Raw genomic sequence first — 113,414 nt, forward strand, 5'->3', positions numbered from 1 at the left:
TACATCTCGCGCAACGGCCTAGTAGAGCTCGAGAACGAAGACGGCGAAATCATCCTTGGTCGCGATGCGGTACAGGACGTGCGCGACGAATGGAAGAGCGGCCAGTACGGGCTGCCTGATAACGGCTCGCGCCGCGAAACGTTCAATATCGTGCTATCCATGCCCCCCGGCACCGACCGGCGCGCCGTCAATGACGCCATCCGTGCATTCGCGAAAGCAGAGTTCGGTGACAACCATGCGTATGTCTTCGCCATCCATGACGATGAAGCGCTTCCCCACGGCCATCTTTGCGTCAAGGCCCTGGGCCTCGACGGCAGTCGGCTCAATCCGAGAAAGGCGGATCTGCAACGATGGAGGGAACGCTTTGCCGAGGCTCTGCGTGAACAAGGCATTGAGGCGAATGCAACACCACGCAGGGCACGCTCAGGCACACACATAACCGTCAAGCAGGCAACCCGACACGCCGCCAAGCGAGGCAAGAATCCCAAAGTGGTAGAGCGGGATCAGCGCATGCGTTCCGGCGTTTCACGCGCCATCAGAAATGGCTACGGGCACATCGCGAAAGCGTTAGCCACTGGGGACGACAAGGACAAATCGCTTGCCCTCAAAATCGTCCGGTTTCTTGATCTCTCGCAGGACAGGAAACTACAGGTTCCGCAGCGAAGCCAGAACAGCATCGAGGCGACCAAGGCCGCCCAGCAGCCGGACAAGACCAACCGTTCAGACAAAGACGACCTGAGCCGTTAACTGACTGCGCAAGAAGGATCATAAGATGGCTTTACGCTACGACGCCCTGCAAGACTATTGTGACGACCCGGAGCGCACAGGTGACGTGCAGGTCATTCTGTATGCACACTACTGGAAAGGGTTTTCCTTGGCCGTGCAGGACGGCACGACAGAGCACCCCGTCATGGATGACAAGGGCCGGCCTTACCGGTTCCGAACGGTAGAAATGGCGTTGACGGAGTTGGCGAACATCTCGTATTTGTCAGATCGCATCATCATCGATCGTCGGATGTGGTGGCCGTAGTCGGGAAGCTACTTTACATTAACCGTAAGTACAATCAACTTCGGTTGTACCTTTAACCAACACGAACGTTGCACCGCCCCAAGGACGCCTAGCGTACCGGGTGCCGACCCGAAAAGAAGGGTTCCGACCGCCGAGAGCAGATCGGCCGCTTAGTCGCCCTAAGAACGCATTGCCGTACTGGGCGCGGTTCCTGAACAGACCGACAGACCGGAAAGCACGGTCCTGCGTTCGCCCTCAACCTCTCAGGAGTGGCGAACATGAAAAAAATATCAGCCTCTTGCATTCTGGCTGTCGGCATTGCCGCGTCATCGACCGCTTTCGCACAGATACCCGTGACGGTAACGACGCAGGCCACTGACTCGTCAATGACGGTGGCCGAGTTCTCGGCCAATACGGCGCGCTGGGCGCAGCAAGTCGAGCAGATGACTTCGCAAATTGACCAGATGAAGCAGCAATACCAGTCGTTCACCGGATCGCGTGGCCTGGGCAACGTCCTGAACAACCCGGAACTACGAGACTACCTCCCCCAAGACTGGCAAGCCGTCTATGACAGCGTAAAAACCGGCGGCTATTCCGGCCTGAGCGGGCGAGCTGCCCAAATCTACGACGACAACAAAGTCTATGACGCGTGTGCCAATTTCGCAGTCGCGTCGCAGCGGACGAGCTGCGAAGCGCAGGCCGTGAAGGGTGCTCAGGATAAAGCTTTCGCCCTGGACGCCTACGACAAAGCCAAAGGCCGCTTGCAGCAAATTGATGGACTGATGGGCCGCATCAGCCAGACCCAGGACCCCAAGGTCATCGCGGAGCTGCAAGGCCGGATCGCGGCCGAGCAAGCCATGATCCAGAACGAGCAAACCAAGCTCCAGATGTACCAAATGGTGGCGCAGGCCGAGGACCGTCTACAGCAGCAACGGCAGCGTGAAATCAATGCCAAGGTTCTGGCTAATTGTGAATACACGAAGCACCAGCCTTTCAACCTGCTGGACAAGTGAGGGACACACCATGATTTCCTATATTCACGCCCCTGTTCTGGTTGCTTGCTTCTTCACGCTCCTGTTTATGCGGCGGTGGTGGCTCTGCATTGATCGCATGGGCTTCTCGCGTGAAGTCGGCCGCCGCGCACCGTCCCTTGTTCAAGGCGACATTCTGGCCGCAACCCTCGCCATCGTTCCGTTCCTGGTGGCGGCAGTAGATTGGTTCGGTATCACGCTGCCGCGCCAGTCGGCCCCAATTGCCCCCGGCATGGCGGTCTTGATCTCCGTGGCCTGCCTGAGCGGCTGCGTGTTTGTGCTGCGCAATTCTGGCGAACGCTTCACCGGCCATTGGGCAGGCACGCGGGAAAGCGCTCTGCGCACCGTCGTGGCGCTACGCATCATCGACGCGACCGAGCTGGCCCACGCATTGGACGTGCTGCAACAGCACGAAGCCCGGCAATTCAACGGCCGAACTATCGACGCCGAAGCACGCGAGGTACGCAAATGAAAAAGCTCTTTATCGCCCTGTGCGTCGCGGCTTTCCTGGCTGGCTGCGGCGAAAACACGCCTGTTCAAACCGTCGATTGGTACAAGACCCATGAGGCCGAGCGCTCGACCATGATTGCCAAGTGCAAGGCTAACCCCGGAGAACTAAACGCCTCCCCGAACTGCATCAATGCCGTTACGGCGGCAAACCATCTGACCGTTGAAAAGCGCGGCTACACGAAGCACGCCCCGATAAACGCGCTCGAAGGGGGAAAGTGAAATGGCTATCGAATCAAATATTTTCGAGTGGATTGGCGAGAGTATCGACATGACTCTGAACACGTTCGTTCAGGTCACGTCGGGCAACGTCATTTCCATGTTCACCGATGTTTTCATCTACGCTGGAACGCTGACGTTCGTCCTGATGGGGTTCGCCATCATCTTCGGATATGTCGAAGCACCCGCCTCCAATTTTATGAAAACGTGCGGAAAGTTCATTGTCATTGGCGGCTTGGCGATGAGTGCCCCGACATACCTTTCATGGGTTGTCGAAGCTCTGCGCGGCTTGGAAACCAGCGTGGCTGATGCATTCTCGGCATCGGGTAGCAGTACGCAGGCAACCTCGGTCTATCAAGTGCTTGATAAAGCGGTCACGGATGGCTTCAATATCGGCGGCGACATGCTCGAAAAAATGGGCAAACGGCAATGGTATGAATACACCATGGCGGCTTATGACTTTCTGAACGCCGTCATCATCTATCTCGCCACGCTGTTAGTCGCCATTCCTGCTGGCGCGATGGTCATCGTTTCCAAGATTATGCTTACCGTCATGCTCGGAATCGGCCCGTTCTTCATCGCCATGCTGATGTTCCCCGCCACTGCCAAATGGTTTGATAGCTGGTTCGGTCAGGTCATGACTTACATCATGCAAATCGCTCTCGTGACAACGGTTCTCGGCATGGGCATGAAGTTTTTCAGTACGCTTACGGCCACGGTTCTTGCTTCCACCACTGACCCCCCTATCGCCACGATGCTTGAAATCCTGATCGTTACGGGTGTCACCCTGTTCTTGCTGCAAAAGGCATTTGAAGCGGCGGCGGCCTTGGCCGGCGGCATGTCCTCGACAGGTATCACGCTCCGACAAGTCACCCAGGCGGCGGCCTCCCCCGTCACCCAGGTTTTGAACCGACAAACCACGCGCCGCGATATGCAAAGTGGAATGATGGTCACGGGGGGCCGACTTAACCATCTGGCGGCGGGTAACTCGATGTGGAACCCCGCCTATCGGCAGCACGTCGTGGAGAACCTCGGCAAGAACTGGGGGCTGGCGGCCGGTGGCAAGGTCAAGGGGAGCTGATGAGCCATGTTCACACTGATGGAGCACGACGCCCTATTGCGTCTCATGAGGCTTTCAACGGGCGGCATTTCCGACAGCCAGAGCGTTGCCCATTGGCTGCAAGAGTGGGAAAGGTCGGACAATCCTCGGGCCATCAAAGCGCGCCTATCGGGCCTTTCTGACCATACCACCAGGGACGTGCAGGCGGTCGCCCAGGCGGCAAGGCGGACAGGGGCGAAACCCTCCACGCTTGGCCGTCTGGAATACCGCTACAACATGGAAAACACCGCGCGGGCCTACCCGCTGCCGGTGATGGAGTACCAACGATGAAGGACAGACCGCACGACAAGGCAATGGCTGAGCTGCGTCGGCGGTAAGTCCCTCGATCTGCACCACAACCCCGCCCCGGCGGGGTTTCTTTTTGGTGACGGCCGATCGTGCTCGAGCGCGCGATCGCGTCACCATCGCCGGCATTGGTGACGCCGGCAGCTCGGCCAGGTCGCAACTCTGTCACCAGTCGGAACACTCCGCGCTTCGCTTGGGCAACCCCTTCGGTTGCATCCCGCGTCCGATCTTGCCGGACTGGCTGCGGGGGCAGGCCCGGCGGCTTCGCCTTGCTCCTACCCCTTGCCACAAGGCTGCGTGACCTCCAGATGCCTCAAGGGTAAAGGCTACGCCCGGTATCCTCACCCGTTCCCTACGCTTCGCTTCGGGCTGCGGCTTCCGGTCCCGCCCTTGACACATCTTCCAGTCACAACCGCAACCCGTACACCGAATCATGCCCGTAGAAAGCACGGATGACGGGTCAAGGGGTTGGTGCGGCCCGCAGCCCAACGGGCGAGGACACGGCCCCTTGACGCGGCAGAAGTGCCCACACGCTGCGCCCGGGGGTAGGAGTGCAGGGCCAACGGCCCGTAACCCCTGCCCCCGAGGCTCCCGCCGGCGAGGGTGGAGAGTCCAGAGAGGCAAAGCCTCTTTGGGAAGTACCCTAGTCCTTGTACACAGCCGGGATGGCCGAGAATCGGGGAAACCTATTGATCGGTAGAAAACAAGACAGTTTCTGCGCGAAACCTTTTTGCCCGGTTTCTCGATAAAGCCCCAAAAAATCCCACACCTTGTAAAATAGCGTTACCTATAGCAAGGAAGACAACCATGGCTGAAATGGATATGCACGAAACGGAACTAAGCAAAACGATATCCGATGCCGAGCGTGATCGACGTGTAGCGGCCGTTAGTTACGCACGCGCATCAGTCGGCTTAGAGGGGTTCTTGCTAAGTGCCGCCGATGAAGCACACGCACAACGCTTCATCGACGGGCAAATCGACCTCAACGAGTTTGTGAGGCCGCGTGGCTCCTTGTAGCACCCAAAAACTTAGTCATGACGAAGAAATTGAGGTGATGGGAGCTAGTGCAGGATAGGCTGTCGCCGGGATTTGCACTACACATGTGATGCAGCAATTTAAGTGTGACCACACATTTGGAAGTACCAGTTCGGAACTGGGTGCTTTCGGCCAAAAGCAGAAGTTAGCCTGGCAGTCAGAGCTTGTACCGTCAGATATTTAATAGATACGCCGGACAATAAATCTCATTCGAGATATATAGAACAAGGAACGACGAATGTGGCACGACATTGAGGCCGAGGCAGACCTTCTAAATTTTGGTCTGGTGGCGAATGCCGCTGCTAACCTCATAAAGAATGCTGGAAACAGCCCCGTCACTATCGGAATATCCGGTGGCTGGGGAGCCGGTAAATCAACACTCGTAAAGCTTGTTCAGACTCAGCTAGGTCAAGGTATTGCGCCCGACGACAAAAAGCCTCCTTACATTCTCATGGAGTTCAATGCGTGGCTATATCAGGGCTACGAAGATGCTCGACAAGCGCTGCTGCAAGCAGTTGCAGACCGACTTGTCGAAGAAGCCTCCAGGAGGAAGACTTTCGTCGATAACGCGCTTGATTTCGCCAAACGCGTCAAGCTGTTGAAGGTTGGACGTATCGTCGCACCCGCAGTAGCACATGTTGCAGTTGGTAGTGTGGCTGCTGGTCCGCTGGGTGCACTGTTCGGGGCCGTGACTGGGCTTGTTCAGGGATTCTCCGATGAAAGTAAACGCTCGGAAAATCTTCAGGCTGTACAGAATGCTTACGCTGAGCTTTCTCCAGATCTCAAGGACCTAATTGGCGAAAAGAAGGAAGCTTCGCTGCCCAAAGAAATCGAAGGCTTACGAAAGGCCTTTGCAGAGCTGTTGGCGAAGCTGGAGGTCCGTCTGGTCGTCTTTGTTGACGATTTAGACCGATGTCTTCCCCCTACGGCGATTGGCACGCTGGAAGCAATGCGGCTGTTACTACACGTTGAACGCACCGCTTTCTTGATTGCGGCAGATGAAAGCATGATTCGCGGAGCCGTACGCGCGCACTTCAAAGGCGTTGAAATTGAAGATGGACTTGTCACCAGCTACTTCGACAAGCTAATTCAAATTCCGCTGCGAGTTCCGCGTTTGGGGATTAACGAGGTCAAGGCGTATCTGGCACTGCTACTCACCGACCTCGCTGAACGCGAAGGTCGGCTTTCGAAGAAAGCGCAGTCTACCGGACAAGTGGAAGTGCTCAAGCTACTGAAAAAATCTTGGTCGAGAGGTATTTCGCGCGAAGAGCTCGGTGAAGCATTCAAAGCCGAGAAGGAGGCAGTGACTAAAGAGTTGGACATTGCCGACCAGTTGGCTCCCCTGCTTGTCACATCAGCGGAGATCGCCGGAAATCCTCGCCTTATCAAGCGCTTCCTAAACAATCTCATGATTCGTCAAACTATTGCCAATGACATGGAGATGCCGCTCGCGTTAGAGCAACTAGTCAAGATTCAACTTTTCGAGCGCTGCTCGTCGAGCGCTGCATTTGAACACCTTACCAAAGCAGTGGCCGCAAACCCAGACGGCTATGCCGACTTTCTGGACGCGTTGGAGGATGCTGCAACAAAGGGGGAACCCTACGAGCCGCCGCATCCGTCGTGGACTGGGCCATTTTATGAACAGTGGTTGAAGCTCGCGCCTCGCCTGGCAAAAGAGAACCTTCAGCCGATTCTTCATCTCAGCCGTGACCGCAGCCTGGGCTTGGCTGCGTACGATGAGTTGTCTGCTGAAGCCAAAAAAATACTGGAAGCGACCATGGAGGCAACAGATCGCTCAGCTCTGCTTATCAGACAGCTATCGTCCCTTGGAGAGGGGGATGCCTCTCGAATACTCACTCGCGCAATTCGCAAAGGCCACGAGAATCAATGGGAAATGGAAGACTTTATGCGGTGTCTCAATTGCACAGAGGCGCATCCAACTCTAGGAACTCAACTCGCGACTGCGCTTTATGAGGTTCCCGGTAGGAAGCGCAGCGTGGCGCTCATCCCTCTTCTTAAAAACCAATCATGGGCTGCTGAGGTCCTGCAAGAATGGGAAAACGATACTGATACGGACGAAAAGTCCCGTGAGTATCTAAGGCGACAGAAGAAAGGTGGCAAATAATGGGGACCTCAACATCAAGCAAAGGGCCGGCTAGCGGTGTAAGTCTGGACCCTCCTTGGCTGGACGACGTTATCGGTGGGGTTGGCAGCGGCGGCGATGTGGTTCCGCCAGATGATGGAGCAGATTCTCCGGTAATTCCTCCAGGTATCGCTCCACCGAACCGCTACGGGGATGCACGTAGAGCATTTGGTAAGTTCGCAAGAACAGGAAACACTGACCAGCTTCGGCGCGCAATAGGTCACTACTCCAGCAAAGGTGGAGGCGGCGCAGGCGCGTCTGCGAACCGCATGCGGGCGTCGACCAGTGCTGGCGCAGCGCTATTCTCGTTTCTGAATGCGGTAGGCCAAGGTAGCACGCCTGAAGCTCGCCAGTGGGTCGACAACTTACGTGCGACCAACCCATCCGCAGAAGATGTCGTCGACGCCATCGTGCGCGAGCTCGCCCCGCCAGGCGGCAGTGCCGACGAAGAGTCGCTGCGCGACTCGATGGATCACGCTCTTTCCGAACTCATCAAAGACAATCCAACCATTGATCCTTTGAGTATGGGCGTCGACAACATCTGGGAGCTGATGAAGGGCTATTTGGCTAACGAGGCCGGAAATAGGCTGTGCTTTGATCTGGGTCCGGTTTTTGAAAACTCCCAACTGGACCCTCGAACAGCAGTGCAGCGCGAACGGGAAATGCGACGATTCCTCAAAAATGAAATAGGGGCGCATGTAGACCTGTTACGGAACACGGTGGCCAATCCATCTCGATCGCAGCTCGCTAGCATCCTGCAAGAAGCGTTGAAGATGACATTCGAACTGTTTGAGGCAGACCTATGACGAAGGTTTTCTGCGCGCCCAAAGACTGTATACCAGAAGTCCGCAGTGCTGATATCAATTACGTTTCTATGTATGCCCATGATGGCTTGCCAGACGTAAGCACGATTGGCACATCGCTCATTGACGAAATAAAGCAAGCAGGTCTCACTCCGCGTGCGGCCAGTTGGGACTTTCTGACGCTCGCTCTTGCAGTCAACGCTGCTGATCATATTGTAGAGCGCGACCTTTCGGCAGACGGATGGACTAGAACCATTGAATTGGAGATAGCTCTTTATGAGCCCGCTCCCTTTGCACAGTTAACTTCTGAGCTTGAGCTGGCGTTACGTTTCCTGACGGGAGACTTTTGGAAGCTCAGCTTCGTTGATGGCGGTTACCCGCCCCCAGCGCCGAGACTCATAGCCACATACGACGCAGATTGCGTATCTCTCCTTTCGGGTGGGCTCGATAGTTTGATCGGTGCATTGGATCTGCACGCTGAAGGACGGCGGCCCATCTTCGTATCACACATAGCTAGGGGCGACTCGGAGAACCAGCGCTTATACGCTCGCACCCTTGGTGGAGGTGAACGTCATTTACAGTGGAATCAAAACATTTGGCTTAAACCTCAGCGCGAAGGAGAGGCTTCAACGCGCGGCCGCTCAATCGTATTCTTCGCATTTGCGGCAATTGCTGCTGACAGTCACGCACAAACGACGGGGGATGAGGTTGTAGACCTTTTCGTTCCAGAGAACGGTCTTATCAGCCTGAATGTGCCGTTGACCGCCGGACGAGTCGGGAGTCTGAGTACAAAGACTACACACCCTGTCTTCATGCATCGGCTACAGCATTTATGGACGGAGCTTGGCGTGCCTGCTGAACTGCATCTTCCCTACGCAGCAATGACAAAGGGCGAAATGATGGCCGGGTGTCGAGATCCACATCGCCTCCGTGAATTGGCAGGGACGTCAACCAGTTGCGGGCGTTTTTCGGTTTTTGGTTTAAAACATTGTGGACGTTGCGTGCCATGTATGGTTCGGCGCTCCGCGTTCATGCGATCAGGCATTCCAGATTCCACTGCTATTTACGTCCACGATGATTTGAAGGCAGCTCAGCCAGATCAAGGCGCTAACGATGTGGCGGCGGTAGCTACTGCCATATTGAAGGCTGATGAAGACGGCATTCGCATTTTCACCGCAGGACAGTTCGCTTTTGCGGCGTCAGATCATCGAATTGCGTTTGAAGGGGTGGTTGAACGCGGGCTCAAAGAACTGGCAGTGCTGCTACAAGCGCACGGCGTCCTATGATTGACGTTCATTCACATTTAGACCTGTATCCCGATGGCTTGGCACTGGCGAGGAAAGTCAACGTTCGAAATGAATTCACGCTCGTGGTGACAACCAGCCCTCGGGCGTATCAGGCAACATCAAGGGTCTTTGGAGAATTACGAAACATTCATGTTGCGCTCGGCCTCCATCCTGAAGTGCTGGAAGCCAAGTTTGTAGAGCTTGAACAGTTAGTCTCGGGTATCAAGGGCGCTCGATTTGTTGGCGAAGTTGGCCTCGATGGCACGCCAAAATTGCGTAAATCTTTCGAACTACAGCAGCGAGCCTTTCAAGCGGTGCTGACAGAATGCCGTCTCCAAGGTGGGCGAATAATCAGCATCCATTCACGGGGTGCTGCCCAACAGGTCATCGCAGCGCTGGCTGCTGCAGGCGATGTAGGGGTTCCTTTGCTACATTGGTTCTCTGGAGGCGTTGCTGAACTTCGAATGGCATCGCGACTGGGCTGCTGGTTTAGTGTTGGGCCGGCGATGCTGACCAGCGAGAAAGGTCGTTCTTTGCTTGCCCAAATGCCGATGAACCGAGTGCTTCCTGAGACAGATGGTCCTTTCACAGAGCAGAATGGTGTGACTTTAAGGCCATGGGATGCCTGGCGCGTGTGTACGGTTCTCTCTGAAGTTTGGGGAATGTCCCTTGACGAAGTTGAGCATCAGCTGAGAAGCAACCTCACGAAACTTCTGCAACTGGGCTGACAACAGCTTGCTCGGCAATGTTTTCCTTCGTCGCACATAATCGGCAGCAACTGCTCTCGAACCGCTATCGTCGGGGACACTCGAAATTCCGCTGTAAGTTTCTCACGGTAATTCTGCTCGGGCGCTCCCTCGTCAACACTGTACCGAAATTTAGGTACAGTACAGGTACAGTGACCAGTTTTCATCAATTCATGTAAAATACTCTAACCTACTGATTTGAAACTGGTTTTACCTATTTCAACCTACGCTAGAATTCGCCCCATTTTCCTGTAGCAACACTGTAAATTACCGACTCAAAATCCCCCGCCGCAAGGCGTGCCGATTCGATTCCGGCCCCGGGCACCAGAATTTGAAAGCCGTTGGCATTTTTGCGCCAACGGCTTTTTTCATGGCTGGACGAGGTTTGGCGTTTGACACCCAACTATGGCAACGACATTTGCCCCTGGGAGTGTCAGACACCCGGGAAGCGTCTCTTCAATCCGTACCGGCATCTCGTAGGGGTGTCTGACACAGGGCAGCACCACGCGCACTTTCTTCCGCGCTACACCAAAGCGCCCGACGGCTCCCGGAATCGCTCGACGAGCATGGCCACCGCAGGTTTGTCCAGCGATTGCACCGCATAGCAAAGACCTACGCGGCGCGACATTTCCAACCCGTCCATAGGTCGGATCTCGACACCGGCCTGGCTGCGCGCCAGGGATTCGGGTGCCACGCAGATGCCTACTCTGGCTGCCGTCAATTCCAGCGCCAAACGCAGCGACCCCGCGTGCGCGGCTGGCATGTTTGCCGCTGCGCCATAGAAGGGGAGAAGGCGCTGATGTGTCGGATGGTTCGGGCATACGATCCATGGCAATTCAGCATCGGCACCGATGCCTTCAGGGATGGCCAGAACGTAGGGGTCCACGGACAACGTCAAGAACAGCTCATCCTCGCAGCGCTCGTCTTCGGTCGCCAGTCGGGCATCGCCGTCGCAGCCTTCGAGCAGGCTCACAAAAAGCGCCGGCACCGCTTGCCGCGCCGCGTGCACGAAAGCGGCGATGTCTGGTCCTGCAATGTCCGCCCCGACGCCGATGGCGATTCGCGATGTATGCGAGCCATGGCGGAACTGGTGGGTCATCGAGTCCGTTTGCGACAGGATGCGGCGCGCCTGCGGGTACAGGATACGGGCGTCCTCCGTCACGGCGACACCTCGCGCCTGGCGCATGAACAATTGAGTGCCCAGCAAGTCTTCCAGGCTTTTGATCGTTCCCGACAGGGCGGGCTGGCTCAGATGGAGGCGACGGGCGGCGACCGTTATGTTGCGCTCTTCGAAGACAGCTACAAAAGCCTTGAGTTGGCGGCTATCCATAAGTTTTCCCGATTTCTCTCAAAAAAATAAACCATTTCTCAAGGGATATTTGCAGTCATAGCATTCAGTACAGCACTAAAACATACGTAAGACCGATACCTGGAGTCCATCATGCCTTCCTCGAAAAAGCCCCTCGTCATCATCACGGGCGCCAGTTCCGGCATTGGGCTGGCCACCGCCCGCCTGTTCTCGGCGCACGGCCATCCCCTGCTGTTGCTGGCTCGCCGGCTGGAAAAAATGCAGGCGCTGAACCTGCCCGACACCCTGGCGCTGTCCGTGGATGTGACCGATCGCGCCGCGCTGGCCGCCGCCGTCCAGGAAGGCGAAAACCGTTTTGGCCTGGCCGACGCCCTCATCAACAACGCGGGCGTCATGCTGTTGGGCGACATTACCCGCCAGGATCCGGACCAATGGGACCGCATGCTGGATGTGAACGTCAAAGGCGTGCTGAACGGGGTGCATGCCGTCGCGGCGGGAATGGTCCAGCGCAAGCGCGGCAACATCATCAATATCAGTTCGGTGGCGGGCCGCAAGACTTTTCCCAACCATGTGGCCTATGTGGGCACCAAGTTCGCCGTGCACGGATTGTCGGAGAACCTGCGCGAAGAACTCTCGGCGCACAATGTGCGCGTGACGACGATCGCGCCGGGCGCCGTGGAAACTGAGTTGTTGGGCCATACCACCGATGAAGGGATCAAGACGGGCTATGAAGCCTGGAAGGCCGAGATGGGCGGCAAGGTGCTGGCCGCCGAGGACGTGGCCAACGCCATCCACTACGCCTATTCGCAGCCAGATGGCGTGTGCGTGCGTGAAATCGTCCTGGCCGCCACGCGGCAGCAAGCGTAATTCGCAAGTTGCGATCAGGGAGAACCAGGAGGATCACGCCATTGAACAAGCTGGAACAGCAACTGGTTTTCTTGCGAGAGATTGATCGGCTGAAAGCCGTCACCCGGCAGTCGCCACTGCTTGATGGAAGCCGGAGGGAAAATTCGGCCGAGCATTCATGGCACTTGGCCATGTACGCCTTGGTGCTGAGCGAGTACGCATGCGGATCGATCAATGCACATCGAGTCATGCAAATGCTCTTGCTGCATGACATCGTCGAAATCGATGTCGGCGATTTTCCGATCCACGGCGGGACATCGAGCGAAATCCAGACCAAACAGGAGGTCAGGGCTGCGGAGCGGATATTCGGCTTATTGCCGCAGCCGCAAGCCGACGCACTCCTTGGTCTTTGGCAAGAATTTGAGCGCGCTGAGACCGAGGACGCGAAGTTCGCAAAGGCGCTCGATCGATTTCAGCCTCTTCTTACGAATGTGTTCACCGACGGCGGCACTTGGAAGGAAAGCGGCGTTTCGCTTGAGCAGGTGCTTGCCCGGTATGGGCCTGTCATCGCCAGGGGCGCCCCGCAACTATGGGTAGTCTGCGAGCGATGGGTAGCCCGGCATTTTCAGGAGAAATGATGGATAGCGCGATGGAGTGATCGCCTATCCATTGTTTGGGAAACCAAGGCTCAGGCAGGCAATTGCCGGCGCTGGCGGGAGTTTTCGAAGCCTCGGTCCAGGGTCGCGCGTTCGGTGTCGGCCACGGCCAGACGCCATGGCCTGACGGGCGCCGGGGTATTGGCCGTGTCGATGGGCGGATCGCTGCGCACGACGAAATAGGGCTGGAAGCGCTGCAGGCATTCGACCGACCCCCAAGCCGCGCCTACGCAGGCCGGTAGCGCCCTGCGGGAAGCCTGGAATGCTTGCACCGCGCGATGCACACGATCGTCCGCGCACTGGTCCCGCAGCACGTCCGGATTCTGGGGGGCTAACGCGATGTCCGCCAGTTGGGGCATCGCGGCGCATGAAGGCGGCATCTGGCGGGCGGGCTGGGCTGGGGTCGCAAGATCCGCGTAGGCGGCATGCCGCAGCGGATGCGTGGCATGGATGTGCGGTCTATCGGATGCGGCTATCGGCAACAGCATACGGTTCCTCCAAGGAAAGCGAGGGGCTTGTGCGCTAAGCCCGCGTCTTGCGTCGGGACCAGATCCAGCCGGCTTGCAATGCTGTCCCCAACACGAAGAGGGCAAACCATGAGGCCAGCGTGCCGAGCAGGATCGGAGATTGCAGGTTGGAGGCCAGCGGATGCGCGGGGGGGAGCCGTCTCAGGGTTTCGCCGATCCCGGGCACGCCCAGCAGGAAAAAGCTGAAAGAGAACAGGAAGGCAGACAGATAAGGGTGCAGGCGAGCAAGAATCGGCATTCGATGGATGAAGACGCCAGCGCATGCGGCAAGCAGTGCGAGGACGCCCAGCACATGCCCCGCATTGATGCCGCCGGTGCTGGAAAGGCCGAAGGAGGTCAGCACCGACAAGGTCAGTCCCGCAAGATAGGTTTTGCCCGAACGCGTGTTGCGGTCGATGCCGCGATGGCGCGCGAAGCTGTAGAGCCCCGCGGCGAGCGGGATCAGGCTGATCAGCGTATGGCCTATGCCTAGTGGCGAAAGAGAGTGGGACATGAAGGTTCGCTCCTGATGGCGCTGATTGGGATCGAGCGCAGGCCTCCGTTGTGGGTGGCTGCTGCTTCGATATCCAATCAACTAGTTGGTTGATTAGTGCGATAAAAAAAAGCCGACCCATCTGGATGGGCGGCATGTACTTCATGCTTCCGGCGCAAGCCGGCGGATCGCCGCCTGCGTGATGGATTCGAATATCGCGGGGTTGTCGAAGGCCCGGGCGGACAGCATGGCGCCATGCACGGTGGCCATGAAGGCGTTGGCCTCCACGGCCGCGGTGTCCTGGAGGCGGAATTGCCCGGTCGCCGCGCCTTTCTTGAGCACGGATTCGAGCCAGGCGGACAAATCCCGGAAATACCCTTGCACTTCGTCCGCGACTTCGCGGGGGACGGCCGGCAGTTCGGCGGCCAGCATAGCGCAGATGCATATGGGAGAGGTCGCGTCCCGGATGCACGCCGTCCAGTAGCCGGTGTAGGCATCGAGGCGCGCGCGCGGATCCGCGACTTGCTTGTCCAGCGCGGCCAGGCCAGTCCGGGACTGCGCCCGGTGCTGGACGACCACGGTCAGAACCAGTTCGGCTTTGCTGGGGAAATGGTGGTGGATGCTGGCCTTGCCGATGCGCACCCGATCCGAAATGTCGGCATAGCTAAAGCCGTTGTAGCCCCCTGCGGCGAGCAGGATCTTCGTGTGCTCGGCGATCTCGGCGGCCCTGGGCGAAAGTTCTGTGTCCATGTCTATCGTCGGTGTTGGCTGATTGCAAAGATGCCCGCGGCAGGCCTGGATGGGGCAGCCGATGAGCGTGGCAAGGAAACCAATCTACTAGTTGGTTGATTGTTCGTCAAGTCTGCTGTTTGATATGCCATGCGATCCGGGGCCGGGTGTCTGGCACCCAAGAAACGTCTTTTCAAGGCGTATCGTCATCTCGCGGGGGTGCCAGACACCGGTGCGAACCGCCTGTCCGCGCTCCGCGTCAGTGCTTTCCGCGGCGCCTGCCGGCTTCAATCTCCAGGCGGGGCCTCCCCTCATGTAGGTTCAAAAATCATCAACCAACAGGCGCTGGATAGTCGTTAGACTGGCCCCTCCCCTAGACGGCAAGAAAATGCGCGCGCGGATTTTCCCAGGCGCGGCCATGACGGAGACACAGGTGCTTGGATCTCAGTTGATTATCCGTTCGCTGCATCGCCTGGGCGTCAAGACAATCTTCAGCTTGTCTGGCAATCAGATCATGCCGCTCTATGATGCCTGTCTCGACGCTGGTATCCGCATCATCCACGTGCGGCATGAGGCGGCCGCCGTTTTCATGGCCGACGCGTGGGCCCAGATTACCGGAGAGCTTGGAGTCGCGATGCTCACGGCGGCGCCGGGCATTACCAATGGCCTCGCGCCCCTTTATTCGGCGTCGCAGGCGGAAAGCCCGCTGTTGCTCATATCCGGCGATTCCTCCGTGGGGGAAGACGGCTCGGGCGCGTTCCAGGAGCTGGACCAGGTCTCCATCACCAGCCCGCTGACCAAACTCTCGATCCGTCCGCTGACCGTACAGGAACTCTATCCCGCGCTCGACAATGCAGTCGGCCAGGCGCTCGCGCCTCGGCGCGGGCCGGTCCACCTGGCGCTCCCTTTTGACTTGTTGACGGCCGAGACGGGCCTGAAGGAACTCCCCGAGCCGGCTGCCAGCCGGGCGGCCGCCCCGTTCGACGCGGGCATCCTGGAAAGGCTCGCGGCGCTTGTGACTGACGCGGAACGCCCCCTGGTCCTGGCGGGACCGGCTGGCGCGCGATCGCACATGCGCGCAGCCTTCGATAAGCTGGAAGAGACGCTTGGGGTTCCCGTCGTCCCGATGGAAAGCCCCCGCGGCCTCAAGGACCCTTCCCTGGGCTCCTTGTCCGAGATCATTCCCCACGCAGACCTCATCGTGCTGGCAGGAAAGTGCCTGGACTTCACGTTGGGGTTCGGCGGCACGCGCGCGCTTGGCGAGCATGCCCGGGTCGCGGTGATCGATCCCGATGCCAGGATGCTCGAACGCGCGGGCCGCCTCCTCGGCGAGCGCCTCGCCCTCACGCTCCAGGGAGAGCCCGTGGCGGTGCTTTCCGCGCTGCGGGCAGCGCGACCGGTGGCCGAGCGCAGCGCGTGGCGCGCGCGGGTGGACGGGGCGCTCCGGAACCGCGCCAGCCGCGGTCTCGCCGCCTCCGCGGGCGCCCCGCTGGGGCCGCGCGCGCTCTGCGAAACAGTGCAGACCTTCCTGGCGTCCGTGCCCGATCCGGTCCTGGTCTGCGACGGTGGCGAGTTCGGCCAGTGGGCGCAGGCATTTTGCGCAGCCCCTACCCGCATCATCAACGGGATGTCCGGGGCAATCGGCGCGGGCGTCTGCTACGCGATCGCGGCGAAGATCGCCCGGCCCGACGCGACGGTGGTCGTCCTCATGGGTGACGGCACCGCGGGCTTTCACTTGATGGAGCTCGACACCGCCGTTCGTGAAAACGCCTCGATCATCGCGGTGATCGGCAACGACCTGCGCTGGAATGCGGAGCACTTGATCCAGGTGCGCACGTACGGCCCGCAGCGGCTGATCGGCTGCGAGCTTTCGCCGACGGCGCGCTACCACGATGTGGCGTCGGCGCTTGGAGGCGCCGGCTTCGCCGCCCATGACGCCGAAAGCCTCAAGACTGCGCTCGGGCTGGCGGTAGACAGCGGGCTGCCGGCCTGTATCAACGTCTCCATGGCGGGAGAGGCCGCCCCGGTTTTTAGCGCATCGGACCCGTCCGCTACCGGTCATTGACCTCGGCGCGCCGGGCACGGTTGCAGTCCGGTTTCGTCCCTTAGAACGACAGGAGACATCCCATGATCAGCCTTTCCGGCACCCGCCCGGGTGCGTTCGCTCGCGCCGCGCTTTGTCTATTCGGCGCATTTTCCGGCCTGGCATCCGCCCAGACCTATCCCGCCAAGCCGATACAGCTCATCGTTCCATTCAGCGCGGGCGGCGACGCCGATATGGCGGCCCGCAATCTGTCCGCCGCCGCGCAAGGCGTCCTGGGGCAGCCTGTCGTCGTGGTCAACAAGGCAGGAGCGAACGGCGCGATCGGCTCTACCGCCGTGAAGAATGCCGCGCCCGACGGCTATACGCTCCTGGTCGGCCGGATCGGATCCCAGGTGTTGCTGCCCGCGCTGCAACCGAAGACGACTCCGTACACTTCCAAAGACTTCACCTTCATCGGGCTGCTGGAACTGAATCCGGTGGCCTGTGTGGTGCATCCGGACAGCCCGTACAAAACCTTCGGCGACCTGACGAATGCGTTGAAGGCGCACCCCGGGATGCTCAACTACAGCCATTCCGGCCCGGCGACGGTGCAGAACCTCGCGCCCCAGTTGCTGCTCAGCAATCTTGGGCTGAAGGCGGACGCCGTGGTAAGCGTTCCGTATAAGGGAGGCAACGAGGTGGCGCTGGCGGTGCTCAGCAAGGACGTCGACTTCGCCTGCAATAACCTGAGTTCGATGACCGGCATTCTTGCAAGCGGAAAGCTGCGTGCCCTGCTGACGACCACGCCGGAACGCATTGCGCAGTTTCCGGACATACCGACCGCGCGCGAGTTGGGGTTCCCTCAGCTAGAGGCGGTCATAGGCTGGAGCGGGCTTTTCGGGCCGCCCGGGATGAACCCGGAAGCCGTCGACAAATGGGCGTCGGCGCTAGAACAGATTGCGCGGGATCCGAAGTGGGTGGCCGGAAATGCCAACTTCGGGGGCATTCCCCACGTGCTGTCGCCTGCCGAGACCGAGCGGTACATCCGCCAGGGGGACGCGATCTATGCCGACCTGGTGGCCAAGTCGGGGCTGCAGATCAACTAGCCGCGAGCGCGCTGCGCCGGGGCAGGTCCTTCGGCGCCGCCGAATGCCGGAATGGCATCTCGAAGAAAACTGACGAAGGAGGACACGGTCCGAGGCACCCGCGCCGTGTAGGGCCGGACCGCATAGAGCCGCTCCGCGTAGTCTCCGACCACACGCCACGCCGGCAGGACCTCGACCAGAACCCCGCTGCGCAAGGCCTCGCCCGCGCTGAAATCCGGCAGCAGCGCGATCCCGAGCGAGCCGGCCGCCGCTTCCCGCAGCACTTCGCTGTTGTTCGCCGTGAAGCTTCCCGACACCGGCACCACCATACTTTTCCCTCCAGCGCGCGACTCGAATGACCAGGTGGCGCCGCCGCTGCGCCGGAGGTAGTGAAGGCAGTTGTGGCCCGCGAGATCGATCGGGGTCCTTGGCGTGCCGTGCTTGGACAGGTATGCCGGCGTCGCGACGAGCACTGAGCGTGTCTCGCAGATCACCGACGCCACGTGCGTCTCCGGCACGCCGGCGACGTGCCGGATGGCCAGGTCGAACCCCTCGGTGGCCAATGACGCCAGATGATCGCTTAGCTCCAACTGGATCCGGACATCGGGGAAGCGGCTCAGGAACCCGGGTATCAGCGGCGCGATGATCTGGCGCCCCAGCGCCACGGGAGCGGTCACGGACAGCACGCCACGCGGCGCATCGGACAGGTCCCGCACCGCCGAGAAGCCTTCCTCGATGCGGAGGTAGGCCTCGGCGGTCTGGCCGGCCAGACGCTGCCCGGCTTCGGTCAGGCTGACACTGCGGGTCGTGCGGCGCACGAGGGGAACCCCGGCCGCCTGCTCCAGCTCGGCAATCCGCTGGCTCACCGATGCCTTGCTGATCTGCAAACGGCGGGCGGCGGCCGTGAAGCTGCCGGTATTGGCCAGCACTCCCAGGCAGTGAATGTGTGACCAAAGGTCTTCCAGGCGTCTTGTTCTCGTCATGCCTTCTTCCGTTGTTCGAAATGCCAAACACTGATTCCAGCGCCGCGGTCTCGACGGCCGGCTGGCGATGGGCGACATTGCCAGCTCTCGCATGCCGTTCTTGAGCACAGGAGCAAACCATGAACACAGCAAAGGCCAGCACCGCCTCCCGCGATGCCGGGCACTTCATCGCCGGCAGTTACGTCGAGGGCACGGGCAGCCGCCAGCCGATCTTCAATCCGGCCACTGGCGCGGTCGCGAAGCACGTGGCGCTGGCCACGCCGGACGAAGTCCGCCGCGCGGTGGACAGCGCGCAGGCGGCATTTCCGCAATGGGCGGACACGCCTCCGATCCGCCGCGCGCGCGTGCTGTTCAAGTTCCTCGAGCTGATGAACAGGCACCGCGACGAACTCGCCCACATTATCACCGCCGAGCACGGCAAAGTGTTCACCGATGCCCAGGGCGAAGTCGCGCGCGGCATCGACATCGTGGAGTTCGCCTGCGGCATCCCCCAACTGTTGAAGGGCGACTACACGGAGCAGGTCTCCACCGGCCTCGACAACTGGACGCTGCGCCAGCCGCTGGGGGTCGTGGCCGGCATCACGCCTTTCAATTTTCCGGTGATGGTGCCGATGTGGATGTTCCCCGTGGCGATCGCGGCGGGCAACACCTTCGTGCTCAAGCCCAGCCCGACGGACCCCAGCCCGTCGCTGCGCATCGCCGAGCTGCTGCTGGAAGCCGGCCTGCCCGAAGGCGTGTTCAACGTGGTGCAGGGCGACAAGGTGGCGGTGGACGCCCTGCTGGAACATCCCGACGTGAAGGCGGTGAGCTTCGTCGGGTCCACACCGATCGCCAACTACATTTACGAGACCGGCGCCCGCCATGGCAAGCGCGTGCAGGCCCTGGGCGGCGCCAAGAACCACATGGTGGTGATGCCCGACGCCGACATCGACCAGGCCGTGGACGCGCTGGTCGGCGCGGGCTACGGCTCGGCCGGCGAGCGCTGCATGGCGATCAGCGTGGCGGTGCTGGTGGGCGACGTGGCCGACCGGCTGCTGCCCAGGCTGATCGAGCGCACGAAGGCGCTGAAGGTGCTGGACGGCGAGAACCCGGCTGCCGAGATGGGCCCGATCGTGACCCGCGCCGCCCACGAGCGCATCAGCGGCTACATCGCCTTGGGCGAAAAAGAGGGCGCGAAACTGCTGGTGGACGGCCGCGGCTTCCAGGGCGCCCAAGCCGGCGCGAACTGCGGCGGCGGCTTCTGGCTGGGCGGCACCCTGTTCGACCACGTCACGCCCGACATGCGCATCTATAAGGAAGAAATCTTCGGCCCGGTGCTTGGCTGCGTGCGCGTGAAAGACCTGAAGGAAGCGGTGGACCTCATCAACGCCCATGAATTCGGCAACGGCGTGGCCTGCTTCACGCGGGACGGCAACGTGGCGCGCGAGTTCAGCCGGCGCATCCAGGTGGGCATGGTCGGCATCAACGTGCCGATCCCGGTGCCGATGGCCTGGCACGGCTTCGGCGGCTGGAAGCGCAGTCTGTTTGGCGACATGCATGCCTACGGCGAGGAAGGCGTGCGCTTCTACACCCGGCAGAAGTCGATCATGCAGCGCTGGCCCGAGAGCATCGGCAAAGGCGCCGAGTTCGCGATGCCGACAGCGAAATAGGCCCGATCGCCTGGCGCGGCCCCGCCGCGGCGGGCCGGCGGCGTCTTTCACGACGCCGAGATCCAGCCGCGGTAGAGGGCGCCGGCGCCCGCGATGGCGAGCAGCACCAGGATGGCTCGTTTCAGCAAGCCGGGAGACACGAGAGTCCTGAGGCGCGACCCCGCATAAAGGCCGGCGAGCGACACCGGAAGCAGGACAGCAGCAGCCGACAGGATGTCCGCTTGCCCGTAAAGTCCGGCCGCGCCGAAGGCCGCCGCCCGCAGGACCCCGCTCGACAGGATGACGACCGAGATCGTTGCGCGGAACTGGTCCAGCGCGTCGAGCCGGCGCGAAAGATAGATGGTGTAGATCGGCCCGCCGGTGCCGAACAGCGCGCTGAAAATTCCACCGAAGACGCCGAATGGAAGCGCCCAGTATGCATGCAGCGGAATGTTCGTCTTCGCCGGCGAGCCTCGCAGCCCTCTGATGCACACGGCCAGCACAAAACCGCCCAGAAGCATCAAGGGCCATCGGGCGCCCGCGTTGTGCAGCAAGGTGACCCCCAGCCCGATGCCGAGCAGCAGCCAGGGAAAAAGCCGCTTGAGCTCGTCCAGCGAAACCCGCCGCCAGTTGCTGCCGCCCACCAGCGCGGTGCAGGCCAGGTCGAACAGGACGACGAGCGGCACGGCGAATTGCAAAGGCATGAACTGGACCAGAACCGGCACGGCCACCATGGCCGCGCCGAATCCCGTCATCCCGAAGACAGCGTAGGCGACGAAGATGACGGGAACGACAAAAGCGAGCGTTTCGACGGGCATCATGCGGGCAGGATGGGCTTGAGGGACACGGAGTGCAATGGGAGCCCCGGAAATGGCTGGGGCGGGGGGCTCAACTGGCGGTGATCTTCTTCTTTTCCACCAGCGCCTTCCACTTGGCCGACTCCCGGGCGATCTCGTCTTTCAGCTCGGCCGGAGCCGCGATGGTCGCATACATGCCCTGGTCCGCCAGATAGCGCTTCATGTTCGGCTGTTCGACCGCTTCCCTGGCGTCGGCCAGGAGCCGATCGACCGAGGATCCAGGCGTTCCCGCCGGCGCCATCAGCGCGAACCAGCCGGTGAACTCGAACCCCGGCACGCCATCCTCCGCCGTGGTCGTCACGTCGGGAAGCAGCGGGGAGCGCTCCCTGCCCGTGACGGAGAGCGCCCGCAACCGCCCGCCCTTGAGCAAAGGGGAAATGGCGTTGATGTTGCCCACGGCGACTTCGATGACGCCCGCCATGAGGTCCGTGTAGGCGGGACCTTCACCCTTGTAGGGAACATGCATGAGTTCGATGCCGGCCGCATCGGTAAAGGCTTCGCCCGCCATATGAGTCTGGCTGCCCACGCCGGCGGACGAAAAACTGAGCTTCCCGGGCCGGGCCTTGGCGTATTCGATCAGTTCCCGGGTGTTTTTCACGGGAAGGCTGGCATTGACGGTGACGACCATGGGGCCGCTGGCAATCTTGCTGATGGGGCTGAAGTCGTCCAGCGAGTACGGCAGCTTGCTGTAGATGAATTGGTTGACGGTGAACATGCTGCCCGATGCGAGCAACAGCGTATAGCCATCCGCCGGAGAACCGGCGACGGCCTGCGCGCCCACGCTGCCGCCGGCGCCCGCGCGGTTCTCGACGATCACGCTCTGCTTCAGGCCCTTGCCCAGTTCAACGGCGAGCGCGCGGCCCAGTAGATCGGTGGCTCCGCCCGCCGAGAACGGGACGATCATCCGTATGGCCTTGTCCGACGGCCATTGCGCCCACGCTGGCCTCGCCAGAAATGGCGAAAGCGCCAGGCCGGCGCCCATGGCCTTGACGATGCGGCGGCGTGTAGTTGCGGATTGCGTTGTGTTTTTCATGACTTTGTCTCCTTCAGTTCGCGGGGCGGCGAGGCCTGCCGGGTTCCGCCGGCAGACGATTCGCCAGGCAACGACCATCCCTCGGGCCGATAGGCCCGATTCCTTCGGTAAGGACTGCGGGGGTTCTTATTGGCGGACTACTAGCCGGAGCCGGCCTTCTCCGTAGGCTCGCGCTGGCCGGCGCACACCGACTTCAACGCCTCAAGCAGCAACTGCGAGAGGTGGGATCGCGGGTTTTCCTTCGGGGCCAGGATGCCCAGCCGCCGGGTGATGGTCGGCGAGCCGAACGGGATGACGCGGATACCCGGCGGGAACTCGTTCCTGCCCCGCCTGGCCGGCACCACCGACGCGCCCAGGCCGTTGGCGACCATGGCAATGACCCCTTCGAGGTTGTCGATCTCCATGGTCGAGCGCACGGTTATCCGCCTGCGCACCATCTCTTCCTGCACGAGATGTCCCACCCTGGCCGAACGATTGAACCGCACATAAGGGGTTTGCTCCAGAATCTCCTGGTCGCTCGCGCCCTTCACCGAACGGTGCGCGATGACGACCAGCTCCTCCTCCACGAACGGCAGAAAATCGAGACCCGACCTGGGCGCGTCGGGCTCGGTCACGATCGCCACGTCCAGTTGGCGGTGGTAGATGGCCCGTTCCAGGTCATGCGTCAATCCCGTCGTGACATGGACTTCCAGGCCGTGCCCCTGCTTTTGCAGATGGCGCAGGGCGAGCGGCAACACGCCCGATACACAGGTATGGACGCTGCCCAGCTTGAGCAATCCCGCCGACGTCCCTTTCTTGAGCGAGGCGCTCATGCTCTCCCAGTGCGCGATCAGGTCGCGGGCCCGGTGCACCAGCGCAAGCCCCGTATCCGTCAGGATCGGCGGACGGCGGCTGCGGTCGAAGATCGTGATGCCGAGTTCGTCCTCAAGCGCGCGAACCTGCATGCTCACCGCCGACAGCGACAGGCCGATCGTGTTGCCGGCCTCGGCGAAACTGCCATGGTCTGCAATCGCTATCAGCGTGTAGAGCGTCCGGATATCCATGCAAGATACGTCCTCGTAGAGACCAGCGTTGAAAGGCGGGGGGACGAAGGGTTAGATGCCAAGCAGCCTTTGCGCGTTGCCGCCCATGACCTTCTTCAGGTTGTCTTCCTTGATCGGCAGCTTCTCGAACCATTCCTTGTATCCCAGTACCGGGCAGAACGGGAAGGAGCTGGCGTAGAGCATCCGATCCGAGAGAAAACCGTCGGCTGCCTTCAGGTATTCCTCCCAGCCGGGCATGCGGGAGAAATACATGTCGGGAGCCAGCCACAGGTTGGGCCGCCGGAAGCCCAGGTGCAGGATCTCGTTGACCCACGGCCATCCGCCGTGCGCCACCACGACGTTCAGGTCCGGGAAATCCGCAAGGACCCGGTCGGTCCGGATCGGATCCGAATAGCTCAGGTCCGGGCCCGCCGTGCCTCCGACCATCATGATCACCGGCACGCCGATGTCCTCGCAGTGACCGTAGATCGGGTAGAGGCGCCGGTCGTCGGCATACATGGGTATCGGGTAGGAGCCGGGTTCGATGTTGATCAGCCTGAACCCGTCCTCGACCGCCTGGCTGATCGTCTGGCATGCCTTGCGCCGGTCGGTCGGGTCGATGGAGGCCGCCCCGATGAACCGGCCCGGGTGGCCGGCCACGATATTGCGGACGTCCTCGTTGGACACGCTTCCCAGCACCCCCGCCAATCGGCCCACGACCACGCCGCGATCGATCCTGGCGGCGTCCATCTCCTGGAGGAGCAGGTCCATCGACTGCCGCTGCGCGGCCGCGGAAGGCTCGAAGCCCACCGTCCGGGTAAATCCGTCGCGGCGCTCTCCCGCCGAGTACATCAGCGTATTCAGGAAGCCGCCCACGGGAGGCCTGAGGCGAAAATCGATGATCATTGCAGTGTCTCTATCCGAAAACTCGTTGCGGGGGCCGTGCAGTACCGCGCCTACATCACCTCGTCCTTGCGATTGTCCGTCTCGCCGTAGCGGTGCAGCGCGGGGGGCTTCAGCCCCGCATAGAGCTTCTCGATGCCCGCGTTGATCGTTTCGGCGTGCTGCGCGAAGAGCGAGTTGCCGTCCAGGTCGCTTTCGACGATGAAGGGCCCGAAGTTTTCGACGTCGAACAGCCACATCGCCTGAGCGATGCCGAGTTCGTCCAGCCAATGTACCTCGCGCACGCGCTTGATGCCGCGGCCCAGCAACGCGCCCGTGCCATAGCCGACGGTCGTCAGGTAGATCGCGCCGCCCGGCGCCAGCACCTTCTTGTAGTCGTCGGCGGGCATGCCGCCCTTGCCTATCAGGATGCGGCAGTCTGTCCGTTCCAGCCATCGGGGAATCCACTTGGAGAACCGGAACGACGCGGTGGCGGTGACGGCGCCCACGTTGTAGCCTCCGCGGCCGTCCGGCGCCGCGGCCGGCGAACAATGGAAGTTGACATTGCTGATGGACCGCAGATCCACCGGCAGCGGCAGGCCTTCGTCCAGGACCTTCTTGTATATGCCTTCGCGGGCCGTGTACACCACGCCATTGAGATAGACCGCCGAGCCGAGTTCGAGCTTGGCGATGTCCTCCCGCCTGGCCGGCAAGTCGAGGTGAAAGACCTTGATTCCGTCGTCGTTGCTTACCATTCGACCGTCTCCCGGCGCATGTAGGGGGTGAACCACTGGGGATCGGTGCGGTACTGGATTTCCCCGTCGGCATGAATCCTCGCGGTGGCGCGGCGCGAAGACAGACAGAACGTGTGCAGGCTGATGGGCATTCCGCCGGTGTGGGTGTACCCGCATTCGATGTGGCAGTCGACCACCATGCCGGAGCCCACGAAACCCATCGCGCCCATGCCGATGGAGTTTCCCAACGCCATCAGTTCCAGCTCCAGTTCCGCCACCTTGGGGTCGGGATTGCGGTCGCCCACCGTCCGCAGGCACGCGGCCTGCTTGCCCAGTTGCATACAGGTGTCCTTCGACCCGCCCAACCCGATGCCGACGATGGCCGGTTGACACGCCAGCCCGCGCTTGCCGAAGGCGATCAGCGTATCCAGCACGAAGCGCTTGATGCCGTCGATGCCGTCGCCGGGGAACAGCATCCGGTAATCGGTGCCGAACAGGCCGCCCTTGTGCACCGTCGTGATTTCGATCCAGTCGGCGTCGGGCTCGAAGGACCACTCGATCTCGGGTGCGTTGATGCCGACGTTGTTGTTGTGGTCGGTGCGCCAGAGCGGATGCACGCGATTGGGCCGCAGCGGAATGGTGGCCGTCCCCTCGGCCGTCGCATGGCGCAGGGCGCGCTCCACCGCGACGAAGCCGGCGTCCACCGAGGCGTTGTTGCCTACCTTGACGTAGTACCGCGGCAGGCCGGTGTCGGCGCACATGGGGCGCCGGTCCTGGTCGGCGGCGTCCCAGTTGTCGACCATGGCATGGATGACAAAGCGCGGCAGCTTGCCGGTTTCCTTTTTCTGCAGCTCCTGGACGCCCTGCCTGTAGTCGGCAGGAATCTCGATCGCCGCGCGGCGCATGATCTCCAGCGCCGCCTCTTCAACTTTCTGGACAGGAATTCTCATGGTGGGGGATGCCTCAGTTCTGGGGGGTTCCGGGCTCGCCTTCGATGAGCGATTCGCCGGGCTTTACGATGTCGAACGAAACCGGAACCATCTCCAGCCGCACGTCGCCATCCTGCGCGCTCACGCGCGTGTAGTGGCTGGCGTTCAGATCCCCCGGTTCGGGGAAGTCCTCGCGGAAATGCGCTCCGCGGCTGTTCTCGCGCGCGAGCGCCGAGACCGTGATGACTTTGGAGATATCGACCAGGCTTTCGAGATTGAGCCAGTCGTGCCAGGTCAGGTTGTAGCGCCGGTCGCCGTCCGCCACGCCGATGCCGCGCAAGGCGCCACGGTGTGCCGCCACGGCTTCCAGGCCGTGCTCCATCGCCTCGCGATGGCGCAGCACCCCGACGTCGTCCCACATCGTCTGGGCGAGCGCATCGCGCAGTTCGTGAATGCGCCCCGCCGGCCTGGAGAACGGAAACTCGGCGCGCTCGACCCCTCGCGCGATGACCCGGTTGTCCGGGTCGCGCCACTGCCCTTCCTTCGCGACATACGCGGCCATCGAGTCGCCGGCGATCCCGCCGAACACCGTGGAGTTGGCCACCCCGTTGCCGCCCAGCCGGTTGGCGCCGTGCACCCCGCCGCAGTCTTCGCCGGCCGCGAAAAGGCCAGGCGAGGCGGTCGAGCCGTCCACGTTGAACTCGACGCCGCCCATCAGGTAGTGGGCAGTCGGAACGACCTCCACCTGGCCGCCGGCCAGATCGAATCCGCAGTCCTTGCAACGGTTGACCATGCCGGGGAAGGTCTTGGCCACCTTGTCGGGGCCCAGATGGCTCATCTGGATGTAGACCCCGCCCATCGGCCCCGTGCGCCCGGCACGCATCTCGGCGTAGATGCCGCGGCTGACCACGTCGCGCGTGGCCCGTTCGCCGCGCTTGTCATAGTTGTTCATGAACCGCTCGCCGTTGCCGTTGAGCAGGTAGCCGCCGGCGCCGCGCAGCCCTTCTTCGAGCACCGTGCCCGTCATCCGGGTGTCCGGCCCGCCGAGCAGGCCGGTCGGATGGAACTGCACCATTTCCATGTCCCGCAGCTTCAGCCCATAGCGCAGCGCCATGGCCAGGCCGTCGCAGGTCTTGTCGCCGGAAGGCGTGTGGTACCGGTACATCGTAGGGCCGGCGCCCGTGGCCAGAAGCACGGCCTTTGCCTGGATGAGCCGATAGGTGCCCGCCCGCATGTCGATGAACAGGACGCCCGAGATGCCGGAACCGTCGGCCGCGGGAATCAGCTCGATGGCGCGGTGTTCCTCCAGTTCTTCGATGTCCAGCCCCCGGACCTGCTCCATCAGCCGATTGATGATTTCGATGCCCGTCAGATCGGCCTTGTGCACGGTGCGGTCGAAACTCTGGCCGGCGAACGCCTTGGAATGCAGCGAGCCATCGGGATTGCGGTCGAAGAAGCAGCCGATCTCGTTCTCCAGTTCGCGCACCCGTTCGACCGCGCCTTCGACCAGCCGCCACGCCAGATCCTGGCGCGGCAGCCATTTGCCGCCTTCGATGGTGTCCATGAAGTGGCGCTCCACCGAGTCGCCCGCGGCCAGCGCGACGTTGTAGCCGCCCTGGACCATGCGGGTACAGCCGCATTTGCCAAGCAGCCCCTTCACGGTCACGGTCACCTTCAGGGCGGGGTTCGCCTTCTTGGCATGCAGCGCCGCGAACAGGCCCGCGCCGCCGGTGCCCAGCACCAGGATGTCTGTCTTGTGAATATCGATCCGCACGTCAGATCACTCCAGAGATGAACACCAGGCCCGTCGCCATCGAAACCGCAAAGCCCCACCCGATCCAGGCGATGCGCGCGTCCCGCGTCGAATTCCAGGGCAGAAGCTCGAGCGCGAGAAGGCGCAGCCCGAAGAACATGTGGAGGGTGAGCAGCAGCACCAGCCCCCATTCGCCGACCTTCATCGCCGGCATCTCGGCAAGCTTCAAGAACCCGTCAAGCCGCGCTTCGTCCAGCGCCATGGCCAACACGTAGAAGTGGGCGGGCAGGAACAAGGCCAGCGCAAGGCCCGAGAGGCGATGCCCCAGAAAGGCCCAGTAGGCCCGGTGGTTGCGGGCTGACTTCATTGCGCGAGCCCTCCCACGGCCGCGACCGCGCGCAGGCCCAGAACGAGCAGGCCCGCGCCAAACGCCAGCCCAATGGCGGACGCCGGCTTGCGGCCGATCCGAAGCCATTCGATCAGGATGTTGCGGACGCCGATAGGAACGTGGATCGACACGCTCGCCACGAACAGGCCATAGAAAGCGATCCAGAACCAGTTCCCCTGGGTGCGCGAGAGAATTTCCCCCGCGGTCAGGCCGCCGCGGACCGCATAGATGATGAGTCCGACGTGCACGAAGACGAAGGGCGCCATGACCACCGCCGTGAGGCGCTGGAACGCAAAGAGGCGGGCTTCCATTTCAGCCCCCTTTGAGCAGGCTCAAGAGGGAGCTGCGCTTCAGCCCTGCGATGCTGCCGGTGGGACTCAGGCTCACCGGACAGTGCGTCATACAGCTTCCCTGGGTGTGACAGGAATTGCAGCCGCTGCCGGAGGTGGCCTTGTGCAGCACATCCTTCGGATCGGCATGCCGTTCGTCATTGAACAGCGTCCATGCCCTGTTCAGGGCGGCGGGGCCGAGATAGTCCTTGTCCCAGGAAACCACATCGCAGGCCGCGTAGCACACGCCGCAATTGATGCATTCGATGGCCGCGTCCGCCAGCTTTCGTTTCTTGCTCTGGGGCAGGACCGTCGCCGGCGGATCGTTGCGCGTGGCCGTGCCGACAAAGGTGTTTCCCGCTTTAGCCCACTTCTGGAAGAACTCGCGCATATCGACGACGAGGTCCTTGATCCGCGGCATATTGCGCAGCGGCTCGATCACGATCACGCCCCCTTCTTCCACGCGGCTCACGTGGGTCCGGCACGTCCAGCGGGGCTTGCCGTTGACCGTCATCGCACAGGACCCGCACACGCCGACGCGGCATGCGTAGCGATAAGACAGGCTGGGCTCCTGCGTCCGTTGGACTTCGGTCACGACGTCCAGGACCGTCTGGTTCTCCCGCCACGGGACCGAGTAGGTCGAAAAGGTTCCGTCTTCGGTTCCCCGAGAGATACGGACCGTGAGTTGCCTCTGATGTGTGGAATGCTTGCTGTCCATTTTCCGCCCTCGGGCGATACGCGGCGCCCATGAGCAGAATTCTGAAGCTTGCATATGGTTGAAGCAATATGGATTTAGTTGATATTTTTTGAAGTTATTTTTGCCCTCTTCAGAGGGCGGAAGGGCGATCGGGCGCCTTCCACGCCAACGCATGTTCAACGGCACGGGAAATCCCACACGTTCAATTAAATCGAAAAACACTTTCGACTGGGCGGCATTCCCCTGCATAGCCCGGCGCCGCACAATCGCCATGAGTCTCCTCGGCTTTCCTCGCCGAAGAGATCGATAAGAACAAATGACCTCATGCCACACAGACGGGCACAGGAGACACCATGGCGACCTTCTCACGCATGGCCAGCGCGCTGGCCGTCCTTGCATTGGCCGGCGGCATCGCGCATGCGGATGAAACCACCGGACTGACCCAGGACACCATCAAGATCGGCATCTTCGGCCCCATGACGGGCGCCGCGGCGCTGTTCGGCAAGGCCGTTTTCGGCGTCGAATCGGTCTACAAATCGGTCAACGACGCCGGGGGCATCCATGGCCGGAAGATCGTGCTCGTGCGCGAGGACACCGCCTGCGACCCCACGCGCGGCCTGGCGGCCTTCAAGAAGCTGGCCTCGCAGGACCAGGTGTTCGCCCTGGACGCCGGCCTGTGCAGCAATGTGGTCATGGCGGCCAAGGCCGACATCGAGAAATCCGACATTCCTTTCATGGGCCTGGGCGCGGCCACGCCCGGCATCGCCACGCCGCTGGCGGCCAATATGTTCCAGCCCGTGGCCACCACCGACGAGGTGGGCCGGTCGATGATCGACTTCGCCATGTCCAAGCCGGGCACCGCGAAGATCGCCATCATCAGCCACTCCGACGATTGGGGGAAATCCAACCGCGACCCGGCCGTCGCGTATCTCAAGTCCAAATATGGCCTGGCGCCGGCGCTGGACCTGACCATGGAACGCGGCTCCACCGACGCCACTCCGCAGATACTCAAGCTGCGCGGCGCCGGCGCCGATTTCGTGCTGGTGCTCATGTATCCGGCCGAAGTCGCCATTTTCATGCGCGACGCCTACAAATACGGCGTGAAGGTCCCGGTGCTGGCGCCGCAATCCATCTCGCTCGAGGACACCCGGAACCGTGTGGGCAGCCTGGCGCCGGTGGCCAACATGGCCGTCTACTACCCCTATTCCCATCCCACCGACACCCCCGAGATGCGGAAGTGGAGCGACCTGATCCACAAGTACTACCCCAACGAACGCATCGAGGCCTTCAGCTTTCTGGGCATGAGCGGGGCGCTGGCCATGGTGCAGGCGCTGAAGGACGCGGGCCCCGACCTGACCCGCTCCAAGCTCATCGCCGCCCTCGACAATATCCGGAACTTTGAATCCGGCATCTCGGCCACGCCGATCAGCTTTTCGCCGACCGACCACGCCGGCGTCAAGGGCGGCGCCTTCCTGCTCTATGGCAAGGACGGCAAGCCCGTGGTCGTGAAGCGCTGGCCCGACGCGCAAAAGTAGATCCATGCTGCTGCAATTGACCTTAAGCGGAATCGCCCAGGGCAGCATCTACGCGCTGCTGGCCCTGGGCATGACGGTGGTATTCCGCGCCACGGGCGTCGTCAATTTCGCGCATGGCGAATTCTTCATGCTGGGCGCCTTCGTGGTCTACGTGCTGATCCAGTACGTCGGCGCGCCGTTCGCCCTGGCCGCTCCGGTGGCCGTCGTGGCGATGTTCCTGATCGGGCGCGGCGTGGAACGCCTGGTCATCCGTCCCATCTCCCTGTCGCCGCACATCATCCTGGCGATGATGACGGTGGCGCTGTCCTATCTGTTCCGCGGCATCGCCCGCCTGTTCTGGGGCCGCGAAGTGCTGCCCATGCCGCCGGTCTTCTCGTTTCCGCCCATCGAGGCCGGCGACCTGATCATCACGGTGCAGGACATCCTGATGGCGGGCATGACGCTGGCGCTGGTCCTGGTGTTTTTCCTCTTCTTCAAGCTGACGCGCTTCGGCCGCATCGCCCAGGCCGCCTCGGCCAACCCGCGCGGCGCGGCGCTGGTCGGCATCGACGTGGACGCCTTCAGCGGCAATATGTGGGGCCTGGCGGCCGCGCTGGGCGGCATCACCGGCATCCTGGTCGCCCCGGTGACCCTGCTTTATCCCGACATGGGCGGGCAGACGCTCATCCGCGCATTTGCCGCCATGACGCTGGGCGGTTTCGGCAATCTGGGCGGCGCCGTCGTCGGCGGCCTGCGGCTGGGCGTCATGGAGCAATGGGCGGGCGGCTACCTGTCCACCGCGCTCATCGACATTTTTTCCTATCTCGTCATCGTCGTCGTCCTGATCGCGCGGCCGCAAGGCCTGTTCGGCCGGCCCGACCTGACACGCGTCTAGCATCGGAGACCCGCGTGCCGAAACGCCTGGCATTCCTCGTCGTCGCAGCCTTGCTGGTGGCCCTGCCCCTGGCCACCAATGACTACGTCCAGTATGTGCTGAATCTCATCCTGGTCTATGGCCTGGCCGCCGTGGGCTTCAACCTCGTGCTCGGCTACCTGGGCCAGCTCGCCTTCGCCAACATGGCCTTCTTCGGCATCGGCGCCTATGCGCTGGGCATTCTCATGGAACAGGCCGGCCTGTCCTTCTGGGCCGCCATCCTGCCGGCCGGCCTGGCTGGCGCCGCCGCGGGCCTGGTGGTGGGCTTGCCCGCGCTGCGGCTCAAGGGCTATTACCTCGCCATCGTGACCCTGGCCTTCGGCGAACTGATGCGCTGGGGCTATATCCACATGGATGCCTATACGCATGGTTCCAGCGGCCTGGCCATCCCCGCGCCGTCGCTGGGCGCCATGGCCCTGGAATCGCAGGCGCAACGCTACTACCTGATACTGGCCGCCGTGGCGCTGGTGATGTGGGGCACGTTCAACCTGCTGCGCTCGCGCATCGGGCGCGCCTGGGTCGCCATCCGCGAGAACGAATTCGCCGCCGCGTCGCTGGGCTACTGGCCCGCGCGCTACAAGGTGGCCGCCTTCGTGGCCAGCGGTTTCGTCACCGGCATCGCCGGCGCCCTTTTCGCCGTGCTGATCGGCCGCATCGCGCCCGACAGTTTCGGCCTGAACCAACTGCTGCTGCAATTCGCGGTGGTGATGATCGGCGGCATGGGCAGCGTCTGGGGATCGCTGCTGGGCGCGGCCCTCCTGACCGCCACGCCCGAGCTGCTGCGCAACGTTCCGGGCGCCGAAGAGATCTTCTTCAGCCTGATGCTGATGGCCGTGCTGCGCTTCATGCCGCGCGGACTGATGGGCGTACTCGCCGCGCGCCTGCCCCTGCTGCGCGAACGCCTTTACCGGAGCTGATGCCATGGCCTTGCTGGAACTCGACCGCGTCAGCGTCTCCTTCGCCGGGCTCAACGCCCTGACCGACGTGTCCTTCACGCTGGAAGCCGGACAGATACGCGCCATCATCGGCCCGAACGGCGCCGGCAAGTCCACGCTCTTCAACGCCATCACCGGCTATATCCCCGCGCACGCCGGCACGGTGCGCTTCGCAGGCCGCGATGTGCGGGGCATGCTGCCGCACCGCATCTCGGCCCTGGGCATGCGGCGGACCTTCCAGAATGGCGGCGCCTTCGCGTCGATGACCGTGCTGGAGAACGTGCTGTCCGGCCTGAGCCAGCAGACGGCAAGCTCCGCGATCGGCCTGCTCTTCGGCCTGCCCAAGGCGCGCGCCGCCGAACGCCAGGCCCTGGCGCGCGCCCATGCGCTGCTCGATCTGATGGGCATCGCCGCACTGGCCGACCGCAAGACCGCCGACCTCTCTTCTGGGCAGCAGCGCATCGTCGAGATTACGCGCGCCCTGGCCGCCAAGGCCGACTTGCTGCTGCTCGACGAGCCCGCCGTGGGCCTCTCGGCCAGCGAGCGCGACCATCTGATGCGCGTGCTGCGCGGCCTGGCCGCCGACGGCATCGCCATCCTGCTGGTCGAACACACGATCGACCTCGTCATGGCGGTGTCGGACTGCATCGCCGTGCTCAACTACGGCCAGTTGATCGCCGACGGCAAGCCCGAGGCCATCCGCTCGCACCCCGCCGTCCTGGAGGCGTATCTTGGCAAGCACTGAAGCCTTGTTGTCGGTCTCCGGCCTGGCCTACCGCTACGGCAAGGCCGCGGCGCTGCGCGGGATCTCGCTCGAGATACGCCCCGGCGAAGTCGTGGCCTTGCTGGGCGCCAACGGCGCGGGCAAGAGCACCCTCATCAATCTGGTCAGCGGTTTTCTCAAACCCGCGGCCGGAGACATCCGCATGCTGGGTCAGGCGATCGGTGGCATGCCGCCGTATCAGGTCTTCCGCCGCGGCGTGGTGCAGGTCTCGCAGGGCCGCGACCTGTTCCCCGCCATGACCGTGCGCGACAACCTGGAACTGGGCGCCGTGTCCCGCCAGGACGATATCTCCACCGACCTGGCCCGCGTCTACGACTATTTCCCCAGGCTGCGCGAGCGCCTCGACCAGCGGGTGGCCACGCTGTCCGGCGGTGAGCAGCAAATGGTGGCCATCGGCCGCGCGCTGATGGGCCGCCCCCGCGTGCTGCTGCTGGACGAACCCTCGGCCGGCCTCGCCCCGAGGTTCGTCGATGAAATCGGCCGCATCATGGGCGTGCTCAAGGACGGCGGCGCCACCATGATGATCGTTGAACAGAACCTGGCCCTGGCGCTGGGCCATGCCGACCGCTACTACATCCTGCGCGACGGCGCGCTGGCCGGCGCGGGCGTCCCTTCGGACCTCGGCGATGACTATGCCGCCGTGGCGCGCAACTACTACCTATAGGAAACACACGATGGAAATCTTCGATGTCGCCGTGATAGGCGGCGGCAACGCCGCCCTGTGCGCCGCCTTGTCGGCCCAGGAAGCGGGCGCCCGGGTCATCGTTATCGAGCGCGCCCCCAAGGACAACCGCGGCGGCAGTTCCGCCTTTACCGGCGGCGCTTTCCGCATCGCCTACAAAGGCAACGACGACCTCAAGACGCTGATCCCCGACCTGAGCGAGGACGAACTCGCCAACAGCGACTTCGGCAGCTACACGGAAGACCAGTTCTACAACGAGGCGGTAGCCATGAGCGGCTATCGCGCCGACGCCGACGTCCTCGACACGGTGGTCACCCAGAGCTTTCCCACCATGATGTGGATGCGTTCCCATGGCGTACGCTTCATGCCCATCTACGGCCGCCAGTCCTTCAAGGTGGACGGCAAGAACAAGTTCTGGGGCGGCCTGACCGTGGAGGTCTCGGGCGGCGGCCTGGGCCTCATGCAGGCGCTCTACGATCGCGCCGAGAAACTGGGCCTGGATCTGCGCTACGGCGCGCGCGCCTGCGGACTGGAGCGCGAAGGCGATGCCTGGACCGTCGCCCTGGAGGAGAACGGCGCCACCCGCAAGCTGCGGGCGCGCGCCGTGGTGCTCGCCACCGGCGGCTTCCATGCCAACGTGCGCTGGCGCGCCCAGTACCTGGGCCCCAACTGGGACCTCGCCAAGGTGCGCGGCTCGCGCTACAACACCGGCGACGGCATCGACATGGCGGTGGGCGCCGGCGCCATCGCGCATGGCAACTGGACAGGCTGCCACGCCGTGTTCTACGACCTGAATGCCCCCGCCTTCGGCGACATCAACCTGCTCAACCAGCAGAAGAACTATTTCAACCTGGGCATCGTGGTCAACGCCGATGGCCGGCGCTTCGTCGACGAGGGGCTGGACTTCCGCAACTACACCTACTCGGGCATGGGCGCCCGCGTGCTGGCCCAGCCGGGAGCCGTGGCCTGGCAGGTGTTCGATTCCAAGACCGCGGGCCTCCTGCCCGACGAGTACCGCGTCAAGCACGCCACCCGCCTGCAGGCCGACACGCTGGAAGAACTTTCCGCGCAAATGGAAGGCATCAATCCGCGCGGCTTTCTCCAGACGGTGCGCGAGTTCAACGACTCCATCGACCAGAGCGTGCCCTTCAACCCCGCGGTCAAGGATGGCCGCGCCACGCGCGGCCTGGCGGTACCCAAATCCAACTGGGCCCATCCCCTCGACACCGGCCCCTTCGTGGCCTACGCCGTCACCTGCGGCATCACTTGCACCTATGCCGGCGTCAAGGTCAATCCGAACGGCCAGGTGCTCGACGGCGACGACCATCCGCTGCCGGGCCTGTACGCGGCCGGCGAAATGGTCGGCGGCCTGTACTACGTCAAATATGCGGGCGGCATCGGCCTGACCGCCGGCTCGGTGCTCGGCCGCATTTCCGGCGCGCACGCCGCGTCGCTGGCCCGCGCGTGAGCCCGTTCCTGACATCACGACCCTATACGGATACCGCATGACAAATTCCGATCTGAATACCACCCTGGTGGTCGTCGGCGCCGGCATGGCCGGCTTCGCGGCCGCGCTTCAGGCCGCCCAGGACGGCAACGATGTCATCCTGCTGGAAAAGCTCGCCGAAACCGGCGGCTCGTCCGCCATGTCGGGCGGATGCCTGGCCTTTGCCGGCACCGACCTGCAATTGGCCAACGGCGTCGACGACTCGAATGAGCTGCTGTTCAAGGACCTGCGCGAAGTCGGCAAGTTCGAGAACGACGAAAGCCTGGTGCGCGCCTACGTCGACAACCAGCTCGACACCTACGAATGGATGAAGCGGGCCGGCGTGCAGTTTGGACCGCATATCGAAACCTCCTCGGGCCAGTCGGTGCCCCGCGTGCACAATGTGGATCCGGCCGACGCCGTGCGGGCGCTGGCGGCCAGCGCCCAGCGCACCGGCCGCGTCCGGCTGCTGGCCGACACCCGCGCGCTGCGCCTGATCCGCGACGCGCAAAGCGGCTGCGTCATCGGCGTGACCGCGGAGCGCGGCGGCGAAACCTTCAAGGTGCTGGGCAGCCGCGGAGTGGTGCTGACCAGCGGCGGTTTCGTGCAGAACGCCGGGCTTGTCCACCGCTATGCCCCGCAGTACAACGAGGAGACGGCCGTCTTCATCGGCGGCGCGGGCAATATGGGCGACGGCCTGAAGATGGCCCAGCAACTGGGCGCCGACTGCCGCGACATGATCTACATCAAAGGCACCTACGGCAAGCATCCCGCCGACGAGACCAACCACCACAGCCTCCTGGCGGTCTACAAGGGCGCCATCGCCGTCAACCAGAACGGCAAGCGCTACGTCGACGAGTCCATCTCGTACAAGCTGCTGGGCGACGCCTGCATCCAGCAACCCTATAGCGCCACCTTCCAGATCTTCGACCAGCCCATCTTCGATAGCGGCGACAACCAGACCCGCATCCTGGACATCGAACGGCGCCACGAGGAAGGCCTGGTCATCCAGGCGGACACGCTGGAGGAGCTGGCCGGCATGATCGAGGTGCCCGCCGACGCGCTGATCGGCACGGTCGACGCCTACAACCGCTACGTCGATGCCGGCCACGATCCCGAATTCGGCCGCGAGCACCTGGTGCACCAGCACGGCAAGCTGGTGAAAATCCAGAATGCTCCGTTCTACGCCTATCCCTCCGCCGCGGCCGTGTACGGGACCTATTGCGGCCTGTGCGTCGATGCCGCCATGCGCGTGCTGGACGTTTATGGCGAGCCGCTGGCGGGCCTGTACGCCGCGGGTGAGGTCGTGGGCGGCCTGCACGGCGCGGCCTACATGACCGGCTCCGCCCTGGGCAAGGCCGCCATCTTCGGCCGCATCGCCGCGCGTACCGCGCTGGCCAACTGAGACGGGGAACAGTCATGCATGTCGCTGTACTCCTCGCCGGCGTGGCCGATCCCAGGAAGCCGCTGCCCAAGCCCGCCTCGGGCGACTGGCGCGACCTGCCCGGCTCCGCCGCCGTCTCCTACAAGCTCAGTCCCTTCGACGAGGCGGCGCTGGAAATCGCGCTCAAGCTGCGCGACCAGGGCGCGGCGGCCCGCGTCACGGCCATCGTCACCGACGGCGCCCACGATCCGGCGCTGCTGCGGGCCATCGCGGCGCTCAAGCCCGACCGGGTGCGGGGCCTGTCGCCGCCCGCCGCTCAGCGCGGCAACCCGCCATGGCTGGCGCAGCATGCGCCCGGCCTGCTGCGCGAAGGCGATGCCTGGCCCGGCCTCATCCTGATCGGCCGAGAGCATGGCGATCTGGACGACGGCATGGCGCCGGCCTACCTGGCGGAAGCCTGGGGCCTGCCCTATGTGGGCCTGGCCTTGCAGGTGCAGGCCCGCGCGGAAGGCGGCTGGACGCTGTTGCGCAGCGGCGCGCAACAGGACGAATCGCTGGTCCTTCCGGCGCCTGCCATGGCCAGCATCAGCAACGACAAGAGCAATCGCCTGCGCCATCCGCTCATGAAGAACGTGGCGCTGGCCAAGCAATTCACATTCGAGCAGGCCACGCCGGATGCGGCGCAGCCCGCCGCCCGCGCCGCCTTGGTCCACGCCGCGCCGGCCGAAGCCGCCGCGCGCGGCGCGCAGGCCTGCAAGCTGTTCACCGGCCCGGTTCAAGCGCAGGCGGCCGCGCTTGCCGCCTACCTGCGCGCGCCGGCGACCGCCCACTCCTAGATGCCATCCATGTCCGATACTCCCACCCTCTTGGCCCTGGTCCCGGACTGCGGCAATGATCCGGCCGCCGACCGCGCCCTCATGGACCACGCCCGGCGACTCGCCGACGCCTGCGGCGGCGGCGCCCATGCCGTGCTGGCCGGGCCGCCGGCGGCAAGCGAAGCGGCATGGTCCAGCGCGCGGCTCGCCGGGCTGGACCATGCCTGGTTCATTCCGGCGCCGTCGCCCGCCCCGCAGCCGCAGCAATACGCCGACCTGTTCGCCGGCGCGCTGCAAACCGAAGTCCTGGCCGCGCATTTGCCTCATGCCCTGATGCTGGTGGCCGCCCATCCCGATAACGAGGCCTGCGCCGGCGCGCTGGCCTCGCGCCTGAGCGCGGTGCCGCTGGGCCGCTGCGCGACGCTTGAATTCGACCCGCAAGGCGGGCTGCGCGCCACGCGCGGCGCCTACGGCAACCGGCTTACCGTCACCCATGCCTGCACGGGCGCCATGATCGCCGCCGTCCGGCCCCTGGCCGGGCAAGCGTCCGCGCCGCCACGGCAAACCGCAATGCACATGCTCGACGGCCTGCCCGCCCCGCGGGCGGCGCTTCCGCTCACGCTTTTGCCGCGCAACGAACCCCACGCCGGTCTCGACGGCGCGCGCATCGTGGTGTCCGGCGGCCGCGGCATGGGCGACGACACGGCCTTCCCCCTCCTGTACGACATCGCGGCCAGGCTGGGCGGCGCGGTCGGCGCCAGCCTGCCCGCCGTCGATGCGGGCTGGGCGCCCGTGACCCGCCAGGTGGGCATATCCGGCAAGTACGTAAGCCCCGACATCTATCTGGCAATCGGGATTTCGGGTACACCCCAGCATCTGGCGGGCATCGATCCCCACACCCGCATCGTCGCCATCAACAAGGACGCCGAAGCCAATATTTTCAACGTCGCCGAGGCTGGCGCCGTCGCCGAGTGGCAAACCCTGCTGCCGGCCTTGTTGGACGCACTGGATACCATTCCAGCCCCTTGAACACCCCTATCGCGGCGCGCAGGCACAGAACGCGAAGACCATCCATGACAAGACGGAGACAAACCATGCAAAACCATCCCCCCACCCGCCGCGGCGCGCTGCGCAAGCTGGCGGCTTTCCTGGCCCTTCTTCCCCTGGCGGCCGCAGCCCCCGCCCTGGCCGCGGACAATTTCCCCAGCAAGCCCATACGCCTCATCGTGAGCTATCCGCCCGGCGGCTCCAACGACATCGCCGCGCGCATCATCGCGCCGGAACTGGGCCAGGCCCTGGGCGCTTCGGTCGTGGTGGAAAACCGGGCCGGCGCCAGCGGCGTCATCGGCGCGGACCACGTCGCCAAATCGGACCCCGATGGCTATACGCTGCTGCTCTCGAGCATCAGCCCCATCGTGCTGGCGCCCCAGACCATGAAGTCGCCGCCCTTTTACGCGCCCAAGGCGTTCAAGGCCGTCAACATGATGGCGCTTACGCCGGAAGCCATCGCCGTCGGCCCCCGATTGAGCGGCGTCAAGACCTTGAAGGAACTGCTGGATCGCGCCAAGACGCAGCAGATAACCTTGTCCTCCTCCGGCTCGGGCGGCCTGCCCCACCTGACCATCGAACTGCTCCGCAAGGTCCAGGGCAATATCCTCCACGTGCCCTACAAGGGCGCGGGGCCCGCCGTTACCGACACGCTGGGCGGCCACGTGGACGGCATCGTGATGGATCTGCCGCCCCTTTACAGCCTGATCAAGGAAAACCGCCTGACGGCGCTGGCCGTCACCAGCGAGAAGCGCGTGGACTTCCTGGCCGACGTTCCCACCGCCCAGGAATTCCTGCCGGGCTTCAACGTCGAGAACTGGGTGGGCATCTTCGCGCCGGCGGGCACGCCCGACGCCATCGTCGCAAAGGTGGATGCGGCCTTGCGCCACGCAGTGGCCCAACCCAAAGTGAAGACGGCGCTGGCCGATGCCGCCATGGCGCCCGCGGTCATGGACACGCCGCAGGACTTCCAGAAACGGCTGGCCGACGACTACGTGCGCTGGGGCAAGGTCATCCAGGATGCCGGCGTCGAAATGACGAATTGACGAACCGGGCCGCGCCTAGCCGGCGCGACCCGAGAATGCACTTTCCGGATAGGCGGCCGCGCCCAGGGCCTGCCTGGCGTGGCGCCTCATGGCCTCGGTGGGCGAGGCGTAGAGCTGCCGCCGGCTGATGTCGAGACAACCGGCGGCGCGGGCGTTCGCGAAGAACGCCGCATGGTGGAACAACACGCCCAGCGCGTCGAGCACGGCCGCGCCCTCCACCGACAGCAGCCGGTGCCGCACCAGGAACTCGTTGAGCACGCCGTCTCCCGGGATGATGACTTCGGCGCCTTGCGCCAGGGCGACGCGGCAGGCCTCGATGAACCGGTCCCGGACGGAGGCCGCCGCGGCCTCGTCGCCCTCCAGGTCGAACAGATCAACCGCGGGGCTCATCGACACCACGCCCGACAGGCGCCCGGACAAACCGTATTGCGCCGCCAGGTCTTCGGTCTGCATTTTCTGGAATGGCGTCAGCGCGATCATGCCGACCCTGCGGCCCAGGGAACAGGCGGTCAACAGGCAGCTCTCGGTCAGGCTGACCACGGGAATGTCCACCAGGGACCGCGCCTCGACCAGGCCCGGGTCGAAGAAGCAGCCCAGCGCGAACGCGTCGTAGCCCGCGGCCTGCGCGGTTTCGGCGGCCTCACAGACCTGGCGGACATTGAGCAGGCGCATGCCCGCGCTGCTGTTGACGCTCATCGGCGCGACGCCGGGAGGATAGGTGCCCGGGCGCAGACCGTGCACCACGACTTGCGCCCGTGCTCCCATGACCGCATCGGCATGCGCCTGCAACGTGTCGCGATACTTCGCGAACACGTCCAGGTCGGTAAAGCTCTGATGCCAGATTTTCACGGTCTATCCTCCCATGCCCGCGTCAGGGGTGAGCGAACACCACGGTTTCGCTGCTCTCTGTCTTGCAGAACCGGCCGATGCTGCCGACCGAGTTGGCGTGTTCCTGCGCGCTGTGCGCCGCGCACAGGTCTTCGAGCAGGATCATTTCGTAGTCGCGGTCATGGCCGTCGCGCGCGGTGGCCTGCACCACGGCCTGCGTGGAGACGCCCGAGAAATAGATGCGCTGGATGTTCTGGGCGCGCAACTGGGCTTCCAGCGTGGTCGAGTAGAACGGGCTGACGCGATGCTTGACGACCTGGATGTCGCCCACCTTCTGTTCAAGTTCCGGGTGGATCTCGGTGCCCCACGCGCCCAGTTTGAACAGGCCGTGCTGCGGCGCGGCCGAGAACACCTGAGAACCTTGCGGGCATTCGGGATAGCCTTCCGAGAAGCCGACCCGCACAAAGCCCACGGCGATGCCGGCGGCGCGGGCGCGCGCAATCGCGCTGGCCGTCTTGGCGATCAGTTGGCGTTCGCGCACTTGCTCGCCCAGCGGGCTCTTGCCATTGGGACCGTCGGCGTGCACCAGGTCGTTCTGCATGTCGAGGACCAGGAATAGGGCTCGGGGTTGTTGCATGGTTGAATCTGCCTTAAAAAAAGTTTGCTTGGGTAAAGAACGTTCAATCGCACCAGATGCCGCCATTGACATCCAGTATCTCGCCGGTGACGAAGCCGGATTGCGGCGCGGCCAGGAACAGCACGGCCGCGGCGATTTCGTCCGCCGCCCCCATGCGGCCCATGGGAATCAGGTCGCGCAGGGTCTGTGGAAAATTGGTGGTCATGGCCGACGCGACCGGCCCGGGCGCCACGGCATTGACCGTAATGTTGGCCGACGCCAGTTCCTTGGCCAGGAAGGCCGTCATGATGTGCACGCCGGCCTTGGACGCGCCGTAGGCGACGTTGCTGGCGCGGTCCTGTTCGCCTGGCGCCAGCCAGGGGCGCGGATTGCCGCCATTCTTGCCGATCACCGAGCCCATGTTGACGATGCGGCCGCCGCCTGCGCGCTTCATGTGGCCGATGGCGGCCTGGCAGCACAGGAAGGTGCCCTTGAGGTTGATGTCCATGACGCGGTCCCATTCCGCCTCGGCCAGGGTTTCGGCGTTGCCCATGGACACGATGCCGGCCACGTTCACCAGGATATCCAGGCGGCCCAGCCGAGCGACGACATCGTCCATGCAGCGCACGATGTCGTCGCGGCGCGTGACGTCCAGGGGCGCGCCCTGGACGCCGGGAACAGGCGGCTCGAACGCCACGCGATCGGCGGCGACGACTTGCGCGCCGTGCGCGGCCAGAGCAGTGCAGACCGCCCGCCCGATGCCGCCGGCCCCGCCCGTCACCAGGGCGACCCGGCCCGAGAAAAGATCATCGCGATACATGTCATGATTCCTTGAAAGTCATATCGAAGGCCGCCTGCACGCGGCCTTGCATCAGGGTGGTCCACAAAGCCTCGGCCCGGTCCGGCCAGGCCGCGTGCCGCAGGCAGTCATCGAATTTCTTCCTGGCGAGCGTCCCGTCGACCCGGAGATCTTCCGCCTGGAAAGAGGCTTGCCGCAGCACTCGCCCGCCGTCCAGCAAAGCCAGCACCGCCTGCGGATGCCCCGGGTTGTCGGGCAGGCCGTCCTCCAGCTCGATTCTTTCGGCCATGCGCAGGACGGCCGCGTCCGCCAGCGCCTGGCTGGACAGCCCTTGCAGCGTGGGCGCCCCATGCACGAGGGTATAGGCCGTCATGAAGGGAATGCTGTACTTGGCGTCCTGCAGCGTGGCGGGCCGCCGGCGCTGGGCCAGCGGCCGGCAGAGGCGGCCCGCGGAGGGGTTGACCGCCACGCGCAGCCGCGCCTCGGGATGCGCCAGACAGGCCTCGCGCGCGGCCAGCGCGACGGCGACGTACGGATGCGACAAACGGCAACTGGGCCAGGGCTTGATGTCCACCTGCCGCGCGTGCCAGATCGAAAAATCCAGCAGCATGGCGCGCTGCCGCGAAGACAGGGCGCCCGCGAGATACAGGCGGAACAACCCGGCCTCGCCGTCCATGGCGCCGGCAGGCCCGGTCACCCCGGCGCGCGCCAGCAGGGCGGCCTGCAGGCCGCCCTGCGCAGCGAACGCCGGATAGATGCCGCGCGCCGTCGCGCCGGTGCCGAAGCCGGCCTCCTTGCCGCCGGCTAGCTGCATATAGGCCAGGCCGAGCGCCGAGACCAGTTGCCGCGGGTTCAGCCCCAGCACGAGCCCGGCCGCCACACTGGCGCCCAGATAGCCGAACAATTGGGTCAGAAACCATTCCGCGCCCGGGCCTTCGCCCTGCGGCGCGCAAATCGCCCCCAGCCGGCACATCAGCTCGCTGCCCAGCGCCACCGCGTCGACCACCGCCGCGTCCGTGGCCCGCGTCAGGCCCGCGGCCGCCATGGCGGCCGGGAGCACGCAGGTGCTGGGATGCAGGCGCCCGACATCGTGGATGTCGTCGTAGTCGAGGATGTGGATCAGCGACGAATTGATGAAGGCGGCCGCCAGCGGCGCGGCGCGCCCCCCGCCGACCAGGCCGCTCGTCCCCGCGCCATGGCCCGCGAGCAAGCCCTGGATCACCTGTCCGCCCAGCTCGGTGCCGCGGGCCGCCAGCGCGATGCCGAGAGAATCGGCGATGTGCAGGCGCGTCTTGGCCCGCATATCCTCGGGCACGCCGGCATGGCTCGCCTGCAGCAGGGCCTGCGCCAGTTCGATGCTCAGCGATGTACTGTCCGCTGCCATGTCCGGCCCCAGCCTAACGCGCGTCCGCGATATGGTTGCCCGACCGGCGGCCGAACACCAGCCCCTTGAGCACCGACGTGGCGCCGGTGTAGTTGGTGTAGTACGTGCCCACGATTTCGCCCGCCGCGTAGAGGTTCTCCATGGGATTGCCGTCGGTGTCGAGCACCTGTCCCGAGGGGTTGATCTTCAGGCCGCCGAAGGTGAAGACGTTCGACGAAATGATGGGATAGGCAATGAAGGGGCCTTGCTCGATGCGGCGCGACCAATGCGACTTGCGCGGCGCGAGGCCCTGCGTGGCCAGGCCGTCGAGTTCCAGCGGCTTGAAGCCGTCCTCGGCCGGGCAGGCCGCGTTGTAGCTTTCCAGGGTGGCCTCCAGCGCGCCTTCCGGAAGACCGATCTTGGCGGCCAGCGCGGCCAGCGTGTCGGCCTCGATGGCGGGCTGGTCGGTGCGGATGGCCAAGCGATAATTGGGCACGTCCTTCACGCGCTGGTCCAGGATGACGTACGCGATGCCCTGTTCCTGCTCGTAGATGCGGCGGGTGACGCGCTCGTAATAAGCATCGACCGTGCCCGGGGCCTCGTCGGTGAAGCGCTGGCCCGCTTTGTTGACCAGGACGCCGTACGGAAAGATGAAGATCGACGGTTCCGACACGCCCGAACGCGGGTCGACCGGCTCGGCGTGGTAGCTGCCGAATTCGCCGCTGGGCGCCGCGCCCGCCTCGAACGCCATCTCGATGCCTTCGCCGCGGTTGAAGTACCCGCCCTTGCACACCGGGCGCAGGTAGACCGAACGCGGACCGATGTACTTGGCCATAAGCGCCGAGTTGCCTTCGAAGCCGCCGCATGCCAGCACCACTTTGCCCATCAGGCGCACGCCGCCCTCCTGCGCATGGTGGGCGAGCAAGCCCTGGACCGTGCCGTTGTCATCGACGATCAGGCGCCGCGCGGTGGTGTGGTAGAGGAAAGTCACGCCCAGGCTTTCGGCCTTGGCGGCCAGGGCCTCGACCAGCGCCTCGCCGCCGCCCACCGGCAAGAGGCGGGGCTGGGTCTTGGTCAGGAACTGCGTGGGCAGGAAGTCGAACTTCACGCCCATGCCCTGCAGCCAGGCGATGGTTTCCGGCACATGGTCGGCGAAGCAACTGATCAGCTCGGGGTCCAGCACCGGCAACGTGCGCGCGGCGTGCGACCACGACTCGCGGCCCTGCGCCATCTCGGCCTCGAAATCGGGGTCCATATAGACCGCGGCGTTTTCGGCCAGATGCGTCTCGAAGTCATCGGACACCTGGTCGATGGCCTTCATGCGCAGGTAGGCCTCGGTGTAGCGGCTCTGGCCGCCCCGGTCGGCGCGGCTCGCGCGCTCGAGCACCGCCACCTGCAAGCCACGCTCGGCCGCCGCCACGGCCGCGGACAGGCCCGCCACGCCGCAACCGGCCACCACGACATCGAATGTACGTTCCATGCTCTCCATCCTTTGGGAAATAGACATCGGCGCCGTATTTATCGGCGCTACACTCGATAGAGTAGGATGCTCGCTGTCCGTGTGTTAGCCCTTGGCGGCTAATGCGCAATTAGAAAAAATCGAAAGGAGACTCATGGACAAACTATGGGCCATGGAGGTGTTCGTACGCGTCATGGAATGCGGCAGCCTCTCGCGCGCCGCCGAATCGCTGGACCTCGCCAACGCCACCGTTACCACCAGCCTGCGCAACCTGGAAGCGCACCTGGGCACAACGCTGATCCAGCGCAACTCCCGGCACCTGCACCTCACCGAAGAGGGACGGATATTCCTGCCGCATTGCCAGGAGATCCTGCGCAGCGTGGCGCGCGCGGAATCGGATGTGAAGATCCAGGGCAGCGAGGTCGTCGGCCCGCTGCGCGTGGAGGCGCCGTTCGCCATCGGCCAGAATCTGCTGTGCCCTGCCCTGGTCGAACTCACCCGCCGCCACCCGGGCCTGTCCGTTTCCGTTTCGTTGACCAACGATCCGCACAACCTCATCGAACGCGCCACCGACGTGGCGATCCGCATGGACCGCGTGGAAGACGCCGACCTGGTGGGCCGGCCCATCTACGAAGCGCAATACATCGTATGCGGCACGCCGGAAGTGGTCGGCGCCATGCGCGCCGCCACGCCGCGCGACCTGGACCCCGGCCGCTGCCTGGGGCTGTTCGCCGAAGGCAACCACACGCCCAATCCCTGGCGCTTCTCCAAGGACGAGGACGAAGTGGTGGTGAACCCCGGCGGGCCGCTCAGTTTCAACAATACGGCGGCGCTGATCCAGGCCGCCCTGCAGGACGTAGGCCTGATCTACGTGCTGGACGTCTTCGTGAGCGACCTGGTCAAGCAGGGCAAGCTGGTCGAGCTCTTCCCCGACTGGCAGACCAGCAAGCGGACCTTCCACGCCGTGACGGTCAAATCGCGTTTCGCGGCGCCCAAGGTGCGCGCCTTCATCGACTTCCTGCTGGAAATCTTCGATGCGCGGCGCCGCCCCAGCGTCACGACGATGATTGCAGTCGGTCCAGGCCGTAAAAAGAGAAAACCTCTCTGACGCGCTCGGGCTCGGGGGGCTTGTGGTAATAGCCCCTGCGGCAGGTCTTGATGCCGCACAGGGTCCGCAGATCGTGCATGGTCTCGGCCTGCTTCACCCACGCGGCCAGCGAATCCAGGATGGGCACGCCGTCCACGTCGACGACGCCGTTCTGCGCCAGCAGCACATTGAGCGGCGCCTCGCCCGGAATGATGACGTCGGCGCCCTGCGCGATCAGCCTGCGCGCCGCGGCCTGGAAGCGCTCGATCAGCTCGGAGGGGTCGCTGAAGCCCTTGAGCACGTCGCTGAACGTAAAACCCACCGGCATGGCGCCCACGAAGCGCGATTCGAGCCCGTGGTTCTTGACGTTCTCGGCGATGAGTTCGTTCATGTCGTCGATGAAGAGCAGCACGCCGAACTTGCGGCCCAGCATGCAGGCCGTCAGCATGGCGGACTCGCCATAGCCCACCACCGGAATGTCCACCAGGCTGCGGATTTCGCGCAGGGCCGGCTCGGGCAGCGTGCTCAGCGAATAGACGTCGTAGCCCTGCTGTTGGGCCTGCACCGCGGCCGCCATGAACTGCAAGCCATGCACATACTGGAAGGCCGCATGGCGGATATCGTTGCCGGGATAATTGCTGCGGTAGGTGCCGGCCTGCATGCCGTGCATGTCGATCTGCGTGTCGGGCCGCGCCACCTTGGAAAAGTGGCGCTTGAGCGCCTCGCTGTAGGGCCCGAGGTCGTTGAGTACGGTAAAGCTTTGATGCCAGATTTTCATATAACCACTGTATAGGACGGGTTGTGGATCAATCCACGCGAACGTGGGCCTCGTCGACGACCTTGGCCCACTTCTTCACTTCCGACTTGAAGAAAACGTCGAATTCCTGGGGGCTGGTTCCCATCGGATCGCAGCCGACCGCCTCCAGCGCGGCGCGCACTTCGGGCGCCTGCGTGGCCTGGGCCGCCGTCGCGCTCAGCTTCTGGATGATGTCGGGCGGCGTGCCAGCGGGCGCGAACAGGCCGAACCAGGCCGTGGCGTCATAGCCGGGCACGCCCGACTCGGCCAAGGTGGGGATATCCGGGGCGGCCTGCGAACGCGTCTTGGTCGTGACCGCCAGGGCGCGCAGCTTGCCGCTCTTGACCAGGGGAAGGGTGGTGACGATGTTGTCGAAGGCCAGCGGCACCTGCCCGCCCAGCACGTCCGACATGGCCGGCGCCGCGCCGCGGTAGGGCACGTGCTGCATCTTGACGCCGGCCTGGCTGTTGAACAGCTCGGCGAAGAGGTGGGCGCCCGATCCATTGCCCGCGCTGGCGAAGTAGATGGGCTTCTCGGACGGCTTCTTGGCCTCGGCGATCAGATCCGATACCGAACGGTAGGGCGTGCCGGGGTTGACCACCACCAGGAAGGGCGTCGAAGCGACCTGCGCAATCGGGGCCAGGTCCTTCAACGGGTCATAGGTGAGTTTCTGATAAAGACTGGGGTTGACCGCCAGCGAGATGGTGCCGAAAAGCACCGTGTAGCCGTCGGGCGCCGCCTTGGCCACATAGTCCGAACCGATATTGCTGGCAGCCCCGGCCTTGTTCTCGATGACGATGGGCTGGCCCAGCAAGACCGCCATCTTCCCGGCGATGGCGCGCGCGGCCACGTCCGAGGCGCCCCCCGCGGGAAAGCCCACCACCAGCCGGATCGGCCGCTCGGGATAGTCGGCCTGGGCCGCGCCGGCCAGGCCCAGACTGGCCAGCATGCCACTGGCCAACAAAATCTTGAAGCGCTTCACGGTCATCTCCTGTCATTGGTTTTGTATTGGGTTTGCGGGGCATTTTGCCCGTCCCGTGCCGATCGGAGAACCGGAAGAGATCGAAGAGGCGATTCACTTATCTTGAATGCTCGCGCCGGCGTCCGTTTCGGAATTGTTGAACGGAGCATTCGATCCCCGGGCCTTCTTGCCCGGGCCGCGCGCGCGCAAGAATGCGCGGACAACACCGACAATCAGGAGACAGGAATGAAGCAGCGTCTGCGCGGCGTCCTCTACGCCATCGCGGTATCCCTATGCGGTCTAGCCGTTCCCCAAGCCGCCGGGGCCGCCGCGGCCTATCCATCCAAGCCCATCCGGCTGGTCGTTCCGTGGGCGCCGGGCGGCAGCACCGATATCCTGGCGCGCACCACCGCCGAACGGCTGACGAAGGCGCTCAAACAGCCCGTGATCGTCGAAAACCGGGCGGGCGCCAGCGGCAACATCGGCGCCGACATCGTGGCGCGGGCCGCGCCCGACGGCTACACGCTGCTCTTCACCAGCACCAATCTCACGCTGAATCCGGCCGTCATTCCCCAGACGCCCTACGACCCGATCAAGAACTTCACCGGCGTCACCATGGTCGCCTTCGCGCCCATGATGCTGGTGACCAAGGCCGGATTCGCCGACAATAGCCTCAAGAAGCTCATCGACTACGGCCGCGCGCATCCCGGCGAACTCAATTTCTCCAGCAGCGGCGCCGGCGGCGCCCCCCACCTGGCCGGGGAAATGTTCAAACAAGCAGCCAACCTGGACATCGTGCACGTCCCCTATACCGGCGCCGCCCCGGCGCTGACCGACGTCCTCTCCGGCCAGGTGCAAATGACCTTCACCACCTACATTTCGGCGCAGGGCATGCTGTCGGCCGGCCAGATGAAAGCCCTGGGCGTTGCCAGCAAGGACCGGCTGGCCGTGCTGCCCGACGTCGCCACCTTCGCCGAACAAGGCCTGGATATCGAGATCGGCACCATGTTCGGCCTGCTCGCGCCGGCCGGCACGCCCCGCCCCATCGTCGACCAGCTATACGCCGTCATCAAAGAGGCCGCCGCCGACCAGGCCTTCCAGGACAAAATACTGCAACAGGGCGGCACGGTCGTGGCCGACGATCCCGATCACTACAACGCCTACCTGCGCGAAGACGTCGCCAAATGGGCGGCGCTGATCAAGAAGATCGGGGGCGTGTCGGCGCATTGAGGAAAACGGACGCGCGGTCGGCGCATCGCCACGGCGTCAGTTCACCCGCCTGGGCAGCACCGCGCGCATCCAACGCGAAAGAAGAGGCCGGATGCGCTGGTTGTGCAGCAGCACGGCGCCCAGCGCGCCGATGAAGGCGCCGATCACCGTATCCAGGAACCGCGCCTCGATGACGGCCGCGGGATAGCCCTGCCCCAGATGGGGCGCTTCGGCGAGGAAGATCGTCAGCGGCGTGATCAGCACCACGGCGCTGGCGTAGTGGCGCACCACCAGCGTTTCTATCCCGAACGACAGCGCCATCATCACCAGGCTCAAGGTCCACACGTTCAGTGGCAGGCTGAGCAGCGCCCATGCCACGCACAATCCCACGGCGGTTCCCAGGATGCGGTGCATCTGCCGGCTCCAGGCGGCCCGCAAGCTTGCCCCCTGGATGATCGCCAGGCAACTGACCGGCACCCAGTAGGGCCGCGGCAGTTGCAGCAGTTCGGCCACCAGCAGGGAAACGCCCACGAACAGGCCGATGATCACGGAGTCGTAGACCACGAAATCGAAGGTGGGCCTGGGCAGCTCGGCTTCCGGCGGCGGCGGCGCCACCCGCGTCATGTGCAGGGAATACACGAAAGCGACCAGGCATGCGACCAGGCAGCCCAACGCCACCATGCCCACGCGCAGGGGAACGTCCTCCACGCGCCCGGGCGTGTAGGCCGCGATCGCCGTCGCCATGATGAAGAACAGGCTGCCCGGCGGACCCAGCCGGTAGCATCGGCAGACCATGTTCACCACCATGGCGATCAAGGTAAGCGCGACGATCATCGCGGCGGGCCAGAACTGGGTCAGCGCGCCCACGGCATAGCAGGCGACCATGCCGAAAGACGCCGCCAGCAGCATCATCATCCGATGCTGCAGCGAGGAATTGGGCAGGCTCAGGAACACCATGCCGCCCAGGCTGGACATCAATCCGTAGTCCATGCGGCCGAAATAGGCGCCCACCATCAGGGGCAGGCCGGACGAAAGCGCCGCGGCCAAGGGCATTTCCCAGCGCCGGTCGCTGGCATTGACGCGGATCAGGTCGCGCCACACAGCCCGCAACCGCTCCCTTGCCGAGGCGAACGAAAACCATGGCCCATGGCCGCCGCCACCGTTTTCCGGATCGTCTTGTCTTTTCATGATTCAACCTTGCCGGCAACCCATCCACCGGCGGTGAGGGTCGGTCCAGTATGGGCGATCCCTCCGCGTCGGGCAATCTCGCCCGACGCGCCGGGTAAATTCCGATGGGCGAATTTAACGGGAATTCCCTGATATTCCCACCCCGGGCCGATGGCTACCATTCCGCGCACCCGAAGCCTACCGGCTGACGGACACACCACTGCATTGCGCCGACCGCGCGGAGACATCATGAAGGCACTGAAACTTGTTGCGGCAGGCACCGCGTTATTCATCTCGTCGTGGACCGCCAGCGCGGGCGTGACTTTCGATAGCGTCAAGAGCAAGGGCTTCGTCCAGTGCGGCGTATCCACCGGGGTCGCCGGGTTTTCGGTGAACGACAGCAAGGGCGGCTGGATCGGCCTGGACGTGGACCTGTGCCGCGCGCTGGCCGTCACCCTGTTCGGCGACGCCTCCAAGGCCAAGATCATGGCCGTCAGCGCGCTGCAGCGCTTCACCGCCCTGCAATCCGGCGAGGTCGACGTGCTTCCCCGCAACACGACGCTCTCGCTCACGCGCGACACCACCCTGGGCCTGATCGGCGTGGGCGTGAACTACTACGACAGCCAGGGCATCATGGTGAACAAGTCCCTGAACGTCAAAAGCGCCAAGGAACTGGACGGCGCCACGGTCTGCGTCCAGCCCGGCACCACCACGGAGCTGAACCTGGCGGACTGGTTCCGCTCGCAGAACATCGTGTTCAAGCCCGTGGTCGTCGAACGCCTGGACGAGATCATCCGCGCCTTCGCCGTCGGCCGCTGCGACGCGTTCACCGGCGACAAGTCGCAACTGGCCGCCGCCCGCAGCAACCTGGAAAATCCGGAGAAGTACGACATTCTTCCGGAGAACTTCTCGAAGGAACCGCTGGGCCCCATGGTGCGCCAGGGAGACGAACAATGGTTCAACGTGGTCCGCTGGACCATGTTCGCCATGCTGGAAGCCGAGGAATACGGCATCACTTCCAAGAACGTCGATGAAATGCTGAAGAGCACCAACCCGAACGTGCAGCGCCTGCTGGGCGTGACGCCGGGCATGGGCAAGAACCTGGGCGTCGATGACAAGTGGGCCTACAACGTCATCAAGATCATCGGCAACTATGGTGAAAGCTTCGAAAAGAACCTGGGCCCGAGCAGCCCGCTGAAGCTGCCCCGCGGCCTGAACGCGTCGTACCGGGATGGCGGGCTGATGTATGGGTGGCCGGTGCGCTGAAGCCGCCCACAAATCCGTAAGGGCAGCGCCGAAAGGCCTGCCCTTTTTTTTGCAGCCGGGCCGCCCCAAGACAAAAGCGCCCCCTTGGGGCAACAAGCGCGCGTAGCGTGCGCGGCGCGCGGGGTATTTTTCGTGGCGGATCGCCCCCAGGATGAGATCCGGCCCTCCTCCTCCGGCATGACGCTCTCATCCTTATGCAGAGTCGACGCCGCATTCCCCGCTTCCTATCCTCCTGCTAAGCCTGTCGCCTCCCGCGACGGCCATTCATGATCGCCGGCCATCGGCCGTCGATCCACGGAGGCGTCATGGCAACTCGACCGCAGGTCCATCCCGCCGACACGATGAATGAATACCCGCCGCCGGTCCTGTCCGGAGGGCGCCGGTTCCTCGCCGAAGGCGATTCCTGGTACACGCTCGGCACCCTGAAAGGGTCGAGACTGAGCAACCTTCTGTTCGAGCTGGGCCTTTCCACCCGCACGCAGATCCTCAACTGCGCCTACCCGGGCGACACGCTCAAGCACATGGTGGAAAGCGTGGAGCGAAGCACGTTCAACAGGCTGCTTTATCTGCCGCGGTTCGAGCACAAATGGGACGCCATTCTGCTTTCCGCGGGTGGAAACGACTTCATCGACGCGACGGCCACGCCGCTTACAGACAGTGAAGGAAAGCCGACGCCTGCCGAACAGCGGATATTGCTGCGCCCGGACGAAACCGCAAGCTCAACCCTGACAGGCCCGGAACGCTATGTCAGCACGGCGGGTTGGGCGACGTTGACGCGCTATCTTCTGCAGAATTTCCAGGCCATGGCGGGCCGGCGCGACCAGGGGAAGAACCGGGGACGCCCAATTTTTGTCCATACCTACGCGAAACCCACGGTGCGTCCGTCGGGCGTGCTGCCCAGGGACAAGGGCTGGCTCTATCCCGCGTTCAACAATTACGGCGTTCCGCCCGACTTCTGGCAACCGGTCTGCGACCACTTGTTTGAACAATTGCGCCTGTTCATGCTGTCGCTGGACCAGGGCAGCGGATCGCCAAACGCCATCCCAAAGCTGCACGTCTTCGATTCCGCGTCGATGAGCGGGATTAAGCCCGCGAAACCCGGAGAAAAGGGAGAGTCCGGCGATTGGATCAACGAGATCCACCTCACTCCCAAGGGCTACCGGAAGGTGGGTAAGGAGTTCGGCAAGATGATCGAAAAGGTGCTCGGCACCTATCCCCCCAGGAGCTAGGCAAGGCTATTGCCTACTTCGACGCCCCTTGCTGCCTGCCTGCATGGAACAGCGGCGACGCCTGGATCCGTTCCAGCATGCCGCGCACGGCGCCCGTCAGGGGCCGGTTGGCCCTGACCAGCAGGCGCGTCTGCGCGGCCTCGAAAATGGGGTTGGTGGTGCGCAGCGCCACCAGTTCGCCGCGGGCGACTTCCTTGACGACGGAGTTCGCCGAGATGAAGGTCAGGCCCAGGCGGGATTCGACGTAGCGTTTCAGCGTGACGACCGAGTTGGCGATGAAGCCGGGGGCCAGGACGATGTTTTCCGACAGCTCCGCCATTTCGATCAACTGGCGCAGGCCGAAGCCGGGCGCCATCAGCGCGACCGGATAGCGCGCCACGTCCTTGAGCGCCGGCCGCTTGCGCTGGCGCGCCAGCGGATGATCCGGCCAGGCGATCACGCACACGGGATGCGTGCGGGCGTCGACCACGCGGATGGCGGGGTCCGCGGGCGCGCCGAGCACGACGCCGATGTGCGCATCGTCGTGGACCACGGTGCGCACCGCGTCGGAAGCCCCGGCCACGCGCAGCGACACGCGAATACCCGGATGTTCGCGGCAGAAGGCGTCCACGACGCCGCTCATCAGGAGATCGACAAAGCCTTCGCTGGCGACGATCTGGACGTCGCCGCGCTGCAGGCCGTTGGCTTCGTCCAGCCGGGCCCGCAGCGCCTGCTCGCTGGCCTGCCGGTCGCGGCAATGGTCCATCACGATGGCCGCCATATCGGTGGGCACGATGCCGCGGCCTTTGCGTTCCAGCAGCGCCACGCCCAGTTCTTTCTCCAGCAATTGGATCTGCCGGCTGACGATGGAGGGCTCGACTCCCAGGCGTTCGGCGGCGCCGCGCACCGAGCCGGTGGTGACCGCTTCGAAGAAATACTGCAAGCGCCGCGCGCTCAGGCCGCCGTCCATGCCTCTTTCCTTTTCGTTTTCTACGATTTCTGGAAATCGTTGCCTTTAAGGCAACAAAATTTCCGTGAGTTTACATTGATTCACAGGCTGACGATTGCGAATAATGCGCCTACTTTCCAATCCGCTCGGTTGCGGTCGAGGCAGGACGCCATCATCGACGGCAATGCGAGGTCACGCCTTTTCGAGCCTACAAGCATGAAACCTATCGCTTCCCTCCTGGTAGCCGCCACCCTGAGCGTGTTCTGCCAACAGGCCGCGTTTGCCTCGCAAGAAGCCGCGTATCCGTCCAAGCCCGTCAAGATCGTGGTCGGCTACGCGCCGGGCGGCTCTTCCGATGCCGTGGCCAGGCTGGTGGCCGGGCGCCTGTCGGAGAAGCTGGGCCAGACCTTCGTGGTGGAGAACCGCCCGGGCGCGGCCAGCAACATCGCGGCCGCCACGGTGGCGCGATCGCCCAATGACGGCTACACCATCCTGCTGGGCTCGAACGCCAGCACCATCAACGTGTCGCTGTACAAGGATCTGCCCTTCGACTTCCAGAAGGATTTCGAGCCGGTGGCGCTGCTGACGCGCTTTCCCAACATCATGGTGGTGAACAACACCGTGCCGGCGAAGTCGGTGCAGGAGTTCATCAGCTATGCCAAGGCGAATCCCAAGGGCATTTTCTTCGCGTCGTCGGGCGCGGGTTCGTCGACGCGCCTGTCGGCCGAACTGTTCAAGATGATGGCGGGCGTGGAAATGGAACACGTCCAATACAAAGGCAGCGCGCCGGCCCTCACGGACCTGATGGCCGGCCGGATCCAGGTGATGTTCGACACCGCCCCGTCCGTCATGCCCCTCATCAAGGGCGACAAGCTGCGCGCGCTGGGCGTCACCAGCGCCAGCCCGCAGCCCTTCGCGCCGGAGATCCCGACGATAGACGCAAGCGGGGTCAAGGGCTATGAGATGACGTCCTGGTACGCCCTGTTCGTGCCCGCCGGCACGCCGGCCGGCATCGTGGACAAGCTGAACAAGGAAGTCAACGCGATCCTGGAAGAGAAGGACACCCAGGAGAAACTCGCCGGCATGGTGGCGACGCCGGGCGGCGGCACGCCGGAGGAACTGCGCAAGCACGTGGCCTCGGAAATCGCCAAATATGGCGAAGTGGTCAAGGCCTCCGGCGCCACCGCTGACTAGGCTTTCGTACCATGCGCGTTTTTACCGGTTCGCTGGCGACGGAGACCAACACCTTCGCCCCATTGCCCACGTCGCGGGACGACTTTGCCGACCGGGGCTATTTCCCCGCCGGCACCCATCCGCCGGAGATGACGATTTTCAGCGGACCGCTGTGGGCCGCGCGCCAGCGTGGCGCGCAGCATGGCTGGGAAGTGATCGAGGGCATGGCCGCGGGCGCGCAGCCCAGCGGCACCACGACCCGCCATGCCTATGAATCGCTGCGCGATGAACTGCTGCGCGACCTGCGCCAGGCGCTGCCCGTCGACATGGTGGTGCTGGGCCTGCACGGCGCGATGGTGGCCGACGGCTACGAGGATTGCGAGGGCGACCTGCTGGCCCGCGTGCGCGGGATCGTGGGCCGCGGCGTGGTGGTGGGCGCCGAACTGGACCCGCACTGCCATCTGTCCGACGCCATGGTGGCGAACGCCGACATCCTGGTGGCCTACAAGGAATACCCCCACACCGATATCCGCGAGCGCGCGCTGGAACTGGTGGATTTCTGCGCGGCCCAGGCCGAAGGGCGCATTTCCCCGGTGGCCGCGGTGGTGGACTGCGAGATGGCCGTGACCATCCGGACTCCGCAAGAACCGGCCAGAAGCTATATCGACAGGCTGAGCGCGCTTGAGGGCAAGGACGGGATCCTTTCCATCTCGGTGGTGCACGGCTTCCCCTGGGGCGACGTGCCCGATATGGGCACCAAGCTGCTGGTGTACGCGGACGGCGACGCGCGGGCCGCGCAAGCCCTTGCCCGCCGCCTCGCCGACGAACTGATCGGCCTGCGCGAACGCCTCACCCCCGTCTACCCGGATGCGGACCAGGCCATCGACCAGGCGCTTGCCTGCGGCGCGGCGCCGGTGGTGATCGCGGACGCGGCCGACAATCCCGGCGGCGGCGGCGCGGGCGACTCCACCTTCATGCTGCGCCGCCTTCGCGAACGCGGGATCGGCAACGTGGCGGTGGGGCCGCTGTGGGACCCCGTCGCCGTGCGCATCGCCTTCAGCGCCGGGGTGGGCGCGCGCTTGCCGCTGCGCATCGGCGGCAAGATCGGGCCCCTGTCGGGCGCGCCCCTTGATCTGGTTTGCACTGTGAAAAGCCTGGTCCCGGGCATGATCATGACGGGACTGTCCGGCTCGCCGGCCGCGGTGGGCAATGCCGCGCTGGTGGAGGCCGACGGCATCGAGATCGTGCTGATCACGGTGCGCGCGCAGGCGCTGCATACCGACGTCTTCACCCAGTTGGGCTGCCGGCTGGAGGAAAAGGCGCTGATCGTGGTCAAGTCCGCGCAGCACTTCCACGCGGCGTTTTCGCAAGTGGCCCGGCACATCGTCTACGCCGACGCGTCGGGTTCGGTGGCGCTCGATCTGCGCGCCCTGCCTTATCGGCGCGTGCGGCGGCCCAAGTGGCCGATGGACGCCTGAACAGTCAGATGCCGCTCGGCGGCGGCAGGGTTTCGCAAAAGGCCGCGCGGCGCGAGGCCTGGGCGAACCACTGATCCAGGCACGGCCGGCCTTCGCGCCACTTCCAGACAGTGTGCCGGCGCTCCGCGTATCCCAGCACCGCGGCCAGGGCGAGGAATCCCGCATCGACCGTCGAGAATGCACCTTGCGCGGCCTGGGATTCCAGCACATCGGCGACCCGGTTCGCCCGGGCAAGCTCCAGCGCAATGACGGAAGGGCTGCGTTCGGATACCGGCCGACGCAGCTCGCGGTTCCAGACCGCGACGCCGTCGAGCAGGCCCAGCACGCGCCCGTACGTGGCCTGGCCCGAGGCGCTGGCGGGCATCATGCCCGGCCGGCCGCCATGGCCGTCCAGCCAGCCCAGGATCAGCGTGGTCTCGGTAAGAGTCGTGCCGTCCGGCAGCGCGAGCGCGGGCACGCGGCCGACGGGGTTGTAGGGCAACACCGCGGCGGCGGGGTCGCGCAGCGTGGTGACCGCCTCGTCCACGGTCTGCCCCAGCCCTCTTTCGCGCAACGCCATGCGGCAGATGCGGGCATAGGGCGATCCCTCGGAGTAAAAGAGCCGAGGCTTTCCTGCTGAAGATGAATCCGTCATCGGAGGCGGTCCTGACTGTCTGGGTAGGGATGCCTATTTTGCATTGCGGCGGCCAGGCGTGCATGCGCGCGTCCGCAACCGTGTAACGAAACGTCGCGGCGGTCCTTCGCCGCCCGTTTATGATGGCGGAGTGCGAGTGCGCCCAAATGCGTTACTCTCCCCTCCCCTATCATTTCCCGCAAGGAGCCTCCTCATGGCACAAGCCTCCGCCCGCCACATCCTCGTCTCCACCGAAGACAAGGCCAACGAACTCAAGACCGCCATCGAGAACGGCGCCGACTTCGCCCAACTGGCCAAGGAAAACTCCAGTTGCCCGTCCAGCCGCGACGGCGGCAACCTGGGCTCGTTCGGCCCCGGCCAGATGGTCAAGGAATTCGACACCATGGTGTTCAGCGCCCCGGTTGGCGTGGTCCAGGGCCCGGTGAAGACCCAATTCGGCTATCACCTGGTCGAAGTGACCAGCCGCAAGGACTGAGTCTCTCGGATTCCAGCAAACAGGCCGCCGCCAGAAGATCTGGCGGCGGCCTTTTCATTTGCTTCCGCCTTCGGATTGCGACTTCAGGCAGGCTGCGCCGCCGCGCGCAGGCAATCCGCGAAGGCGTTCAGGCCCGCGCTGTCGCGACGGCCGCTGCGGGTAACGATGGCGTAATCCAGGGCCACGCGCGGCGTCAGGTCACGGAGGGTCACGCGCCAGCGCGTACCCGTCAGCGCGGCAAACGAGGGCACCACAGCCTGGCCCAGGCCGGCCTCGACCATGGCCAGCAACGTTTCCAGATGGCTATAGACACGACGCGCAGTGGACTGCGCCGCGTCGGGCATGCTCGGGACGTGCCGGTCTATCAGTTGCTGGATGGGGTTGCTCGGCGGCAGCACGATGAGGCTGGCGGGATCCAGCCGCTGCCACGACAACGGAGCCCGGCGCGTTTTGGGGGCCAGCGTCGCCGGCTGGGCTAGTACCAGTTCAGCGGGAAACAGTCCGCGCCTGCGCATGCCGGCGGTCTTCTGGAAGAAGGCGCCAAATCCGGCGTCCAGGGTGCCGTCCTCCACTCCCTGCTGGATCAGGCCACGGTCCATGTCGGCCACTTCGACGCGCCATTCCGGCTGCGCCTCGGCATAGGCCCGAAGCACCTGCGGCAAGATGCTGCTGGCGATGAGCGGCGTGACGCCGACCCGAAGCACGCGCGCCCGCGGCTTGTTGGCCGCGGCCAACTGGCGCATCGTTTCCCCCAATTCGTCGACCGTGCGCTGTGCGACGGGCAGCAGCGTGCGGCCCGCGTCGGTAAGCAGCACCGCACGGGTACTGCGCTCGAACAGCCGGCACCCGACCGTCTGCTCGAATTCACGCACCATCGCGCTTAACCCAGCCTGCGTCACGTGCAACTGGGCCGCGGCTTTGGTGAAGCTCGCGTGTTCGGCAACAGCCAGGAATCCGCGCAACTGGCGTAGAGAGAAATTCATGTACGGACCTGCAAGGTATTAACAATCAAAAGTTGTTAATGAACAAAATAGCGTAGTTTTACTTGTTTATCCGTTTAGGTTGCAATAGATCAATGCGTTGCCTTTCGATTGAGATGGCTCAAAACAATAAGCGCAGTTCCCTTCAGGAGACGAACTTGTTCCGACTTTCCCCGCGAATCGCCGCGGCGTTCGCCATTGCATGCGCGGCCGTTGCCCCCATGTCCGCCGCGCTGGCGGCCTTCCCCGAAAAGCCCATCCGGCTGGTGGTGCCCTTCCCGCCGGGCGGTCCGACCGATACGAGCGCGCGCCTGTTCAGCAAGACAATGGCCGAGCAGCTTGGTCAGCCCGTCATCGTGGAAAACCGCGCGGGTGCGGGCGGTTCCGTAGGCACGACTTCGGTCACGCGCGAGCAGCCCGATGGCTACACCTTGCTATGGGGCGGCACCAGTAGCATGGTGGTTGCGCCGGCGCTCTACCCTAAGCTGGACTATGACCCGATTGCTTCCTTTACCCCGATCGGGATGGCGGTGCGAGGCCCCCTCATTCTGGTGAGTCGCCCCGCCCTGCCCAGCCCGGACCTGAAGGCACTGCTCGATCTCTCGCGGCGCCAGCCGCTGACGGTGGCGTCGGCCGGCACCGGTTCAGTCGGCCATCTGACCGCAGAACTGTTCGACCGCAGCGCGGGCGTGGAAATCCTGCACATCCCGTATCGCGGCGGCGCGCCGGCGCTGAGCGATGTTCTGGGCGGCCAGGTGGATCTGCTGTTCGACACGGTGACGCTGCTGTATCCGCAGATCGCGGCGCAAAAGTTGCGCGCCTACGCGGTCACCGGCGCTCAGCGCTACCCGCAATTGCCCGATGTCCCCACGGTTGCCGAAGTGCTGGGCAAGCCCTTTGAAGCGTATTCCTGGTTCGGCCTGATGGCCCCCGCCAATACGCCGCAGCCGGTTATCGAGCGGCTGACCAAAGCGCTGGGCGCCGCGGCTCGCGATCCCGAGGTCAAGCGCCAACTCGCCGACCTCGGCCTCGAACCTGTGGGCGATACGCCCGAGCAGTTCGCGCAGTCGATCCGCACCGACCTGGACAAGTGGTCCCTGGTCGTCAAACAAGCCGGCATCAAGCCGGACTAACCTTCTTCCGACGCAGCAATATGTCTCACACATCGACGTCCGATCCCCTGTTCCTAATCGCCGGCGCAGGCCTCGGCGGGTTGACCGCCGCGCTGGCCCTGCAGCGGCGCGGCCTGCGCGTGCGCGTGCTGGAGCAGGCGCAGGTGCTGCGCGAAGTCGGCGCCGGCATCCAGCTCAGCGCCAACGCGAACCGCGTGCTCTACCAGTTGGGCCTGGAGGACGCGTTGATGGAAGTCGCCCGCCCCACGGCTGGCAAGCGCATCCGGCTGTGGTCCAGCGGACGGACCTGGCCGCTGTTCGATCTGGGCGCGGAATCGGTGGCCCGCTACGGCTATCCGTACCTGACGATTTACCGCGCCGATCTGCATCAGATCCTCGCGAGCGCTGTGATGGCCAATGATCCCGAGGCCATCACGCTGGGCGCGCGCGTTGCGGAATTCACCCAGCACGAAAGCGGCGTCACGGCGACGCTGGAATCGGGCAAGCGCATAGATGGCACGGCGCTGATCGGGGCCGACGGCGTGCATTCCCGGGTACGCGCGGCGCTATTCGGCGCGGACGCCGCGACGTTCTCCGGCACGGTTGCCTGGCGCGGCGTCATCCCGGCCGAGAAGCTGCCGGCGCATCTGCGCGAGCCCTACGCCTGCAACTGGGTCGGGCCGGGCGCGCACGTGATCCACTACCCGCTGCGGCAGGGCAAGCTGGTGAACTTCGTGGGCATTCTGGAGCGCGACGATTGGCGGGTGGAATCCTGGACCGAGCGAGGCAGCGTGGAGGAATGCGCCCGGGACTTCCAGGGCTGGCATGAGGATGTGCAGACGCTGATCCATGCGTTGGACGAACCCTACAAGTGGGCTCTGATGCTGCGCGAGCCACTGCCGGTATGGTCGCAGGGCCGGATAACGCTGCTGGGCGACGCCTGCCATCCGACGCTGCCCACGCTGGCCTCCGGCGCGGCGATGGCGATCGAGGACGGCTATGTGCTCGCTCGCGCGCTGGAATCGCGGCCCGGCGATATTCCGCAGGCCTTCAGACACTACGAAGCCGCGCGCGTGGAGCGGGCATCGCGAGTGGTGCGCGGCTCGGCCGAAAACGCGCGGCGCTTCCACAATCCGGCGCTGGAGCACGCGGAAGGCGCGGCCGAATATGTAGACCGCGAGTGGAACGAAACCCGTGTGCGTGAACGCTACGAGTGGCTCTTCAGCTACAACGCGGACGAAGCGCCGGTCTGATTCCGCTTGCTTTTTAGAATAATGCCGCCGCCGGGCTCTCCCTGGCAGCGGCTTTTTTATTTTTTGGCCCAGCGGCAAGAAGCCGCATCACTCCCTGCCCGTCATCACCATATGCGCCAGCGCATCCGCGTCCAGCCCGGCCACGTCGCGTTCGATGACCTTCATGCCGCTCTTCAGGATCGCCACGCGGTCGGCCAGCGCGACCACATCCGCCATGTTGTGGCTGATGAGGATGACGGTGCGGCCTTCGTCGCGCAGCTTGCGCACCAGGTTCAGCACCAGCGCGGTTTCCTTGACGCCCAGCGCGGCGGTGGGTTCGTCCATGATGACGACGCGGGCGTCCCAGCGCAGCGCGCGGGCGATGGCGACGGCCTGGCGCTGCCCGCCGGACATGCGCTCGACGGGGCGTTCCATGTCGTCGATGGGCACGGACAGGCGCTGCAGGTAGCCGCGCGCATCCTGCGCCATGCGGCGCTTGTCCAGCACGCTGAACGGGCCCACGCCGCGCACCAGTTCGGCGCCCATGAAGATGTTTTCCCAGATGGACAGGCGCGGGGCCAGCGCCAGGTCCTGGTAGATGGTGGCGATGCCCTGCACCAGCGCGTCATGGGGCGAAGCGAACACCACCTTCGCGCCGTCCAGGCTGAGTTCGCCGCCGCTGGGTTCCTGCGCGCCGGAGACGATGCGGATCAGCGTGGACTTGCCCGCGCCGTTGTCGCCGCAGATGGCCATGACCTTGCCTTGCGGCACGTCCAGGTCTATGCCTTTCAAGGCCTCGACGGCGCCGTAGGATTTCCTGATCTGGCGTAGCGACAACGCGGCGGACATGGCGGCTGGACTCTTACTTGGCGGGTTGCAGGAATTTCTGGACGTTGGAGGCGTCGACCAGCACGGAATCCATGAAGAGGTAGGGGCCGGCGGCAATGTTCTCCCTGGGCTCCTTCTTGACGACGATGCGGTCGATGGCGTCGACGGCGGTGGCTCCCAGTTGTTCGAACGGAATCATCATGGTGGCGGTGATGAGGCTGGCCGGATCCGCGATGCGGCGATACGTTTCGGGGCCGCCGTCGACGGACACCAGGGTGATGTCGCCCTTCTTCAGGCCCTGGGCCTGGAGCAGGTCGTCGATGACGTAGGCCTGGCCGTCGAACGAGGCCCAGACGCCCTTGAACTGGCCCTGGTGGCGCAGGAACAGCGCCTGCATGCCGTTGCGCACGTCGTCGCGCCAGCTCTGGGTGCGGGCCATGCTGAACTTGGCCAGGTCCTTGACCGCCGTGTTCTCGGTCAGGACGGCGTCCAGCATCTTGCCGCGGATGCGCGTGCCGGAGTTGCCGTCGAAGCGGGCGGACAGGATGTTGCCCTGGTAGCCCATCTTGCCCAGCAGGTACAGGACCGACTGGGCGCCGGTGGCGTATTCATTGACCTCGACGTCGAACAGCATGTGCGGGCTGGCGCCGGACATGACGCCGACCACGGGGATGCCCTTTTCTTTCGCGGCCTGGAGCTGGGCGTCGGTTTCCACGGGCTTGCCCATGGCGATGACGATGGCGTCGACCTTCTTGTTGACCAGGGTGTCGAGTTGCTCGGCCAGCTTGGGCAAGGACCCCTCGGCGTTCAACTGGGTGACGGTCCAGCCCTTTTCGCGGGCGGCGCCGGCCGCGGCGTTGGCGACGCGGGCGTGGGTTTCCGAAGACATCTGGAACGCGACGATGCCCACGTCGAAGGCGTGGGCGGCGGCGCTGGCGGCCAGCGCCTGCGCGGCGAACGCGGCAAGCGCCAGGGTGCGCGTCAAGGATTTACGCATGGTGGTTTCCCCTTCCGGTCAGAATTTGAAGGCCGCTTTCTTCAGCACGGCCGATGACACCGCGACGGACGCGATGATGATGAAGCCCAGCACGATGTCCTGCACGTAGTACGGCGCGCCCATCAGGACCAGGCCGTTGCCCAGCACCTTCAGGATCAGCGCCGCGACGAGCGTACCGGGGATGTTGGCGTGGCCGGGATTGAACATGGTCATGCCCAGCAGCACGGCGGCGATCGCGTACAGGAAGTAGTCGCCGGCCATGTTGGGCGCGGCGGACGACAGGCTGGCGGTGAGCAGGACGGCCGCCAGGCCCGCGCACAGGCCGGACAGGGCCAGGCCGATGCTCTTCATGGCGCGTATGTCGATGCCGGCCAGGCGGGCGGATTCGCCGGCCTCGCCGGTGGCGGTCATGCGGGCGCCGGTGCGGGTCCACTTGACCAGGAAAAAGGCCAACAGCACGGCGCCCAGCATCCAAAGCACCAAGGCGGGGATGCCGAAGGGCTTGCCGCGGGCCAGGTCGGTGAAGGCGGCGGGCCAGCGGCCCACGTAGGACACGCCGTCGGTCAGCATGAAAGCGAAGCCGCGCGCCATGGCGGCCATGCCCAGGGTGGCGATCAGGGAAGGCACCCGCAGCCGCGTCACGGCGACGCCGTTGGCCAGGCCGCAAAGCAGCCCCACGCCCAGGCCCGCTCCGATGGCAAGCAGCACAGGCTGGCCGGTATGGACCAGGGCGCCGGTGACGACGGCGGCCAGGCTGGCCACGTCGGCGACCGACAGGTCCAGTTCGGCGGTCACCAGCGCCAGCGTGAAGCCCAGCGCGATGATGGCCAGGAAACTGGTTTCCTTGGCGATGTTCAAGAGGTTGTTGGGCGCCGCGAAATTCGGCGCGGCCAACGCGAAGAATCCGACCAGGACCAGTCCCGCGATTGCCGTGCCGTATTTTTCCAGGATGCCGCGCATCGACTCAACCCTTGCTGCGTTTTGATTATGGTGCGGATGCCGGGCCCGTGCCCGGCATCGATGGCGTCGTAGTTTATACCCGCGGCTGCATGCTGATGCCGGCCAGGGCCCGCGACACCGGAGCCAGCGCGGCTTCGGCGGCGCGGAACTGCGCGTACATGCGGCGGTAGGCGCGGGCCCGGTCGGGCTGGGGCTCGTAGCGCTGCGCCACGCGCACCAGCCGGTCCTGGGCGGCCGCGAAGCTGTCGTACCGGCCCAGTCCCGTCCATGCCGCCACCGCCGCGCCCAGCACGCCCGGCTGTTCGGCCTGCCCGATGACCAGGGGCCGCTCGCAGATGTCGGCCTTGACCTGGCACCACTGCGCGTTGGACGCCGCGCCGCCGCCGAAGCGGATTTCCCCCACGGGGCCGCCCAGGGCGGCCTCGGCCCGTTCCAGCACGATGCGGTTCAGGAAGGCCACGCCTTCCAGCACGGCCCAGGCCAGGTCCCCCGGACCATGGCGCCGGTTCAAGCCCAGGAAGGCCCCGCGCAGGTGCGGATCCCAGTACGGCACGCGCTCGCCCTGCAGGTAGGGCAGGAACAGCGCCGGCTGCGGATCGCGCGGCGCGTCCAGCAGCGCGTCCATGGCCTCGCCGACCCCGGCCATGCCTTCATCGCCCAGGCGGCCCAGCAAGGGCAGCAGCCAGGCGACGGTGTCCGCGCCGTTCTGGCCCGGCCCGCCGATCTGGTGATGGCCGCCGCCCCAGTCCACGGTCATCAGGCCCTGCGCCTGGACCGGCTCGGCGCCCACGGCGCCGAAGACTTCGGTGGTGCCCGAGATGTTGTAGGCATAGCCCGGCCGCAAGGCGCCCAGGCCCGCCACGGCGGCCCAGGTGTCGTTGGCGCAGGCCACCACGGGACGCCCCGCCAGGCGCGCCAGGGAGCCCGGCAGGCCGGCCTGCACCGGCCCGACGACCGCCAGCGGATCGAGCAGGGGCGGCACCCAGGCCGGATCGGCGCCCACGGCGGTGAGCAGGTCGGGCCCTTGCGCCGGGGCCGCCGCGGCGGCCGCCAGCCGGGCCATGGACACCGTGTCGCTGGCCACCCGCCCGGTCAGGCGGAAGTTCAGATAATCCTTGGGTTCCAGCACCGCGCGCACCCGCGCCGCATGCTGCGGTTCGGCGCGCAGCAGCCAGGCCACGCGGGCCCAGGGATGAAAGGCATTGATCTGGCCGCACTCGGGATGCGAGGCCGGCATGGGCGAGAGCCATGCTCCCACGTCCGCGGCCGCGCGGGTGTCGCGCCAGGTGATGGCGGGCCGGATGGCCGCGCCCTGCGCGTCGATGAACACCTGCGTGCGCGTGACGCCGCAGATCGCGATGGCCTCGACCGCGCCGAATGCGGCGCCGGCCTGCGCGGCCAGGGTGTCGGACAGGGACCGCAGGCCGCGCCACCAGGCATCGGGGTCGATCTCGTCCCAGCCGGGCCGGTCCGCGATACCGGCCGGACTGTCGATGTGGCAGGCATGGACGATCCCGCCTCCGCCGTCCACCAGCGCGGCGCGGAAACGCGTGCCGCCCAGATCCACCGCCAGCACATGGCTCATGACGGCGTCCTGCGATGGGGAGTCTGGCTGCACGCGGGCGGCATGGCCCGCAGCGGGCGGGAAGTCGGACGATGAAGCATGAGGGGCGCGTTCCGCGTAATCCGGTCAGGTCGTCGAAACCGCGTTTCGACCTATGCAGATTGTATTGCAGCCACGCCGGGCCGGCGGCCGGAATCCCGCGCGGGCTGCGGTTTTACGCTGCACCGCAGCACCGGAAACCCTATCAATTGATTATTTCTGTTCAGGTGACAGGGGCCGGAGGCCTGCGACAGAATGGGCCACGCCCGGAGGAGACAGCCGGGGCCACAAGAATCCACTGAACCGCGTGCGCGGCGCGCGCGCCCAAGGCCCATGAAAAAATCCAGGAACAAGGTCATCATCACCTGCGCGATCACCGGCTCGGTCCATACGCCGTCGATGTCGCCTCACTTGCCCGTCACGCCCGACGAGATCGCCCGGTCCGCGCTGGACGCCGCCGAGGCCGGCGCCGCCATCGTGCACTTGCATGCGCGCAAGCCGGACACCGGGCAGCCCACCCAGGACCCTGCCCTGTACGCGCAATTCCTGCCGCGCATCAAGCAGGCCTCGGACGTGGTGATCAACATCACGACGGGCGGCTCCCCGGTGCTGCCCCTGGCCGACCGCATGGCGCCGGCGCTGCGGTTCAAGCCGGAAGTGGCGTCCCTGAACATGGGGTCCATGAATTTCGGCATGTACGAGCTGCTCGAACGCTTCAAGGAATTCAAGCACGCCTGGGAGCGCCCCTATCTCGAAAACAGCAGCGACCTGATCTTCAAGAACACGTTCAAGGACATCGAGCACATCCTGACGGCTTGCGGCGACAACGGCACGCGCTTCGAGATCGAGTGCTACGACATCGGGCATCTGTACACGGCGGCGCATTTCGTGGACCGCAAGCTGCTGAAACCGCCCTTCCTGATCCAGTCGGTGTTCGGCATACGCGGCGGGATCGGCACGCATCCCGAAGACGTGGCGATGATGAAGCGAACGGCCGACCGGCTGTTCGGGGACGACTACATCTGGTCGGTGCTGGCCGCCGGGCGCAAGCAGACGCCGCTGGCGACGATGGCCGCGACCATGGGCGGGAACGTGCGCGTGGGGCTGGAGGATTCGCTGTGGGACGGGCCTGGCGAACTGGCGCGGTCGAATGCCGACCAGGTGCGCCGGATCCGGCGGATCCTGGAAGATCTGTCGCTGCGGATCGCCACGCCCGATGAAGCGCGCGAAACGCTGCAACTCAAGGGCCGCGACAACGTCGCGTTCTGACGAACGATTCCATCCAGAGGGGAGACTAGACATGAAAAAGACATTGTGCGCGGCCGCCTTGGCCGCCCTGTTCGGCATGGCCGGCGCGGCGCAGGCCGACGAGGTGATCCGCATCGGTTTCATCACCGACATGTCGGGGCTGTCCGCGGACGCGGACGGCCCGGGCGGCGCGGAGGCGATCAAGATGGCGGTGGCCGACCTGGGCGGAGCCGTGGCCGGCAAGAAGGTGGAGGTTCTGGTGGCCGACCACCAGAACCGCGCCGACATCGCCTCGTCGCGCGCCCGGGAATGGCTCGACCAGAAAGGCGTGAACATGCTGATCGCGGGCGCGAACTCCGCGGCGGCGCTGGCGATGGCGAAAGTGGCCGAAGAAAAGAAGACGCCGTTCTTCGTGGTAAGCGCCGGGGCCTCGGAACTGACGAACGCGCAGTGCACGCCCTATACCGTGCATTACGTGTACGACACGGTTTCTCTCGCCCGCGGCACGGCGCGGGCCATGATGAAGGAAGGAAACAAGGACTGGTACTTCCTGACGGTGGACCATGCGTTCGGCCACGCGCTGGAGCGCGATGCGTCGGCGGTGGTGCAGGCCGACGGCGGCAACGTGAAGGGACGGGTCCGCCATCCGCTGAACGCGGCCGATTTCTCGTCGTTCATCCTGCAGGCGCAGGCATCGGGCGCTTCGGTGCTGGGCCTGGCGAATTCGGCCAGCGACACCAGCAACGCGGTGAAGGCCGCCGCCGAGTTCGGGCTGACTCCGAAAATGAAGATCGCCGGCCTGCTGGTGCTGATTACGGACGTCCACGCGCTGGGCCTGCAGGCCGCCCAGGGCATGTACCTGACGACGGCCTGGTACTGGGACCAGGACGAACCCTCGCGGCAATGGGCGGCGCGCTTCGAAGAACGCATGAAGAAAAAGCCGTCGATGCTGCAGGCGGGGGACTATTCCGCGACGGCGACCTATCTGAAGGCGGTCGCCGCCACCAACAGCACCGATGGCGATACGATCATGAAGTGGCTGAAGGCGAATCCGGTGAACGACTTCTTCGCCAAGGACGGCAAGATCCGCGCCGACGGGCTGATGGTGCACGACATGTTCCTGATGCAGGTGAAGGCGCCGTCGGAATCCAAGGCGCCGTGGGACTATTACAAGCTGGTGGCGCGCGTGCCCGGCGACCAGGTCTATACCTCGCCCCAGGAATCGACCTGCCGCCTGATGAAGCCCTGATCCCGCAACACGAGAAGGAATTCGCATGACCATCAAGAGCCACGTCCCGGGCGATATCTCCGCGCTGCCCGTGGACCTGTCCGGCAAGCGCGTCATCGTGACCGCGGGCGCGGCCGGCATCGGCGCGGCGATCGCCGCCGCGTTCGCCGAACGCGGCGCCCGGGTGCACGTCTGCGACGTGGATGAACAGGCCCTGGCGGCCTGCCCCCATCCGCGGGCGCAGGCCGACGTGAGCCGGCGCGAGGAAGTCGACCGCTATATGCAGGAAGCGCTGGCACACCTGGGCGGCCTGGACGTGCTGGTGAACAACGCCGGCATCGCCGGCCCGACGGCCGGCATTGCCGACATCGCGCCGCAGGAACTGGACGCCACGCTGGACATCAACCTGGCCTCGCAGTTCCACACGGTGCGGCACGCGCTGCCGGCGCTGCGCGCGGCCGGCGGCGGCAGCATCATCAACATCAGCTCGGTGGCGGGCCGCATGGGCGTGCCGATGCGCACGCCCTACGCCGCGACCAAATGGGGCGTGGTGGGGCTGACGCGGTCGCTCGCGGTGGAGCTGGGCGGCTACGGCATCCGCGTCAATGCGCTGCTGCCGGGGCTGGTGGCGGGGCCGCGGATCGAACGGGTGATCGAGGCGCGGGCGAAGAACATGGGGCTGACGGTCGAAGAAGAAACCCGGCTGGAGCTGTCCGGCGTCAGCCTGCGGCAGTTCGTGCGCGCCGCGGACATCGCCAACATGGCGCTGTTCCTGGCCAGCCCGTTCGGGGCGATGGTCAGCGGGCAGGCGATCAGCATCGACGGCGACCTGCAATCCCTGCCCTGGCAGCCGCCGGCGGACTAGTCAGCCCAGCAGTTCGATGGTCTGCGCGTAGACGCCGCCGCGGCGCTCATCGGCGGTGGCGCGCAGCGCGTCCAGCAGGCGTTCGGCCAGGTCCTGGTTCTGCGCTTCCCGGCGGGCGATGAGCAGGAAGTCGTACCACTGCCGGGAGGCCAGCGGCCGCACCACCAGGTCGGGATAGGCGGCCGCGATGTCCCAGGCGGACAGCGCGTTCACCAGGCTGATGCCCTTCACGGCCCGGACAGTTCCTGGCAGCAGGGACATGTGCGCGCGCATGCCGGAGCGCAGGATCAGCGAATCCGCGATGTTTCCCTGCGCGACAACGTAGTCGGACCACAGCGGCTTGACGTAGGTTTCGGGCGGGATGTCGCCGACCGCGATCACGTCCCGGCCCGCGAGGGGATGCTCGCGGTGCGCGATGGCCATGACGTAGGCGCGCAGGAAGGGCATGAAGTTCAGGCGCGGGCTCTCGCGGCTCACGGCGCTGAGGCCGAAGTCCGCGCGCATGGTCTCGACGGCGCTGATCGCCTGCACGGACGATTCGATGTCGATGGAGAACGGCCGCGTGCCGTTCGCATCCAGATAGCGCCGCACGGCGTCGGGCGCGTAGCCCAGCGCCAGCGCCGGCGACGAGGCGATCCGCAGGCCGCGGCCGCCGAACTGTTCGATGCTGTGCAGCGCCTCGTCGATGCGGACCAGTTCGTCCAGCACGAACTTCGCTTCGCTGTAGAGGTACTGCCCGGCCTCCGTCGGCCGCAGGGTCTTGTGGGAACGATCGAACAACTGCACGCCGGTGGCGCCTTCCAGGCGCGAAATGGCGTGGCTGATCGCCGGCTGCGTCAGGTGCATGACTTGCGCGGCCTGCCGGGTGGAGCCGGTCATGACCACCGTGTAGAAAATACGCAGGTCGTGGATGTTGAAGTTGCGCTTCATGCCGCTATCTTGCCACCCGCCTGATCTCCGGCGACACCCACTTGCCGTCCAGCAGCGCAGGCTTCGGCCAGTAGTACCGCAACGCCACCATGAACGGGCCTTGCGGCGCGGGCAGCCAATTGGATTCCCTGGACTTGCCCGGCGACTCCGCCTGGATGTGGATCGTCAACCCGCCGTCCGCGTCCCGCTTCAGGGACGGCAGCATGGACGAATTGATCAGGTAACGCTTGATGGGGTTGGCCGCCAGTTGCTGATCGGGCAGCCGGTACACGGTCATGGACCAGAACGCGTTGACGGGCGGCAGGCCGCGCGGGGCGAAGCGCAGGGTGTACTTGTTCCTGCCATCCAGGGGCTGGCCGTTGCCGTCCTTTTCCAGCACGGGATACAGGGCCTCTTCGCGGCTGTTGGCGCCGATGCCGACCTGCGTGCCGGTGGCGCGCGCCAGGTAGTCGTTCTTCAGCGTGCCGCGGTCCCCGTACAGCGCGTCGGTCTTGCCGTCCAGGGCCTCGCGGTTCCTGTCGATAGCGTTCTGGCCGTCGTGCATGCCTTCCTGCAAGGCGCGGCGCAGCGCGGGGTTGATGTTCTCGATATCGAAGGGTTCGCCGGGCCGAAGGCCGATGCTGGCAAAGCGTTCCCGCAGCGACCTCTCGGATGGATGCGCGGGCGCGAATTGCAGCAGGAAGGCCAGTTGGTGGTAGAACTCCAGCGAGGTCCGTAGCTGCGCGGGCGGCTCGGCGGGTATCCAGTCCACTTCCGCCGCCGGCGCGGGCGCGCGCTGCTTGCGGAAGGCGGACAGCGTCTGGATCCGGTAGCGCGACTGGATGCGCTTGACGTTCGGGAGGTCGGCGGCGTTGAAGAGCTGGGTGCGCCCCACCATGTTGACCAGCTCGGTTTCCGATCTGAAGACCTTGGTGATGCCGGGCGGCACCTTGCCGTTCCAGCGCGGGCCGGCGACGAGGAACCTGCCGCCGCCGTTGCCGGTGCCGCGGCTGCCGATGTAGGCGAAGTTGTAGGTGTACAGATCCATCAGTTGCAGCACGAAGTAGCGGCGTTGCTCCATCGGCGGCACGGTGATGACGACGGGCTCGGCGCGCAGGTCCAGCACCGCGAACGAGTACGGGGTGTCGGAGTTGGGCGTGACGAAGGCCGTGTCTTCGGGGCCGAAGACGCGCGCAATGCTGTTGACGGTATTGAAGGGGCCCTTGTACTGCGGATTGTTCTTGTCGATATTGAAGGCGTACATGGTCTGGTAGCTGGCGACCATGGGCGTGCCGTACAGATACGCTTCGCGGGCGATGCCGCGCGCCTGTTGCGCGGTGACGCCCTCGATCCCGACCGATTGGGAACCGCTGGCGGCATCGGGCGAATTGAAGCTGCATCCCGCCAGGCCGGCGGCCAGCGCCGCAATGGCGGCCAGCCGGGCCGCGGCCGGCCAACGAGGGCCGCAAGACGTTGCAAGGGGAAAGCCGGTGCGGATCTGACGGTTGTGCATCCAATGCTCCAACACTTCAAGAGGGCGGCGTCGCGTGCTGCGTGTGAATCCCCGGGGGATTCTGTCATATTTCCCGGCGATGTAGAAGAAACGGCCCGCGCCGGCTCAAGCCGCCTGGTCCATGCCTTCCAGCCGCTGCTCGGGGATGGCCGCGATCGCGCTTTCGCTGGCGGCGGCGTCGGTGGTCAGGTGCTGGATCAGGTCCAGGGTGGTGGAGCGGCGGGTCAGCATCAGGCAGGTGACTTCCGGGCCGGCGACGCGCGTGGCGTGCCAGCAGCCGGGCCGCATGCAGACGCCCTGGCCCTGCGGCACCCGGAACGCCGCCAGGGTGGACAGGTCGGGGCTGCCGTCGGCCGCGCTGCGCGCCACGACCTGGACGATCCCGCCCGTCAGCGGCACGATGGCCTGCTGGGTCAGAAGATGCTTCTCGAGGCTGGCGATTTCCGCGGACTGGCTGCGGTAGTTGACCCACAGCAGTTCGGCGTCGCCGCCCGCGCCGGTATTGAACAGGTGTTCCTGCCAGAAGTCGGTGGCCGGGTTGGAATACAGCGGCACGCCATTGCCGTCCGGCATGGGCTTGCCCAGCATCCAGCCGTAGGCCCGGAAGGCCTCGGGCGTCAGGTCATTGATTTCCAGTTCGTTGCTCGTCATGCGGAACCTTGTGATGGCCTGGCCGCGCGGCCGCGTTTCGGGAATTCGGCCTCGTAGTCGAACTCGCCGCGCGCGATGGCCTCGAGGATGGCGGCCCGCCGTTCGGCGGCGCGCTTGAGGTTGGCGGCGGTGGGCTTGGCCCGGATGCGCTCTACGCAGTGCCGCCCGTCGTGGAAGAAGCCGATCTCGATGGAAGACTCGGACGCGGGCCTCACTCCGTCGAATCCCTGGCGCATCGCCCTCTCCTGTCATTGCCGATGACCGACATGATATCGCTTTACACTGGCCCGACGCCCCTCACCCAAGGAAGCGCATCATGGCCACCGATCTGTCGTCGCACTATGTCCTGCTGGACGCCTCGGGCGCCAGCACCACCGTGGAAGGAGGAGACGCGTTCTGGTCGCAGCCGTCCGATGAGCTGGACCGTTACGGACGCGGCTGGCTGTTGTCCGAATACACGTTCGCCTCGGACTGGCCGCAATGGGAAATGCATCCGGAAGCCGACGAGGTCGTCCGCCTGATGTCGGGCGCGGCCGAGCTGCGGCTGGAATGGCCCACCGGCATCCAGGACGTGACGCTGCGGGCCGGCGATGCCTATGTGATCCCCAAGGGCGTATGGCACACGGTCAGGGTCCGCGAACCCTGTCGCATGCTGCACGTCACCATGGGCGCGGGGACGCGGCACCGGCCGCTCTGATCTAGCCCGCCGCGCCCGCGGGCCGGACGCGGCGGATCTCGCGGTCGTCGATGGGCCAGTGCAGCGCGGCCGACAGCACGCCCAGCGCCATCGCCCCCAGCCAGATCGCGTCATAGGAACCGGTCGCCTCGAACACGATGCCGCCCAGCCACACGCCCAGGAAGGAACCGAGCTGGTGGCCGAAGAACACGAAACCGAACAGGGTCGTGATGTAGCGCACGCCGAACACCTGCGAGATCAGGCCGTTGGTCAGCGGCACCGTGCCCAGCCAGACAAAGCCCATGACGGCCGCGAAAACGTACACGGTCCACGTCGATAGCGGCAGCAGCACGAACAGCGCAATGGCCGCGGCGCGGATCAGGTAGATGCCCGCCAGCAGGTACTTGCGGCGGTGATGGCCGCCCAGGATGCCGCAGACGTAGGTGCCCATGACGTTGGCCAGCGCGATGATGGCCAGCGCGGCCACCGCGTCGGCCGCGCGCAGGCCCTTGTCCATCAGATAGGCCGGCAGGTGCGTGCCGATGAACGCCAACTGGAAGCCGCAGGCGAGGAAGCCCAGGTTCAGCAGCCAGAACCCCGGCTGGGCGAAGGCTTCGCGGATGGCCGCGGCCAGGGACAGCCCGGCATCCGGCGCGGTCGCGTCCTGCGAGCGGCTGGCGGGCTCCCTGAGCGGGAACGCCAGGGGCAGCAGCATGGCGCAGACGACCGCGAACGACAGCAGGGCCGCGATCCAGCCCCAGCCGCCGATCAGCCATTGCGCGGCCGGCACCAGGGTGAACTGGCCCAGTCCGCCCACCGCCCCCGCCACGCCCAGCGCCCAGCTACGGCGTTCCGGCGGCACCAGGCGGCTCAGCGCGCCGTAGATCACGGCAAACGCCGTGCCCGACAGGGCGACGCCGATGCACACGCCCGCCGTCCACAGGAAGGCCGCGGGCGTCGCGGCATGCGCCATGCCGGCCAGTCCCAGCGCGTAGCACGCCAGCCCGCCCGCGATGACCTTGGCGGATCCGTAGCGGTCCGCGACCATGCCGGTAAAGGGCTGGACGATGCCCCAGGTGAGATTCTGCACCGCCATCGCCATGGCGAAGGTTTCGCGGCTCCAGCCCCGGTCCATCGTGACGGGCAGCAGGAACAGGCCCTGCACGTGGCGCACGCCCAGGGCCAGGCCCATGACGACGCCGCCGGCCAGGACCAGCAACCAGAGTTGAGACGCATCGAGCGGAGACTTGCGCAGGGCGGGCATGGCGGACCTCGGCAGTGGGCTACGCCCCCGTTCAGGCGGGCACGCTGCCTATTACAGGGGCGTCGCGTCTTCGGTTCAACCGATTATTTTTCGTCGGCTGCATGCCCGGCGGGAATGCCAGCGCCGCGCGAACCGCGCGCTAACGCTTCGTTTTCTATAGTTACATTTATCGAGCCATTACTTGCTACGGGTGGTTACAGTGCTGCCTTTCCGTCCTTTTCTGACAGGCATCCGACCATGTGGCACGCTCCGCTCGGCCTTTACGCTTTCGCGGCTCCCTCCCGCTGCGCCGCGCAATGAAGGCCCCGCTCGCCCTCACACCGCTGGCGCTGGCCCTGGCGCTGGGCGGCCTGGCCGCCGTCCCGGGCGCGGCGCAAGCCCAGTCCGACTGGCTCCGCCGATGCGCCGCCAGCTTCTACGAAGATGGCTCCGGCACGGGCTGCCAGCAGCCCTACCGCGAAGGCCTGGCGGCCGTGCTGACCGGGTCGGCCGGCGACGACGAAGGAAGCTGGGGCTATATCGACAAGCAAGGCCGCATGGCGATCGCGCCGGCCTACACCGACGCCGAACCTTTCCAGAACGGCCTGGCCGCCGTGAGCCAGGGCGATCTCTGGGGCTACATCGACCGCAAAGGCCAATGGGCCATCCCGCCGCGCTACCCGCGCGCCACGGGCTTCAATGCCGAAGGCACCGCGCTGGTCGAGGAAGACGGCCGCGACGTGCTGATCGACCGCCAGGGCAAGACGCTCAAGACCTTCCCCCTGGGCACGCGCACCTGGGGCTTCCAGCCCGGGCAGAAACTGGCGTCGATGGAAATGCCCCTGCCGCCGCGGCTGTTCAACGCCGCGACCGGCAAGGCGGTCACGCTGCCCGAGGGCGTGATGAGCCTGGCCGCGCCCAGCGGCGGCTATCTGCCGGCCCAATTGCGCGACACGCGCTACGGCGGCTGGTGGGGCCTGCTGGACACGAACGGCGGCTGGGCCATTGCGCCGCACACGCTGCGGTCCCGCGAGGCGCCAATGCGCGATGGCGGCGTGCTGGCCGTGCGCCGCGACGAACGCTGGCAATTCGTGGACACCCGCGGCGAGGCGCTCTCCCCCGAGCGCTACGAGCAACTGCGGCTCATCGCTCCCGGCCTGTGGTTCGCCAAGCCCGACCGCAGCGGCAAGGCGCTCCTGCTGGACGGACAACGCAAGGTCCTGCATCGCTTCGCCTCCGACTACGCGGGCATGCGAGAGCGGGACGGCTGGCGCTTCCTGATCGACGACAACGCCGTGCTGCTGATCGATCCCGCCGGAAAATTCATGCAGCTCGCGCTCGGCCAGGGCAGCGTGGACGTGCGCGACGGACAGGCCTGGGTTTCGGGCGTCCCGCCCGCCAACGCCGTGGAAGCGGAAGCCGGCGCGGAAACGGACGACGGCGCGGCGCAGGCCGCCGTGCCGGTCGAGGCAGACGCGGCCCTTGCGGAGGAGGCCGCGGCCGACTCTGGCGCGCAGGCCGCGGCCGACGTGGCCATGCCGCCGCCCGGCATGCCGTCTCCTCCCATGGTCGAGGCCGTCAGCGCGCCCGCGGCAGCCGCAGCCGCGGCGGAGGAGGCCGCAACCTCCGCGGCCGCCGGCGCGGAAATCAGCGACGGCGGGCTGGCGCAGGTATACGCCCGCGACGGCAGTCCCCTGCTGGACGCGGCCACCATCGCGCAGCTTCGGGCCTATCGCGTCACCCCCTTCGAGCAGCGCGACCGCGCGCGCGGCGGCAAGCCCCCGGCCAGGCTGCCCCTGGCGCTCCTGCGCCCGCACGACTACTCGCAGGCGACGGGCATCCTGACGCCGTCGGGCAGGATCGTGACGAACGCGGACTGGGACGACATCTCCGCCTACGACGCCAGCCTGCCCTTGCCGGTCCGGACCCGCGACGGCAAGGCCGGCGCCATCGACGCCGACGGCAATTGGGCCATCCCGCCGCGTTTCACGGAGATCCGCCCGTTCCGCGGAGCCTACGCCTGGGCGCGCATGCCGGGAACGACGCGGCGCGACAGCGTGCTGATCGATGCGCGCGGCAAGCCCGCGGCTGTCCCCGCCGCGGTCCTGGACGGCGCCATGGAATTCGACGGCGACCTCATCCTCTATCGCGAACCGGACGAAAACCGGGAGCAGCGCTGGGGCGTCTGGAGCGTGCGCGACGGCACGCCCGTGCTCAAGCCGGCCTATGAAAGCATCGAGAAGTTCGAGGACGACTGGGCCAAGGTCGAGGACCAGGGGCGCTGGGGCGTGATCGACCGCAAGGGCAAGTGGGCGCTGCCCGCCGCCTACGAAAGCGCCTACGACCTGGAATACCTGGGCGACGGCCTCATGCTGATCCCCGGGGCCGAGTCCAGATCGCGCCGCGGCGGCCACTCCGACCGCGCCTACCGGCTGGTCGACCTGCGCACCGGCAAGGCCAGCGAACGCCTGGCCGAAAAGCCGACGAAGCAGAAGGACGGGCGCTACATCGGCGAACTCGCGGATGCGGGCACCATGCTGTTCGACACGCGCGGCGGCGCCTTCCGCCTTTCAGACAGCAGGCCGAAGCGCAAGGAGCAGTACGAGGACTGGATCTACATCGAAAGCGAAGACCGCGAAGGCGCCATCGACGCCAGGGGCGACATGAAAATCCCCGCCCTCTACGGCGAATTCAATCCCTTCTTCGTGCAGCCCGAAGGCCTGGCGCGCGCCTATGACGGATCGAACTACCGCCTGATCGACCAGAACGGCAGGACCGTGCTGGCGAAGCGGGGCGACGGCATGCCGCTGGCGACCATGAAGCGCCTCGTCTTCCATGACGACGCAACGTCCAGCAGCGTCATGACGGACCTGCAAGGCGTCGAGATCACCCGTATCCCGGGCACGTACAGCGTGCGGGACCGCAGCGCCAGCGAAGGCGTGGCGGTCTATCGCGGCGACGGCGGCAACGGCAGGCAAGGCTTCGTCGATGCCAGCGGCAAGCGCATCGTGGGACCGCACTTCGACTCGCTGGGCCCGTTGAAGGACGGGCTGGCCGTGGCGCAGCGCCTGCAGCGCACCGGCAAGTTCTACGGCTACATCGACCTGACCGGACGCTATGCAATCCCGCCCCGCTACACCTGGGCCGCGGACTTCCAGGAAGGCCGCGCGCTGGTGCGGCAGGACGGATTCACCCAATTCATCGATACGAAGGGAGCCCCCATCGCGACGTTCGTCATGGTGTGCGACACGGTGACGATATTGGACGACGTCGGCAGGATCACCTGGCCGCAAAAGAAAATGAGCTGCCCCACGGCCGACAAGTTCGAACTCGCCCCCGGCAACGCCAAAGCGGAACAACCATGAAGCCCAGCGCACTACGCATCACCCGCCTTGCCTGCGCCCTGGCGGCGCTGGGCGCGTCCCTGTCCGCCCAGGCGCAATACGGCCATTCCTCCTGCCTGGACGATCTGCCCTACGGCGGCTTTTCCCACGCCGACGCCGGCACGGGCAGCCCCTACGCCAACGGCTGCATCCGCGCGCTGTCGGACGGGCGCGCGGCGGTGCTGCTGCCATCCGCGCTGGAAAGCGCGGGCCGGGCGCCGGGCGACGGAACGCTGCGCCGCCATGCCTGGGGTTTCCTGGACCAGAACGGCAGGCTGGCGATTCCGCCGATCTTCGAAGCGGCGGGCGACTTCCGCCACGGCCTCGCCCCCGTCAAATGGCAGGGCAAGTGGGGCTTCATCGACACCCGCGGCCGGATGGCGGTGCGGCCGCAGTTCGACGCCGTGCAAGGCTATGCCGAGATCGGCCTGGCCGTGGCCACTCAGGACGGCCGGCAACGGCTCATCGACCGGCGGGGCAATGCCGTCGGCGAACCATTCGACCCGGGCGTGATCGGCCTGCACCTGCAGGACGGGGTGCCGGCCCTCGCGACGGTGGAATACAAGATGGAGTACCGCTCCAGCACCGGCGAGCGCCGCTTCGGCGACACCGGCATCCGGTTGGCCAAGCTCTACGGAAAGGACCTGTACGTCGCGGTCACCGACCAGGACAAGTATGGGCTGCTGGACAAGGATTGGAACTGGGTGCTGGACCCCGTCTACCAGGACATCTCGGCGCCCGGCGAAGACGGCGCGCTGGCCACGGCCTACGGCCCGCGCGGCGCGGTACTGCTGGACGCGCAAGGCAAGCCGATCGGCGAGGACGGCGGCTACCAGGACCTGTCTCCCCTGGGCAAGGCTTTCTGGAGCGCGGAGCTGGCCCGCGGCAGCTATGCCATCCTGGACGCCGCGGGCGCGCCCGTGGCCAAGCTGAACGCGGACGAGGCCTACGGTTCCAGGCGCTACGGCGACACCCTCCTCTATCCTTCCGGCGGCAGGCTCATGGCGCTGGCGCCGGGCCTCGCCGAGCCGCTGGCGCTGGGCGCGGGCCTGTCCGCCGCGGCCGACGACCAGGGCTACGTGCTGTTCACGAATGCGGAGAGCATCCCCGCCGGCCTGCTGACGCCCAAGGGCGTCTGGCTGCACGGAGCCGCCGCGCCCGCCTGGCTGGCCGAGATCGGGCGGATGGAGGTGCGCCAGGGCAAGCTGTGGCTCTTCAAGGACGGCGGGCTGCTGAACGTGCTGGACGGCGACGGCCGCGCGCTGCTGCAACCCGAGGCGGTGCAGGCCGCGCAGGAAATGGCGCTCAAGCAACTGCCGCTGGACGTTCCCGGCGGCGCGCTCGGCGTGCTCTCGCAAGGCCATTGCCATTGCGGCAGCGACACGGGCGCGGGCCTGGTGCTGGCCGACGGCAGCATCGCGGCCGATCCGTCCTGGAGCGCGGTGATCGCGCTGGACGGCGCCAGCGACTACGACGACTACGGTAGACCGGCACGCAGCGAACTGAAGGCGGAGCAGTTGCGCTACGCCGCCGAAACGGCCGACGGCATGCGGCTGCTGGATGCCTCCGGCAAGCCCATGGACCTGCCCGCGCAGCAGCACATCGGCGCATTCCGCCACGGCTATGCGCTGGCCTACGCCGACGGCGAGAGCCGCATGATCGACCGCGACGGCAAGACCTACGCGCTGCCCGATTATTTCGAGACGGACATCGTCGCGCCCGGCGTGGTCCGCTTCCTGGAAACGGCGGCCGAGGACGCCCCCTGGGGCCTGTACGACTTCCTGGCCGGCAAGGAAATCTCGCCGCCCCGCTACCGCGACATCGGCGAATTCCAGGATGGGCAGGCCGTGGCCTCGCTGGGGCCGGACCGGGCGGGCGTCATCGACTTGCAGGGCCGCTGGATCGTGCCGGCCAGCCACCACGGCGCCGAACGCGTCAACGCGCAGGTGTGGAGGGTGCAGCAGGCCGGACCGCAACCGGACGAGTACACGCGCCCCGCCGCCCTGTTCAATGCCCAGGGCCGCGCGCTGACCGCGTTCCTGCCGGGGCTGCGGGCCGGCATGGACGACGGCGCCATCGTGGCCGGCGACGGCAAGCGCCGCTGGATCGTCTCGCCCGATGGCGCCGACGCGCTGGACATGGAAGACGCCACCTATGCCCGGCTGGGCGACTGGATGGAAATCCGCCGCGCCCCGCGCAGCGGCTATCTGGACGCGCGGGGCCAGTGGCAGATCGCCCCCGGCGCGGCCGTCGCCGGCACGTTCCGCGGCTCGCCCGCCCGCGCCCTGCTGACCGACGATGACGGCGCCCGCCTGATCGACGCGCAAGGCAAGACCGTCGCCGCGCTGCCCGCCGGGGAATGGAGCTGGCCTCGGGACTCCGCCACGCTGCTGCGACGCTACAGCGCGGCCGGCAAGCAGAAAACGGACTACGCCGGTCTCGACGGCAAGGTCCGCTTCACGGTCGACGGCCATGCGTCCGGCTACTCGGAAGGGTTCGCCGTAACCCAGTTGTCGAGCAGCGCCATGCGCGCGATCGACGCCAAGGGCGCGCTGACCGGCCCCGCGTTCGACGCGCTGGGGCCGCTGCGCGAGGGCCTGGCGCCCGTCTATACGGACCGCGCCTACGGCTACGCGGACGCCCATGGCCGGCTGGCCATCCTGCCCGCGTACGACACCGTCTCGCCGTTCCGGGACCGGCGCGCCGTCGTGTCCACGATGGACATGTCGATGATCATCGACCCCGCCGGCCGGCAGGTGGCTCGCGTCGCGATGGAATGCGGCGTGCGCGCGCTGTACGGCTCCCACAACCAGCGGCTGTGGCCGTTGACCCTGCCGCGGCGCTGCCGCAGGTAGCGCCCGCCCGGCGCTGGACGCCTATTGCGTGTCCAGCGCCAGGTAGCGGCGGGTCTGCACGATTTCCTCGCGTTCCTTGAAGCTGGTCAGCCGGTCGGCCAGGGCGCTGCTGTCCCCGGTCTGGCGGATGGCCGCCAGCGTGGCCTGCATGGCATGGATGGCGGCGCGCTGCAGGTCCGACGGAATGATGACCAGGCGGTAGCCCATCGCCGCGAGGTCGGGCAGCGGCACCAGCGGCGTCTTGCCGCCGTAGAACATGTTGATGAGCTTCAGGCCGGGCAGGCGCTCGGCGATGGCGCGGATCTGCTCCGGCGTCTCGGGCGCTTCCACGAACAGCATGTCCGCCCCCGCCTTCAGGTAGCGCTCCGCGCGGGCCAGCGCGGCGTCGAAGCCTTCGACGGCGATGGCGTCGGTGCGGGCGATCACGAGCGCATCGGGGTCGCTCAAGGTCTGGCGCGCGATGTGCACCTTGCGGCACATTTCGTCGGCGTCGATCAGGCTTTTGTCGTCGAGGTGGCCGCAGCGCTTGGGGAAGGACTGGTCCTCGATGTGGAAGGCGGCCACGCCGGCCCGCTCCATGATGCGCACGGTGCGCTCCACGTTGGCCGACCCGCCGAAGCCCGTATCGGCGTCCGCCACCACCGGCAGGCCGCTGGCGTCCACGATCTTCTCCACCCGGTCCATCACCTCGGTGAAGCTGAGCAGGCCGATGTCGGGATAGCCGGCGGCGCGCGCGATGGCGCCGCCGCTGGCGTAAACGGCTGGAAAGCCGGCCGCGGCCACCAGCCGGGCCGACATGCCGTCGTAGGCGCCGGGCGCCACGACGATGTCCTCGGCCAGGCGCTGGCGCAACAGGGTGCTGGATTTGGGAGAGGCGGTCATGGAGATTCCTTTGCGGACGTGGGTCGATGCATTCATGATCGGCCTGCCGGACTAGAATGTCCAATATATGGAAAATTTATAATCAGTACTTTTTAAGTATCTATATGGAACTCCGCCATCTGCGCTACTTCGTCGCCACCGCCGAGGCCCAGCACTTCACGCGCGCGGCGGAACAACTGGGCATGGCGCAGCCGCCGCTGTCCCAGCAGATCCGCCAACTGGAGCAGGAGGTCGGCACGCCGCTGTTCGACCGCACCGGCCGCGGCGTCGTCCTGAACGACGCGGGCCGCGCCTTCCTCGCCTGCGCTCAGGACATTCTTCAGCGGGCGCAGGCTGCCGTCCTGGCCGCGCAGCGCGCGGCGCGCGGCGAGGTCGGCGAACTGACCCTGGGATTCACGGAATCCGCGTCGTTCAACGGCGTGGTGACCGAACTGATCCGGCAGTACCGGCAACGGTATCCGGACGTGGAAATGACGCTGTCGCAAGGCGACAGCGAAACGCTGGTGGCGCAGTTGCGCAGCGGCACGATCGACGCCGCCTTCGTGCGCCCGCCCTTCGCCTTGGACGGCGGACTGGCGTTCACCCAGTTGGCGCAGGAACCGCTGGTGGTGGCGCTGCCGCTGGGCCACCCGCTGGCGCGGCGCAAGCGGCTGGCGCCCGCCGACCTGGAGCGGGAACGCTTCATCCTGTATTCGCGCAAGTCCGGCTATGGGCTCAGCGCCGACATCATGGCGGCCTGCCGGCAGCATGGCCTGAATCCGCTGATCGGGCAGCGCGCGCCGCAGTTGTCGTCGGCCGTGAACCTGGTGGCCGCGGGCATGGGCGTGGCGATCGTGCCCGCATCCTTGCGCCACCTGCGTCCCGACGGCGTGGTGTACCGCCCTTTCGCGCTGGACTGGCCGCGGGCCGTGCTGGGGCTGGCGGTGCTGCGGGAAGGAATAGGGGAACGGGTGAGGAATCTGGTGGAGTTGGCCGGGTAGCTGTGCATGGGGGTGGCAGACACTTGGCATGGCGACCCGTCTCAGGTGTCTGACATCCGTACGAGACAGCCACACGCATGCGGCCAGCTCCTCCCGGGTGTCTGACACCCGCGTGGCGTTGGCCCAGATTGGCGAGCGTTTCGTAGGGGTGTCAGACACTTGGCATGGCGCCCCCGTCTCAGGTGTCTGACACCCGTACGAGACAGCCACACGCATGCAGCCAGCTCCTCCCGGGTGTCTGACACCCGTGTAGCGTTGGCTCGGATTGACAGGCGTTTCGTAGGGGTGTCAGACACCTGCCATGGCGACCCGTCTCAGGTGTCAGACACCTGGCATGGCGACCGTCTCAGGTGCCAGACACCGGGCAGGAGCACTCACCCCTCGTGCGATTCGTGCACGGCCGCCGCTCCCCGCTTCCAGTAGCTGGCGGCGCGGATGCGGCTCTTGTCGATGCCGTGCCGCCCCACCATGATCTCCCGCAGGGCCTTGGCCACGGCGGACTCCGCCGCGACCCAGACATAGCCCTCGCCCGGCGGCAGGCGCAGTTCGCGCGCCGCGTCCAGCAGCAGGATGCTGTGGCCGGGCGCGGTGCCGTTGCGGTGCAGCCAGCGGACGGACGCCTGGGCGCGGGTGGCCAGCGGGATCTCGTTCGATTCGGCCGGCACTTCTATCAGCACCAGCGCCTGCGCGGCGGCGGGCAGTTCTTCCAGGCGGCGGGCGATGGCCGGCAAGGCGGTTTCGTCGCCGATCAGCACGTGCCAGTCGAAGCCCGTGGGCACCACGAAAGAACCGCGCGGCCCGCCGATGCCCAGTTGCTGGCCGGGCGCGGCCTGCTCGGCCCAGGTCGAGGCGGGGCCGTCGCCATGCAGCACGAAATCGATGACGAGTTCCTTGCGCGCCGTGTCGTAGCGGCGCGGCGTGTAGTCGCGGGCGGCGGGCTTGGGCGCGCCCTCGGGAAACTTGACGCCGTCGGGGCCGGCCGTCGGCAGGGCGGGCGGCCGCGAGGGATCTTCGGGGAAGAACAGCTTCACGTGGTCGTCGAACGAGGCGGACACGAAGTCGTGCAGGTCGTCGCCGGTGAAGGTGACGCGGGCCAGCAGGCCGGCGATGCGTTCAACGCTGGCCACGGTCAGCGCGCGCATCTTCAGATCGTGGCGGACGCGTTCGACATTAAGGTCGGTACGGGTCATGAATACTCCAGGAATGAGGTCGGAAATCAGGAACAGACGCCCGTGATTTCATCGGTGGCGCGCGCCAGGATGGCCGCGATGCGCCGTTGTTCTTTGGGATTGGCTTCGGTGCGCTCCAGCAGCGCGCGCTTGAGCGCCTGGCGGGCCGCGACGAACTCCGGCAGCCAGCCGGTCGCGGTGTCCTCGCCTTCGGGGCCGGTGCTGCGCGGCTGGCCGCTCCAGGCCTGGCGCATCCAGTCCATCTTGCGCGCGACGTGCTTGAACTTGTTGAACATCATGGTCAGGCGTTCGCGGTTGCCGTCCAGGTGCGCGCGGCCCGGCTCCGCCAGGTGGTAGCGCTTTTTCGCGCCGGCCTGCTCGACCGTGGCGTAGCCCAGTTCCTCCAGGTAGGTCAGCGCGGGATAGACCATGCCCGGGCTGGGTGTGTAGAAGCCGTTGCTGAGCGCGCCGAGCGCCTTGATGAGTTCATAGCCGTGGCTGGGGTTCTTCTCAAGCAGCCCCAGCAGCATGAGCTGCAGATCGTCGGCGCTGACTTTGCGGCTGCGCGTCCAGCCGCGCCCGTCGCCGCCGAAACCGTCGGGGTCTCCGCGGCCGTCGGGCGAGCCCGCGAACCAGTCGCCGCCGGCGCTGGCGTGGCGCTGGTGATGGGCATGGCGGCCGTCGCGCTCGTGCGGGTGGGCATGGCCATGGGCCTTGTGCTGCGCGCGGCGCGGGCCGCGCGCGAACGCGGTCAGGAATTGGGGATGGCGCATGGGAATATTCCTCGATATGTATCTTACGATATATATCTTACGATACATCACCCCCCGGCAGTCAAGCGCGGCGTTCGACGACTCCCGCCGCGATGCCGGTCACGATCAGCGCCATGCCCGCCAGCAGCGAGGCGCTGACCGGCTCATGCAGGACCACGGCGGAACACAGCAAGCCGAACACGGGCACGCCCAGCAGGCCGATGGACGTGACGCCCGCGGGCAAGGCCCGGTTGACGGTGACGGCCGCCCAGTACGCCACCGCGATGCCGAACAGGCCGGCGTAGCCCAGCAGCCAGCCCAGGTCCGCGCTCCACGCGACCGCCGGCGCGCCTTCGGCCGCGAACGCCACGGCCGACAGCGCCGCCGACGCCAGCAAGGCTTGCCAGAACGCGAGTTCGAACGGCGGCGTGGCCCAGCGGTGGGCGCGCACGTAGACGATGTTGGCCGCCCAGCACAGGGCCGCCAGCAGGATCAGGCCATTGCCGGCAAGCGCCTCGCGGTTGTGCCAGTCGAAGGCGAGCGGGTTGAAGATGACGATCAGCCCCAGCATGCCCAGCGCCAGCCCGGCCTGGCGTGCGCGCCCGATGGATTCGCCCAGGAACAGCCAGGCGGCCGGAATCACCCAGAGCGGCGTGGTGTACGCCAGCACGACCGAGCGGCCCGCGGGCACGTATTGCAGCCCCAGGCTGACCAGGGCCGCGAAGGCGCCCATGTGCAACAGGCCCACACTGAGGATGACGGGGATGTCGGCCTTTACGGGCCATGCCACCCGCCGCAAGACCAGGCCGAGCGCCAGCAGCGCCGCGGTGCCCGCGATACTGCGCGCGGCGGCGGCCCAGATGGGCGTCATGTATTGCAGCAGGAGCTTGTTGACGACCCAGGTGAAGCCCCAGGCCAGCACCACCACGCCCAGGAGCAGGAGCGCGTTGCGGCGGGAAAGCGCGGCGTTGGACATGGCGGGCGGCGGCATCCGCGGAAAGGGTCGAAAAGGAAGACCGACTATAGGAGCCGCCCCCGGCCAGCCCGTAGACCCACGGCGCGCCTATTCTCTGGAGCCACGCGCGCGAAGCGCATCGGCGCCGGGGGTCTCCAGCCAGCGCGCGAAGTCCGCCGCCCGGGGTTCGCCGGGCGCGGGCGCGTAGACCACCAGGCGCAGGTGCCGGCTCTCATCGACCGAGAGGGTCGCGTGCTCGAACGCCAGTTCGCCCAGGGGCCCGATCCGCAGACTGCGCAGGCCGATGCACGCCCCGTGCACGTCATGTTCGCGCCACCAGGCCTTGAAGTCCGGCGACACGCGTTCCAGCTCGTCCACCAGTTCCGCGACGTCGGGCTCGCCGGCCGCGCTGGCGAAGTCGCGCCGGAAAGTGGACAGCATCGCGGGCGCCTGCGACGGCCAGTCCACGAACAACTGCCGCATCGCCGGATCCGCGAACAGCATCCACAGCAGGTTGCGGCGGCCCGGCGCCTGCGCCGAAAAATCGAACACGCGGTCCGCGGCCGCGTTCCACGCCACCACGTCCCAGCGCAGGTTCAGGATGTAGGCGGGCCGGGCGGGCAGGTCGTCCATCAGGCGGCGCACCTGCGCCGGCACCGTGCACCAGGTGCGCCCCGGTTCGGACGGAGGACGCTGGTGCGCCAGCAGGTACAGGTGTCGGCGTTCGGCCGCGTCCAGCTTCAGCACGCGCGCGAGGTTTTCGAGAAAACCGGCCGACACGCCGATGTTGCGGCCCTGTTCGAACCACGTGTACCAGGCCAGGCCCACCCCGGCCAGCGCGGCCACCTCTTCGCGGCGCAGGCCGGGCGTGCGCCGGCGGCCGCCGGCGGGCAGCCCGAGTTCGGCGGGACTGATCCGCGCGCGGCGCAGCCGCAGGAATTCGGACAGGTCGGCGCGGGTGCGCTCCAGGCGCCGGGGCATCGCGGTTTCGGTCATGGCCGTATTGCAATCAGTAATAGCATAAACAGCTAAATTGTATAAGGCAGAAAGCCTCACCAGAATAGCGCCCATCTTCACCCAATAGCGCTGTCCATGACTTCCACCACGCTTTGCCGCCCCGGCGCCCGCGCGCCCGTTCCCGCCGCCATGGGCCGCCTGGGCCTGGCCGTCCTGCTGTCGGGCGGCTTCATCACGATCTTCGACCTGTTCGTGGTCAACGTCGCCATCCCCAGCATGCAGGCCACCCTGTCCGCCAGCTTCGCGCAGATCGGTTTCATCATCGCCGCCTACGAACTGGCCTACGGCGTGCTGCTGATCGCGGGCAGCCGCCTGGGGGACCGCCACGGCAGGCGGCGCATGTTCATGCTGGGCATGGCGGGCTTCGCGTTCGCCTCGGCGCTGTGCGGGCTGGCGCCCACCGCCGGCACGCTGATCGCCGCGCGCATCCTGCAAGGCGTGGCGGCAGCCATGCTCTTTCCGCAGGTGTATGCGCTGATCCGCGTCAGCTACGAGGGGCACGCGCGGCGGCGCGCCTTCGGGCTGCTGGGGATGACGCTGGGCCTGGCCGCCATCGCCGGACAGGTGCTGGGCGGCTGGATCGTGCACGCCGACCTGTTCGGCCTCGCGTGGCGCGGCATCTTCCTGATCAACGTGCCCCTGGGCCTGCTGGCCTGGCGGCTGGCCCGCCACATCCCCGAATCCCGCGAACCTTCCGGCGCGGACATGGACTGGCCCGGCGCGGCGCTGGTGGGCGCGGGCCTGGCCTTGCTGCTGCTGGCCCTGATCGAAGGTCCGCAGCGGCACTGGCCCGCCTGGACGGTGGCCTGCGGCGCCGCGTCCGCCGCCGCGCTGGCGCTGTTCGCGCGCATGCAGCGCCGCATCGGCGCCCGGGGCGGCGCGCCGCTGGTCGACATGGCCTTGCTGGCCCAGCCACGGTTCGCGGCGGGCTGCCTGCTGGTGATGCTGGTGTTCTCGACCGCCAGCGCGCTGTTCCTCTGTTACGCCCTGCTGGTGCAGACGGGCTTCGGGCTGGACGCCCTGGCGGCCGGCCTGATCTTCGCGCCGGCCAGCGCGGGCTTCGTGGCCGGGTCGATGGCGGCGCCCCGGCTGGCCGCGCGCTTCGGCACGCCGGCCATCGCGCTGGCGGCCCTGCTGTACGGCGGGGCGACGGCGGCGCTGATGCTGCGCGTGGGCGCGGCCGGCGCCAGCCTGGATCCGTGGTCGCTGGTGCCCGTCCTGGTGTGGCTGGGCGCGGCGCAAGGCGCGGTCAACACGCCCCTGGTGAACCTGGCGCTGGGATTCGTCGGCGACCGCCAGGCCGGCATGGCGGCAGGCATCGTATCGACCTTGCAGCAGATCGGCGCGGCGCTGGGCGTATCCGCGGCGGGCATGCTGTTCGGCGGCACGCTGCGGGCCTGCGGCGGCGCCGGCGCGGCCGAGTGCCACGCGCGGGCGTTCGCCAGCGCCTTGCAGTTCAACGTGGCGGCGATCGCGGCGGCCGCGGCCCTGCTGTGGTGGCTGGGCCGCCGGCCCTAGCCCGCGGACAGTTCGCGCGCGCGCTGTTCGGCTTTGTGCACGGCCTGCGCGATCGCCTGGGCCACGCCCGCCGCCCGCATGTGCGACAGCGCGGCATGGGTGGTGCCGCCCTTGGAAGTGACCCGGTCCCGCAATTCGGTCAGCGCGGTGTCTTCGCTGGCCGCCAGCGCGGCCGCGCCGCGGAACGCGGACACCGCCAGCCGGCGCGCGTCGGCGGGCGCGAAGCCCAGTTCGGCGGCGCCCTGTTCCAGCGCCGCCATGAAATGGAACACGTAGCCCGGCCCGCTGCCGGTCACCGCGGTAACGGCGTCGATCATGGCTTCGCTGCCGGTCCAGATCCGCTCGCCCACGGCGGCGAACAGCGAGTCCACCCGCGCTCGTTCCGCCGGACCGCAAGCCGCCGTGGCGTACAGGCCGGTCATGCCCAGGCCCACCTTGGCCGGCGTGTTCGGCATGGCGCGCACGATGCGCGCGTGGCCGCCCAGCCAATCCGTCAGCGACGCGAGTTCCACCCCCGCCGCGATGCTGACCACGGTGACGCCCGCCGGCAGGTGCAGCCGGACCTGCCCGCAAGCCTCGCGCAGGACCTGCGGCTTGGTGGCCAGCACGCACAGCGCGGCACCGCCCAGTTCGGCGCCTGCGGTTGCGCGGCAGTCCAGCCCGCGCGCGGCCAGGGCGTCGCGGGTGGGCGCATAGGGTTCGATCACCAGGAAGTCGGCCAACGCCCGGCCCTGGCCGAGCAGGCCGTCGATGAGGGCGCAGGCCATGTTGCCGCCGCCGATGAAAACGATTTTTTCGCGCATAGTGTTCCTGTGAGGAGTGCAGTAGGGATCAGCGCCGCCGCACCACGGCCGCGTCCAGCGCGGCGACGCGGTTGCGGCCCAGCAGCCTGAGTGTGTTTTCGAGTTCGGTGCGCAGGATGGCCAGCACCTCGTGCGCGCCGGCCGGGCCTCGGCCCGCCAGCCCGTACAAGGGCGCGCGGCCCAACAGCACGGCGCGCGCGCCCAGCGCCGCCGCCTTCGCGATATCGCTGCCGCGGCGCACTCCGCCGTCCACCAGGATCTCCAGCGACCGCCCCAGTTCCGCCGCCACCTCCGGCAGGATTTCCAGCGGGCAAGGCGCGCTTTCGAGCTGGCGGCCGCCGTGGTTGGACAGGACGATGCCGTCGACGCCGTGCGCATGCGCGCGGCGCGCGTCGGCCAGCCCCTGGATGCCCTTGATGACGATGCGCCCCCGCCAGGCGCGGCGCAGCCATGCCACGTCGCTCCAGGTCAGGGCCAGGTCCATCTGGCGGCTCAGCGCCGAAGCCTGTTCTGTGATGTTTTCGCGCGCGTTGGAACTGACCGCCAGGTTCTTCAGTTGCGGCCCGCCATGGCGCAGCATGCGCCAGCACCAGCCCGGATGCGCGGCCAGATCCAGCAGCAGGCGGGGCGAGGGCCGCAAGGGCAGCTTGAAGCCGTTGCGCTTGTCGTGGTCGCGGTTGCCGTGCACCGGCACGTCCACGGTCAGGAAAAGCACCGTGTAGCCGTTCTGCCAGGCACGGTCCATCAAGTGTTCCGCGATGCGGCGGTCGCGCTGCACGTAAAGCTGCAGCCAGAGTTCGCCGGGAGTGGCCGCGCGCACGTCTTCCAGCAGGGACGTGGACGCGGTCGACAGCACGAACGGCAAGCCGGCCTTGTGCGCCGCGCGCGCCAGGTGGATGTCCGCCTCGGGCCAGAACAGGCCGTTCAGGCCGGTAGGCCCCACGACCGCGGGCATGGCCGCCGTGGCGCCCAAGAGCGGCACCTCCAGCCTGCACTCCGACACGTCCACCAGCACCTCGGGGCGGAATTCCAATTCCGCGTACGCCGAGGCATTGCGCGCCATGGCAATGCCGTCCTCGGCGCCGCCCTCGAGGTAATCGAACGCCAGCCGGGGCAGGCGCCGTTGCGCGCGCCGCCGGTAATCCATCACGCTGGGCAGCATGTCCCTTCCTTGTTTCCCATGGCTTGTCGGTGCCTTATAAAAATTGTATATAGATCAATATGATTGTATTTCGATTATTTTAAAAACCGCAATACAGATACGCTCCAGGGCCTGCGCATCCACTGCCGGAGCGGGCGGGATACGGGAAGCGCCCTCCGCATAGGCCTAGGACATACCCTAAATTCAATCTCATTGAGATTACTTAAATCGAAAAGCAATTTAAGTAATCGTATGCTGTGCCCAAAGCGCTTGGGGCTCTAGCGATCCCAGGCTCAATCGGGGACCACAGACATGACCAACGGCATCACCCTGCTAGACGCGCTGGCCCAGACCCTGGGCGCGGACGCCATCCTCCATTCCGAGGCCGACCTGGCCGGCTACATCGAAGATTGGCGGGGCCGGTACAAGGGGCCGGCGTTGTGCGTCGCGCTGCCGGGCGACACGCGGCAGGTGTCGGAAATCGTGCGCCTGTGCCGTGAACATGGCACACCCGTGCTGCCCCAGGGCGGCAACACCAGCCTGTGCGGCGGCGCGGTGCCGGCGGCCGAGGGCCGGCCACCCGTCATCGTAAACCTGTCCCGCATGCGCCGAATCCGCCGCGTGGACGCCGCCAACAATTCCATGGAAGTCGAGGCGGGCTGCGTCCTGGCCGCGGTGCAGGCGGCGGCCGCCGCCGAAGGCCGGCTGTACCCGGTCAGCCTGGGCGCGGAGGGTTCATGCCAGATCGGCGGCACCATCGCCACCAATGCCGGCGGCACCGGCGTGCTGCGCTACGGCAACACGCGCGACAACGTCCTGGGCCTGGAAGTGGTGCTGCCCGACGGCGCCATCTGGAACGGCCTGACCGCGCTGCGCAAGAACAACACGGGCTATGACCTCAAGCATCTGTTCATCGGGGCCGAAGGCACGATGGGCATCGTCACGGCCGCCGTGCTCAAGCTGCATCCCCTGCCCACCGCGCACGCCGTGGCCTGGCTGGCGCCCGAGAGCCCGCAGGCCGCGCTGGACATCCTGGGCCTGTTCCAGCGCGCCTGCGGTTCGCGCCTGTCGGCCTTCGAAATGATCGACAGCAACCAGTTGGACGTGGTGATGGCGCACGTGCCGGGCCGCAAGAACCCGCTGGCGGACGCCCATCCCTGGCACGTGCTGGTGGAACTGTCCGACACCGGCGACGACGCCGCGCTTCAGGACCTGCTGCAACGGATCCTGGAACAGGCATCCGAACGGGGCCTGCTGCGCGACGCCGTCGTCGCGAACAGCGGCGCGCAGCGCGCAGCGCTCTGGGAAGTGCGCCACAGCGTGTCCGAAGGCAACAAGAAGGCCGGCGTCGGCCTCACCACCGACACGGCGGTGCCCGTGTCCGCCGTGCCGCGCTTCATCGACGAAGCCACTCAGGCCGTGCGCCGGCTGGTGCCCGGCCTGCCCGTGCTGATCGTGGCGCACCTGGGCGACGGCAACGTGCATTTCATTCCGTTCTTCACCTTCGATGCCTGGAACGCCCTGCCCGGCCGCGACGCCATGGCCGCTTCCCTCCGGCGCGCCGTCAATGACGTGGCCGACGCGCTGGGCGGCACGTTCAGCGCGGAACACGGCGTGGGCCGCAGCTCGCTCGCCGAAATGGCGCACTACAAATCGCCGGTCGAACTGGCGATGATGCGCGCCGTGAAACAGGCCTTCGACCCCGACCATCTTTTCAACCCCGGCCGCTTGCTGCCTTGAGCCGTCGTCCTCGAACCGTAGGAGCCCTCCATGAAACCGACCTCCCATAACGCCTCGCGCCGCAACGCGCTCAAGACCGTGGCCGCCGGCGCGGCCGCGCTGGCCATGCCCATGATCTGGACGCCGTCGCGCGCGGCCTCCAAGCGCATCGTCGTGCGCGACGACGGCGGCATCTACAGCAAGGCCTACGGCGCCGTGTTCTACAAGCCGTTCACGGAAGCCACCGGCATCCAGGTGGTGGGCGTGCAGGCCAACGCCGAACCCACCGCGCAGATCCGCAGCATGGTGGACACCGGCAACTACACCTGGGACATGGCCAAGATCAGCCAGCCCGCCATCCTGATGCTGACCGAAGGCGGCAAGGTGTACCTGGAAAAGCACGGCCTCGAATCCGATCCCGTGGTGGCCACCATTCCCAAGCAGTACATGTCGCCCTATGGCGTCGGCAACAACGTCTACAGCACGGTCCTGGCCTACCGCACGGACGCCTTCAAGGGCCGCCGCGCCCCGGCCTCGTGGGCGGACTTCTGGGACGTGAAGAACATCCCCGGCCGCCGCGGCCTGCGCAAGCACCCGTTCGACACCATCGAGGAAGCGCTGATGGCCGACGGCGTGCCGGCCGACAAGGTCTACCCCTGCGACATCGACCGCGCGCTGGCCAGCCTGGACAAGATCAAGCCCGCGGTCGATGTGTGGTGGAACACCGGCGCGCAGGTCGAGCAGATGCTGGGATCCGGCGAGGTCGACATGATCGCCACCTGGGTATCGCGCGCGCAGTCCGCGATCGCCAACGGCGCGCCGGTGCAGATCGTGTGGGACCAGAACATCTGGGGTTGCGACAACTGGTCCATTCTCAAGGGCACGCCGAACGCCGACGCCTGCCGCGAATTCATCAAGTTCGCCTCCGACCCGAAACGCCAGGCCGCGCTGGTCGAGTACTTCGCCGCCGGCGTCACCCAGCCCGCCGCCTTCGACTACATCAAGGCCGACGTGGCCCGCAATTGCCCGACCCATCCCGACAACATCAAGACGGGCCTGCACATCAACGCCGCCTACTGGCTGGAAAAGCAGCGCGACGTGCTCGAGCGCTTCAACGGCTGGGTCCTGAAGTAATTCCTTTCTAGTCGAACACCATGTCTTCCTCCAATCTGCAAATCTCGGGCCTGGGCAAACGCTACGGGGACTTCGTCGCCCTCGCGCCCACCCACCTGGACGTCGCGCGCGGCGAATTCCTGACCCTGCTGGGGCCGTCCGGCTCGGGCAAGACCACCCTGCTTAGCCTGATCGCTGGGCTGGCCCAGCCCGATGAAGGCCGCGTGCTGATCGACGGCGCCGACGTGACCCATGGCGCGCCGTACGAACGCGACATCGGCATGGTGTTCCAGAACTACGCGCTGTTCCCGCACATGAGCATCGAGGAGAACATCGTGTTCCCGCTGAAGATGCGCAAGGTGCCGGCGGCCGAGGCCCGCCGCCGCGCGATGGAAGCGCTGGAGATGGTGCGCCTGCCGCACGTGGCGGCGCGCCTTCCCCGAGAACTGTCCGGCGGGCAGCAGCAGCGCATCGCGCTGGCCCGCTGCATGGTCTACCGCCCCGCGATCATCCTGATGGACGAGCCGCTGGGCGCCCTGGACAAGAAGCTGCGCGACCAGATGCAGTTGGAGATCAAGCGCATCCACCGCGAACTGGGCACGACCATCGTCTACGTGACGCACGACCAGGAAGAGGCGATGACCATGTCCGACCGCATCTGCCTGATGAACGGCGGCGCGATCGAACAACTGGGCACGCCGGCAGACCTGTATTTCCGCCCGCGCACCCTGTTCGTGGCCGACTTCCTGGGCGAATCGAACCTGCTGAAAGCCGAAGTCGCGTCGGTCGACGGGGACGTCCTGTCGGTCAGGCTGGCCCACCAGGGCGTGACCGGACAGGCCCTGTCCAACGGCGCGCCCATCAAGGCGGGCCAGAAGGTCACCGTGATGCTGCGCCCGCAGAACCTGCGCGTCGGCACGTCCGGCGCGGGCCTGACCGGCAGGCTGCTGGACGTGATGGTCACCGGCAGCCTGACCAAGCTGTACCTGGACAGCGGCGTGGCGGACGCCGAGCCCATCGTCGTCGCCTACCCCACGCAGCGCCAGGCCGAGCAATACGCCATCGGCCAGCCGCTGGTCGTCAGTTGGCAGGCCGCCGACGCCGTGGCCATCTCGGAGTGATCGCATGACGACCCTAGCCACTCCCCGCAGGCGCATGAGTCAGGGCCGCCGCCATTTCCTGATGGCGGCGCCGCTGGTCGTGCTGCTGCTGGTGCTGCTCGTCTACCCGGTGGGCCAGTTGCTGCTGTTGAGCGTTTTCGGCGACCAGGGCTTCTCGCTGACGCAGTACCACCGGCTGTTCGAATCGGCCGTGTACGTCAACGTGCTGCTGATCACGCTGAAGATCTCGCTCTGGACGACGTTCTTCTCCGTGGTCGCCGGCTACCCCGTCGCATACCTGATTTCCAGCCTGTCGGCCCGGCGCAAGACCTCGCTGCTGTTCTGGGTGCTGCTGTCCTTCTGGACCAGCTTCCTGGTGCGCACCTTCGCCTGGGTGGTGCTGCTGGGCCGCAACGGCGTGGTGAACCAGTTGCTGCAGGCGCTGGGCATCCTGGATGCGCCGGCCAACCTGCTCTACAACTTCGGCAGCGTGCTGGTGGGCATGGTGCATGCGCTGATGCCGCTGGCCGTGCTGACGATGCTGTCGGTCATGGAGAACATCGACCGCAACCTGCCCCGGGCCGCCTCCACCCTGGGCGCCCGCCCCGGCACGGCGTTCTGGAAGATCTATTTCCCCTTGTCGATGCCCGGCGTGGCCGCCGCGGCCATCATGGTGTTCGTGACCGCCATCGGCTTCTTCATCACGCCCGCGCTGCTGGGCGGACGCAAAGAGACGATGATCACGCAGATCATCATCGACCAGGTGCAGCAGACCCTGAACTGGGAGTTCGCCGGCGCGGTATCGGTGCTGCTGCTGGTGGTGGTGCTGGTCGTCTTCGCCATCTACGACAAGGTGCTGGGACTGTCCACCATGACGGGGGCCGCCTCCACCCGGACGCGCGCCTCCGGCAAGGAAGGCCTGGGCCGCCGCGCCGGCGACGCCGTGCTGACGCTGCTGGCCGGGATCTCGGACCGCCTGTTCTCCCTGCTGCCCAAGCGCCTGCGGCGCTCGGTGTCGGGCACCGGGCAGTCCCGCACGCTGTGGTGGATCGTGCTGCTGGTGCTGGCCTTCCTGTCCGCCCCCGCCTTCCTGATGATCCCGCTGTCGTTCGATTCCGGCTCGGGCCTGACCTGGCCGCCCAAGGGTTTCTCGCTGCAATGGTACGAGCAGATGTTCACCTCGCCCGTGTGGATGCAGGCGATCACGCGCTCGCTCATCGTCGGCGTGGGCACGGGCCTGCTGGCCATGCTGATCGGCACGCCGGCCGCCTTCCTGCTGGTGCGCGCCAACCTGCGCGGCAAGTCGGCCATGCTGGCCTTCGTGCTGTCGCCCATCGTGGTGCCGCGCATGATCATCGCCGTGGGCATGTTCTATTTCTTCGCCCGGGTCGGCCTGGTGGGCTCGATGATCGGCCTGATCCTGGCGCACACGGTCGTGGCGGTGCCCTATGTGGTGATCACCATGATGGCGGTGCTGCGCAACTACGACACGCGGCTGGACCTGGCGGCGCAAAGCCTGGGCGCCGGCCCGTGGTCCACGCTGCGCTTCGTGACCTTCCCGATCCTGGGCGCGGGGCTGATGTCGTCGTTCCTGTTCGCGTTCGCCACATCGTTCGACGAACTGACCATCGCGCTGTTCGCCTCGGGCGGCCTGAACGCCACCCTGCCCAAACAGTTCTGGGACGAAGTGACCTTGCAGATATCCCCGGTGATCGCCGCCGTCTCCACCTGCCTTTTCATCTTCATTGCCGCGCTGATCTGGCTGGCCGACCGGCTGCGCCGCCGCAGCCTGGCCGGCTGATCCGCGCTTGTTTCACCTCTAAGGATAAGTTTCATGCTGAACGCAACCCGACTGCGCGGTGTCTTCCCCGCCATTCCGACTCCCGTCAACGCCGACGACACCATCAACGTCCCGGCCGCGCAGGCCCTCATCGCCTACCTGCTCAAGCGGGGCATCGACGGCATCGTGCCGCTGGGCGGCACCGGCGAATACGGCGCGCTGGCGCGCGCCGAGCGCATCCGCATGTGCAAGCTGACGGTGGACGCGGTGCGGGGCCAGGTGCCGGTGATCCCCGGCGTGCTGGACCCCGGCTTCCACGACGCCCTCCAGGCCGGCCAGGAATTCGCCGACGCCGGCGCGGACGCCCTGATGGTGCTGACGCCCTATTACACGACGCCCACGCAGGCCGGCATCCGCGAGTACTTCCTGCGCTACGCCGACGCCTCGCCGCTGCCCGTGATGATCTACGAGATCCCGTACCGCACCCGCATCGCGATCGCGCCGGAGATCCTGCACGAACTGTCGCGCCACGAGAACATCATCGGCATGAAGGCCTGCAATACGGACATGTACCACTTCCTGCGCACCGTGGCGGGCGTGGACGAATCGTTCGCGGTGTTCAGCGGCGAAGACACGCTGCTGCCCGTGCACCTGGCCGCCGGCGCGCGCGGCGGCATCGTGGTGACGGCAAGCCTGCTGCCCACGGCCTGGCGCAAGGTCTACGAACTGGCGTCCGAGGGACGCACGCGGGAGTCGATGGAACTGCACCGCCGGCTGATTCCCTTTATGAACCTGGCGTTTGCGGAGACGAATCCGGGACCGATGAAGTCGGTGATGGATTTGATCGGCGTGGACGCGCCCGAGGTGCTCGATCCTCTGGTGGCGCCCGCCGACGGCTTGCAGGCTGCGTTGCGGGCGGAATTGATTCCTTTGCTCAAGGAGTTCGAAGGGGTGGCTTGAGGCCTGGATTGGAGTTCACTGCGTGCTGTTCTATGTCAGGTGTCAGACACCCATGCGAGATGACGGCCCGGCTTGAAGAGGTGTTGCCGGGTGTCTGACACCCTCGCGAGAAGACGTGCCCGCCACGATGGGTGTCAGACACCCCGATGCATTGCTTCAAGCCTGTGGCGCCTTGCCGTGGGGTGTCTGACACCTGAGGCGTCTGAGGCATAACGTCTGGCACCCGAGGCATACCGTCATGTCAGGTGTCAGACACCCGGACGCATTGCTTCAAGCCTGTAGCGCCTTGCCGTGGGGTGTCTGACACCTGAGGCACCTGAGGCAGAACGTCAGACATCTGCCGCAGCAGTCACCACTTGAACCCCGGCGCCGGATGGGTGGCGCACGCGTCCGGGTCCGCATACGCAAGCAGGCCGTCGCCGCGCGCCACCCATCACCGCCCACCCCAAAACCGATTACGGCGCCATTAGCAAACCGCTCACTGCACTCGCGAAAGCGCACACCGCCCCGGCGCCCAAACCCGCGTATGCTGCTTGCGGCCGCCCGCGCGGCCGCAAGCAGCGGGCAACGCAAACCCCGTCCCTGAACACAGGTCCAGCAGCGCTTCAGGCCAAGACGGCGGCAGCCCGGCGGGGCGGGTGGCATGGGCGCGAGCAACCTCGATGCGCCCGAGGGAATCCGAAGGCAGTCGCCGAAGGCGACAACGAGGATGACGAAGGGGAAGTCCGGAGCGAAGGCTCCGGACCGCAATCGTGGGCGCGAGCGTCCATGCCACCCGCCCCGCCGGGCGACCTACGAAGTCCTACGAAGAAGTCCTACGAAGAACCCCCACCACCCCCTACCTCGAATACCCCGAAAACTTCGACTTCGAAATCGAAGTCGCCGCCACCTGCACATGCGGCGCCAACTCAGCCTCGACCCTCGCCACCGTCCACCGCGTCGTCGGCACCGCGATATTGATCGCCGCCACCGCCAGCCCTCGATGATCGATGACCGGCGCCGCCACCGAAATATCCCCCAGCACCGTCTCGTTCACGATGATCGCGTAGCCCTTCTCCGCCACCCGCCGCACGCGTTCCAGGAGTTTTTCGGGATTGATTTCGGTATACGGCGTGATCGCCTCCAGCCGCGTCTGCGCCAGGATCTCGCGGCGCTGTTCGTCGGACAGGCGCGACAGGATCGCGGTGCCCGAGGCCGTGAAATAGGCCGGCAGCCGGCTGCCCACGGCGATGTCGACGTTGACCAGGTGATGCCCGGGAAAACGCGCCACGAACACGATTTCGTGGCCGTCCAGTTCCTGCAGATTGGTGGTTTCGCCCAGCGTGCGGCTGATGTCCAGCAAATACGGCGAGGCCTTGTCGATGAGTTCGTTGGCGCGCACGTAGTTGTACGAGAATTGCAGCACCTTCGGCGTCAGCCCGTAATTGCGGGTATCGGGGATGCGGCGCAGGTAGCCCAGCGTTTCCAGCGTGTAGACCAGGCGCTGCGTGGCGCTGCGGTCCAGGCCGGAGGCGCGGGCGATGTCCGCCAGGGTCATGTGGCGCTTGGGGCCATCGAACGCGTGCAGGACCTGGAAGGCCTTTTCGGTGGAGCCTACGAAGAGCGAAGACCGGGTCTCGGTCGTCGCCTGCGTTTTTTCCGTGTCGGCTAGGGGTGGGTTGCGCACAGGAAACAGCCTATTCGAGTTCTGGGGATGCAGCGCGGGAAACTGCGGCCATGCGCAGTACGCTGATATTAATTGTAATTCAATTATTAATAGCAGATTCCAATTGATTTGAGCGCTATCCGGCCGCCCCGTCCAGCGGCACGCCCGGCTGCGACGCCGAGCGCGTGCCCGGCACGGGATGGCAGGACGTCGGATGATAGGTGTGCACCACCGACAGCTTCACGCGATCGCTGCGGTTGCCCTGGGCCGCGTGCAGGGTGCGGCAATGGAAGAACACCGCGTCTCCCGCCTGCAATTCGGGGCTGACCGCGCGCGCGATCCACTCGGCATTCCGGGGCGCGTCGTCGCGGAAGAATTTCTGTTCGTCGAACTGCTCGGGCGCGTAGGCCGCCGCGTGCGAACCCGGGATGAACGACAGCCCGCCGTTGGCGCGCGTCTCCGTTCCCAGCGCCAGCCAACAGGACACCAGGTCGGTGTCCGAGAACGACCAGTAGCGGATGTCCTGGTGCCAGCCCGTCAGGCTGCCGTAGGCGGGATGCTTGGTCATCACACAGTTGTGGTGCACCGTGGACAGCACGGGCGTTTCGCCGAAATAGCGCGCCAGCCACTGCCCGATGCGCGGATCGGTGGCCCATCGCGCGAACTGCGGGTCGCGGGCGTATGCGCTGAGAAGGCGCCTTACGGTAAGCCCGCCCTCGGCGGCGCGGGATTCGGGCGCGCCCGGATAGCGCAGGTCGGCTTCGTATTCAATGGGCGCCACGTGGTCTCGCAAGTGGCGTTCGGCCACGGCGCGCAGCGCCTCCACCTGTTCGGCGCCCGCGAATTGGCGCAGCACCACGAACCCCTGCTCGCGCAGGACGGCTATCTGATCATCTAGCGGTAACCCGGACATCTCGATCCTCACACCCCGCGGCGTAAGCTGCAAAGCGTCTGCAAACGGCGCAGGCGCGCGCCGGCCAGGCGCCGGCATACGCGGGGATGGCTAGATTACCAAAACCGCCCGGCGTCAGGCCGGCGGCGGATTCACCCGGGCGGCGTCGCGCTCCTGGACTTCGTGGTGCACCCATTCGCGCCACACCGCCACCAGCAGGGCCATCAGCACCGGGCCGACGAACAGGCCGACGATGCCCATGGTCTTCACGCCCCCCACCAGGCCGAAGAAGGTCGGCAGGAACGGCAGTTTGACGGGGCCGCCCACCAGCCGCGGGCGCAGGGTCTTGTCGACGATGAAGAGTTCCACGCTGCCCCAGACCATCAGGGCGATGCCCGCCACCACGTGGCCCGACCCCATCAGGTACAGCGACACCAGGGTGAACGACAGCGGCGCGCCGCCCGGTATCAGGGCCATGAAGCCGGTCACCACGCCAAGCAGCACCGGCGACGGCACGCCCGCCACCCAATAGGCGATGCCCAGCACCACGCCTTCGCCCAGCGCGATCAGGCCCATGCCGGTGACGGTGGAGTTGATGGTGGCCGGCACCACGCGCGAGAAGCGCTGCCAGCGCGCCGGCAGGATGCGTTCGCCCAGCACGTCCAACTGGGCCACCATGCGGATGCCGTCCTTGTAGACGAAGAACAGCGTGATCAGCATGAACAGCACGGTCAGCAACAGTTGGAACACATTGCCCGTGGCCGCCAGGACCATGCGGTAGATATTGCCCAGGTGTTCGCCGCTGACGGCCTCGACCAGCGCGCCCAGCGCGTGGGGCTGCCCGATGTAGGACTCCCAGTACTGGCCCAGGCGCTCGCCCACCACCGGCATGGACGTGATCCAGCCGGGCACGCCCACGCCGTGGCGATTGGCCGCGATGGCCCAGGCGAAGAAGGCGCTGGCTTCCTTGATGGCGTAGGACAGCGCCAGCGACATCGGCACGATCAGCACGACCACGACCACCAGCAGCGCCAATGAGGCGGCGAGCGCGGTGCGGCCGCCGCAGCGCGCGACCAGGCGTTGGTACAGGGGCCAACTGGCCAGGCCGATGATCAGCGCCGCCAGGGCGGGAACCAGGAAGCCGCTGAGGAAATACACCCCCGCCAACAACACGAGCAACAAAAGCCAACGGGCGATCAGATAGGCGGGAAGTACAGGCTGCATAGAGCGGATCGACAGTAAGTGCGTTGTAAGGCTTTGACTGTCGGACTATACAGACGTTTCACGGAATACGAGGGACACAAGGGCTGTATTTACTACGGGGTTTCCCGTGTTTCCCGGGGCGGCGGACGGTTTGTCCGCCGCCCCGCCATCCTTAAAGCGCGTATTCGGCCGCCTCTTCGCGCGCGCTGCGGCGCCGCGGCGGCATGCCGGGCAGCGCCGGGCTGGGCATGGCGGCCCCCACCGTGGCGGGCTGGGCGCCCTGGCTGCGCGCGTAGACGCCGCAGTGGGCGGCGGCGGGGTCGGTTTCATCGCGGCCGCTCAGCAGCGGGCAGCCCGCGAACAATTCCGCCACCCAGTCGGTGAAGGCGCGCACCTTGGGCGAGAGCTGCCGGCTTTGCGGATACAGCACCGAGATCGCCGTGGGGCTGGGCTTCCATTGGGGCAGCACTTCGATCAGCTCGCCCGATTGCAGGTGCGGCAGCGCCATGTAGCGCGGCACCTGGATCAGGCCGAAACCCTTGAGCCCGCAATCCAGGTAGGCGCCGGCCTCGTTCACGGCCACCGAGCCCTTCATGTCCGCTTCCTGGTGCTTGCCGTCCACGTTGAAGTCCCAGGCGCAATTGCGGCCCGTGCGGCTGGAAAAGTAGTGCACCGCGTAGTGGTCGCGCAGCGCCTCGATGGTCTGCGGCATGCCGTGGCGCGCCACGTAGGGGGGAGACGCGCAGGTCACGGTCTGCAAGGTGCCGATGCGGCGCGCGACCAGGCTGGAATCTTCCAGGTCGCCGGCGCGGATCACGCAGTCCACGGCCTCCTGCACCATGTCCACCGGACGGTCGCCCAGGCCCAGCACGAGTTCCACGTCGGGGTACTTGTCGTGGAAATCGCACAATGCGGGAATCAGGATCAGCCGCCCGATGCTGGTCGGCACGTCGATGCGCAGCCGGCCCTTCAGGCGCAGGGCCGCTTCCTGGAAGCAGGCCTCGGTTTCTTCCACGTCCGCGAGGATGCGCACGCAGTGCTGGTAATACCCGGCGCCGTCGGGCGTCAGACCGATGCGGCGCGTGGTGCGGTTGAGCAGGCGCACGCCCAGCAGGCGTTCGAGATTCTGGATGATGGTGGTGACGGTGGTGCGCGGAAGCGAGAGGCTGTCGGCCGCCCGGGTGAAGCTGTTGGCGTCCACAACGCGCACAAACACCTGCATAGCCTGAAAACGGTCCATGGCGACGGTGTCCTTGGGGAATAAGTCAGTGTGGAAGGAGCATAACCCGATTCCGGCGCAGATTAGTCGTTTTCACCGACTAGTGTTGCCGGAATGTACGGGTTTATCCGCCCCCGTAAAACACTCAAAATTCAAACCATCTTGAAGTGCCCTTGCCGCCCGGCGACCCCAAGGGGCATGTCAATCCTCAGAGTCCGGCCACCGCAAAGACCCGCCCCGCCAAAGGCGCCTTTGCCTGGAATAGGCGACCGCATTGGATGCTGCGTCGCAACATACCGGATCCCGAGGAACGGCATTCCCCCGGCCGCCGCAGCCGCCTTCCGCCCCCAGGCTCCGGCCAAGCGCGCTTCCGTCCCGACATCACTCAAGGAAACATCATGGTTTCGCGTCATCGTATTGCTGTGTTCGCCGTTTTCGCAGCCGTCATCGCGGCCGGCGGCGGTTACGCTCTCTTCCGCACCCCCGCCGTGGCCAACGCCGCCCAGGCGCAAAGCGCCCCCGCGGCGACGCCGGTCGAGGTGGCCGAGGTGCTGAACAAGACCATCGTGGACTGGCAGCGCTATTCCGGCCGCCTGGAAGCCATCGACCGCGTCGACATCCGCCCCCTGGTGTCGGGCACCCTGACCGCCGTGCACTTCCAGGACGGCAGCATCGTCAAGAAGGGCGACGTGCTCTTCACCATCGACCCGCGCCCCTACGCGGCCGAAGTCGACCGGGCCGCCGCCGCGCTCACCGCGGCCAAGGCCCGCGCCTCCTACACCGCCACCGAACTGGCCCGCGGCCAGCGGCTGCTGACCGACAACGCCATCGCCCGCCGCGACTTCGAGGAAAAGCAGAACGCGGCCCGCGAAGCCGCCGCCAATCTCCAGGGCGCGCAGGCCGCGCTGGACTATGCCCGGCTGAACCTGGGCTACACGCGCATCGAAGCGCCCGTCGCCGGCCGCGTCTCGCGCGCCGAGGTCACGGTGGGCAACGTGGTGGCCGCCGGCGCCGCGTCGGTGCCGCTGACCACCCTGGTCTCGGTGTCCAAGATGTACGCGTCGTTCGACGTGGACGAGCAGACCTTCCTGCGCTACGTGAATCCGGCCCGCAACGGCCGCAGCGGCGCCGTTCCGGTCGAACTGGGCCTGGCGAACGAAGAAGGCTACTCCCGCACGGGCTTCGTGCAATCGGTGGACAACCGCCTGGACGCCACTTCCGGCACCATCCGCGTGCGCGCCGAATTCGACAACGCCGACGGCTCGCTCCTGCCCGGGCTGTACGCCCGCGTCCGCCTGGGCGGCAGCGCCCCCCGCGAAGCCGTGCTGATCGATGAACGCGCCATCGGCACCGACCAGGACAAGCGCTACGTGCTGGTGCTGGACGACAAGAACCACGCCGTGTACCGCCAGATCAGGCTGGGCGCGAACCAGGAAGGGCTGCGCGTGGTCGACTCCGGCCTCGCCGCCGGCGAGCGCATCGTCGTCAACGGCCTGCAGCGCATCCGCCCGGGCGATGCCGTGGCCCCCACCGTCGTCCCGATGGTTGCCGCGCAGCGCAATCCGGTCAAGACCGCCTCGGCCGCGCTGAACTGATCCGCAACGAGAACGTCCATGAATATCTCGAAATTCTTCATCGACCGGCCGATCTTCGCCGGCGTGCTGTCCATACTGGTGCTGCTGGCGGGCATCCTGGCCATGTTCCAACTGCCCATCTCCGAGTATCCGGAAGTGGTGCCGCCGTCCGTGGTCGTGCGCGCGCAGTACCCCGGCGCCAACCCCAAGGTCATCGCCGAAACCGTCGCCTCTCCGCTGGAAGAATCCATCAACGGCGTCGAGGACATGCTGTACATGCAGTCGCAGGCCAATAGCGACGGCAACCTGACCCTGACGGTGAACTTCAAGCTGGGCGTGGACCCGGACAAGGCGCAGCAACTGGTGCAGAACCGCGTGTCGCAGGCGCTGCCGCGGCTGCCGCCGGACGTGCAGCGTCTGGGCGTCACCACGGCCAAAAGCTCGCCCACGCTGACGCTGGTGGTGCACCTGATTTCGCCCAACGACCGCTACGACATCACCTACCTGCGCAACTACGCCATCCTGAACGTGAAGGACCGCCTGGCCCGCATCTCGGGCGTGGGCGAAGTGACGGTGTGGGGCTCGGGCAACTACTCCATGCGCGTCTGGCTGGATCCGCAGAAGGTGGCCCAGCGCGGCATGACGGCCAGCGAAGTGGTGGCCGCCATCCGCGAACAGAACGTGCAGGTCGCCGCCGGCGTGATCGGCGCATCGCCCACGCTGGGCGACGTGCCGCTACAACTGAACGTGAACGCGCGCGGCCGCCTGCAGACCGAGGAAGAGTTCCGCGACATCATCCTGAAGACCTCGTCGGACGGCGCCGTGACGTACCTGTCCGACGTCGCCCGCGTCGAGCTCGACGCGCAGGAATACGGCCTGCGCTCGCTGCTGGACAACAAGCAGGCGGTGGGCATGGGCATCATGCAGTCGCCGGGCGCCAACGCGCTGGACGTGTCCACCAAGGTGCGCGCGGCCATGGCCGAACTGGCGCAGGACTTCCCGCCGGGCGTGGAATACCGCATCGAGTACGACCCCACGCAGTTCGTCAGCGCCAGCATCGAGGCCGTCGTGCACACGCTGCTGGAGGCGATCGCGCTGGTGGTGCTGGTGGTGATCCTGTTCCTGCAGACCTGGCGCGCGTCCATCATCCCGCTGCTGGCCGTGCCGGTTTCCATCGTGGGCACCTTCGCGCTGCTCTTGATCTTCGGCTATTCCATCAACGCCCTGTCGCTGTTCGGCATGGTGCTGGCCATCGGCATCGTGGTGGACGACGCCATCGTGGTGGTGGAAAACGTGGAGCGCAACATCGCCGCCGGGCTGACGCCGCGCGAGGCGACCTACCGCGCCATGCGCGAAGTCAGCGGCCCCATCATCGCCATCGCGCTGACCCTGTGCGCGGTGTTCGTGCCGCTGGCCTTCATGACCGGCCTGACCGGGCAGTTCTACAAGCAGTTCGCCATGACCATCGCCATTTCGACGGTGATCTCGGCCTTCAACTCGCTGACCCTGTCGCCCGCGCTGTCGGCCATCCTGCTCAAGGGCCACCACGACAAACCCGACTGGCTGACCCGCGGCATGAACCGCGTGTTCGGGCGCTTCTTCAACTGGTTCAACGACATGTTCGGCCGCGCCTCGGAATCCTACGGCACAGGCGTGTCCGGCGTGATCCGCCGCAAGGCCGGCGCGATGGGCGTATACGCGGTGCTGGTGGCCGCCACCCTCGGCGTGTCCTACCTGGTGCCCGGCGGCTTCGTGCCCGCGCAGGACAAGCAGTACCTGATCGGATTCACACAGTTGCCCAACGGCGCCTCGCTGGACCGCACCGAGGCGGTCATCCGCCGCATGAGCGACATCGCGCTGAAAGAACCCGGCGTGCAGAGCGCCATCGCCTTCCCGGGCCTGTCGATCAACGGTTTCACCAACAGTTCCAGCGCCGGCATCGTTTTCGTGACGCTCAAGCCCTTCGGCGAGCGCAAGAGCGCCGCGCTGTCGGGCGACGCCATCGCGGCCTCGCTGAACCAGAAGTTCGCCGCCATCCAGGACTCGTTCATCGCGGTGTTCCCGCCCCCGCCCGTGATGGGTCTGGGCACGCTGGGCGGCTTCAAGTTCCAGATCGAGGACCGCGGCGCCGCCGGCTACGCCGAACTGGACAAGGCAAAGGCCGCCTTCCTGGCCAAGGCCCGCCAGACGCCCGAACTCGGCCCGGCCTTCTCCAGCTACGAGATCAACGTGCCGCAACTGGACGTGGACCTGGACCGCGTGAAGGCCAAACAGTTGGGCGTGCCGGTGACGGAAGTCTTCGACACCATGCAGATCTACCTGGGCTCGATGTACGTGAACGACTTCAACCGTTTCGGCCGCGTCTTCCAGGTCCGCGCGCAGGCCGATGCGCCGTTCCGCGCGCACGCCGACGACATCCTGCAACTGAAGACCCGCAACAACGCCGGCGACATGGTGCCGCTGTCGTCGCTGGTCACGGTCAAGCAGACCTTCGGCCCGGAGATGGTGGTGCGCTACAACGGCTACACCGCCGCCGACATCAATGGCGGCCCGGCGCCGGGCTATTCGTCCGACCAGGCGCAGGCCGCGGCCGAACGCGTGGCCGCCGAGACGCTGCCGCGCGGCATGAAGATGGAATGGACCGACCTGACCTACCAGCAGATCCTGGCGGGCAACGCCGGCCTGTGGGTGTTCCCGATCAGCGTGCTGCTGGTGTTCCTGGTGCTGGCCGCGCTGTATGAAAGCCTGACCCTGCCGCTGGCCGTGATCCTGATCGTGCCGATGAGCATCCTGGCCGCGCTGACGGGCGTCTACCTGACCGGCAACGACAACAACATCTTCACCCAGATCGGTTTGATGGTGCTGGTGGGGCTGTCGGCGAAGAACGCGATCCTGATCGTGGAGTTCGCCCGCGAACTGGAAATGAACGGCCGCACGCCGCTGGAAGCCGCCATCGAGGCCAGCCGCCTGCGCCTGCGCCCGATCCTGATGACGTCCATCGCGTTCATCATGGGCGTGGTGCCGCTGGTGCTGTCCTCGGGCGCGGGTTCGGAAATGCGCCACGCCATGGGCGTCGCCGTGTTCTTCGGCATGCTGGGCGTGACCTTGTTCGGCCTGTTCCTGACGCCGGTGTTCTACGTGCTGCTGCGTTCGCTGGGCGGCAAGAAGCTGCATTCGGCCGCGCCGCACGAGGCCCCCGTCTGCGTGCCGCACCTGGACCCGCACGCGCCGCCCGCCCCGCAGCACAACGCCTGAGCCGGCAGACCGAGAACATAGCCAGCGCGTCCCGCCCCGGCGGCGGGACGCGCCACCAAGAGAATAGCCATCATGATCCAAAGACTGACCCGCGGTTCCGCCCTGCTTGCCGTCCTGCTCGCGCTGGCCGGCTGCGCGGTGGGCCCGACCTACGAACGGCCCTCGGCCGCGGTGCCCGCGGCCTACAAGGAAGCGGCCCTGCCCGCGTCCGAAGCCGGCACCTGGAAGCCCGCCGAACCCTCGGAAGAGGCGCTGCGCGGCGCCTGGTGGAAGGTGTTCGACGACGAAGGCCTGAACCAGCTCGAAGAAGAAGCCCAGCACGCCAACCAGAACCTGCAGGCCGCGGCCGCGCGCCTGACCCAGGCGCGGGCGCTGCAACGCGAAGCGCGCTCCGGCTTCTTCCCCACCCTGGACGCCGCCTTCGGCCCCAACCGCCAGCGTCCTTCCGCCGTGTCGCAAGGCCTGCCGGACGGCACGTCCACCAGCCCCGTCACCACCTGGCGCGCCCAGGGCATGGTGTCGTACGAGGCCGACCTGTTCGGACGCGTGGCCTCGACCTTCGATGCCGCCACCGCCGACGCCCAGCAAAGCGAAGCGCTGTACCGCTCGGTGCTGCTGGCGCTGCAGGCCGACGTCGCCACGACCTACTTCCTGGTCCGCGAACAGGACGCCGAATCGCAGCTCTACCGCCAGACGGTCAAGCTGCGCACGGACACGCTGCAACTGATCCAGCGCCGCTACGACGCCGGCGACATCAGCGAACTGGACCTGGCGCGCGCCAAGTCCGAACTGGCCAGCGCGCAATCCGAATCGCTGGGCATCGACCGCCGCCGCGCCGCGTCCGAACACGCGCTGGCGGTGCTGCTGGGCCGCGCGCCGTCGGAATTCGCGATGCCGCCGCAGCCGATCCAGAAAGTGGCACTGTCGATCCCGGCCGGGCTGCCGTCCGCCCTGCTGGAACGCCGCCCGGACATCGCCGCCGCCGAACGCGCGATGGCCGCGGCCAACGCGCGCGTGGGCGCGGCCAAGTCCGCGTTCTTCCCGCGCCTGGACATCACCGGCGCCTTCGGCTATGAATCGTCGGACCTGGGCAACCTGTTCCAATGGTCCAGCCGCACCTTCCTTCTTGGCCCGCTGGTGGGCGCCGCCCTGTCCATGCCCATCTTCGACGGCGGCCGCCGCCAGGCCGGCCTGGACCGGGCCCGCGCCGTCTACGAGGAAGACGTCGCCACCTACCGCCAGACCGTGCTGAACGCCTTCCGCGAAGTGGAAGACAACCTGGCCAACCTGCGCATCCTGGCCGACCAGACCCGCGCCCAGGACGCCGCCGTCGAATCGGCCGCGCGCGCCGCCAAGCTGTCGCACACGCAGTACCGGGAAGGATCCATCAGCTACCTGGACGTGATCGAAGCCGACCGCAGCGTGCTATTGCAGCAGCGCGTGGCCGTGCAGTTGAGCGGCGAACAGGCGCGCTCGGCCGTCGGCCTGATCCGCGCGATCGGCGGCGGCTGGGAAAACCCCGTGCCCGCGGAGAAGGTGGCGGCGAAATGAGTTGGAGTGTCCGGCGCCTGGCACCACACAAAGCCAGGTGTAAAGCCAGGTGTCAGACACCCATACGGCAAGCCGCCTCAACCCCGAAGCAGCGCTTCCCGGGTGTCTGACACCCACCCGTGGCAACAGCATCTTCCCCCGGGTGTCAGACACCCCGGAACATCCCTTCCGCCCGTACCGTCATCTCGTACGGGTGTCAGACACTTGGCCTGCCCCCTTCCGCTCCATGTAAAGACCAGGTGTCAGACACCCGTACGGCAAGCCGCCTCAACCCCGAAGCAGCGCTTCCCGGGTGTCTGACACCCACCCGCGGCAACAGCATCTTCCCCCGGGTGTCAGACACCCCGGAACATCCCTTCCACCCGTACCGCCATCTCGTACGGGTGTCAGACACTGGGCCTGCCCCCCCGCTCCATGTAAAAGCCAGGTGTCAGACACTCGCCCTACCTCTTCCGCTCCATATACCGCCGCGCCATCTGGTACCCGGCGTACACATAAAACCCGCTGCTATTGAGCACCAGCCAGGCGCCCAGGCCGCCCAGCAGCGCCACCACGGGCCCCACCGCGCGCATGTCGCCCTGCGTCCAGGCGATCCCGCCCAGGATGCCGACGGCGACCAGGCCCGCTGCCAGCCGCTTCAGCACCACCAGGCCGAAAGCGTGTCCGCCCATGAACGCGACCACGCCGATCGCCAGCGCCAGCGCCGTGCCGGCGCAGACCAGCACCAGCGCGAACGCCGCTGGCGCCGATCCCGCGCCGTGCCGCAGCAGATCCAATACCCCGATCCCCACGCCCAGGCCGCCCGTCATCACCAGCACGGCCAGCACCAGCGGCGACCACATGCCCGGCGGCGCGCGGCGCGCATCCATGGCCGCCACGAAGCGGTGCATCGCCGCCGACGAGGACGGCTCGTCCTGCCCGGGCAGCGCGGCTTCCAGCCTGCGGCATTGCGCGATCAGCGCGTTCAGGCCCGCGCGCGGCTGGTCCATCACACCCTCGCCGCGCCCGGCGCATGTTCCGCGACCGTGTTGCGCAGGGCCGCCATGGCCTCCTGCACCGCGATCGGACGGAACGGATCCTCGCGCCAGTACATGGCCACCGACCCGAAGCCCGACAGCCGCACGGGAATGACGCGCATGGCCCGCATCTGCGAAAAGCGCAGCGCGGCGCGATGCGAGGCCACCCCGATCATGTCGCTGTTGTTGATCAGGGTGAGGTTGATGGTCACCGAGTTGGACTCCACGTGGTCGGGCGGCGGCGCCTGCCCCGCCGCGGCCAGCGCGGCGTCCACCGCGTTGCGGATGGGCGTGCCCTTGGGCCAGAGGATCCAGCGGTAGGAAAGCAGGTCCTGCCAGGATGGCTGCTCCACCGCGAACAAAGGATGCCGGGGCCGCGCCACCAGGTGGATGGGCTCCAGGTACAGGGCCTCGAAGCGGATGGCGGGATCGTGGTGCTCGGGCGCGGACCGGCCCACCACGATGTCCAGGTCGCCCTGCGCCAGTTGCGCCAGCAGATGGTCGGTGGTGCCCTCCACCAGCTTCACGCGCGCCTGCGGCATGCGTTCCAGCAGCTTCATCACCGCCAGCGGCACCGTGTCCGACGCGGACGCGCCCGACGCGCCGATCACCACCCTGCCGCCGCCGCCTTCGCGCAGCGCCGCCATGTCCGCGCTGGCGCGGTCCAACTGCGCCTCGACCCGCTGGGCATGGGCGATCAGCACGTCGCCGTGCGGCGTCGGGCGCAGGCCGCGCGCGTGGCGTTCGAACAGCGGCAGCCCGATGTCGTCTTCCAGATCCTTCAGCCATTTGGACAGGCCCGGCTGCGTGGTGTTGAGCATCGCCGCCGAATGGCTGATGTTGCGGGTCTGGGCCAGGCTGAGCAGCATTTTCAGATTGCGCAGGCGCAACCGGTGGGTCCAGTCCATACAGGCCCTCGTTTGTCTCGTATGTATATTCTTATTGATATGGATAATAAGATAATTTCATTTCAAAACACATAGCTCCGTACGCATAATCGTCTCCACAACAGGATCAGCCGCGAACACGCGGCGGCCACCCGCAGAAGCCGGCGCCAGCCGGACATTCCGGAGACAAACATGCCCGACGGCCACACGCCCGCTGCCGATCGCGCCGCCTATTACGCGCGCATCGCCAAGAAAAACATGGCTCCCCTCTGGGAGTCGCTGCACAACCTGGTGCCGCGCGAGCCCGCGCCGCGCTGCGTGCCCGCCATCTGGAAATACGACGACGTGCGCGACGACGTCATGTCCTCCGGCTCGCTCATCAGCGCCGAGGAAGCCGTGCGGCGCGTCCTGATCCTGGAAAATCCCGGCCTGCCCGGCCAGGCCAGCATCACGCAAAGCCTGTACGCCGGCCTGCAACTGATCCTGCCCGGCGAGATCGCGCCCAGCCACCGCCACACGCAATCGGCGCTGCGCTTCATCGTGGAAGGCCGCGGCGCCTACACGGCCGTGAACGGCGAACGCACCACCATGCGCCCCGGCGACTTCATCATCACGCCGTCCTGGACCTGGCACGACCACGGCAACGCCGAAACCGCCGAGGGCGGCGAGCCCGTGGTGTGGCTGGACGGCCTGGACATCCCGCTGCTGCGCTTCCTGGACGCGGGCTTCGCCGAGAACTACCCCTCCGCCACCCAGCCGGTCACGCGCCCCGAGGGCGACAGCATGGCCCGCTACGGCCACAACATGATGCCGGTGCGCCACCAGGCCGCGAGCGGCACCTCCCCCATCTTCAACTATCCCTACGAGCGCAGCCGCGACGCGCTGGACCAGCTCTACCGCCACGGCGAACTCGATCCCTGGGACGGCGTGAAGCTGCGCTACCTGAACCCGGCCACCGGCGGCTACCCCATGCCGACGATGGCCACCTTCATGCAGTTCCTGCCGGCCGGCTTCCAGGGCAAGACCTACCGCAGCACCGATTCCACGGTCTACAGCGTGGTCGAGGGCCGCGGCACGGCGCGCATCGGCGACCGGGAATTCCACTTCGGTCCGCGCGACGTGTTCGTCGCGCCGTCCTGGATGCCGGTGGAGCTTGCCGCGCTGGAAGACGCCACGCTGTTCAGCTATTCGGACCGCCCGGTGCAGGACGCGCTGGGCATCTGGCGCGAAGCCCGCACCGGCTGAAGTCCGCCGGCAGCAGCCGCGCGCCAGGCGCCGGCAGCCGCCTTTCCGTTTCCATTCCGTGCGCATCGCGCACCCAAAGGGTGATCCATGTCTTTCGTCTTCGATCCCGCCGCTCCCGTCGCCGTGCCCGTGGCCGGCAGCCAGGACCGCTTTCCCGTGCGCCGCGTCTACTGCGTGGGCCGCAACTACGCCGCCCACGCCAGGGAGATGGGCTTCGACCCCGACCGCGAACCGCCGTTCTTCTTCTGCAAGCCCGCCGACGCCGTGGTGCCCGTGGCCGAAGGCAGCACGCTGTCGCTGCCCTATCCGCCCGAGACGGCCAACCTGCACTATGAGATCGAACTGGTCGCGGCCATCGGCCGCGGCGGCGCCGACATCCCCGTCGAGCGGGCGCTCGAACACGTCTGGGGCTATGCCGTCGGCCTGGACATGACGCGCCGCGACCTGCAGATGAAGATGCGCGAGGCCGGCCGGCCCTGGGAACTGGGCAAGGCCTTCGACCAGAGCGGGCCCATCGGACCGCTCTATCCCGCAAGCGCCGTCAAGGACATCCACAAGGCCGGCATCTGGCTGCAAGTCAACGGCGCCGACAAGCAGAGAAGCGACATCGGCAAGCTGATCTGGTCCATCGCCGAAACCGTCTCCTACCTGTCCCGATACTTCCGCCTGGAAGCCGGCGACCTGATCTACACCGGCACGCCCGAAGGCGTGGGCCCCGTGGTCCGCGGCGACAAGATGGTCGGCGGCATCGACGGCCTGGGCACGCTCAGCGTGCAGATCGCCTGAACCTCCCGGGAACCCGCATGCAACTCCACAGTTTCTTCAATAGCTCCACCTCCTACCGCGTGCGCATCGCGCTGGCGCTCAAGGGCCTGCCCTACGACTACCTGCCCGTGAACCTGCGCAGGCAGGAGCAGCGCGCCGCGGACTACGTGGCCCTGAACCCCTCGGCCGGCGTGCCCCTGCTGGTCGACGGCGACCTCCGGCTGTCGCAATCGCTGGCCATCGTCGACTACCTGGACGCCACGCATCCCGCGCCGCGCCTGATCCCGGCCGACACGCTGGCGCGCGCGCGCGTGCTAGAGCTGTCCGACGCCATTTCCTGCGACATCCACCCCGTCAACAACATGCGCATCCTGCGCTACCTGCAGGACGTGCTGGGCGCAAGCGACGAACAGAAGAACGCCTGGTACCACCACTGGATCCGGGAAGGCCTGACGGCCGTGGAAGCGCTGCTGGCCCGCCACGGCCACGGCGCCTACTGCTTCGGCGACGCGCCTACGCTGGCGGACTGCTGCCTGGTGCCGCAGGTGGCGAACGCCCAGCGCATGGGCTGCGACCTTTCCGCCTACCCGCGCGTGCTGCGCATCCATGAACACTGCAACGCGCAGCCCGCCTTCCAGCAGGCCGCGCCCGCCCTGCAACCGGACTACACCTCATGACGAACCAGGAACCCGACGCCCAGGGCGCGCCGCTGCGCGCCTACACGGACCCCGCCTACCGCCCGCTGTGCGCCACGCTGGCCGACGTGCGCGCCAATATCGACCGTCTGGACGACGAGATCGTCCGGCTGATCGCCGAGCGCGCCATGTACGTGAAAGACGCCGCGCGCTTCAAGCGCGACGCCTTCCAGGTCAGCGCGCCCGCCCGCCAGGCCCAGGTCTTCGATAAGGCCCGCCAACTGGCCGACCGCCACAACCGGGGCTTCGCCAACCTGGAACAGGTGGTGGACGCCACCTACCGCGCGATGGTCGCCGCCTTCATCGCCAACGAACAGACCTACTTCAACAGCATGAAAGACCTGGGAGACACCCATGCATAAGTCCTCGACGCCGGCCGCCCCGCGCAAGCCCGCGCGCCGCATCGCGTCCAGCGCGCTGGCGCTGGCGTTCGCCGCCCTGGCCCCGCTGGGCGCGGCGCATGCCGACGCCTGGCCCGCCCAGCCGCTCAAGGCCGTCGTGCCGTTCGGCCCGGGCTCCAGCCCCGACCAGGTGGCGCGCATCGTCGGCGAAAAGGCCGGCGCCATCCTGGGCCAGTCCATCGTCATCGAGAACAAGCCGGGCGCCAGCGGCAACATCGGTACCTACGCCATCGCCAACGCCAAGCCCGACGGCTACACCTTCGGCGTCTCGATTACGGGTCCGCTGGTCAACAACACCCTGCTGTTCGACAAGCTGCCCTACGCGCCCGCGACCGACCTGTCGCCGCTGACGCTCGCCGTGCACCAGCCCAACGTGCTGGTCGTGCCCGCCACCGCCGGCATCGGCAGCGTCGGCGAATTGCTGGAGGCGCTGAAGAAGAATCCGGACAAGTACAACTTCCCGTCGCCGGGCGCGGGCACGGTGTCGCACCTCGCCGTGGAATTGATGCTGCAGCAGATCGGCGCGCGCGCCACCCACGTGCCCTATCCCTCGTCGCCCGCCGCGCTGACCTCGCTGCTGTCGGGCGATACGCAATTCGCCGCCCTGCCGCCCATCGCGGTCATGCCCATGGTGAAGGACGGCCGCCTGAAGGCGCTGGCCGTCACTTCGTCCAGGCGCTCTTCGCTGCTGCCCGACATCCCGACGCTGGCGGAAGTGGGCGTGCCGGGCATCGAGGGATCCGCGTGGATCGGCTTCGTGATCTCGGCCAAGGTTCCCGCCGACATCCAGAAGAAGCTGTCCGACGCGCTGATCCAGGCGGTCCGCGATCCGGACGTGGCCAAGCGGCTGCAGGCGCAGTTCATGGATCCGGTGGGCAGCACGCCGGCCGAGTTCCGCGGCTACATGGACGACGAGCTCAAGCGCTGGGAACCCCTGATCCGCAAGCTGGGCATCAAGGGCCAGTAACGCGGCGCCGCGCAACCTCTCAGTACAGGCAAGGAGAATCAGATGGCCATCACCGAACCCGCCCGCCAGGTCCCCCTCTACGGCGAATATGGCGTCGTCGTGCTGGGCGGCGGCCCGGCCGGCCTGCTGGCCGCCGCCAGCGCCGCGCGCAACGGCGCCAGCGTGCTGCTCGTGGAGCGCTACGGCTTCCTGGGCGGCATGGGCACGGCGGCGGGGGTGTCCAACTTCTGCGGGCTGCACGCCAATATCCATGGCGACATCCGGCAGGTCGTCCACGGCATGACAGACGAATTGCTGGACCGCATGCGCGCCATGGACGGCCTCAACGATCCGCACCTGATCCTGGGCAAGATCCACGCCCAGGCCTATGACATCTCGGCCTTCAAGTGCGCCGCGGACGGGCTGGTGCAGGACAGCGGCGCGCAGGTGCTGTTCCATGCCCTGGCCACGGGCGTGGCGCGGGACGCGGACGGCCGCGTGGACGCGCTCTTCCTGGAGACCAAGTCGGGCCGCCGCGCGGTGCGCGCCCGGATCTTCATCGACTGTTCGGGCGACGCCGATATCGCCCAGTGGGGCGGCCTGCCCTTCGAAAAGGGCGACGACCGCGGCCGCATGCTCTACCCCACGCTGATGTTCAAGGTGGGCAACGTGGACGGCGCCCGCGCGCAGGAAGCATGGAAGACCATCCCGCAACTGATGGACCAGGCCGCCGCCAGCGGGGAATTCACGTTCCCCCGCCGCGGCGCCATCGTGCGTCCGCAAAAGC

General features: G+C 66.4%; 106 protein-coding genes (2 of these 106 only partly in view). 58 read left to right on the forward strand and 48 right to left on the reverse strand.

Annotated features, from left to right (window positions below):
• From WHX56_RS01005 to qatD, 12 genes are all read left to right on the forward strand, one after another.
• Positions 1 to 747: the 3' portion of a relaxase/mobilization nuclease domain-containing protein gene (locus WHX56_RS01005; protein WP_338880026.1), read on the forward strand. 237 nt of this gene lie to the left of the window's left edge; only the last 747 of its 984 coding nucleotides appear in the window; the start codon falls outside the window, past its left edge; its stop codon occupies positions 745 to 747.
• 25 nt (positions 748 to 772) lie between these two features.
• On the forward strand, positions 773 to 1,030 hold the full coding sequence (locus tag WHX56_RS01010) for a hypothetical protein (RefSeq protein WP_262759479.1): 258 nt from the start codon (positions 773 to 775) through the stop codon (positions 1,028 to 1,030).
• 257 nt (positions 1,031 to 1,287) lie between these two features.
• Entirely contained in the window at positions 1,288 to 2,022 is a 735-nt protein-coding gene (virB5, locus tag WHX56_RS01015; RefSeq protein ID WP_338880027.1) for a P-type DNA transfer protein VirB5, read from the forward strand.
• Between the two features lie 10 nt (positions 2,023 to 2,032).
• Positions 2,033 to 2,512: a hypothetical protein gene (locus tag WHX56_RS01020; protein WP_338880028.1), complete on the forward strand. Its 480-nt coding sequence runs from the start codon at positions 2,033 to 2,035 to the stop codon at positions 2,510 to 2,512.
• Entirely contained in the window at positions 2,509 to 2,769 is a 261-nt protein-coding gene (locus tag WHX56_RS01025) for an EexN family lipoprotein (RefSeq protein WP_338880029.1), read from the forward strand. The genes WHX56_RS01020 and WHX56_RS01025 overlap by 4 nt, the downstream gene beginning before the upstream one ends.
• A gap of 1 nt (position 2,770) precedes the next feature.
• The gene (locus WHX56_RS01030; RefSeq protein ID WP_338880030.1) at positions 2,771 to 3,847 is read left to right on the forward strand and encodes a type IV secretion system protein; all 1,077 of its coding nucleotides are present in this window, start codon (positions 2,771 to 2,773) and stop codon (positions 3,845 to 3,847) included.
• Positions 3,848 to 3,853: 6 nt separating this feature from the next.
• Positions 3,854 to 4,156, forward strand: a complete 303-nt coding sequence (locus WHX56_RS01035; RefSeq protein WP_338880031.1) for a hypothetical protein — start codon at positions 3,854 to 3,856, stop codon at positions 4,154 to 4,156.
• Positions 4,157 to 4,978: 822 nt separating this feature from the next.
• A complete protein-coding gene (locus tag WHX56_RS01040) occupies positions 4,979 to 5,188 on the forward strand; it encodes an antitoxin VbhA family protein (protein ID WP_338880032.1) in 210 nt (69 codons plus the stop codon).
• A gap of 256 nt (positions 5,189 to 5,444) precedes the next feature.
• A complete protein-coding gene (locus WHX56_RS01045) occupies positions 5,445 to 7,331 on the forward strand; it encodes a KAP family P-loop NTPase fold protein (protein ID WP_338880033.1) in 1,887 nt (628 codons plus the stop codon).
• A complete protein-coding gene (gene qatB / locus WHX56_RS01050; protein WP_338880034.1) occupies positions 7,331 to 8,155 on the forward strand; it encodes a Qat anti-phage system associated protein QatB in 825 nt (274 codons plus the stop codon). The genes WHX56_RS01045 and qatB overlap by 1 nt, the downstream gene beginning before the upstream one ends.
• Positions 8,152 to 9,438 (forward strand): Qat anti-phage system QueC-like protein QatC, encoded by a 1,287-nt coding sequence (qatC, locus tag WHX56_RS01055; RefSeq protein WP_338880035.1) that lies wholly within the window; start codon positions 8,152 to 8,154, stop codon positions 9,436 to 9,438. The genes qatB and qatC overlap by 4 nt, the downstream gene beginning before the upstream one ends.
• Positions 9,435 to 10,166, forward strand: a complete 732-nt coding sequence (gene qatD, locus WHX56_RS01060; RefSeq protein ID WP_338880036.1) for a Qat anti-phage system TatD family nuclease QatD — start codon at positions 9,435 to 9,437, stop codon at positions 10,164 to 10,166. The genes qatC and qatD overlap by 4 nt, the downstream gene beginning before the upstream one ends.
• A 541-nt stretch (positions 10,167 to 10,707) precedes the next feature.
• Here qatD and WHX56_RS01065 read toward each other — a convergent pair.
• Positions 10,708 to 11,514: a LysR family transcriptional regulator gene (locus tag WHX56_RS01065; RefSeq protein ID WP_338880037.1), complete on the reverse strand. Its 807-nt coding sequence runs from the start codon at positions 11,512 to 11,514 to the stop codon at positions 10,708 to 10,710.
• A gap of 111 nt (positions 11,515 to 11,625) precedes the next feature.
• Here WHX56_RS01065 and WHX56_RS01070 point away from each other — a divergent pair, with 111 nt between their 5' ends.
• On the forward strand, positions 11,626 to 12,360 hold the full coding sequence (locus WHX56_RS01070) for an SDR family oxidoreductase (RefSeq protein WP_338880038.1): 735 nt from the start codon (positions 11,626 to 11,628) through the stop codon (positions 12,358 to 12,360).
• Positions 12,361 to 12,401: 41 nt separating this feature from the next.
• Positions 12,402 to 12,977 (forward strand): HD domain-containing protein, encoded by a 576-nt coding sequence (locus WHX56_RS01075; RefSeq protein WP_338880039.1) that lies wholly within the window; start codon positions 12,402 to 12,404, stop codon positions 12,975 to 12,977.
• A 50-nt stretch (positions 12,978 to 13,027) separates the two neighbouring features.
• Here WHX56_RS01075 and WHX56_RS01080 read toward each other — a convergent pair whose 3' ends face one another.
• From WHX56_RS01080 to WHX56_RS01090, 3 genes are all read right to left on the reverse strand, one after another.
• Entirely contained in the window at positions 13,028 to 13,483 is a 456-nt protein-coding gene (locus WHX56_RS01080; protein WP_338880040.1) for a hypothetical protein, read from the reverse strand.
• Between the two features lie 34 nt (positions 13,484 to 13,517).
• Positions 13,518 to 14,015, reverse strand: coding sequence for a hypothetical protein (locus WHX56_RS01085; protein WP_338880041.1), 498 nt, complete (start codon positions 14,013 to 14,015; stop codon positions 13,518 to 13,520).
• A gap of 141 nt (positions 14,016 to 14,156) precedes the next feature.
• Positions 14,157 to 14,744, reverse strand: a complete 588-nt coding sequence (locus WHX56_RS01090) for a TetR/AcrR family transcriptional regulator (RefSeq protein ID WP_338880042.1) — start codon at positions 14,742 to 14,744, stop codon at positions 14,157 to 14,159.
• Positions 14,745 to 15,141: 397 nt separating this feature from the next.
• On the opposite strand from WHX56_RS01090, the gene WHX56_RS01095 reads away from it, so the two are divergent.
• Positions 15,142 to 16,788, forward strand: a complete 1,647-nt coding sequence (locus WHX56_RS01095) for a thiamine pyrophosphate-binding protein (protein WP_338880043.1) — start codon at positions 15,142 to 15,144, stop codon at positions 16,786 to 16,788.
• A gap of 62 nt (positions 16,789 to 16,850) precedes the next feature.
• The gene (locus tag WHX56_RS01100) at positions 16,851 to 17,852 is read left to right on the forward strand and encodes a tripartite tricarboxylate transporter substrate binding protein (RefSeq protein ID WP_338880044.1); all 1,002 of its coding nucleotides are present in this window, start codon (positions 16,851 to 16,853) and stop codon (positions 17,850 to 17,852) included.
• Here WHX56_RS01100 and WHX56_RS01105 read toward each other — a convergent pair.
• Positions 17,849 to 18,814, reverse strand: a complete 966-nt coding sequence (locus tag WHX56_RS01105) for a LysR family transcriptional regulator (protein WP_338880045.1) — start codon at positions 18,812 to 18,814, stop codon at positions 17,849 to 17,851. The two genes, WHX56_RS01100 and WHX56_RS01105, sit on opposite strands and share 4 nt — an antisense overlap.
• A gap of 119 nt (positions 18,815 to 18,933) precedes the next feature.
• Between WHX56_RS01105 and WHX56_RS01110 the strand changes: the two genes are divergently transcribed.
• Positions 18,934 to 20,463 carry a CoA-acylating methylmalonate-semialdehyde dehydrogenase gene (locus WHX56_RS01110; RefSeq protein ID WP_338880046.1) on the forward strand — a complete coding sequence of 510 codons (1,530 nt, stop codon included), beginning with the start codon at positions 18,934 to 18,936 and terminating at the stop codon, positions 20,461 to 20,463.
• Positions 20,464 to 20,510: 47 nt separating this feature from the next.
• Here WHX56_RS01110 and WHX56_RS01115 read toward each other — a convergent pair whose 3' ends face one another.
• The 10 genes from WHX56_RS01115 to WHX56_RS01160 form a co-directional block, all read right to left on the reverse strand.
• Positions 20,511 to 21,263 carry a sulfite exporter TauE/SafE family protein gene (locus tag WHX56_RS01115; protein ID WP_338880047.1) on the reverse strand — a complete coding sequence of 251 codons (753 nt, stop codon included), beginning with the start codon at positions 21,261 to 21,263 and terminating at the stop codon, positions 20,511 to 20,513.
• A gap of 67 nt (positions 21,264 to 21,330) precedes the next feature.
• On the reverse strand, positions 21,331 to 22,332 hold the full coding sequence (locus WHX56_RS01120) for a tripartite tricarboxylate transporter substrate binding protein (protein WP_338880048.1): 1,002 nt from the start codon (positions 22,330 to 22,332) through the stop codon (positions 21,331 to 21,333).
• Positions 22,333 to 22,472: 140 nt separating this feature from the next.
• Positions 22,473 to 23,375 carry a LysR substrate-binding domain-containing protein gene (locus tag WHX56_RS01125; RefSeq protein ID WP_129240923.1) on the reverse strand — a complete coding sequence of 301 codons (903 nt, stop codon included), beginning with the start codon at positions 23,373 to 23,375 and terminating at the stop codon, positions 22,473 to 22,475.
• 51 nt (positions 23,376 to 23,426) lie between these two features.
• Positions 23,427 to 24,260: an amidohydrolase family protein gene (locus WHX56_RS01130; RefSeq protein WP_129240924.1), complete on the reverse strand. Its 834-nt coding sequence runs from the start codon at positions 24,258 to 24,260 to the stop codon at positions 23,427 to 23,429.
• 50 nt (positions 24,261 to 24,310) lie between these two features.
• On the reverse strand, positions 24,311 to 24,991 hold the full coding sequence (locus WHX56_RS01135) for a fumarate hydratase C-terminal domain-containing protein (protein ID WP_129240925.1): 681 nt from the start codon (positions 24,989 to 24,991) through the stop codon (positions 24,311 to 24,313).
• On the reverse strand, positions 24,985 to 25,920 hold the full coding sequence (locus WHX56_RS01140) for a fumarate hydratase (protein WP_129240926.1): 936 nt from the start codon (positions 25,918 to 25,920) through the stop codon (positions 24,985 to 24,987). Before WHX56_RS01140 ends, WHX56_RS01135 begins: the two co-directional genes overlap by 7 nt.
• A 13-nt stretch (positions 25,921 to 25,933) precedes the next feature.
• Positions 25,934 to 27,673: an L-aspartate oxidase gene (locus tag WHX56_RS01145; RefSeq protein WP_338880049.1), complete on the reverse strand. Its 1,740-nt coding sequence runs from the start codon at positions 27,671 to 27,673 to the stop codon at positions 25,934 to 25,936.
• A gap of 1 nt (position 27,674) precedes the next feature.
• Positions 27,675 to 28,019: a succinate dehydrogenase gene (locus tag WHX56_RS01150; RefSeq protein WP_129240928.1), complete on the reverse strand. Its 345-nt coding sequence runs from the start codon at positions 28,017 to 28,019 to the stop codon at positions 27,675 to 27,677.
• A complete protein-coding gene (locus WHX56_RS01155) occupies positions 28,016 to 28,351 on the reverse strand; it encodes a succinate dehydrogenase (RefSeq protein ID WP_338880050.1) in 336 nt (111 codons plus the stop codon). Before WHX56_RS01155 ends, WHX56_RS01150 begins: the two co-directional genes overlap by 4 nt.
• 1 nt (position 28,352) lies before the next feature.
• Positions 28,353 to 29,087 carry a succinate dehydrogenase/fumarate reductase iron-sulfur subunit gene (locus WHX56_RS01160; protein ID WP_338881731.1) on the reverse strand — a complete coding sequence of 245 codons (735 nt, stop codon included), beginning with the start codon at positions 29,085 to 29,087 and terminating at the stop codon, positions 28,353 to 28,355.
• Positions 29,088 to 29,419: 332 nt separating this feature from the next.
• Between WHX56_RS01160 and WHX56_RS01165 the strand changes: the two genes are divergently transcribed.
• The 10 genes from WHX56_RS01165 (at position 29,420) to WHX56_RS01210 (ending at position 39,693) form a co-directional block, all read left to right on the forward strand.
• The gene (locus WHX56_RS01165; protein WP_338880051.1) at positions 29,420 to 30,601 is read left to right on the forward strand and encodes an ABC transporter substrate-binding protein; all 1,182 of its coding nucleotides are present in this window, start codon (positions 29,420 to 29,422) and stop codon (positions 30,599 to 30,601) included.
• Positions 30,602 to 30,605: 4 nt separating this feature from the next.
• Positions 30,606 to 31,475: a branched-chain amino acid ABC transporter permease gene (locus WHX56_RS01170; RefSeq protein ID WP_338880052.1), complete on the forward strand. Its 870-nt coding sequence runs from the start codon at positions 30,606 to 30,608 to the stop codon at positions 31,473 to 31,475.
• 14 nt (positions 31,476 to 31,489) lie between these two features.
• Entirely contained in the window at positions 31,490 to 32,431 is a 942-nt protein-coding gene (locus tag WHX56_RS01175) for a branched-chain amino acid ABC transporter permease (protein ID WP_338880053.1), read from the forward strand.
• Between the two features lie 4 nt (positions 32,432 to 32,435).
• Complete coding sequence (locus tag WHX56_RS01180; RefSeq protein ID WP_338880054.1) at positions 32,436 to 33,194, forward strand: ABC transporter ATP-binding protein; 759 nt, start codon at positions 32,436 to 32,438, stop codon at positions 33,192 to 33,194.
• Positions 33,181 to 33,897: an ABC transporter ATP-binding protein gene (locus tag WHX56_RS01185; protein ID WP_338880055.1), complete on the forward strand. Its 717-nt coding sequence runs from the start codon at positions 33,181 to 33,183 to the stop codon at positions 33,895 to 33,897. The genes WHX56_RS01180 and WHX56_RS01185 overlap by 14 nt, the downstream gene beginning before the upstream one ends.
• 10 nt (positions 33,898 to 33,907) lie before the next feature.
• Positions 33,908 to 35,383 carry an FAD-dependent tricarballylate dehydrogenase TcuA gene (gene tcuA / locus WHX56_RS01190; RefSeq protein ID WP_338880056.1) on the forward strand — a complete coding sequence of 492 codons (1,476 nt, stop codon included), beginning with the start codon at positions 33,908 to 33,910 and terminating at the stop codon, positions 35,381 to 35,383.
• A gap of 37 nt (positions 35,384 to 35,420) precedes the next feature.
• Complete coding sequence (locus WHX56_RS01195; protein WP_338880057.1) at positions 35,421 to 36,806, forward strand: flavocytochrome c; 1,386 nt, start codon at positions 35,421 to 35,423, stop codon at positions 36,804 to 36,806.
• A 14-nt stretch (positions 36,807 to 36,820) separates the two neighbouring features.
• Entirely contained in the window at positions 36,821 to 37,621 is an 801-nt protein-coding gene (locus WHX56_RS01200) for a hypothetical protein (protein WP_338880058.1), read from the forward strand.
• 9 nt (positions 37,622 to 37,630) lie between these two features.
• A complete protein-coding gene (locus WHX56_RS01205) occupies positions 37,631 to 38,629 on the forward strand; it encodes an electron transfer flavoprotein subunit alpha/FixB family protein (RefSeq protein ID WP_338880059.1) in 999 nt (332 codons plus the stop codon).
• Between the two features lie 65 nt (positions 38,630 to 38,694).
• Positions 38,695 to 39,693, forward strand: a complete 999-nt coding sequence (locus tag WHX56_RS01210; RefSeq protein ID WP_287753144.1) for a Bug family tripartite tricarboxylate transporter substrate binding protein — start codon at positions 38,695 to 38,697, stop codon at positions 39,691 to 39,693.
• A gap of 15 nt (positions 39,694 to 39,708) precedes the next feature.
• Here the strand turns inward: WHX56_RS01210 and WHX56_RS01215 are convergent, their stop codons facing one another.
• From WHX56_RS01215 to WHX56_RS01235, 5 genes are read right to left on the reverse strand one after another with little or no spacing between them, the layout of a single operon-like run.
• On the reverse strand, positions 39,709 to 40,542 hold the full coding sequence (locus WHX56_RS01215; protein WP_338880060.1) for an aspartate/glutamate racemase family protein: 834 nt from the start codon (positions 40,540 to 40,542) through the stop codon (positions 39,709 to 39,711).
• 22 nt (positions 40,543 to 40,564) lie between these two features.
• Entirely contained in the window at positions 40,565 to 41,158 is a 594-nt protein-coding gene (locus tag WHX56_RS01220) for a cysteine hydrolase family protein (protein WP_129240940.1), read from the reverse strand.
• Between the two features lie 43 nt (positions 41,159 to 41,201).
• A complete protein-coding gene (locus tag WHX56_RS01225) occupies positions 41,202 to 41,957 on the reverse strand; it encodes an SDR family NAD(P)-dependent oxidoreductase (RefSeq protein WP_338880061.1) in 756 nt (251 codons plus the stop codon).
• Between the two features lies 1 nt (position 41,958).
• The gene (locus WHX56_RS01230; RefSeq protein ID WP_338880062.1) at positions 41,959 to 43,320 is read right to left on the reverse strand and encodes an MmgE/PrpD family protein; all 1,362 of its coding nucleotides are present in this window, start codon (positions 43,318 to 43,320) and stop codon (positions 41,959 to 41,961) included.
• Positions 43,321 to 43,333: 13 nt separating this feature from the next.
• Positions 43,334 to 44,779 carry an FAD-dependent oxidoreductase gene (locus tag WHX56_RS01235; protein ID WP_338880063.1) on the reverse strand — a complete coding sequence of 482 codons (1,446 nt, stop codon included), beginning with the start codon at positions 44,777 to 44,779 and terminating at the stop codon, positions 43,334 to 43,336.
• 133 nt (positions 44,780 to 44,912) lie between these two features.
• Here WHX56_RS01235 and WHX56_RS01240 point away from each other — a divergent pair, with 133 nt between their 5' ends.
• Positions 44,913 to 45,866, forward strand: coding sequence for a LysR family transcriptional regulator (locus WHX56_RS01240; RefSeq protein ID WP_287755217.1), 954 nt, complete (start codon positions 44,913 to 44,915; stop codon positions 45,864 to 45,866).
• On the opposite strand, the gene WHX56_RS01245 is transcribed toward WHX56_RS01240, so the two are convergent.
• Both WHX56_RS01245 and WHX56_RS01250 read right to left on the reverse strand, forming a co-directional pair.
• A complete protein-coding gene (locus WHX56_RS01245; protein WP_338880064.1) occupies positions 45,814 to 46,623 on the reverse strand; it encodes an aspartate/glutamate racemase family protein in 810 nt (269 codons plus the stop codon). The two genes, WHX56_RS01240 and WHX56_RS01245, sit on opposite strands and share 53 nt — an antisense overlap.
• Before the next feature lie 28 nt (positions 46,624 to 46,651).
• Positions 46,652 to 47,629, reverse strand: a complete 978-nt coding sequence (locus tag WHX56_RS01250; protein WP_129240946.1) for a tripartite tricarboxylate transporter substrate binding protein — start codon at positions 47,627 to 47,629, stop codon at positions 46,652 to 46,654.
• Positions 47,630 to 47,848: 219 nt separating this feature from the next.
• Between WHX56_RS01250 and WHX56_RS01255 the strand changes: the two genes are divergently transcribed.
• Entirely contained in the window at positions 47,849 to 48,832 is a 984-nt protein-coding gene (locus WHX56_RS01255; protein ID WP_129240947.1) for a Bug family tripartite tricarboxylate transporter substrate binding protein, read from the forward strand.
• 36 nt (positions 48,833 to 48,868) lie between these two features.
• Here the strand turns inward: WHX56_RS01255 and WHX56_RS01260 are convergent, their stop codons facing one another.
• A complete protein-coding gene (locus WHX56_RS01260; RefSeq protein WP_338880065.1) occupies positions 48,869 to 49,999 on the reverse strand; it encodes an FUSC family protein in 1,131 nt (376 codons plus the stop codon).
• A 228-nt stretch (positions 50,000 to 50,227) separates the two neighbouring features.
• Between WHX56_RS01260 and WHX56_RS01265 the strand changes: the two genes are divergently transcribed.
• Both WHX56_RS01265 and WHX56_RS01270 read left to right on the forward strand, forming a co-directional pair.
• Positions 50,228 to 51,244, forward strand: a complete 1,017-nt coding sequence (locus WHX56_RS01265; RefSeq protein ID WP_338880066.1) for an amino acid ABC transporter substrate-binding protein — start codon at positions 50,228 to 50,230, stop codon at positions 51,242 to 51,244.
• Positions 51,245 to 51,510: 266 nt separating this feature from the next.
• Positions 51,511 to 52,473, forward strand: a complete 963-nt coding sequence (locus tag WHX56_RS01270; RefSeq protein WP_338880067.1) for a hypothetical protein — start codon at positions 51,511 to 51,513, stop codon at positions 52,471 to 52,473.
• 13 nt (positions 52,474 to 52,486) lie between these two features.
• Here the strand turns inward: WHX56_RS01270 and WHX56_RS01275 are convergent, their stop codons facing one another.
• Complete coding sequence (locus WHX56_RS01275) at positions 52,487 to 53,422, reverse strand: LysR family transcriptional regulator (protein ID WP_338880068.1); 936 nt, start codon at positions 53,420 to 53,422, stop codon at positions 52,487 to 52,489.
• Between the two features lie 195 nt (positions 53,423 to 53,617).
• Between WHX56_RS01275 and WHX56_RS01280 the strand changes: the two genes are divergently transcribed.
• Both WHX56_RS01280 and WHX56_RS01285 read left to right on the forward strand, forming a co-directional pair.
• On the forward strand, positions 53,618 to 54,595 hold the full coding sequence (locus WHX56_RS01280; RefSeq protein ID WP_338880069.1) for a tripartite tricarboxylate transporter substrate binding protein: 978 nt from the start codon (positions 53,618 to 53,620) through the stop codon (positions 54,593 to 54,595).
• Between the two features lie 11 nt (positions 54,596 to 54,606).
• A complete protein-coding gene (locus WHX56_RS01285) occupies positions 54,607 to 56,052 on the forward strand; it encodes a M81 family metallopeptidase (RefSeq protein WP_338880070.1) in 1,446 nt (481 codons plus the stop codon).
• A gap of 4 nt (positions 56,053 to 56,056) precedes the next feature.
• Here WHX56_RS01285 and WHX56_RS01290 read toward each other — a convergent pair whose 3' ends face one another.
• On the reverse strand, positions 56,057 to 56,686 hold the full coding sequence (locus tag WHX56_RS01290) for a glutathione S-transferase N-terminal domain-containing protein (RefSeq protein ID WP_338880071.1): 630 nt from the start codon (positions 56,684 to 56,686) through the stop codon (positions 56,057 to 56,059).
• 193 nt (positions 56,687 to 56,879) lie between these two features.
• Here WHX56_RS01290 and WHX56_RS01295 point away from each other — a divergent pair, with 193 nt between their 5' ends.
• Positions 56,880 to 57,161 (forward strand): peptidylprolyl isomerase, encoded by a 282-nt coding sequence (locus tag WHX56_RS01295; protein ID WP_338880072.1) that lies wholly within the window; start codon positions 56,880 to 56,882, stop codon positions 57,159 to 57,161.
• Positions 57,162 to 57,244: 83 nt separating this feature from the next.
• Here the strand turns inward: WHX56_RS01295 and WHX56_RS01300 are convergent, their stop codons facing one another.
• Positions 57,245 to 58,144, reverse strand: a complete 900-nt coding sequence (locus tag WHX56_RS01300) for a LysR family transcriptional regulator (protein ID WP_338880073.1) — start codon at positions 58,142 to 58,144, stop codon at positions 57,245 to 57,247.
• 155 nt (positions 58,145 to 58,299) lie between these two features.
• Here WHX56_RS01300 and WHX56_RS01305 point away from each other — a divergent pair, with 155 nt between their 5' ends.
• Positions 58,300 to 59,274: a Bug family tripartite tricarboxylate transporter substrate binding protein gene (locus WHX56_RS01305; protein WP_244235022.1), complete on the forward strand. Its 975-nt coding sequence runs from the start codon at positions 58,300 to 58,302 to the stop codon at positions 59,272 to 59,274.
• A gap of 20 nt (positions 59,275 to 59,294) precedes the next feature.
• Positions 59,295 to 60,506: an FAD-dependent monooxygenase gene (locus tag WHX56_RS01310; RefSeq protein ID WP_338880074.1), complete on the forward strand. Its 1,212-nt coding sequence runs from the start codon at positions 59,295 to 59,297 to the stop codon at positions 60,504 to 60,506.
• 87 nt (positions 60,507 to 60,593) lie between these two features.
• On the opposite strand, the gene WHX56_RS01315 is transcribed toward WHX56_RS01310, so the two are convergent.
• The 4 genes from WHX56_RS01315 to WHX56_RS01330 form a co-directional block, all read right to left on the reverse strand.
• Positions 60,594 to 61,334, reverse strand: coding sequence for an ATP-binding cassette domain-containing protein (locus tag WHX56_RS01315; protein WP_338880075.1), 741 nt, complete (start codon positions 61,332 to 61,334; stop codon positions 60,594 to 60,596).
• Positions 61,335 to 61,347: 13 nt separating this feature from the next.
• Complete coding sequence (locus WHX56_RS01320) at positions 61,348 to 62,310, reverse strand: sugar ABC transporter substrate-binding protein (protein WP_338880076.1); 963 nt, start codon at positions 62,308 to 62,310, stop codon at positions 61,348 to 61,350.
• 18 nt (positions 62,311 to 62,328) lie between these two features.
• Positions 62,329 to 63,270 (reverse strand): ABC transporter permease, encoded by a 942-nt coding sequence (locus WHX56_RS01325; protein WP_129240960.1) that lies wholly within the window; start codon positions 63,268 to 63,270, stop codon positions 62,329 to 62,331.
• Between the two features lie 73 nt (positions 63,271 to 63,343).
• Positions 63,344 to 64,855 (reverse strand): FGGY-family carbohydrate kinase, encoded by a 1,512-nt coding sequence (locus tag WHX56_RS01330; protein WP_338880077.1) that lies wholly within the window; start codon positions 64,853 to 64,855, stop codon positions 63,344 to 63,346.
• A gap of 351 nt (positions 64,856 to 65,206) precedes the next feature.
• On the opposite strand from WHX56_RS01330, the gene WHX56_RS01335 reads away from it, so the two are divergent.
• Genes WHX56_RS01335 through WHX56_RS01345 form a run of 3 tightly spaced genes read left to right on the forward strand, consistent with a single transcriptional unit; the run spans position 65,207 to position 68,214 of the window.
• Positions 65,207 to 66,142, forward strand: a complete 936-nt coding sequence (locus tag WHX56_RS01335; RefSeq protein ID WP_338880078.1) for a 3-keto-5-aminohexanoate cleavage protein — start codon at positions 65,207 to 65,209, stop codon at positions 66,140 to 66,142.
• Positions 66,143 to 66,173: 31 nt separating this feature from the next.
• Complete coding sequence (locus tag WHX56_RS01340; protein WP_338880079.1) at positions 66,174 to 67,370, forward strand: ABC transporter substrate-binding protein; 1,197 nt, start codon at positions 66,174 to 66,176, stop codon at positions 67,368 to 67,370.
• 25 nt (positions 67,371 to 67,395) lie between these two features.
• On the forward strand, positions 67,396 to 68,214 hold the full coding sequence (locus WHX56_RS01345) for an SDR family oxidoreductase (protein WP_338880080.1): 819 nt from the start codon (positions 67,396 to 67,398) through the stop codon (positions 68,212 to 68,214).
• On the opposite strand, the gene WHX56_RS01350 is transcribed toward WHX56_RS01345, so the two are convergent.
• From WHX56_RS01350 to WHX56_RS01365, 4 genes are all read right to left on the reverse strand, one after another.
• Positions 68,215 to 69,144, reverse strand: coding sequence for a LysR family transcriptional regulator (locus tag WHX56_RS01350; RefSeq protein WP_338880081.1), 930 nt, complete (start codon positions 69,142 to 69,144; stop codon positions 68,215 to 68,217).
• Between the two features lie 4 nt (positions 69,145 to 69,148).
• A complete protein-coding gene (locus tag WHX56_RS01355) occupies positions 69,149 to 70,636 on the reverse strand; it encodes a DUF1254 domain-containing protein (RefSeq protein ID WP_338880082.1) in 1,488 nt (495 codons plus the stop codon).
• A gap of 105 nt (positions 70,637 to 70,741) precedes the next feature.
• Positions 70,742 to 71,287: an ureidoglycolate lyase gene (locus WHX56_RS01360; RefSeq protein WP_129240967.1), complete on the reverse strand. Its 546-nt coding sequence runs from the start codon at positions 71,285 to 71,287 to the stop codon at positions 70,742 to 70,744.
• A complete protein-coding gene (locus WHX56_RS01365) occupies positions 71,284 to 71,523 on the reverse strand; it encodes an Arm DNA-binding domain-containing protein (RefSeq protein ID WP_129240968.1) in 240 nt (79 codons plus the stop codon). Before WHX56_RS01365 ends, WHX56_RS01360 begins: the two co-directional genes overlap by 4 nt.
• A gap of 80 nt (positions 71,524 to 71,603) precedes the next feature.
• On the opposite strand from WHX56_RS01365, the gene WHX56_RS01370 reads away from it, so the two are divergent.
• Complete coding sequence (locus WHX56_RS01370; protein WP_338880083.1) at positions 71,604 to 71,984, forward strand: cupin domain-containing protein; 381 nt, start codon at positions 71,604 to 71,606, stop codon at positions 71,982 to 71,984.
• Position 71,985: 1 nt separating this feature from the next.
• Here WHX56_RS01370 and WHX56_RS01375 read toward each other — a convergent pair whose 3' ends face one another.
• A complete protein-coding gene (locus tag WHX56_RS01375; RefSeq protein ID WP_338880084.1) occupies positions 71,986 to 73,227 on the reverse strand; it encodes an MFS transporter in 1,242 nt (413 codons plus the stop codon).
• A 296-nt stretch (positions 73,228 to 73,523) separates the two neighbouring features.
• Here WHX56_RS01375 and WHX56_RS01380 point away from each other — a divergent pair, with 296 nt between their 5' ends.
• Positions 73,524 to 76,571, forward strand: a complete 3,048-nt coding sequence (locus WHX56_RS01380; protein ID WP_338880085.1) for a WG repeat-containing protein — start codon at positions 73,524 to 73,526, stop codon at positions 76,569 to 76,571.
• Entirely contained in the window at positions 76,568 to 79,444 is a 2,877-nt protein-coding gene (locus WHX56_RS01385; protein ID WP_338880086.1) for a WG repeat-containing protein, read from the forward strand. The genes WHX56_RS01380 and WHX56_RS01385 overlap by 4 nt, the downstream gene beginning before the upstream one ends.
• A gap of 21 nt (positions 79,445 to 79,465) precedes the next feature.
• Here the strand turns inward: WHX56_RS01385 and WHX56_RS01390 are convergent, their stop codons facing one another.
• Complete coding sequence (locus WHX56_RS01390; RefSeq protein ID WP_338880087.1) at positions 79,466 to 80,326, reverse strand: oxaloacetate decarboxylase; 861 nt, start codon at positions 80,324 to 80,326, stop codon at positions 79,466 to 79,468.
• 104 nt (positions 80,327 to 80,430) lie between these two features.
• Here WHX56_RS01390 and WHX56_RS01395 point away from each other — a divergent pair, with 104 nt between their 5' ends.
• On the forward strand, positions 80,431 to 81,306 hold the full coding sequence (locus tag WHX56_RS01395) for a LysR family transcriptional regulator (protein ID WP_338880088.1): 876 nt from the start codon (positions 80,431 to 80,433) through the stop codon (positions 81,304 to 81,306).
• A 374-nt stretch (positions 81,307 to 81,680) separates the two neighbouring features.
• On the opposite strand, the gene WHX56_RS01400 is transcribed toward WHX56_RS01395, so the two are convergent.
• From WHX56_RS01400 to WHX56_RS01415, 4 genes are all read right to left on the reverse strand, one after another.
• The gene (locus WHX56_RS01400; protein WP_338880089.1) at positions 81,681 to 82,496 is read right to left on the reverse strand and encodes a siderophore-interacting protein; all 816 of its coding nucleotides are present in this window, start codon (positions 82,494 to 82,496) and stop codon (positions 81,681 to 81,683) included.
• A gap of 26 nt (positions 82,497 to 82,522) precedes the next feature.
• Entirely contained in the window at positions 82,523 to 83,248 is a 726-nt protein-coding gene (locus WHX56_RS01405) for a PadR family transcriptional regulator (protein ID WP_338880090.1), read from the reverse strand.
• 61 nt (positions 83,249 to 83,309) lie between these two features.
• The gene (locus tag WHX56_RS01410; protein WP_338880091.1) at positions 83,310 to 84,203 is read right to left on the reverse strand and encodes a DMT family transporter; all 894 of its coding nucleotides are present in this window, start codon (positions 84,201 to 84,203) and stop codon (positions 83,310 to 83,312) included.
• Positions 84,204 to 84,290: 87 nt separating this feature from the next.
• Positions 84,291 to 85,178: a helix-turn-helix transcriptional regulator gene (locus WHX56_RS01415; RefSeq protein WP_338880092.1), complete on the reverse strand. Its 888-nt coding sequence runs from the start codon at positions 85,176 to 85,178 to the stop codon at positions 84,291 to 84,293.
• 96 nt (positions 85,179 to 85,274) lie between these two features.
• Between WHX56_RS01415 and WHX56_RS01420 the strand changes: the two genes are divergently transcribed.
• Complete coding sequence (locus tag WHX56_RS01420) at positions 85,275 to 86,717, forward strand: MFS transporter (RefSeq protein WP_338880093.1); 1,443 nt, start codon at positions 85,275 to 85,277, stop codon at positions 86,715 to 86,717.
• Here WHX56_RS01420 and proC read toward each other — a convergent pair.
• Entirely contained in the window at positions 86,714 to 87,520 is an 807-nt protein-coding gene (gene proC / locus WHX56_RS01425) for a pyrroline-5-carboxylate reductase (protein WP_338880094.1), read from the reverse strand. The two genes, WHX56_RS01420 and proC, sit on opposite strands and share 4 nt — an antisense overlap.
• A 28-nt stretch (positions 87,521 to 87,548) precedes the next feature.
• Complete coding sequence (locus tag WHX56_RS01430) at positions 87,549 to 88,682, reverse strand: alpha-hydroxy acid oxidase (protein ID WP_338880095.1); 1,134 nt, start codon at positions 88,680 to 88,682, stop codon at positions 87,549 to 87,551.
• Between the two features lie 291 nt (positions 88,683 to 88,973).
• Between WHX56_RS01430 and WHX56_RS01435 the strand changes: the two genes are divergently transcribed.
• The 5 genes from WHX56_RS01435 to dapA are packed head-to-tail and all read left to right on the forward strand — an operon-like array spanning position 88,974 to position 95,333.
• A complete protein-coding gene (locus WHX56_RS01435; protein WP_338880096.1) occupies positions 88,974 to 90,401 on the forward strand; it encodes an FAD-binding oxidoreductase in 1,428 nt (475 codons plus the stop codon).
• A 30-nt stretch (positions 90,402 to 90,431) separates the two neighbouring features.
• Positions 90,432 to 91,514 (forward strand): ABC transporter substrate-binding protein, encoded by a 1,083-nt coding sequence (locus tag WHX56_RS01440; protein WP_129240982.1) that lies wholly within the window; start codon positions 90,432 to 90,434, stop codon positions 91,512 to 91,514.
• Positions 91,515 to 91,534: 20 nt separating this feature from the next.
• Positions 91,535 to 92,614, forward strand: coding sequence for an ABC transporter ATP-binding protein (locus tag WHX56_RS01445; RefSeq protein WP_129240983.1), 1,080 nt, complete (start codon positions 91,535 to 91,537; stop codon positions 92,612 to 92,614).
• A 4-nt stretch (positions 92,615 to 92,618) separates the two neighbouring features.
• Positions 92,619 to 94,394 (forward strand): ABC transporter permease subunit, encoded by a 1,776-nt coding sequence (locus WHX56_RS01450; protein WP_338880097.1) that lies wholly within the window; start codon positions 92,619 to 92,621, stop codon positions 94,392 to 94,394.
• A gap of 33 nt (positions 94,395 to 94,427) precedes the next feature.
• Positions 94,428 to 95,333 (forward strand): 4-hydroxy-tetrahydrodipicolinate synthase, encoded by a 906-nt coding sequence (gene dapA, locus WHX56_RS01455; RefSeq protein ID WP_338880098.1) that lies wholly within the window; start codon positions 94,428 to 94,430, stop codon positions 95,331 to 95,333.
• 838 nt (positions 95,334 to 96,171) lie between these two features.
• Here dapA and WHX56_RS01460 read toward each other — a convergent pair.
• The 4 genes from WHX56_RS01460 to WHX56_RS01475 all read right to left on the reverse strand — a co-directional run bounded on the left by WHX56_RS01460 (position 96,172) and on the right by WHX56_RS01475 (position 100,313).
• Complete coding sequence (locus WHX56_RS01460; protein WP_129240986.1) at positions 96,172 to 96,999, reverse strand: IclR family transcriptional regulator; 828 nt, start codon at positions 96,997 to 96,999, stop codon at positions 96,172 to 96,174.
• 115 nt (positions 97,000 to 97,114) lie between these two features.
• The gene (locus WHX56_RS01465) at positions 97,115 to 97,891 is read right to left on the reverse strand and encodes a phytanoyl-CoA dioxygenase family protein (RefSeq protein ID WP_338880099.1); all 777 of its coding nucleotides are present in this window, start codon (positions 97,889 to 97,891) and stop codon (positions 97,115 to 97,117) included.
• Between the two features lie 114 nt (positions 97,892 to 98,005).
• Positions 98,006 to 99,094, reverse strand: coding sequence for an AI-2E family transporter (locus WHX56_RS01470; RefSeq protein WP_129240988.1), 1,089 nt, complete (start codon positions 99,092 to 99,094; stop codon positions 98,006 to 98,008).
• Between the two features lie 151 nt (positions 99,095 to 99,245).
• Complete coding sequence (locus WHX56_RS01475; protein ID WP_287754718.1) at positions 99,246 to 100,313, reverse strand: LysR family transcriptional regulator; 1,068 nt, start codon at positions 100,311 to 100,313, stop codon at positions 99,246 to 99,248.
• Positions 100,314 to 100,690: 377 nt separating this feature from the next.
• Between WHX56_RS01475 and WHX56_RS01480 the strand changes: the two genes are divergently transcribed.
• From WHX56_RS01480 to WHX56_RS01490, 3 genes are all read left to right on the forward strand, one after another.
• Positions 100,691 to 101,887 (forward strand): efflux RND transporter periplasmic adaptor subunit, encoded by a 1,197-nt coding sequence (locus WHX56_RS01480; RefSeq protein ID WP_338880100.1) that lies wholly within the window; start codon positions 100,691 to 100,693, stop codon positions 101,885 to 101,887.
• Between the two features lie 18 nt (positions 101,888 to 101,905).
• Positions 101,906 to 105,121, forward strand: coding sequence for an efflux RND transporter permease subunit (locus WHX56_RS01485; RefSeq protein ID WP_338880101.1), 3,216 nt, complete (start codon positions 101,906 to 101,908; stop codon positions 105,119 to 105,121).
• A gap of 72 nt (positions 105,122 to 105,193) precedes the next feature.
• Positions 105,194 to 106,672 (forward strand): efflux transporter outer membrane subunit, encoded by a 1,479-nt coding sequence (locus tag WHX56_RS01490; RefSeq protein WP_338880102.1) that lies wholly within the window; start codon positions 105,194 to 105,196, stop codon positions 106,670 to 106,672.
• Between the two features lie 443 nt (positions 106,673 to 107,115).
• Here WHX56_RS01490 and WHX56_RS01495 read toward each other — a convergent pair whose 3' ends face one another.
• Positions 107,116 to 107,661 carry a hypothetical protein gene (locus WHX56_RS01495; RefSeq protein WP_129240992.1) on the reverse strand — a complete coding sequence of 182 codons (546 nt, stop codon included), beginning with the start codon at positions 107,659 to 107,661 and terminating at the stop codon, positions 107,116 to 107,118.
• Entirely contained in the window at positions 107,661 to 108,596 is a 936-nt protein-coding gene (locus WHX56_RS01500) for a LysR family transcriptional regulator (RefSeq protein ID WP_129240993.1), read from the reverse strand. Before WHX56_RS01500 ends, WHX56_RS01495 begins: the two co-directional genes overlap by 1 nt.
• A 171-nt stretch (positions 108,597 to 108,767) precedes the next feature.
• On the opposite strand from WHX56_RS01500, the gene gtdA reads away from it, so the two are divergent.
• The 6 genes from gtdA to WHX56_RS01530 form a co-directional block, all read left to right on the forward strand.
• Entirely contained in the window at positions 108,768 to 109,820 is a 1,053-nt protein-coding gene (gtdA, locus tag WHX56_RS01505; protein ID WP_338880103.1) for a gentisate 1,2-dioxygenase, read from the forward strand.
• 87 nt (positions 109,821 to 109,907) lie between these two features.
• A complete protein-coding gene (locus WHX56_RS01510; protein WP_338880104.1) occupies positions 109,908 to 110,606 on the forward strand; it encodes a fumarylacetoacetate hydrolase family protein in 699 nt (232 codons plus the stop codon).
• Between the two features lie 17 nt (positions 110,607 to 110,623).
• The gene (maiA, locus tag WHX56_RS01515; RefSeq protein ID WP_338880105.1) at positions 110,624 to 111,262 is read left to right on the forward strand and encodes a maleylacetoacetate isomerase; all 639 of its coding nucleotides are present in this window, start codon (positions 110,624 to 110,626) and stop codon (positions 111,260 to 111,262) included.
• Positions 111,259 to 111,642: a chorismate mutase gene (locus WHX56_RS01520; RefSeq protein ID WP_129240997.1), complete on the forward strand. Its 384-nt coding sequence runs from the start codon at positions 111,259 to 111,261 to the stop codon at positions 111,640 to 111,642. The genes maiA and WHX56_RS01520 overlap by 4 nt, the downstream gene beginning before the upstream one ends.
• A complete protein-coding gene (locus tag WHX56_RS01525; protein ID WP_338880106.1) occupies positions 111,635 to 112,648 on the forward strand; it encodes a tripartite tricarboxylate transporter substrate binding protein in 1,014 nt (337 codons plus the stop codon). The genes WHX56_RS01520 and WHX56_RS01525 overlap by 8 nt, the downstream gene beginning before the upstream one ends.
• Before the next feature lie 42 nt (positions 112,649 to 112,690).
• On the forward strand, positions 112,691 to 113,414 hold the 5' portion of the coding sequence (locus WHX56_RS01530) for an FAD-dependent oxidoreductase (protein WP_338880107.1). Its footprint extends 629 nt past the window's final position; 724 of the gene's 1,353 nt are visible here — the first part of the coding sequence; the start codon lies at positions 112,691 to 112,693; the stop codon falls past the right edge of the window.

The sequence above is a fragment of the Achromobacter veterisilvae genome (genome assembly GCF_037619525.1).
Classification (GTDB): Bacteria; Pseudomonadota; Gammaproteobacteria; order Burkholderiales; family Burkholderiaceae_B; genus Achromobacter; species Achromobacter veterisilvae.

Coding starts and splice junctions, on each gene's coding strand:
- WHX56_RS01010 (WP_262759479.1), top strand. CDS start 773: ATGGCTTTACGCTACGACGCCCTGCAAGACTATTGTGACGACCCGGAG.
- virB5 (WP_338880027.1), top strand. CDS start 1,288: ATGAAAAAAATATCAGCCTCTTGCATTCTGGCTGTCGGCATTGCCGCG.
- WHX56_RS01020 (WP_338880028.1), top strand. CDS start 2,033: ATGATTTCCTATATTCACGCCCCTGTTCTGGTTGCTTGCTTCTTCACG.
- WHX56_RS01025 (WP_338880029.1), top strand. CDS start 2,509: ATGAAAAAGCTCTTTATCGCCCTGTGCGTCGCGGCTTTCCTGGCTGGC.
- WHX56_RS01030 (WP_338880030.1), top strand. CDS start 2,771: ATGGCTATCGAATCAAATATTTTCGAGTGGATTGGCGAGAGTATCGAC.
- WHX56_RS01035 (WP_338880031.1), top strand. CDS start 3,854: ATGTTCACACTGATGGAGCACGACGCCCTATTGCGTCTCATGAGGCTT.
- WHX56_RS01040 (WP_338880032.1), top strand. CDS start 4,979: ATGGCTGAAATGGATATGCACGAAACGGAACTAAGCAAAACGATATCC.
- WHX56_RS01045 (WP_338880033.1), top strand. CDS start 5,445: ATGTGGCACGACATTGAGGCCGAGGCAGACCTTCTAAATTTTGGTCTG.
- qatB (WP_338880034.1), top strand. CDS start 7,331: ATGGGGACCTCAACATCAAGCAAAGGGCCGGCTAGCGGTGTAAGTCTG.
- qatC (WP_338880035.1), top strand. CDS start 8,152: ATGACGAAGGTTTTCTGCGCGCCCAAAGACTGTATACCAGAAGTCCGC.
- qatD (WP_338880036.1), top strand. CDS start 9,435: ATGATTGACGTTCATTCACATTTAGACCTGTATCCCGATGGCTTGGCA.
- WHX56_RS01065 (WP_338880037.1), bottom strand. CDS start 11,514: ATGGATAGCCGCCAACTCAAGGCTTTTGTAGCTGTCTTCGAAGAGCGC.
- WHX56_RS01070 (WP_338880038.1), top strand. CDS start 11,626: ATGCCTTCCTCGAAAAAGCCCCTCGTCATCATCACGGGCGCCAGTTCC.
- WHX56_RS01080 (WP_338880040.1), bottom strand. CDS start 13,483: ATGCTGTTGCCGATAGCCGCATCCGATAGACCGCACATCCATGCCACG.
- WHX56_RS01085 (WP_338880041.1), bottom strand. CDS start 14,015: ATGTCCCACTCTCTTTCGCCACTAGGCATAGGCCATACGCTGATCAGC.
- WHX56_RS01090 (WP_338880042.1), bottom strand. CDS start 14,744: ATGGACACAGAACTTTCGCCCAGGGCCGCCGAGATCGCCGAGCACACG.
- WHX56_RS01095 (WP_338880043.1), top strand. CDS start 15,142: ATGACGGAGACACAGGTGCTTGGATCTCAGTTGATTATCCGTTCGCTG.
- WHX56_RS01100 (WP_338880044.1), top strand. CDS start 16,851: ATGATCAGCCTTTCCGGCACCCGCCCGGGTGCGTTCGCTCGCGCCGCG.
- WHX56_RS01105 (WP_338880045.1), bottom strand. CDS start 18,814: ATGACGAGAACAAGACGCCTGGAAGACCTTTGGTCACACATTCACTGC.
- WHX56_RS01110 (WP_338880046.1), top strand. CDS start 18,934: ATGAACACAGCAAAGGCCAGCACCGCCTCCCGCGATGCCGGGCACTTC.
- WHX56_RS01115 (WP_338880047.1), bottom strand. CDS start 21,263: ATGATGCCCGTCGAAACGCTCGCTTTTGTCGTTCCCGTCATCTTCGTC.
- WHX56_RS01120 (WP_338880048.1), bottom strand. CDS start 22,332: ATGAAAAACACAACGCAATCCGCAACTACACGCCGCCGCATCGTCAAG.
- WHX56_RS01125 (WP_129240923.1), bottom strand. CDS start 23,375: ATGGATATCCGGACGCTCTACACGCTGATAGCGATTGCAGACCATGGC.
- WHX56_RS01130 (WP_129240924.1), bottom strand. CDS start 24,260: ATGATCATCGATTTTCGCCTCAGGCCTCCCGTGGGCGGCTTCCTGAAT.
- WHX56_RS01135 (WP_129240925.1), bottom strand. CDS start 24,991: ATGGTAAGCAACGACGACGGAATCAAGGTCTTTCACCTCGACTTGCCG.
- WHX56_RS01140 (WP_129240926.1), bottom strand. CDS start 25,920: ATGAGAATTCCTGTCCAGAAAGTTGAAGAGGCGGCGCTGGAGATCATG.
- WHX56_RS01150 (WP_129240928.1), bottom strand. CDS start 28,019: ATGAAGTCAGCCCGCAACCACCGGGCCTACTGGGCCTTTCTGGGGCAT.
- WHX56_RS01155 (WP_338880050.1), bottom strand. CDS start 28,351: ATGGAAGCCCGCCTCTTTGCGTTCCAGCGCCTCACGGCGGTGGTCATG.
- WHX56_RS01160 (WP_338881731.1), bottom strand. CDS start 29,087: ATGGACAGCAAGCATTCCACACATCAGAGGCAACTCACGGTCCGTATC.
- WHX56_RS01165 (WP_338880051.1), top strand. CDS start 29,420: ATGGCGACCTTCTCACGCATGGCCAGCGCGCTGGCCGTCCTTGCATTG.
- WHX56_RS01170 (WP_338880052.1), top strand. CDS start 30,606: ATGCTGCTGCAATTGACCTTAAGCGGAATCGCCCAGGGCAGCATCTAC.
- WHX56_RS01180 (WP_338880054.1), top strand. CDS start 32,436: ATGGCCTTGCTGGAACTCGACCGCGTCAGCGTCTCCTTCGCCGGGCTC.
- tcuA (WP_338880056.1), top strand. CDS start 33,908: ATGGAAATCTTCGATGTCGCCGTGATAGGCGGCGGCAACGCCGCCCTG.
- WHX56_RS01195 (WP_338880057.1), top strand. CDS start 35,421: ATGACAAATTCCGATCTGAATACCACCCTGGTGGTCGTCGGCGCCGGC.
- WHX56_RS01200 (WP_338880058.1), top strand. CDS start 36,821: ATGCATGTCGCTGTACTCCTCGCCGGCGTGGCCGATCCCAGGAAGCCG.
- WHX56_RS01205 (WP_338880059.1), top strand. CDS start 37,631: ATGTCCGATACTCCCACCCTCTTGGCCCTGGTCCCGGACTGCGGCAAT.
- WHX56_RS01210 (WP_287753144.1), top strand. CDS start 38,695: ATGCAAAACCATCCCCCCACCCGCCGCGGCGCGCTGCGCAAGCTGGCG.
- WHX56_RS01220 (WP_129240940.1), bottom strand. CDS start 41,158: ATGCAACAACCCCGAGCCCTATTCCTGGTCCTCGACATGCAGAACGAC.
- WHX56_RS01225 (WP_338880061.1), bottom strand. CDS start 41,957: ATGTATCGCGATGATCTTTTCTCGGGCCGGGTCGCCCTGGTGACGGGC.
- WHX56_RS01230 (WP_338880062.1), bottom strand. CDS start 43,320: ATGGCAGCGGACAGTACATCGCTGAGCATCGAACTGGCGCAGGCCCTG.
- WHX56_RS01235 (WP_338880063.1), bottom strand. CDS start 44,779: ATGGAACGTACATTCGATGTCGTGGTGGCCGGTTGCGGCGTGGCGGGC.
- WHX56_RS01240 (WP_287755217.1), top strand. CDS start 44,913: ATGGACAAACTATGGGCCATGGAGGTGTTCGTACGCGTCATGGAATGC.
- WHX56_RS01245 (WP_338880064.1), bottom strand. CDS start 46,623: ATGAAAATCTGGCATCAAAGCTTTACCGTACTCAACGACCTCGGGCCC.
- WHX56_RS01250 (WP_129240946.1), bottom strand. CDS start 47,629: ATGACCGTGAAGCGCTTCAAGATTTTGTTGGCCAGTGGCATGCTGGCC.
- WHX56_RS01255 (WP_129240947.1), top strand. CDS start 47,849: ATGAAGCAGCGTCTGCGCGGCGTCCTCTACGCCATCGCGGTATCCCTA.
- WHX56_RS01260 (WP_338880065.1), bottom strand. CDS start 49,999: ATGAAAAGACAAGACGATCCGGAAAACGGTGGCGGCGGCCATGGGCCA.
- WHX56_RS01265 (WP_338880066.1), top strand. CDS start 50,228: ATGAAGGCACTGAAACTTGTTGCGGCAGGCACCGCGTTATTCATCTCG.
- WHX56_RS01270 (WP_338880067.1), top strand. CDS start 51,511: ATGATCGCCGGCCATCGGCCGTCGATCCACGGAGGCGTCATGGCAACT.
- WHX56_RS01275 (WP_338880068.1), bottom strand. CDS start 53,422: ATGGACGGCGGCCTGAGCGCGCGGCGCTTGCAGTATTTCTTCGAAGCG.
- WHX56_RS01280 (WP_338880069.1), top strand. CDS start 53,618: ATGAAACCTATCGCTTCCCTCCTGGTAGCCGCCACCCTGAGCGTGTTC.
- WHX56_RS01285 (WP_338880070.1), top strand. CDS start 54,607: ATGCGCGTTTTTACCGGTTCGCTGGCGACGGAGACCAACACCTTCGCC.
- WHX56_RS01290 (WP_338880071.1), bottom strand. CDS start 56,686: ATGACGGATTCATCTTCAGCAGGAAAGCCTCGGCTCTTTTACTCCGAG.
- WHX56_RS01295 (WP_338880072.1), top strand. CDS start 56,880: ATGGCACAAGCCTCCGCCCGCCACATCCTCGTCTCCACCGAAGACAAG.
- WHX56_RS01300 (WP_338880073.1), bottom strand. CDS start 58,144: ATGAATTTCTCTCTACGCCAGTTGCGCGGATTCCTGGCTGTTGCCGAA.
- WHX56_RS01310 (WP_338880074.1), top strand. CDS start 59,295: ATGTCTCACACATCGACGTCCGATCCCCTGTTCCTAATCGCCGGCGCA.
- WHX56_RS01315 (WP_338880075.1), bottom strand. CDS start 61,334: ATGTCCGCCGCGTTGTCGCTACGCCAGATCAGGAAATCCTACGGCGCC.
- WHX56_RS01320 (WP_338880076.1), bottom strand. CDS start 62,310: ATGCGTAAATCCTTGACGCGCACCCTGGCGCTTGCCGCGTTCGCCGCG.
- WHX56_RS01325 (WP_129240960.1), bottom strand. CDS start 63,270: ATGCGCGGCATCCTGGAAAAATACGGCACGGCAATCGCGGGACTGGTC.
- WHX56_RS01330 (WP_338880077.1), bottom strand. CDS start 64,855: ATGAGCCATGTGCTGGCGGTGGATCTGGGCGGCACGCGTTTCCGCGCC.
- WHX56_RS01335 (WP_338880078.1), top strand. CDS start 65,207: ATGAAAAAATCCAGGAACAAGGTCATCATCACCTGCGCGATCACCGGC.
- WHX56_RS01340 (WP_338880079.1), top strand. CDS start 66,174: ATGAAAAAGACATTGTGCGCGGCCGCCTTGGCCGCCCTGTTCGGCATG.
- WHX56_RS01345 (WP_338880080.1), top strand. CDS start 67,396: ATGACCATCAAGAGCCACGTCCCGGGCGATATCTCCGCGCTGCCCGTG.
- WHX56_RS01350 (WP_338880081.1), bottom strand. CDS start 69,144: ATGAAGCGCAACTTCAACATCCACGACCTGCGTATTTTCTACACGGTG.
- WHX56_RS01355 (WP_338880082.1), bottom strand. CDS start 70,636: ATGCACAACCGTCAGATCCGCACCGGCTTTCCCCTTGCAACGTCTTGC.
- WHX56_RS01360 (WP_129240967.1), bottom strand. CDS start 71,287: ATGACGAGCAACGAACTGGAAATCAATGACCTGACGCCCGAGGCCTTC.
- WHX56_RS01365 (WP_129240968.1), bottom strand. CDS start 71,523: ATGCGCCAGGGATTCGACGGAGTGAGGCCCGCGTCCGAGTCTTCCATC.
- WHX56_RS01370 (WP_338880083.1), top strand. CDS start 71,604: ATGGCCACCGATCTGTCGTCGCACTATGTCCTGCTGGACGCCTCGGGC.
- WHX56_RS01375 (WP_338880084.1), bottom strand. CDS start 73,227: ATGCCCGCCCTGCGCAAGTCTCCGCTCGATGCGTCTCAACTCTGGTTG.
- WHX56_RS01380 (WP_338880085.1), top strand. CDS start 73,524: ATGAAGGCCCCGCTCGCCCTCACACCGCTGGCGCTGGCCCTGGCGCTG.
- WHX56_RS01385 (WP_338880086.1), top strand. CDS start 76,568: ATGAAGCCCAGCGCACTACGCATCACCCGCCTTGCCTGCGCCCTGGCG.
- WHX56_RS01390 (WP_338880087.1), bottom strand. CDS start 80,326: ATGACCGCCTCTCCCAAATCCAGCACCCTGTTGCGCCAGCGCCTGGCC.
- WHX56_RS01395 (WP_338880088.1), top strand. CDS start 80,431: ATGGAACTCCGCCATCTGCGCTACTTCGTCGCCACCGCCGAGGCCCAG.
- WHX56_RS01400 (WP_338880089.1), bottom strand. CDS start 82,496: ATGACCCGTACCGACCTTAATGTCGAACGCGTCCGCCACGATCTGAAG.
- WHX56_RS01405 (WP_338880090.1), bottom strand. CDS start 83,248: ATGCGCCATCCCCAATTCCTGACCGCGTTCGCGCGCGGCCCGCGCCGC.
- WHX56_RS01410 (WP_338880091.1), bottom strand. CDS start 84,203: ATGTCCAACGCCGCGCTTTCCCGCCGCAACGCGCTCCTGCTCCTGGGC.
- WHX56_RS01415 (WP_338880092.1), bottom strand. CDS start 85,178: ATGACCGAAACCGCGATGCCCCGGCGCCTGGAGCGCACCCGCGCCGAC.
- WHX56_RS01420 (WP_338880093.1), top strand. CDS start 85,275: ATGACTTCCACCACGCTTTGCCGCCCCGGCGCCCGCGCGCCCGTTCCC.
- proC (WP_338880094.1), bottom strand. CDS start 87,520: ATGCGCGAAAAAATCGTTTTCATCGGCGGCGGCAACATGGCCTGCGCC.
- WHX56_RS01430 (WP_338880095.1), bottom strand. CDS start 88,682: ATGCTGCCCAGCGTGATGGATTACCGGCGGCGCGCGCAACGGCGCCTG.
- WHX56_RS01435 (WP_338880096.1), top strand. CDS start 88,974: ATGACCAACGGCATCACCCTGCTAGACGCGCTGGCCCAGACCCTGGGC.
- WHX56_RS01440 (WP_129240982.1), top strand. CDS start 90,432: ATGAAACCGACCTCCCATAACGCCTCGCGCCGCAACGCGCTCAAGACC.
- WHX56_RS01445 (WP_129240983.1), top strand. CDS start 91,535: ATGTCTTCCTCCAATCTGCAAATCTCGGGCCTGGGCAAACGCTACGGG.
- WHX56_RS01450 (WP_338880097.1), top strand. CDS start 92,619: ATGACGACCCTAGCCACTCCCCGCAGGCGCATGAGTCAGGGCCGCCGC.
- dapA (WP_338880098.1), top strand. CDS start 94,428: ATGCTGAACGCAACCCGACTGCGCGGTGTCTTCCCCGCCATTCCGACT.
- WHX56_RS01465 (WP_338880099.1), bottom strand. CDS start 97,891: ATGTCCGGGTTACCGCTAGATGATCAGATAGCCGTCCTGCGCGAGCAG.
- WHX56_RS01470 (WP_129240988.1), bottom strand. CDS start 99,094: ATGCAGCCTGTACTTCCCGCCTATCTGATCGCCCGTTGGCTTTTGTTG.
- WHX56_RS01475 (WP_287754718.1), bottom strand. CDS start 100,313: ATGGACCGTTTTCAGGCTATGCAGGTGTTTGTGCGCGTTGTGGACGCC.
- WHX56_RS01480 (WP_338880100.1), top strand. CDS start 100,691: ATGGTTTCGCGTCATCGTATTGCTGTGTTCGCCGTTTTCGCAGCCGTC.
- WHX56_RS01485 (WP_338880101.1), top strand. CDS start 101,906: ATGAATATCTCGAAATTCTTCATCGACCGGCCGATCTTCGCCGGCGTG.
- WHX56_RS01490 (WP_338880102.1), top strand. CDS start 105,194: ATGATCCAAAGACTGACCCGCGGTTCCGCCCTGCTTGCCGTCCTGCTC.
- WHX56_RS01495 (WP_129240992.1), bottom strand. CDS start 107,661: ATGGACCAGCCGCGCGCGGGCCTGAACGCGCTGATCGCGCAATGCCGC.
- WHX56_RS01500 (WP_129240993.1), bottom strand. CDS start 108,596: ATGGACTGGACCCACCGGTTGCGCCTGCGCAATCTGAAAATGCTGCTC.
- gtdA (WP_338880103.1), top strand. CDS start 108,768: ATGCCCGACGGCCACACGCCCGCTGCCGATCGCGCCGCCTATTACGCG.
- WHX56_RS01510 (WP_338880104.1), top strand. CDS start 109,908: ATGTCTTTCGTCTTCGATCCCGCCGCTCCCGTCGCCGTGCCCGTGGCC.
- maiA (WP_338880105.1), top strand. CDS start 110,624: ATGCAACTCCACAGTTTCTTCAATAGCTCCACCTCCTACCGCGTGCGC.
- WHX56_RS01520 (WP_129240997.1), top strand. CDS start 111,259: ATGACGAACCAGGAACCCGACGCCCAGGGCGCGCCGCTGCGCGCCTAC.
- WHX56_RS01525 (WP_338880106.1), top strand. CDS start 111,635: ATGCATAAGTCCTCGACGCCGGCCGCCCCGCGCAAGCCCGCGCGCCGC.